The following is a 110,866-nucleotide window of genomic DNA, read 5'->3' on the forward strand; positions in this document are numbered from 1 at the left end:
TACTGGGATTGAACCAGTGACCCCTACCGTGTCAAGGTAGTGCTCTCCCGCTGAGCTAATCGCGCCTGGTGTGGCGGTCCTGCAGCAGACCCCGAAGGGCCCGACGTGCGCGATACTGGGATTGAACCAGTGACCCCTACCGTGTCAAGGTAGTGCTCTCCCGCTGAGCTAATCGCGCCTGGTGTGGCGGTCCTGCAGCAGACCCCGAAGGATCCGACGTGCGCGATACTGGGATTGAACCAGTGACCCCTACCGTGTCAAGGTAGTGCTCTCCCGCTGAGCTAATCGCGCGGGGAGGTCTTCCGGTCGGAACCGGTCGAACCTCTCGGAGGTGGAGACGGGATTTGAACCCGTGTACACGGCTTTGCAGGCCGTTGCCTCGCCTCTCGGCCACTCCACCAGGCAACACACGAAGAACGATCTTACACTGTTCTCCATCGAGCGGACGACGAGATTCGAACTCGCGACCCTCACCTTGGCAAGGTGATGCTCTACCAACTGAGCCACGTCCGCCTGTCTCCCGGGACCTTCACCGCTTTTCTTCGGCTGCGCTCCCTGGCGACGTGTTGAACTCTAGCGGATTCCCGGGCCAGCTAAAAATCCGTTCCCGCAGCGTGCCGATGGGATGCCCGCCGAGTGCCTCCCCGCCGATCCCTCGGCCCGGCCACCGGCCGCCACCTGCGGCGCTTCCGGACGATCATCCGCAGGCCACCCGGCGCACACCCGCGCGATGCCGAGCAGTGCTCACGCCCCCGCGTCACACCCCCGCGCCGGGCCCGCACCCCCGACCTACACTTCAGGCACCGCCGCCCAGCACCACCGCGCAGGAGAACCGTGTCCGGCCCCACCGAACCCAGCACCCCGCTCGCCCGCTTCGGCGGCCGCCTGGCCACCGGGCTGCGCGACGTCACCTCGGACCCGGCCGCCCTGGACTCCACCGGCTACTGGGCCGTCGCCTACGACTTCGAGGGCCGGCTGACCTGCGCCCGCTTCGACGACGTCCGCCCCGCCCCCGCGCCGCCCTCGGGCGCCGGCTGGCGCGGACCGGGGGCCGGCGACTGGCACAGCTCCCTGGACCGCTCCGCCTACACCGCGGGCGTACGACGCATCCGTGAACACATAGCCGCCGGCGAGGTCTACCAGGCGAACCTCTGCCGCGTGCTGTCCGCACCGCTGCCCGACCCGGCCCGCAGCGACGTCGACGCCCTCACCGGCCTCCTCGCCCACGGCAACCCCGCCCCCTACGCCGGCACCATCCGCCTGCCCGGGCACGGCGTCGAGATCGCCACCGCCTCGCCCGAGCTGTACCTGCGCCGCGCCGGCCGCACCGTCTCCTCCGGCCCGATCAAGGGCACCGGCCGCACCGAGGACGACCTCCTCGACAAGGACCACGCCGAGAACGTGATGATCGTGGACCTGGTCCGCAACGACCTCGGGCAGGTCTGCGCGACCGGCAGCGTCACCGTCCCCGACCTGTGCGCCGTCGAGAAGCACCCCGGCCTGGTCCACCTGGTGTCCACCGTCGAGGGCACCCTGCGCGAGGGCGCCGGCTGGCCCGAGCTGCTCGCCGCCACCTTCCCGCCCGGCTCCGTCACCGGCGCCCCCAAGTCCAGCGCCCTGCGGATCATCGACGCCCTGGAGACGGCCCCGCGCGGCCCGTACTGCGGCGCCGTCGGCTGGGTCGACGCCGACCGCGGCGAGGGCGAACTCGCCGTCGGCATCCGCACCTTCTGGCTCGACCGGACCGACCCCGAGGCGCCCGTGCTGCGCTTCGGCACCGGCGCCGGCATCACCTGGGGCTCCGACCCCGACCGCGAGTGGGCGGAAACCGAACTGAAGGCCGCCCGCCTGGTCGCGATAGCGTCGGGCAGCGACACCGACCCGACGGGCGCATGAACCGCCCCGCCCCCACCTCGTCCTAGGAGCAGCCCTCGATGCAGAACCCGACCACGAGCTGGGTCAACGGGGCGCTCGTCGACTCCGCCGACGCCGCCGTCTCGGTCCTCGACCACGGACTCACCACCGGCGACGGGGTGTTCGAGACCATGAAGGCCACCGACGGCCGGGCCTTCGCGGTCACCCGGCACCTCGACCGGCTCACCCGCTCCGCCCGCGGCCTCGGCCTGCCCGACCCGGACCACGACCTGGTCCGCGAGGCCTGCGCCCAGGTCCTCGCCGCCAACCCGGCCCCGCTCGGCCGCCTGCGGGTGACCTACACCGGCGGCACCTCACCGCTCGGCTCCGAGCGCGGCACCGCAGGCCCCACCCTCGTCGTCGCCCTCGGCGCGATCAACCGCCGCCCCGACGAGACCGCCGCCGCCGTCGTCCCGTGGCGCCGCAACGAGCACAGCGCCGTCGCGGGCCTCAAGACCACCTCGTACGCCGAGAACGTCGTCGCCCTGGCCGCCGCCCACCGCGCCGGCGCCTCGGAGGCCCTGCTCGCCAACACCGCCGGCCTGCTCTGCGAGGGCACCGGCTCCAACGTCTTCGTCGTCCTCGGCGGCCGCCTGCTCACCCCCACCCTCGGCTCCGGCTGCCTGGCCGGCATCACCCGTCAGCTGGTCATCGACTGGTGCGGCGCCGAGGAGGCCGACCTGCCGCTCAGCGCCCTCCGGGACGCCGACGAGGTCTTCCTGACCTCCACCACCCGTGACGTCCAGGCCGTGACCCGGGTGGACGACCGCGAGCTGCCCGGCATCGGCGCCGTCACCGCCAAGGCCATGGCCGTCTTCGCCGAACGCAGCGGCGACGACCTCGACCCGTGATCCCCGAAGCGGCAACCAGGGCATAGGGGCCCGGGCGCGGGGAAGGGACCACCACATGACCACGACGCTGCGCCCCGAGGGCCCGGAGACACCCACCGACGCCGGCGGCCGCACCAGGCGCTGGCAGATCTGCGCCAACGGCCGCCAGGTCGGCGCGCTGCGCACCACCGCCATCCCGCACGGCAGTCAACTCTGGGGCGAGATATCGGAGTTGGAGGTCAGAGAAGGCCGCGGTCGGGGCCGCGGCACGTTCGGCGCGCTGGCCGCGGAGGAGGTGCTGCGCAACTGGGACTGCACCCGGGTGGACGCCAACATCCCCGAGACGTCGCGGATCGCCCGGGGGCTCGCCACCACCCTCGGCTACACCGAGCGGATGCGGAACCTGGCCAAGCGGCTGACCACCGCCCCCGCCCTGCCCGCCGGCATCACCGCCGACCGGATCGAGCCCCCGGAGTTCCAGGACTGGCTCGACCGGGCCGCGCGGGGTTACCTCCGCTCGCTCGTGGAGTCCGGACTCAGCGAGGAGCAGGCCCGCGCCAGGTCCCACCTGGACCACCGGCGCCAGCTCCCGCAGGGCGCCGACAGCCCCGGCGTCGCCCTGCGCCGCCTGCGCGCGGACGGTGAAGCCGAGCCGCTCGGCTCGCTCTGGGTGGACTTCCACCGGCGTGACCTGCCGAACGGCGGGCCGCTCGCCTGGGTGATGACCGTCGAGGTGTCCCCGGCCCACCGGGGCCGGGGACACGGCCGCACGCTGATGCTGCTCGCCGAGCGCGAGTGCCTGGCCGCCGGCGTGCGCGACCTCGGCCTCAACGTGTTCGCCGGGAACGAGGTCGCGATCCGCCTCTACGCCTCGCTCGGCTACCGGGTCACCAACCGCATCTACGGAAAGCCGCTGTGACCCGACATGGCGTCAGGAAGCCGCCGCCGCCTCGATGGCGGCCACGATGCGGTCCCGCAGGCCGTCCTGGCTCTGCCCGCCGTCCAGCCGCTGCCCGCCGATCACGTACGTCGGCGTGCCGGTGACCCCGATCGCCCGGCCCTCGGCCTGGTCGGCGTCCACGGTGAGCATGTGCCGGCCGTCGATCAGCGCGGTGTCGACCTCCTCGACGTCCACCCCGACCGCCCGGGCCACCTCCAGCAGCACCTGCTGCCCGCGGGCGTCCAACTCCTCGACCCGGGCCAGCAGCGCCTCCACGAACGGCCAGCCCAGCCCCTGCGCGAACGCCTCCTCGGCGGCCTCCGCGGCCGCGTAGGCGTGCTTGTGCTTCTCCAGCGGGAAGTGGCGGACCTCGACGGGCAGCGCGTCGCCGTACCGCGCGCGCAGCGCCCGTACGTCGTCCAGCGCGGTGCGGCAGTCCGGACACTGGAGGTCGCACCAGAACTCGAGCCGGGGGAGGGAACCATCGATCATTCCCCCAGTGTTTCACTAGTGGGCGCCCGCTCCGGCCGACGGTGCGCCCCTGCGAAGGCCGACAGGGAGGCAGTGATGACCAGGACGACCGGAAGCGAAGGAGTACTGCCGTGCTGACGGCGGCGATCAGCTTCGCGCTCACGGCGGGCGGGGTGGCCGTGGCCGGCCTGCGGGCCTACCGGCGGCGGTTCCTGTCCGCGACCCGCTGGTTCGCGGTGGCCCTGGTGCCCGCCGGGCTCTACCTGACCGGCCTGTTCCCGGTGGCCCGGACGATCGGCAGCGAGTTCGCCGACTGGGCGACGAGGCTGGTGTTCGACCCCCGGGTCTGGACCGGCATCGTGCTGCTCGGCCTCTCCGCGCTCCTGCTGGTGACGACCCGCTGGGTGGGCCGCCGGGGCGCCGTGGACGCCGCCCCGGACCGCCCGGCGGCCGCCGGTGCCGCGCCCGAGCGCCCGGCGGTGGCGGCCACCCCGCCGAAGAAGCCGGCGACGGGCAAGCCCGCGGCGGGCAAGCGGGACGACGGCCTCGGCGACTTCTCCGACATCGAGGAGATCCTCCGCAAGCGCGGCATCTGAGCGGCATCCGAACGCGGCATCCGAACCCCCGCGGGGGTCGGCGTCAGGCGGAGGGCACGGCCTCCGCCGAGCGCTGCCGTGCCCGGTAGGCGGCGACGTGCAGCCGGTTGCCGCAGGTGCGGCTGTCGCAGTAACGCCGGGAGCGGTTGCGGGAGAGGTCCACGAAGACCCGGGCACAGTCCGGCGCCTCGCACCGGCGCAACCGCTCCCGCTCGCCCGCCATCAGGATGAAGGCCAGCGCCATGCCCAGCTCGGCGGCGAGGTGGTCGCCGAGCGCGGCGTGCGGCGCGAAGTAGTGGATGTGCCAGTCGTGGTGGTCGTGGTTGGTCAGCCGCGGCGTCGTACCGGCGGCCGCGACGATCCGGTTGACCAGTTCGGCGGCCTCGGCGGTGGACTCCGTCCCGAACACCTCGCGCAGCCGGGTGCGCAGCTCGTGCACCTTGCGCAGGTCGTTCTCGGTGAGCGAGTCGATCTCGCTGATCTCCTGGCCGACCACGAAGGCGTCCAGCGCGGCCACGTCCGGCAGCCGCTCGGTGCCGCACACCTCGGGCGCGGTGTTGAGCAGCTCGACGAGGATGCTCAGCGCGCACTCGGTGTCATGGGTGATCAGCACGTTGGGGACTCCTCGCGCAGGGGACTCCGGAACCCCGCGTCCACGGTTACCCCAGACCATACCGGGCCGTGCGGCGGAAGGGCGGCGGGTTCTTTCGAAGGCGTGTACGGATTCCGTCAGAGTGCCGTGAAGCGGACGGCGTCCGGGCGGCCGGTCCCGCGAAGGACCCCCCGAAATGCCGACGGCGCCCGGCAGCGAGGCCGGCCACCCGTATGGATGGCCGGCCTCGTTGCCGGGCGCCTGCGGTGTCGCGGACCCGATCCGGTGGGATCGGGCCGTCCACCGGCCCCGAGGCCGCGTCGCGCGCGGCTGAGTTGCTGCCGTGCCCCCGAGTAGGACGGCAGCGGTGACGGCAGGAGGTACCACCCCGCCGATGGCGGGGCGTGACCGCCTCCGGGCGGGATCAGCTTTCGGCGAGGATGTGGGACAGCTCCCGGTCGAGGTCGAAGTGACGGTGTTCGGTGCCGGGGGGCACCGCGGCGTCCGTCCGCTTGAGAAATGACTCAAGCGCCCGGGCCGGGGCTTCGAGCAGGGCTTCTCCTTCCGGAGAGCTCAGCGCGATGCAGACCACCCCTTGCCCGTGGCTGCGGGACGGCCAGACCCGGACGTCGCCGGTACCGGTCGGTCGGTGCAGCCCCTCCGCGAGGAGATCTCGGGCGAACACCCACTCCACGGTCTCGTCGGCGCCCGTGTGGAACGTGGCGTGCACGGCGTAGGGGTCGGCGGTGTCGTAGCGCAGGCCCGCGGGGACGGGCAGTGAGGACTCGCTGGACACGATGAGGCGCAGGTGCAGCTCGCAGCTGACCGTGGTGTTCATAAGCGCCATGGCCTTTCGCTCAGTGTGCGCTCGGGGAATCGCACGTCGGCGAACGGACCATCCCACCCCCAAGCCCGATGTAAACCCCTCTGTCCCGATTCGGGCGCGAGTCGTACCCCTTACGGCGCATTGCGGAATCATCCCGGAGTGGCCCGGTCGGGCATTACCGGGCCGCTTCTTGGTTAGTTTCCTGGCATGACTGTGCGAAACGACAAGACGGCCAAGAACACGGGATCGGGTGAACCGGTCACGGCGGATGACGCGGCCGGCTCCCGCGCCCCGGCGTTCGTCCGCCGCTCGCGGCCGCTGCACCTCACCTGGCAGGTGGCGATCTTCCTGGCCGGCCTCGCCGTGGTCGTCCTCGGCGTGATCATGCTGCCGCTGCCCGGCCCCGGCTGGGTGGTGATCTTCCTGGGCATGGGGGTCTGGGCCACCGAGTTCGACTGGGCCCGGCTGGTGCTGCGGTGGAGCCGCCGCAAGGTCGCCGAGGCCGCCCACCGCGCCCTGGACCCGCGGGTGCGCCGCCGCAACCTCACCGTCACCGCCATCGGCCTCGCCGCGGTCGTCGGGATCGGCGGCTGGTACTTCGCCCGCTACGGCCTGGACGTCCCCTGGACGGCGGGCGAGAGCTGAGCGGCCCGGGGCCGGGGCTGCCGTGACCAGGGTGTTCGGACCACCCTCCGGGATGCGGTAATGTTTTCCCTGCACCCGGGCGATTAGCTCAGCGGGAGAGCACTTCGTTCACACCGAAGGGGTCACTGGTTCGATCCCAGTATCGCCCACCGGAATGCATTGTGATACGTGAGGCCCAGCCGATTATCGGCTGGGCCTCACGTGTATTTCCGGAATCCATCCGAAGAACCATCCGGAATGCGGCTGAGGCTCAGTCATCTTCCGCGTGGAGCGCGAGTTCTGCGGATGCGCCAGCAGTACCCGGAAGGGACGAGTTGTACGACGACCGCCAAATGGTGCTACAGTTCTTCTCGTTGCCCGGGCGATTAGCTCAGCGGGAGAGCACTTCGTTCACACCGAAGGGGTCACTGGTTCGATCCCAGTATCGCCCACCGGACAGTACGCAGGCCCTGACCAGGAAACCGGTCAGGGCCTGCGGCGCGTTCGGGGCCGGCGCCCGCCGGCCGCGCTACGCCGCCGCCTCGCAGCCGTGTTCGGGCTCCAGCCGGCGGCCGCAGCCGCACCGGGCCGGTCGCAGCGGCCAGGAGGGGTCCACCCGCTCCGGCGTCCCCGACCGGTCGAACCAGTTCTGCAGCCCCCGCGCCTGCGCCGCGTGCCAGACCGCCTGCCGCAGGTGCAGCTCCGCCGCCGTCAGTTCGCCCAGCGCCGCCGGGTAGCGGGCGCCTATCCGCCGGGTCAGCGCCAGCGCCGCCGTCGCGTCCGCCGCCGCGTCGTGCGCCCCGGCCAGCTCCACGCCGTAGTGCGCGCACAGGTCGGTCAGCGTCCGACGGCCCTTGCGGTAGCGGTCCACGTGCTTGTCCAGCACCCGCGGATCCAGCACCACCAGCCCGGCCGTGCCCACCCCGCCGGTCAGCGTCAGCCCGTGATGGCGGCGCAGTTCCCGGTCCAGCAGCGTCAGGTCGTACGGCGCGTTCATCACCACCACCGGGCGCCCGGCCCGCGCCTGGTCCGCCAGCGCGCGGGTGACCTCCGCCACCACCGCGCCGACCGGGCGGCCGTGCGTCCGGGCGTGCTCGTCGGTGATGCCGTGCACCGCCCGGGCGCCGTCCGGGATCGGGACGCCCGGATCGGCGAGCCAGGTGGTGGTCTGCACCGGCCGACCCGGGGCGAGTTGGACGACCAGGGCGGCCGAGACGATCCGATCGGTCTCGACGTCCACGCCGGTGGTCTCGGTGTCGAAGGAGGCGAGTGGGCCGGTGTACCAGTGCTGCTGCATGACTGCCCCTCAGGCGAGCGTTCCGCGCGCCCGGTTGATACCCGGTTCTGACACCCGTTCAACCGTTTGGCGCAAGCCCGACCGGGGATCCTGCCCGTGGGCCCGCCGTTCCGATCCGGACGGGCCCGGAGCAGGGGGAGGCCACGGGGCGATGGCACTGACGCAGCCGCAGCCCGAGGAGGCGGCGGCCGTTCTACGGGGGAACCTGGCGGTCACCGCCTGCATGGAGACGCTGCAGGTCGGCTACCTGCACGCGGTCGCCGCCGCGGCCGGCTGCTCGCTCTCCCAGCCGTTCCCGGACAACGGGATCGACTGGCAGGTCAGCCACGGCTCCCGGGCGCACGAGGTGGACGACGAGGTCACCATCAAGATCCAGCTGAAGGCCACCCAGCAGATCGCGGCCGATCCGACCGGGCCGTTCTTCAGCTTCACCCTCGACAACGACCACCTGCGCAAGCTCGCCCGGGCGAGGGTCGCCGTGCCGCGCATCCTGGTCGTGATGCTGCTGCCGCGGCGGGTCGACCGCTGGCTGCACGCCCGCCCGGACGCGCTGGAACTGCGGCACTGCTGTTACTGGGTCAACCTGGCCGGCCACCCGGTCACCGGACAGCGGCGCACCAACGTGCGGGTCCCCACCGGCAAGGTCTTCGACGACCGCGCGCTCTGCGACATCATGGCCCGGGTCGGCGCGGGTGGCAGCCCGTGACCGCCCGCCCCGGTCCCGGCCCCCGGCAGCGAGGAGCAGCACCCATGACACCGCCGCACGCACCCGGCGAGCCGGTCCAGGCCCTGCCCGACCCCGCCGCCGTCGACCCGGCGGTGCTCGCCACCCTGCTCGCCCGGCACGGCTGGGTCCGGCGAGGCGGCCCCGCCGCCCGCTACGGCCGCTGGACGCCGCCCGACGACGAGTCCGGCACCAGCGTCCTCGTCCCCGCCGGTGGCGGCTTCGACGACGCCGTCGACCTCCTCGCCGACGCCGTCACCGCGCTGTCCCGCTCCTCCACCCCGTCCGCCCGAGCCATCCTGCTCGCACTGGCCGTCCCCGGCGACGAACTGCGTTGGCACCGGGAGCCGGCCGGTCCCGCCGAGGCCGCCACCTGGGACGACGCCGAGCGGCTCCAGCGGGCGGCCCGCGCGATGCTCGCCGCCGGGGCCAAGGCCGGCCGGGCCACGGCCGCCTACTTCGGCGCCCGGCTGGACGCGCACGCCGGGGACTTCCTGGACCGAGTCCTGGTCGTCGAGCAGGGCGCCGCCCTCACCGCCTACACCCCCGCGCCCGAGGGCCGGGCCGCCGTCACCACCCTGGTCCGCGCCCTGGAGGCACTGCGCGACGCCGTCGACTACCGCCGGGTCAGCGGGGGGCCCGAGGCCTTCGAGAACGCCGTCCAGGCCGGAGTCAGCCGGGAACTCGTCCAGTCCGTGGAGGACCTGGTCCGCGGCGCGACGGCGGCCCGGTTGACCGTCGCCTGGTCCGCCGCCGCGGGGACCCCGGGCGGCTTCGGGGACCGCCGGGTCGTCCTCGACTTCTCGCCCGGCGACCTGCCCGCCCTGACCGAGGCCGCCGAACTGCTCGAACGGATCGAGCCCGCCGTCGCCGTCACCGTCGTCGGCGTGGTCGTCCGGCTCAAGCGCGCCGACCCGGCCGGACCGGGCGCGGTGCGGCTGCGCGTCCTCGGCGGCGCCGAAGTCCGCGAACTCAAGCTCCGCCTGCCCGACCCCGACTACCGGCTCGCCGCCGAGGCCCACCTCGCGGGCCTGCCGGTCCGGGTCGCCGGCCGGCTGGAGAGCCGCGGCGGCTTCCGCCGGCTCACCCGGCCGCAGGGGCTGGAACTGTGCGGCTGGGAGGACGCCGACCGCGAGCGGCTGCTGAAGTCCCTCGGGGAGGGACTCGGCGAGGAACTCGGCGAAGAGCTCGACGGAGGCCTCGGGGAAGGGGGAGAGGGGGCGTAGGTGCGCGGCCGGGTCGGCGCGCTCGGTACCATCGTCACGCGCAGCGCAGTGTTGCGTCCTCTGAATCCAGCACGTCAGGAGAGACCGGTGACGGACGTCCGGGTAATCATCAACCGCGAACCCGATCGGGAAGAGCGCGTGGTGACCACGGGCACTACGGCCGCCGAGCTCTTCGCCGACGACCGCTCGATCATCGCCGCCCGCGTCGGCGGCCAGCTCAAGGACCTCGCGTACGCCGTCCAGGACGGCGACGAGGTCGAGCCGGTCGCGATCGGCAGCAAGGACGGCCTGGACATCCTGCGCCACTCCACCGCGCACGTCATGGCGCAGGCCGTGCAGCAGCTCTACCCCGAGGCCAAGCTCGGCATCGGCCCGCCGGTCAAGGACGGCTTCTACTACGACTTCGACGTCGAGAAGCCCTTCCACCCCGATGACCTCAAGGCCATCGAGAAGCGGATGCAGGAGATCATCAAGCGCGGGCAGAAGTTCTCCCGCCGCGTGGTCACCGACGAGTCCGCCCGCGAGGAGCTGGCCGCCGAGCCGTACAAGCTGGAGCTGATCGGCCTCAAGGGCTCCGCCGCCACCGCCGGCGAGGGCGCCGACGTCGAGGTCGGCGCCGGCGAGCTCACCATCTACGACAACCTGGACGCCAAGACCGGCGAGCAGTGCTGGGGCGACCTCTGCCGCGGCCCGCACCTGCCCAGCACCCGGTACATCCCGGCGTTCAAGCTGATGCGCAACGCGGCCGCCTACTGGCGCGGCAGCGAGAAGAACCCGATGCTGCAGCGCATCTACGGGACCGCCTGGCCCACCAAGGACGAGCTCAAGGCCCACCTCGACTTCCTGGTCGAGGCCGAGAAGCGCGACCACCGCAAGCTCGGCAACGAGCTCGACCTCTTCTCCATCCCCGAGGAGATCGGCTCCGGCCTCGCCGTCTTCCACCCCAAGGGCGGCATCATCCGCCGGGCGATGGAGGACTACTCGCGCAAGCGGCACGAGGAGGAGGGCTACGAGTTCGTCTACACCCCGCACGCCACCAAGGGGAAGCTCTTCGAGAAGAGCGGCCACCTCGACTGGTACGCGGACGGTATGTACCCGCCCATGCAGCTCGACGAGGGCGTGGACTACTACCTCAAGCCGATGAACTGCCCGATGCACAACCTGATCTTCGACGCGCGCGGCCGCTCGTACCGTGAACTGCCGCTGCGCCTCTTCGAGTTCGGGACGGTGTACCGCTACGAGAAGTCCGGTGTGGTGCACGGCCTGACCCGCGCCCGCGGCTTCACGCAGGACGACGCGCACATCTACTGCACCCGCGAGCAGATGGCGGAGGAGCTCGACTCGACGCTGACCTTCGTGCTCAACCTGCTCCGCGACTACGGTCTGACCGACTTCTACCTGGAGCTGTCGACCAAGGACCCGGTCAAGTACGTCGGCTCGGACGAGACCTGGGAGGAGGCCACCGCCGTCCTCGCCAGCGTGGCCGAGAAGCAGGGGCTGCCGCTGGTGCCGGACCCGGGCGGCGCGGCCTTCTACGGCCCGAAGATCTCGGTCCAGGCGCGCGACGCGATCGGCCGGACCTGGCAGATGTCGACGATCCAGCTCGACTTCAACCTCCCCGAGCGTTTCGATCTCGAGTACACGGCGGCGGACGGCTCGCGCCAGCGGCCGGTCATGATCCACCGCGCGCTGTTCGGCAGCATCGAGCGGTTCTTCGCGGTGCTGCTGGAGCACTACGCCGGCGCCATGCCGCCGTGGTTGGCCCCGGTCACCGTGACGGGCATCCCGATCACCGACGAGCACGTGCCGTACCTGCTGGAGGTCGCGGCCGGGCTGAAGAAGCACGGGATCCGGGTCGAGGTGGACACCTCGGACGACCGCATGCAGAAGAAGATCAGGAACGCTCAGAAGAGCAAGGTTCCGTACATGCTGATCGCCGGCAACGACGACGTCGAGGCGGGCGCGGTGTCCTTCCGGTACCGCAACGGCGAGCAGAAGAACGGCGTGCCGGTGGCGGACGCCGTCGCCGAGATCGTGGACGCGGTGAGGAACCGCGTCCAGGTGTGACGCCTTCGGACCACCACGCGCGGGGCGGGCTCTCGATGAGTCCGCCCCGCGCGGCTTTGCAAGCAGCGTTGGGCGAATATGCTGATCAGCATGACGACTGAGCCGGAACTGCAGCGGGGCGTCGGGGAGCCGGACGGCTTCCGCCGCCTGTGGACCCCCCATCGGATGGCCTACATCCAGGGTGAGAACAAGCCCACCGGTCCGGCTCCGGACGACGGTTGTCCGTTCTGCTCGATCCCCGCGCTGAGCGACGAGGACGGGCTGGTCATCGCCCGGGGCGGCGCCGTGTTCGCGGTGCTGAACCTGTACCCGTACAACGGCGGCCACTTGATGGTGGTCCCGTACCGGCACGTCGCGGACTACACCGACCTGGACGAGGCGGAGACGGCCGAGCTGGCCGACTTCACCAAGCGGGCGATGACGGCGCTGCGGGCGGCCTCGGGGGCGCACGGGTTCAACATCGGGATGAACCAGGGCGCGGCGGCCGGTGCCGGGATCGCGGCGCACCTGCACCAGCACGTGGTGCCGCGCTGGGGCGGGGACACCAACTTCATGCCGGTGGTCGGCCACACCAAGGTGCTGCCGCAACTGCTGGCGGACACCCGGAAGATGCTGGCCGAGGCCTGGCCGCAGGACTGATCGGGAACGCCGGAGGGGCCCGTCACCGCTGAGTCGGTGGCGGGCCCCTCCGGCGTGCGCGGGCCGTGGTCACTCGAACTGGTCGACCTTGTACGGGCGGGTGCCCTGGGCCTCGGACTTGATGATCGAGGCGCGGTTCTTGAAGCGGTCGGTGTCCAGGTCGTGCTCCTCCAGGAACTCCAGGGTGGCGGCGTGCACGGCGCCGAGGACCGGGACGGAGGCGTTGAGCGCGTTGTCGGTCATGAACCGGCTGCCCCACGGCGGGCTCGCCCAGGCGTGCCGGAAGCCGAACGGCTCGGGCAGGCCCAGGCCGCCGCCGAGCCAGGAGAGCAGCCCGGGGGCGCGGGTGAGCGGCGCGCGCAGGGCCTGGCGGACCACCTCGTCGTTGTCGATCAGGGGGAGCTTGACGGTGCGCTCCTCCCAGAACTTGCCGGTCTTCTGGACGGTCTTCTCCTTGGCCGAGGGCTTGTCGGAGAAGACGCCGTTGACCGGGCCGAGCGCGTAGCCGGCGACGGTGACGGTGAGGGTGTTGGCGAGCAGGGTGACGGTGACGGTGAAGGTGATGATCAGCTTGCCGTCGAAGGTGATGAACTGGGTGGCGAGGTAGTGCCGGGGGCCGCCGCCGGCGAAGGTCTGCTTGTCGGCGATGGTCTGGAGGGCGAAGTCGCGCATCCGGTCGCCGTCCATGTCGGCGTTGCCGGGGCGGGAGATCTCGTCGGCGTTCTCGCCGATTTCGAGGACCGCCCACTGCTTGACCGTGATGTTGGTCATCCCGCTGTTGGCGACCTCGCTGACGGCGAGCCCCTTGAGGTGCGAGGAGATCTTCCGGACGAGGTCCCAGGGGTGGAAGGCGCGGAAGTCGGAGTGGCCCGCGGCGGGGCGCATCACGTCGACCAGGCGCCATTCGCCCCAGCGCTTGCCGACGCCGAGGATGCCCTTGGGGCCGGCGTAGTGCTGGACGTTGGTCTCCTGCTCGGCCTCCATGCGGGCGAGCTTGTCGCGCAGGTCGACGGCCTTCTTGTCGAGGTCGTCGCGGGGGACGGCCTTGGAGACGGTGGCGGCGACGGAGCTGCCCTCGGCGAGGGCGAGCCAGCGCTCGCGGAGCTCCTTGGTGGAGCGCAGCACGATGCGCCGGGCGAGGATCCCGCCGATGATGGGCGGGATCATGGCGACGCGCAGGTAGACGCCGAGCGGGCCGTGGGCGGGGGGCTTGACGAGGAACAGGACGGAGACCACGGCTGCGGCCAGGAGCGCGAGGGCGCCGTAGAGCTCGTCCTGGAGGGCCTTGCCCTTCATGAGGTAGATGCGCAGGTAGAACGCACCGATCCAGATCAGGGTGCCGGGCAGGGCGAGCAGGCCGAAGAGCACGGTGACCACGGTGAGCTTGCGGTCCCGCGCGGCCCGCAACTCCTGTGCGGCCAGGCAGTGTTCGACGATCTGGCGGGTGTCGGTGCCGAACGAGGGCACGATCGGCTTGCGCCCGGCACCGACGGTGCGGGAGATGACGGCGGCGCTGAACGCCTCGCCGAGGTTCGCCTCGAAGAGCTTGAAGCGGGGCTTCTTGTGGGTCGCGGCGGTGACCTTGCCGACGAAGTCCTCGATCTTGCCGTCGCGGTACGCGACCGAGGAGAGCGCCGGGGTGACTCCGGTTTGCGGCCCGGCGTCGGTGCGGGGTATCTGCGCACCCGGAGTCATGTCGAGTGTGGTCACGGTGGCGTCCCCTCCTCCCCTTGTCAGCGGCAGGTTATCGTGCCGCGGTGTCGCCGCGCGCATGATCGTCTGAAGTGCCGTCGCGATCGGGCCGCGCCTGGGCTTGAGAGGCATGATGCCCAGCTTCGGGCTGGTCGATACCCGGTCGGCGGCGGTCGTCGGGGTGGTGCAGGATGGCCGTGACGGCCAGGAAGGGAGCCCGGGCGATGGATCCGGTGTTGGTGTTCGACGGGGACTGTTCGTTCTGTTCGTCCTGCGTGCGGTGGGCGGAGCGCTATCTGCGGCAGACGCTGGCCTCGGGGGGCTGGGACGCGGTGCCGTTCCAGTTCGAGGACCTGGCGGCGCTGGACGCGCGCGCGGGCGGGCTGGGCGAGGTGACCGCGGAGCGGGCGGAGCGCGAGGTGCTGTGGGTGACGCCGACGGGCCGGGTGTACGGGGGTGCGCAGGCGGTGGCGCGGCTGCTGATGCGTTCGGGCGGGGCGTGGGCGTACCTGGGGGCGGTGCTGGCGTCGGCGCCGGTGCGGCCGGTGGCGGGCCTGGCGTACCGCTGGGTGGCGCGCAACCGGCACCGGATGCCGGGGGGTACGGCGGCGTGCGCGCTGCCGCGGCGGTAGGGCGCTCAGTCGGTGTAGCGGGTGGCCAGGGCGGTCGGCATGGGTTCGTGGCGCAGGTAGGCGCGGGAGAACTCGGCGGTGCCGTGGGTGAGTGAGCGCAGGTCGACCGGGTAGCGGACGAGTTCGAGTTCGGGGACCTCGGCGCGCAGCAGGGTCAGGCCGGGGCCGCCGGTCTCGGTGCCGAGGACGCGGCCGCGGCGGGCGGAGAGGTCGCCGAGGACGGCGCCGAGGTAGTCGTCGGGCAGCAGGACGGTGACGGCGGCGACGGGTTCGAGCAGCCGGATGACGGCGTGCTCGGCGGCGTCGCGCAGGGCGAGGGCGGCGGCGGCCTGGAAGGACGCGTCGGAGGAGTCCACGGAGTGGGCCTTGCCGTCGGTGAGGGTGACCCGGACGTCGACGAGCGGGTGGCCGGTGGCGACGCCCTTGGCGAGCTGGGCGCGCAGGCCCTTCTCGACGGAGGGGATGAAGTGCTTGGGGACGGCGCCGCCGACGACGTGCTCCTGGAACTCGAAGCCGGAGCCGGCCGGGAGGGGTTCGACCTCCAGGTCGCAGATGGCGTACTGGCCGTGGCCGCCGGACTGCTTGACGAGCCGGCCGTGGCCGACGGCGGCGGTGCCGAAGGTCTCGCGGAGGGCGACCTGGGGTTCGACGGTGTCGACGTGGACGCCGTGCCGGGTGCGCAGGCGGTCGAGGACGACCTCGGCGTGGGCCTCGCCGGTGCACCAGAGGACGAGCTGGTGGGTGTCGGGGTTCTGTTCGAGGCGTAGGGCCGGGTCCTCGGCGGTGAGGCGGGTGAGGGCCTGGGAGAGCTTGTCGTCGTCGGCCTTGCTGTGGGCTTCGACGGCGATCGGGAGCAGGGGCTCGGGGAGGGTCCAGCCGTCGAGGTCGACGGGGTGGCCGGGGTCGTGGACGGTGTCGCCGGCGCGGGCGGTGGTGAGCTTGGCGATGCAGACGAGGTCGCCGGCGACGGCGTGCGGGACGGGCCGCTGGAGCTTGCCGAAGGGGCTGCTGAGGGCGGTGACGCGTTCGTCGCCGTTCTGGTCGGCGCTGTGGGCGGGGCCGGCGAGGTGGATGCGGGTGTCGGGGCGCAGGGTGCCGGCGTACAGGCGCAGCAGGCTGATCCGGCCGACGTAGGTGTCGCCGGTGACGCGGACGACCTGGGCGGCGAGCGGGGCGTCGGGGTCGCAGTCGGGGGCGGGGCGGGTGCGTTCGCCGGGGTCGGGGAAGGTGTGGACGATCAGGTCGAGGAGTTCGGTGGCGCCGAGGCCGTTCTCGCTGGTGGGGACGGCGGGGTGGAGGGCGCAGCTGAGGACTTCGCGGCGCAGGCCGGCTTCGAGGGCGTCGGTGTCGAGGGTGTCGCCGGAGAGGTAGCGCTCCATGAGCGTGTCGTCCTGGCCGGAGATGGCCTCGACGAGGCTGTCGTGGGCCGGCCCGGTGTCGGGCAGCGGGGCGGCCCGGCCGTAGGTGTCGCCGGTGAGCAGGTCGACGCTGCCGTCGGGGCGGCCGTCGTGGAGGACGGGCAGGAAGAGCGGGCGGAGGGTGTCGGGGCCCAGGTCGAAGGCGTCGTGGCAGGCGGTGAGGATGTCGTCGAAGCCGGTGCGGGCGAGGTCGAGTTTGGCGACGGCGATGGCGCGCGGGATGCCTTCGGCGGCGCACTCGCGCCAGAGTGCGCGGGTGGGGGCGGTGACGGGGTCGGTGGCGGAGACGACGAAGACGGCGGCGTCGGCGGCGTGCAGGGCGGCGCGCAGGTCGGCGGTGAAGTCGGGGTGGCCGGGCGGGTCGATCAGGTTGATCTTGACGCCCTTCCATTCGAGTGGGAGCAGCGAGAGCTGGACGGAGCGCTGCTGGTGGTGCTCGATGTCCTCGTGGTCGGAGACGGTGGTGCCGTCGGTGACGCGACCGGCCCGGCCGGTGGCGCCGGCGGCGAGGGCGAGGGATTCGGCGAGCGTGGTCTTGCCCACACCGCTGGAGCCGATGAGGACGACGTTGCGCAGGTCCCGGGGGGCGGTGACGGCGGGTGCCTGGGCGGCTCGTGCCGTGCTGCGGTCGGGCATCGGGGTCTCCTCCCGTCGCGCCGGGGCTGTCCTTCGAAAGTGTAGGTGCGGGTGCTGCGGCGGCGCGTGTCGTACGGGTGGGCGGTGACCGTCCGTGTGTGGGACGTGGCCGGGGTGTCGTCGGGCGGTGCGTGCGACGGAGCGTGCCTCCGGCCTGGCTACGATGGGTGGGCCGGACGGGCTGATCCGTCCGGCCGTCTGCCGCGCGTGTTGCGCCAGGCGGGTACCAGGGAGATCGGAGCGGTCGGGAAGGCCATGCTCAACAAATACGCGCGTGCCTTCTTCACACGTGTTCTGACCCCGTTCGCCGCGTTCCTGATCCGGCTGGGCGTGAGCCCGGACGCCGTGACGCTGATCGGTACGGCCGGTTCGGTGGCCGGTGCGCTGGTGTTCTTCCCCCGCGGGGAGTTCTTCTGGGGCACCATCACGATCACGCTGTTCATCTTCTCGGACCTGGTGGACGGGAACATGGCCCGCCAGCTGGGCCGGAGCACCAGGTGGGGGGCGTTCCTGGACTCCACGCTGGACCGGGTCGCGGATGCGGCGATCTTCGGTGGTCTGGCGATGTGGTACGCGGGCAAGGGTGACGACAACCTGCTGTGCGCGGTGGCGATCTGCTGCCTGGCGAGCGGGCTGGTGGTGTCGTACACCAAGGCGCGGGCGCAGAGCCAGGGACTGCCGTGCGACGTGTCGGGGCTGGTGGAGCGGGCCGAGCGGCTGGTGGCCAGCCTGGTGGCGGCCGGGGTCGCGGGTCTGCACAAGTTCGGGGTGCCGTACGTGGAGTGGCTGCTGCCGGTGGCGCTGTGGCTGGTGGCGGTGGGCAGTCTGGTGACGGTGTTCCAGCGCATGCTGACCGTGCGCCGGGAGGCGTTCGAGGCCGACCGAGCGGCGGCCGGGAGCTGATGGGGGGCGTCCTGCGGTGACGGACCGACTGGTGTACTGGGCGTACGCGCTGGGCTGGGCGGTGCTGAAGCACCTGCCGGAGCGGGTGGCGCGGGGCCTGTTCGACCGACTGGCGGACTACGCCTGGCGCCGGCGGGGCAAGCGGGTGCTCCAGTTGGAGGCGAACCTGCGCCGGGTCCGTCCGGGACTGGACGAGGCGGGCCTGCGGGCGCTGTCCCGGGTCGGGATGCGCTCGTACCTGCGGTACTGGATGGAGTCGTTCCGGCTGCCGGTCTGGAGCAGGGAGCGGGTGGCCCGGGACGTCCGGTCGGAGGGTCTGGAGAACCTGCGCGCGCCGATCGAGGCCGGTCGGGGCGCGGTGATCGCGCTGCCGCACATGGGCAACTGGGACCTGGCGGGCACCTGGGTGGCGCAGCTGGGCTTCCCGTTCACCACGGTCGCGGAGCGGTTGAAGCCGGAGCGGCTGTTCGACCGGTTCGTGGAGTTCCGGGAGGGCCAGGGCATGGAGGTCCTGGCGTTGACCGGGGGCGGGGCGAACGTGATCGGCACGCTGGCGCGGCGGCTGCGCGAGGGCCGGCTGGTCTGCCTGGTGGGGGACCGGGACCTCTCGGAGGCGGGCGTGGAGGTGTCGTTCTTCGGGGAGGCGACCCGGATGCCGGCCGGTCCGGCGGCGCTGTGCCAGCGCACCGGGGCGGCGCTGCTGCCGGTGACGCTCTGGTACGACGGCCCGGTGATGCGGGCGCGGATCCACCCCGAGGTGCCGGTGCCGCAGGAGGGCGACCGCAAGGAGCGGACGCAGGTGATGACGCAGGCGCTGGCGCGGGTGTGGGAGGAGGCGATCCGCGAGCACCCCGAGGACTGGCACATGCTGCAGCGGTTCTGGCTGGCCGACCTCCCGGTCCGTGAGACGGTGGAGGAGGCGGCCGCGCCGCACTCCGAGGCGGCCCGGGCGGCCGCGCCGGAGCCGGCCGGCGAGCCGGCGGCCGAGGCCTCCGGGTCCTGATCCCGGCCAGCAGGAGTACCCGAAGGAGCATGAGGAACCCGTGAAGATCGGCATCGTCTGCCCGTACGACTGGGACGTCCCCGGTGGGGTGCAGTTCCACATCCGGGACCTGGCCGAGCACCTGATCGGTCTGGGCCACGAGGTCTCGGTGCTGTCGCCGGCCGAGGACGAGGAGGCGCTGCCGCCGTACGTGGTCGGCGCCGGGCGGGCGGTGGCGGTGCCGTACAACGGGTCGGTGGCGCGGCTGAGCTTCGGCGTCCTGTCGGCGGCGCGGACGCGGCGGTGGTTGCACGAGGGCCGGTTCGACATCCTGCACGTGCACGAGCCGGCCGCGCCGAGCGTGTCGATGCTGGCCGCCTGGTCGGCGTCCGGGCCGATGGTGGGGACGTTCCACACCTCCAACCCGCGCTCGCGGGCGATGATCGCGGCCTCGCCGATCCTGCAGCCCGGCCTGGAGAAGATGCGGGCCCGGATCGCGGTGTCGGAGTACGCCCGGCGGACGCTGGTGGAGCACCTGGGCGGCGACGCGGTGGTGATCCCGAACGGCGTGGACGTCGGCTTCTTCGCGGACGCCGAGCCGGATGAGCGCTGGTGCGGCGGTGCGGCGGCCGGCGAGCCGGGCACGATCGGCTTCGTCGGCCGCATCAACGAGCCGCGCAAGGGCCTGCCGACGCTGCTGGCGGCGCTGCCGAAGATCCTGGCCGAGCGGCCGGGCGTGCGGCTGCTGGTGGCGGGCAAGGGGGACGAGGAGGAGGCCGTCGCCGGCCTGGCGCCGGAGGTCCGCCGTCAGGTGGAGTTCCTCGGCATGGTGAGCGACCGCGACAAGGCCCGGCTGCTGCGCAGCGTGGACCTGTACGTGGCGCCGAACACCGGTGGCGAGAGCTTCGGGATCATCCTGGTCGAGGCGATGTCGGCGGGCGCCCCGGTGCTGGCCAGTGACCTGGACGCGTTCAAGCAGGTGCTGGACGGCGGGGAGGCGGGCGAGCTGTTCCCGGTGGAGGACGCGGACGCGCTGGCCGCTGCGGCGCTGCGGCTGCTGGGCGATCCGGGGCGGCTGGGGGAGCTGAGCAAGGCCGCCTCGCGGTACGTGCGGCGGTTCGACTGGTCGACGGTCGGCGCGGACATCCTGGCGGTGTACGAGACGGTGGCGGCGGGGGCCGCGGCGGTGGTCGAGGAGGACGTGCGCGGCGGCCGGCGCGGCCGGTTCGGGCTGGCCCGGGACTGAGCCCGGCGGGCCCGGGACTTTTCCGGGGTGTCGGCGGCGTTAGGGTCGGTCGACCGTATTCGGGCACGACGCATGGGGGCACCGATGCCGCAGATCTCCGTCGACTACTCGCCGAGCCTGGCCGGCTCCTTCGACCGCCGGGCGCTGGGCGTGGCGATCAACCGGCTCGCGGTGGGGACGATCGACGCGAAGCCGGAGGCGTGCAAGACGCTGTTCCGGCAGAACGACGACTTCGTGGTGGGGGAGGGCGAGGGGGCCGCCGCGCAGGTGTACGTCGAGTTCCAGATCTTCCCGGGCCGTACGCCGGAGGCGAAGGCGGCGCTCAGCGAGGGCGTGCTGGCGCTGCTGGCGGAGCACGTCGCGCCGGCTCCGGGCACCCGGCTGCACACCGCGGTGAACGTCTCCGACATCGACCGCGGGTCCTACCGGAGCGCGAGCGCGGAGGGCTGAGCCGGTGACACCCGGTAGCGTTGCGCCCCGTGACTACCTGGATCTGGGCCGGCGTGGCCGTGGTGCTCTTCGGCATGTACCTGAGTTGGACGGCCGGTCGGTTGGACCGGCTGCACGCCAGGATCGACGCCGCGCGGGCCGCGTTGGACGCGCAGCTGGTCCGCCGGGCCTCGGTGGCGATGGAGCTGGCCACGTCCTCGCTGCTGGACCCGGCGGCCTCGCTGCTGCTGCTGGACGCGGCGCACGCGGCCCGGCAGGCCGAGGACGACCAGCGTGAGGTGGCGGAGAGCCAGCTGAGCCTGGCGCTGCGGGCGGTGTTCGCCGAGCCGGAGCAGGTGGCGGCGCTGGTGGCGGAGCCGGGCGGCGGGGACGCGGTGCGCGACCTGACGGCGGCGGTGCGCCGGGCGCCGATGGCGCGCCGGTTCCACAACGACGCGGTGCGGGCGGCCCGGGCGGTGCGCGAGCACCGTCTGGTGCGGTACTTCCGGCTGGCGGGGAAGGCCCCGTTCCCGCTGGCGTTCGAGATGGACGATGCCCCGCCGCCCGCGCTCACGCCCGAAGGGGCACCCGCCTAGGCTGTGCTCGGATACGGCCCGTTTGTCGCATCCCGTCGTCCGGGCTGGACTTGGTGGCGCATGGTTGCGTCACCCGTTCCGCCTACCATAGGGCGATAGCACTGGTTCATCTTCGAGTGAGGTCTCACGTGTCCACCACCCCCACCACCGCAGACCAGCCGCAGATCGGTACCGCCCGGGTGAAGCGCGGCATGGCCGAGCAGCTCAAGGGCGGTGTGATCATGGACGTGGTCAACGCCGAGCAGGCCAAGATCGCCGAGGACGCCGGCGCGGTGGCCGTCATGGCGCTGGAGCGGGTTCCGGCCGACATCCGCAAGGACGGCGGCGTGGCCCGGATGTCCGACCCGAACATGATCGAGGAGATCATCGAGGCGGTCTCCATCCCGGTGATGGCCAAGTCGCGGATCGGTCACTTCGTCGAGGCCCAGGTCCTCCAGTCGCTCGGCGTCGACTACATCGACGAGTCCGAGGTGCTGACCCCGGCCGACGAGGTCAACCACTCCGACAAGTGGGCCTTCACCACCCCCTTCGTCTGTGGCGCCACCAACCTGGGCGAGGCCCTGCGCCGCATCGCCGAGGGCGCGGCCATGATCCGCTCGAAGGGCGAGGCCGGCACCGGCAACGTCGTCGAGGCCGTCCGCCACCTGCGCCAGATCAAGAACGAGATCGCCAAGCTGCGCGGCTTCGACAACAACGAGCTGTACGCCGCCGCCAAGGAGCTGCGCGCCCCGTACGAGCTCGTCAAGGAGGTCGCCGAGCTCGGCAAGCTGCCGGTCGTGCTGTTCTCCGCCGGTGGCGTGGCCACCCCGGCCGACGCCGCGCTGATGCGCCAGCTCGGCGCCGAGGGCGTCTTCGTCGGTTCGGGCATCTTCAAGTCGGGCGACCCGGCCAAGCGCGCCGCCGCCATCGTGAAGGCCACCACCTTCTTCGACGACCCGAAGATCATCGCGGACGCCTCCCGCAACCTCGGCGAGGCCATGGTCGGCATCAACTGCGACACCCTGCCGGAGACCGAGCGCTACGCCAACCGCGGCTGGTAGTCGCCCCCTGTGCCGGCCCGTCGCAGCGCCTCGGCGCGCGGCGGGCCGCGTCACGTACATCCGTAGAACGATCTAACGAGGTTGAAGACCGTGAGCACTCCAGTCATCGGCGTCCTCGCCCTCCAGGGTGACGTCCGCGAGCACCTGGTCGCGCTGGCCGAGGCCGACGCGCTCGCCCGCCCGGTGCGCCGTGCCGAGGAGCTGGCCGAGGTCGACGCGCTGGTGATCCCCGGCGGGGAGTCCACCACCATGTCCAAGCTGGCGCTGCTGTTCGGCGTGATGGACCCGCTGCGCGAGCGGGTCGCCGCCGGGATGCCGGTGTACGGCACCTGCGCGGGAATGATCATGTTGGCCGACAAGATCCTGGACGGCCGGGACGACCAGGAGACCGTCGGCGGCATCGACATGACCGTGCGCCGCAACGCCTTCGGCCGCCAGAACGAGTCCTTCGAGTCCGGTGTCGCCTTCGAGGGCCTGGGCGACGCGCCGGTGCACGGCGTCTTCATCCGGGCCCCCTGGGTCGAGGGCGTCGGCGCGGGTGTCGAGGTGCTGGCCGAGCTGCCCGCCGCGGACGGTCCGGAGAGCCGGATCGTGGCCGTGCGCCAGGGCAACCTGCTGGCGACCTCCTTCCACCCGGAGCTCACCGGCGACCACCGCGTGCACGCCTACTTCGTCGCGATGGTCGAGGAGCACCTGGGGCGGCGCTGACCGTGTGCGCCTTTCCGGTGACGACACCGGTAAGATCTCATCTGTTTCATTTCCCTTTGGCGACGTAAAGGAGCTGGCGAATGTCCGGCCACTCTAAGTGGGCTACCACCAAGCACAAGAAGGCCGTGATCGACGCCAAGCGCGGCAAGCTCTTCGCCAAGATGATCAAGAACATCGAGGTGGCGGCGCGCACCGGCGGTCCCGACCCGGCCGGCAACCCGACCCTCTACGACGCCATCCAGAAGGCGAAGAAGAGCTCGGTCCCGATCGACAACATCAACCGCGCCGTCAAGCGCGGTGGCGGCCTGGAGGCCGGCGGCGCCGACTACCAGACCATCATGTACGAGGGCTACGGCCCGAACGGCGTCGCCGTCCTGATCGAGTGCCTCACCGACAACCGCAACCGCGCCGCCTCCGACGTGCGCGTCGCGATGACCCGCAACGGCGGCTCGATGGCCGACCCGGGCTCGGTGTCGTACCTGTTCACCCGCAAGGGCGTCGTGATCGTCCCCAAGGCTGACGGCGTGGACGAGGACAAGCTCTTCGAGGTCGTCCTCGACCAGGAGCCCGAGGAGATCAACGACCTCGGCGACTCGTTCGAGATCGTCTCCGAGGCCGCCAAGATGGTCGCCGTGCGCACCGCGCTGGTGGACGCCGGCGTCGACTACGACTCGGCCGAGGCCAACTTCCTCCCGAGCATGCAGGTCGAGCTGGACGTCGACGGCGCCCGCAAGATCCTCAAGCTGATCGACGTGCTGGAGGACAGCGACGACGTGCAGAACGTCTTCGCCAACTTCGACATCTCCGACGAGGTCGGTGCGCAGCTCGACGCCGAGTGATCGTTCTCACTCCCCGGCCCGGCGGTCTTCCGACCGCCGGGCCGGTGTCTTTGCGGGCGCTGTCGGACCCGGACGGTAGCCTTCGCAGGTCGCCCGCCGTGGGCCGGAGGGCGGGCCCGGGCCGGAGCGCCCGGAGGCGGGCGGCGACCAACGAGAGGCGGGGCTGTGGTACGGGTACTGGGCGTGGACCCGGGGCTGACCAGGTGCGGGATCGGCGTGGTCGAGGGTGCGCCGGGGCGGCCGCTGCGGATGGTCGGGGTCGGCGTGGTGCGCACCCCCGCCGAGGACGAGATCGGGCGGCGGCTGCTGCTGGTGGAGCAGGGCATGGAGGCCTGGCTCGACGAGCACGAGCCGGAGCTGGTCGCCGTCGAGCGGGTGTTCGCCCAGCACAACGTCCGGACGGTGATGGGCACCGCCCAGGCCAGCGCGGTCGCGATGCTCTGCGCCACCCGGCGCGGCATCCCGGTCACCCTGCACACCCCGAGCGAGGTCAAGGCCGCCGTCACCGGTTCCGGCCGGGCCGACAAGGCGCAGGTCACGGCCATGGTGCAGCGCCTGCTGCGGCTGGACGCCCCGCCCAAGCCCGCCGACGCCGCCGACGCGCTGGCGCTGGCCATCTGCCACATCTGGCGCGGCGGGGCGGTCAACCGCCTGGAGGCCGCGGTACGGGCGGCCCGCGCCACCCCCCTGAAAGGAAGCAGCCGGTGATCGCCTTCGTGCAAGGGCCCGTGGCGGCCATCTCCTCCGGACTCGCCGTGGTCGAGGTCGGCGGGGTCGGCATGGCCGTGCAGTGCACGCCGAACACGCTGGCCGGGCTCCGGCTGGGTGAGCCCGCCCGGCTCGCGACCTCGCTGGTGGTCCGGGAGGACTCGCTGACCCTGTTCGGCTTCGCGGACGACGACGAGCGCGCCGTCTTCGAGATCCTCCAGGCCGCGCCGGGCGTCGGCCCGAAGCTGGCGCAGGCGATCCTCGGGGTGCACAGCCCCGACGCGCTGCGGGCCGCGGTGGCCGGCGGCGACGAGAAGGCGCTGGTGGCCGTGCCCGGCATCGGGAAGGCGAAGGCCGCCAAGCTGCTGCTGGAGTACAAGGACAAGCTGGGAGCCCCGCACGGCGCGGTGCCGGCGCAGAAGCCGATCGCGAGCGGTCCGGCCCCCTGGAGCGAGCAGCTGCACTCGGCGCTGACCGGTCTCGGCTACGCTCCGCGCGAGGCGGACGAGGCGGTCGTGGCCGTCACCCCCGAGGCGGAGGCCCAGCAGACGCCGGACGTCGGCGCACTGCTCCGGCTCGCCCTGCGCGGCCTCAACCGATCCCGCTAAAGCCATCTGGCGATCTGTCCTCTTGTCGACTTTGGAGCATGTGCTGATGAGTCCGTACGACTCGGACCCGGGCGACCGGCTGGTGACGGCCGCCGCCGACGGGGAGGACCAGGCGGTCGAGGCGGCGCTGCGCCCCAAGCTGCTGGACGAGTTCATCGGTCAGGAGCGGGTGCGCGAGCAGCTGTCCCTGGTGCTCCAGGCGGCCCGCAAGCGCGGCAGCGCGCCCGACCACGTGCTGCTCAGCGGGCCGCCCGGGCTGGGCAAGACCACCCTGTCCATGATCATCGCCGCCGAGCTGGGCGCCCCGATCCGGATCACCTCCGGTCCGGCGATCCAGCACGCGGGGGACCTCGCGGCGATCCTCTCCTCGCTCGCCGAGGGCGAGGTGCTCTTCCTCGACGAGATCCACCGGATGTCCCGTCCGGCCGAGGAGATGCTCTACATGGCGATGGAGGACTTCCGGGTCGACGTGATCGTCGGCAAGGGCCCGGGCGCCACCGCCATCCCGCTGGAACTGCCGCCCTTCACCCTGGTCGGCGCCACCACCCGGGCCGGCCTGCTGCCGCCCCCGCTGCGCGACCGCTTCGGCTTCACCGGGCACATGGAGTTCTACGCCCCGGCCGAGCTCGAACGGGTGGTGCGCCGATCGGCCACCCTGCTGGACGTGGAGATCGACCCGGCCGGCGCCGCCGAGATCGCCGGCCGCTCGCGGGGGACGCCGCGCATCGCCAACCGGCTGCTGCGCCGGGTCCGCGACTTCGCGCAGGTGCGCCACGACGGCCAGGTCACCGCGGAGATCGCCGCCCGGGCGCTGGACGTCTACGAGGTGGACGCCCGCGGTCTGGACCGGCTGGACCGCGCGGTGCTGACCGCGCTGTTGCGGCTGTTCGGCGGCGGACCGGTCGGTTTGTCGACTCTCGCGGTCGCGGTGGGGGAGGAGTCCGAGACGGTCGAGGAGGTGGCGGAGCCCTTCCTGGTCCGCGAGGGCCTGCTCGCCCGGACCCCGCGCGGCCGGATCGCCACCGCGGCGGCCTGGCAGCACCTCGGGCTGACCCCGCCGGTCCAGACCACCCGGGGCGCCGTGCCCGCGCAATCCGAACTCCTCCGGGCCGACGAGGGCTGAACGGGTGATCGCCGCCCGCCGGTTCCCGGGAGGCGTCCGATGCGCCACCCCGGTGAGCGGCCCGCGTGCGAGCCGGGGGCGAAGTCCGGGGAAACTGTGCAGGCGGAGGGTCGCCACTTTCGGCGGCAGGATGCGATGCTTGGCGTTGTCCGATCAGTTCGGGGTCGCCTAGACTCCGCCGGACCGCCCCGCTCACCTGACGGGCCGACCAATACCACACAGGCCGCCGGTCGGCGGCCCGTAAAGGACCCTGGCTGCAGTGAACTTCATCATCCTTCTCCTCCCGATCATCGCGATCGTGCTCATGTTCCGGTCGCAGAAGAAGCGCCAGTCGCAGATGCAGCAGATGCAGACCTCGCTGGAGCCAGGGGCGGGGGTGCGCACCATCGGCGGCCTGTACGCCCAGGTGAAGGCGGTCAACGAGGAGACCATCGAGCTGGAGATCGCGCCCGGCGTGGTCACCCACTTCACCAAGAGCGCGATCGCCGCTGTCCTGGACCCCCAGGAGTACGACGCGATCATCAACGGTCGCCCCGCCGATGACGAGCTGGCCGAGCCGGAGGCCGAGGACGCCGACGCCGAGCCGGTCGAGGACAAGCCGCTGACGCTCACCAAGGACGGCGGCGCCAAGGGCGACGTCGAGGGCGGGGCTCCCGCGAGCAAGTAGTACGGTCGGGCACCAGCCCGGCCGCGCGGCCCAGTGCCGCGAGCCCACAGGACCTCAGGGCCGCAGAACCGCCATGCCCCCGTCCCGCCACAAGCCGGACGGGGGTCCGGTTGGGGGGAGTGGCATGGACAGGGAGAAACGAGCAAGGTGGCAACACCCAAGTCGCGCCCGCGCGACGGCTACCCAGGGCGGGCGCTGGCCCTCATCCTGGTCGTCACCGTCGGACTGGTCGCCCTCATGTTCGGGACGGGCCACACCAAGCCCCGGCTCGGAATCGACCTCGCCGGTGGCACCAGCATCACGCTGACCGCGAAGTCGACAGACCCCAAGGCGATCACCAAGTCCAACATGGACATCGCCACCGGGATCATCGAGCGCCGCGTCAACGGCATGGGTGTCTCCGAGGCGGAGGTGCAGACCCAGGGCGACAACACGATCATCGTGAACATCCCCAAGGGCGGCAACCAGCAGAACGCGGCGGACCAGGTGGGTACCACCGCCAAGCTGTTCTTCCGCCCGGTCCTGGCGGTGGCGCCCAGCGGCTTCACGCCGCCGGCGCCCACCGGCTCCCCCTCGGCCACCGGCACCCCGAGCGCGGCCCCGTCCGCCGGGTCCACCGCCTCGCCCGGCGCGAGCGCGTCCGGCACGCCCAGCGCGAGCGGCACCAAGCAGGGCCGCCCGGCCGGTGAGGCGCTGGCCGCCGACGCCAGCCCGAGCGCCGCCGCGACGGGCGCGAGCACCGCCCCGAGCGCCGCGACCACGCCGTCCGCGCCCGCCACCCCGCCCAGCGCCGCGGACGTCAGCGCCGCGATGACCCAGGGCACCGTGCCGCCGGAGCTGGCCGCGGCCTTCACCGCCCTCGACTGCACCAAGCCTGAGGTCCGCGCGGCCCAGACCGGCCCCGAGGACAAGGCCGTCGTCGCCTGCTCGCAGAAGCCCGAGAACGGCTACTACGAGAAGCTCGCCCTCGGCCCCGTCGCCGTGAAGGGCTCGGACGTCTCCAAGGCGCAGCCGAGCCTCGACACCCAGACGGGTGCCGGCTGGCAGGTCCAGCTGCAGTTCAACGGCGCCGGCACCGACGCCTTCACCAAGGTCACCGGCCAGCTCGCCACCCAGACCCCGCCGAACAACCAGTTCGCGATCGTGCTGGACAACCAGGTCGTCTCGCACCCCGAGGTCAAGAACGTGATCCCCGGCGGCAGCGCCGTGATCACCGGCCGCTTCAGCCAGGCCGAGGCGCAGGACCTGTCCAACGTGCTGGGCTACGGCGCCCTGCCGCTGGAGTTCAGCAAGAGCGACATCACCACCGTCTCCCCGGCGCTCGGCAGCGACCAGCTCGAGGCCGGTCTGGTCGCCGGCGCGATCGGCATGCTGCTGGTCGTGCTCTACTCGCTGGTCTACTACCGCGGCCTCGGCCTGGTCTCGATCGCCGGTCTGCTCGTCTCGGCGGCCCTGACCTACTCGATCATGAGCCTGCTCGGCGCGGGGATCGGCTTCGCGCTGAACCTGCCCGCGGTCTGCGGTGCGATCGTCGCGATCGGCATCACCGCCGACTCCTTCATCGTCTACTTCGAGCGCATCCGCGACGAGGTCCGCGAGGGCGCCCCGCTGCGCCCGGCGGTCCAGCGGGCCTGGCCGCGCGCCCGGCGCACCATCCTGGTCTCGGACTTCGTGTCCTTCCTCTGTGCCGCCGTGCTCTACGTGGTCTCGGTCGGCAAGGTCCAGGGCTTCGCGTTCACCCTGGGACTGACGACCGCGCTGGACGTCGTGGTGATCTTCCTCTTCACCAAGCCGGTGATCACGCTGCTGGCCCGGCGCAAGTTCTTCGCCAACGGTCACCCGTGGTCCGGCCTGGACCCGAAGCGGCTGGGCGCCCGCCCGCCGCTGCGCAGCAGCCGTCGTCGTAGCCCCTCCTCTGCCGCCGTGAAGGAGGCCTGACACCGTGTCACGCTTCTCCAATCTGGGACACCGGCTCTACCAGGGCGAGGTCAGCTTCGACTTCGTCGGGCGCCGCAAGCTCTGGTACTCCATCTCCGGCGTGATCGTGCTGATCGCGGCGATCGGTCTGGCGATGGGCCTGCACCTGGGCATCGAGTTCAAGGGCGGCTCGGTCTACACCGTGGCCAAGCCGGGGCTGACCGTCTCGCAGGCGCAGGAGACGTCCAACCAGATCGTCTCCTCGCACCCGCTGGTGCAGTCGACCGACAACGGCAAGATCCGCATCCAGGTCAGCACCGAGGAGTCGAAGAGCTCGGACGAGATCCGCGCTCAGCTCTCCGAGAAGCTGGGCGTGCCGCTGGACACCGTCGAGGCCCAGGTGATCGGCCCCAGCTGGGGCAAGCAGATCTCCTCGAAGGCACTCACCGGCCTGATCATCTTCATGGTCCTGGTGACGGTCTACCTGGCGATCGCCTTCGAGTGGCGGATGGCGGTGGCGGCCCTGGTCGCCCTCATCCACGACCTCCTGATCACCATCGGCGTGTACGCCCTGGTGGGCTTCGAGGTCACCCCGGGTACGGTGATCGGCTTCCTGACCATTCTCGGGTACTCGCTCTACGACACGGTCGTCGTCTTCGACACCGTGAAGGAGAACACCAAGGACCTCACCAAGCAGAACAAGCGCACCTACAGCGAGGCGGCCAACGCGGGCCTCAACCAGACCCTGGTGCGTTCGCTCAACACCACCGTGGTCGCCCTGCTCCCGGTCGCCGCGCTGCTGTTCATCGGTGGCGGCATCCTGGGCGCCGGCACGCTGAACGACATCTCGCTGGCGCTGTTCATCGGCCTCGCGGCCGGTGCCTACTCGTCGATCTGCGTCGCCACCCCGCTGCTGGCGCAGCTCAAGGAGGAGCAGCCGGAGATGAAGGCGCTGCGCAAGAGGGTCCTGCAGCACCGGGCCGCGGCCGCTGCCAAGGCCGCCGGCGAGGTGCCGGCGGACGAGGAGATCGCGGACGAGGACCTGCCTGCGGGTATGGTCGGTCAGCGCGGCCGGGCGGCCGGCACCCCGCGTGCCAAGGGCCGTCCGTCCACCAAGCGCTGAACCGACCCGACCGTAAGGACACGCCGTGACCACCGCCGACACCGCACTGGCCGAGCTGTTGAACAGCCGGATCCGGGACGTCCCGGACTACCCGAAGCCGGGTGTGCTGTTCAAGGACATCGCGCCGCTGCTGGCCGACGCCGAGGCCTTCGGCGCCCTCACCAGGGCGCTGGCGGACCGGGCGCGGGAGCTCGGGGCGACCAAGGTGGTGGGCCTGGAGGCGCGCGGCTTCGTGCTGGCGGCTCCGGCGGCCTTCGCGGCCGGGCTCGGCTTCGTGCCGATCCGCAAGCAGGGCAAGCTGCCCGGCGAGGTGTTCCGGCGCTCGTACGAGCTGGAGTACGGCTCGGCGACGCTGGAGGTGCAGTGCGACGCCTTCGCGCCCGGTGAGCGGGTGCTGGTGGTGGACGACGTGCTGGCCACCGGTGGCACCATCGGCGCCTCGCTGGACCTGGTGAAGGAGGCCGGCGCCGAGCTGGTGGGCGTCGTGGTGCTGATGGAGCTGGGCTTCCTGGACGGCCGGGAACGGCTGTCCGGGCACCTGAACGGCGCCCCGCTGGAGACGCTGGTCACGGTCTGAGGGACCTGAACGAAGGGCGGCGGTCGGATCATCCGACCGCCGCCCTTCCGTTTCCGGCCCGGGTGGATGAACGCCGGGGCGCCCGGCTCGGTACCATGAAGATTCACCCCCTCCCGGTTGCGTCCGACCGTACGGGCCGCGGCAGGGGTCGGCCCCGGTGCCCCGAGGAGAGTCCTTGCCCGACGAGGTTGTGCCCACGGCCGAAGCGGCCGCCCCCGACAACCGTCCCACGCCCTCGGGGGCCACCCCGGCACGCCCGGCGCCGACCTCCTCGCGACCGACCGGCCCCACCGGGCGCGGCTCCTCCTCGGGTGGCATGCGCGCCCGCCTGGCCCGCCTCGGCGGCCAGCGCTCCAGCGTGCTCAACCCCGTGCTGGAGCCGCTGTTCCGGTCGATCCGGGCGAACGACCCGAAGGCCGACCCGGCGCTGCTGCGGGACATCGAGCGGGCCTACGCCGTCGCCGAGAAGTGGCACCGCGGGCAGAAGCGCAAGAGCGGCGACCCGTACATCACCCACCCGCTGGCGGTGGCCACCATCCTGGCCGAGCTGGGGATGGACGCCCCGACCCTGATGGCCGGGCTGCTGCACGACACCGTCGAGGACACCGACTACGGCCTGGAGACCCTGCGCAAGGACTTCGGCGACTCGGTGGCGCTGCTGGTGGACGGCGTCACCAAGCTGGACCGGGTCAAGTTCGGCGAGGCCGCGCAGGCCGAGACCGTCCGCAAGATGGTCGTCGCGATGGCCAAGGACCCGCGGGTCCTGGTGATCAAGCTGGCCGACCGCCTGCACAACATGCGCACGATGCGCTACCTCAAGCGGGAGAAGCAGGAGAAGAAGGCCCGCGAGACGCTGGAGATCTACGCCCCGCTGGCGCACCGGCTGGGCATGAACACCATCAAGTGGGAGCTGGAGGACCTCGCCTTCGCGATCCTCTACCCCAAGATGTACGACGAGATCGTCCGGCTGGTCGCCGAGCGCGCCCCCAAGCGGGACGAGTACCTGGCGACCGTCATCGACCAGGTCCAGGGGGACCTGCGCGGCGCCCGGATCACCGCCTCCGTCACCGGCCGGCCGAAGCACTACTACTCGGTCTACCAGAAGATGATCGTCCGGGGCCGGGACTTCGCCGAGATCTACGACCTGGTGGGCATCCGGGTCCTGGTCGACACCGTCCGCGACTGCTACGCGGCGCTGGGCACCATCCACGCGCGGTGGAACCCGGTGCCGGGACGGTTCAAGGACTACATCGCGATGCCCAAGTTCAACATGTACCAGTCGTTGCACACGACGGTGATCGGCCCCGGCGGCAAGCCCGTCGAACTCCAGATCCGCACCTTCGACATGCACCGCCGGGCCGAGTACGGCATCGCCGCTCACTGGAAGTACAAGCAGCGCGCCGTGGCCGGCGCGTCCAAGGTCCGCACCGACACCCCGACCCAGGTCCGCAAGGACGACAAGGCCGGCGCCGTCAACGAGATGGCCTGGCTGCGGCAGCTGCTGGACTGGCAGAAGGAGACCGCCGACCCGGGCGAGTTCCTGGAGTCGCTGCGCTTCGACCTGGCCAGCAACGAGGTCTTCGTCTTCACGCCCAAGGGCGACGTGATAGCCCTGCCGGCCGGCGCGACCCCGGTCGACTTCGCCTTCGCGGTGCACACCGAGGTGGGCTACCGGACGATAGGGGCCCGGGTCAACGGGCGGCTGGTGCCGCTGGAGTCGACGCTGGAGAACGGCGACGCCGTCGAGGTGTTCACCTCCAAGGCGGAGAACGCCGGACCGTCCCGGGACTGGCTGGGCTTCGTCAAGTCGCCGCGTGCCCGCAACAAGATCCGCGCCTGGTTCTCCAAGGAGCGCCGCGAGGAGGCGATCGAGCACGGCAAGGAGGCGATCGTCCGGGCGATGCGCAAGCAGGGCCTGCCGATCCAGCGGATCCTGACCGGCGACTCGCTGGTCACCCTGGCCCACGAGATGCGCTACCCCGACATCTCCTCGCTCTACGCCGCGATCGGCGAGGGCCACGTCACCGCGCAGAACATCGTGCAGAAGCTGGTCCAGGCGCTCGGCGGCGAGGAGGGCGCCACCGAGGACCTCGCCGAGACCGCGACCCCGACGCACGACAACCGCCGGGCGGCGCGCCGCCGGGCCAAGGGCGACCCGGGCGTGATCGTCAAGGGCGTCGAGGACGTCTGGGTCAAGCTGTCCCGCTGCTGCACCCCGGTGCCGGGCGACCCGATCGTCGGCTTCGTGACCCGCGGCAACGGCGTCTCGGTGCACCGCGCCGACTGCGTCAACGTCGAGTCGCTGAGCCAGCAGCCCGAGCGGATGATCGACGTCGAGTGGGCCGCCACCCAGTCCTCGGTGTTCCTGGTGGCCATCCAGGTCGAGGCGCTGGACCGCTCCCGGCTGCTCTCGGACGTCACCCGGGTGCTCTCCGACCAGCACGTCAACATCCTGTCGGCGGCGGTGCAGACCTCCCGCGACCGGGTCGCGATGAGCCGCTTCACCTTCGAGATGGGCGACCCGAAGCACCTCGGCCACGTGCTCAAGGCCGTGCGCGGTGTCGAGGGCGTCTACGACGTCTACCGCGTCACCTCGGCCCGCAAGTAGCGCCCCGAGCGCGAGAGAGGGCCCCGGGAGATCCCGGGGCCCTCTCTCGCGCGTTCGGCGGATCAGCCGCTGAACTCCTCCTGGCTGCGGTGCGCCTGCTCCAGCAGGGTCTGCACGCCGGCCAGCTCGTTCTCCAGCTTGGCGATCCGGCCGGCGTTGCCGGCGGCGCGGGCCTTGTCCAGATCGGCCCGGATCTTGTCGGCCTTCGCCTCGAACAGGCCGACCATGCCGGCGGCGCGCGCCTTGGCCTCCGGGTTGGAGCGCCTCCACTCGGCGTCCTCGGCCTCGCGGATGGCCCGCTCGACCGTGTTCAGCCGGCCGTCCAGCTTCGGACGGGCGTCGCGCGGCACGTGCCCGATCGCCTCCCAGCGCTCGTTGACCTCGCGCAGCGCCGCCTTGGCGGCCTTCAGGTCGGTGATCGGCAGGATCGCCTCGGCCTCGGCGGCCAGCGCCTCCTTGAGCTTCTGGTTGGCCACCTGCTCGGCGTCCCGCTCGCTGAACACCGCGGAACGGGCCTGGAAGAAGACGTCCTGCGCGCCGCGGAACCGCGCCCACAGCTCGTCCTCGATGTCCCGCTGGGCCCGGCCGGCGGACTTCCAGCGCGCCATCAGGTCGCGGTAGGCGGCCGCGGTGTCGCCCCACTCGGTGGACGAGGACAGCGCCTCGGCCTCGGCGACCAGCGCCTCCTTGGTCTGCCGGGCCTGCTCGCGCTCGGCGTCCAGGGTCGCGAAGTGCGCCTTGCGGTGCTTGGAGAAGACCGAGCGGGCGTGCGAGAAGCGGTGCCACAGCTCGTCGTCGCTCTTGCGGTCCAGCCGGGGCAGGCCCTTCCAGGTGTCCACCAGGGCGCGCAGCCGGTCCCCGGCCTCCCGCCACTGGGTGGACTCGGCGAGCTGCTCGGCCTCGGAGACCAGCGCCTCCTTGGCGGTGCGGGTCTCGTCCTGGGCCTTGGCGCGGGCGGCCTTGCGCTCCTCGCGCCGGCTCTCGATCTCGCCGGCGAGCGTGTCCAGCCGCTTGGCCAGGGCGGCCAGGTCGCCGACCGCGTGCCCCTCGGTCACCTGGGCGCGCAGGTGGTCCAGCGCGGCCTGGGCGTCCTTGGCGGCCAGGTCGGTGGTGCGCACCCGCTTCTCCAGCAGGCCGATCTCCACCTCGATGCCCTGGTACTTGCGCTCGAAGTAGGCGAGGGCCTCCTCGGGCGAGCCGGCCTGCCAGGAACCCACGACGTGTTCGCCGTCGGCCGTCCTGACGTAGACCGTGCCCTGCTCGTCGACACGGCCCCACGGGTCGCTGCTCATAGCGCGTCCTCCACATGACGTCGCGCGCGCCGGGGCGGCGCGCGTCCGTCGTCCACAGTTGATGTGCGGCGGACCGATGAGTCCGCCGTCCCCGTCCGCCGTGACTTGCTGCCGAGGGTGACGGCCAGGCGGGTGCGGGCACCCTGATACAACGCCAACATAGGCGACCAGCCCCGGTGCTGTCCGCATCCGGGCCGGGCGATTTCGGGCCGGGGCCGCGCCGAGGCGCTTCGGGCGCCCCTCGCGGGCGGCCCCGGGAGATGTCAACTCTTCGCGGTGGTAACCGAGTTGAAGGTGACGTCGGCCATCGGGTGGCCGTCCGGGGCACCCTCCAGGGTGCCCGCGGCGGCGATCTTCTGCACCGCGTCCAGGCCCCCGGTGATCTTGCCGAAGGGGGTGTAGTTCGGGGGCAGCTGGGTGTCCTTGTAGACCAGGAAGAACTGGCTCCCGTTCGTGCCGGGGCCGGAGTTGGCCATCGCCACGGTGCCCGCCGGGTAGGTCGCGCCGGTCAGGTTCTCGTCCGCGAACTTGTAGCCGGGGCCGCCGGTGCCGCCCGGGACGGTCGTGCTGGCGGTCGGGTCGCCGCACTGGAGCACGAAGATGCCGTCGGTGGTGAGGCGGTGGCACTTGGTGTGGTCGAAGTACTTCTCCCCGGCCAGGAAGACGAAGGAGTTCACCGTGTGCGGGGCCTTGGCCGCGTCGAGCGCGAGCGTCACCTTGCCGCAGTTGGTGTCCAGCGTCGCGGTGTACGAGCCGCCCGCGTCGATCGCCATGGCCGGCTCGGCCTGCCACTGCTTGCCGTTCGGCGCGCCCGGCGCCGGATCGGCGCAGCCCTCGACCGGCTTGCGGGTCGGGGTGGTCGGCTCGGCGCTCTGGCTCGGCGCGGCCTGGGCGGAGGAGGCGGCCGAAGCCGACTTGTCCTTGTCCGAGCTGAACGCGCCGGTGCCGACCAGCGCACCGCCGCCGGCCAGCACCACGACGGCGAGCGCGGCGCCCAGGATCGTGTTGCGGCGCCTGCGCGCGGACCGCGCGGCGACCCGCCGCTCCATCTGGCGCTCGTACTTCTCTCGGGCGAGCTGCCGCCGCCGCTGTTCGCTGCTGACCACCGGCCGTGTCTCCTACGGATGTGCTGGGAAAGTGGATGGGTACCGAAGCGGATCATCGCATCCATCGGCGGCCAAGTGTAGGGACCGGGCCTGTAAGAACGCGGTGAACCTGTCAGTGCGAACCGCGCGCGCCACCCCTATCTGGTTCGCAACCGCACCCGCACCGCCGGTAGGCTGCCTTTACCTCACTGGTTTGCTGCATGACTGGTGGCTGCATCCGACCCGGCAGCCGCGACCGTAGCCGCCACTGCCGACCGCATCACGAAGGACGCGCGTGTTCATCGCCGGATTCCCCGCTGGAGCCTGGGGCACCAACTGCTACCTGGTCGCCCCGGCGGCGGGCGAGGAGTGCGTCATCGTCGATCCCGGCCACCAGGCGGCGCGCGGTGTCGAGGAGATGGTCCGCGAGCACGGGCTCAAGCCCGTCGCCGTGGTGCTCACGCACGGCCACATCGACCACGTGGCCTCGGTGGTCCCGGTCTGCGGCGCCCGCGGCGTCCCGGCGTGGATCCACCCCGAGGACCGGTACATGATGTCCGACCCGGAGAGGGCCCTCGGCCGCGCCCTGGGCACCCAGCTGATGGGCGAGCTCACCGTCGGCGAGCCCGACGACGTGCGTGAGCTCACCGACGGCGCCGTGCTGGAGCTCGCCGGCCTGCAGCTCACCGTGGACCACGCCCCGGGCCATACCGGGGGGTCGGTGACCTTCCGGACGCCCGGTGCCGAGGACCTCCCCCCGGTGCTGTTCTCGGGCGACCTGCTGTTCGCCGGCTCCATCGGGCGTACCGACCTCCCGGGCGGGGACAGCGAGGCGATCATGCGGTCGCTGGCCCGGGTGTGCCTGCCCCTCGACGACACCACCGTGGTCCTCTCCGGCCACGGCGGACAGACCACCATCGGCCACGAGCGCGCCACCAACCCCTACCTCCGACAGGCAGCAGGGGCGGCCGGCGCCCAGGCTTTCCCGCGACGAGGAATGTGACGGAAGAGAAGTTGAGCACCTTCACCGCCCCCAAGGGCACCTACGACCTGCTGCCCCCCAGCTCCGCGACCTTCCTGGCGATCCGCGAGCGCATCGCCGCGCCCGCCCGCCGGGCCGGCTACGGCTACATCGAGACCCCGGTCTTCGAGGACGTGAAGCTCTTCTCCCGCGGCGTCGGCGAGTCCACCGACATCGTCAGCAAGGAGATGTACAACCTCACCACCCGCGGCGGCGACGAGCTCGCGCTGCGCCCGGAGGGCACCGCCTCGGTGCTGCGCGCCGCCCTCCAGGCCAACCTGCACAAGCAGGGCAACCTGCCGGTCAAGCTCTGGTACTCCGGCTCGTACTACCGCTACGAGCGCGCCCAGAAGGGCCGCTACCGCCAGTTCTCCCAGGTCGGCGCCGAGGCGATCGGGGCCGAGGACCCGGCCCTGGACGCCGAGCTGATCATCCTCGCCGACGACGCCTTCCGCTCGCTGGGCGTGCGCGACTACTCGCTGCTGCTCAACAGCCTCGGCGACAAGCAGTGCCGCCCGGTCTACCGCGCCGCCCTGGTCGAGTTCCTCGCCGGCCTGGACCTGGACGAGGACACCCGCCGCCGCGCCGACATCAACCCGCTGCGCGTCCTGGACGACAAGCGCGAGTCGGTGCAGGCCCAGCTGGTCGACGCGCCCAAGCTGCGCGACTACCTGTGCGAGGAGTGCAAGGCGTACGACGAGAAGGTCCGCGAGCTGCTCACCGCGAACGGCGTGGCCTTCGTCGACGACCCGAAGCTGGTCCGCGGCCTGGACTACTACACCCGCACCACCTTCGAGTTCGTGCACAACGGCCTCGGCGCCCAGTCCGCGATCGGCGGCGGCGGCCGCTACGACGGCCTGTCCGAGATGATCGGCGGCCCGGCGCTGCCGTCCGTCGGCTGGGCCCTCGGCGTGGACCGCACCTTCCTGGCGATGGAGGCCGAGGGCATCGTCCTCGACCTGCCCGCCGCGACCTCCGTGTACGCCGTCGCGCTCGGCGAGGAGGCCAAGAACGTCCTGTTCGCCAAGGTGGTCGAGCTGCGCCGGGCCGGCGTCGCCACCGACCTCGCCTTCGGCGTCAAGAGCATCAAGAACGCCATGAAGTCCGCCGACCGGTCCGGCGCCCGCTTCGCCCTCGTGGCCGGGGACCGGGACCTCGCCGACGGCGTCGTCCAGCTCAAGGACCTGACCACCGGCGAGCAGAACCCCGTCGCCCTCGACGCACTCGTCACCACCCTGAAGGAGAAGCAGCTGTGATCCGCACGCACGACGCGGGCACGCTCCGCCCGGAGCACGCAGGCACCACCGTCACCCTGGCCGGCTGGGTCGCCCGCCGCCGCGACCACGGCGGTGTCGCCTTCATCGATCTGCGCGACGCCTCCGGCACCGTGCAGATCGTGGTCCGCGACCTCGACTCGGTGCACGGCCTTCGCGCCGAGTACTGCGTCAAGGTCGTCGGCGACGTCCGGGTGCGCCCCGACGGCAACGAGAACCCGGACATCCCGACCGGCGCGGTCGAGGTCGTCGTCAGCGAGATCGAGGTCCTCTCCGAGGCCGCCCCGCTGCCCTTCCCGGTCGCCGAGTACGAGCCGGGCACGGTCAACGAGGAGGTCCGGCTGCGCTACCGCTACCTGGACCTGCGCCGCGAGGGCCCGGCCAAGGGCCTGCGGCTGCGCTCGAAGGTCAACAACATCATCCGCCGGGTGATGGAGGAGAACGACTACCTCGACATCGAGACGCCGTACCTCACCCGCTCCACCCCCGAGGGCGCCCGCGACTTCCTCGTCCCGGTCCGCCTGCAGCCCGGCCACTGGTACGCGCTGCCGCAGTCGCCCCAGCTGTTCAAGCAGCTGCTGATGGTGGCCGGCATGGAGCGCTACTACCAGATCGCCCGCTGCTTCCGCGACGAGGACTTCCGCGCCGACCGGCAGCCGGAGTTCACCCAGCTCGACATCGAGGCCTCGTTCGTCGACCAGGAGGACGTCCTGGCCCTCGGCGAGAAGATCGTCGGCTCGATCTGGCGCGAGGTGCACGGCTACGAGCTCCCCAACCCGCTGCCCCGGATGACCTACGCGGACGCCATGGCCCGCTACGGCTCCGACAAGCCGGACGTCCGCTTCGGACAGGAACTCACCGACCTCACCGAGTACTTCAAGGGCACCGAGTTCCGCGTCTTCCAGGCCCCGTACGTCGGCGCCGTGGTGATGCCCGGCGGCGCCTCGCAGCCCCGCAAGGCGCTCGACGCCTGGCAGGACTGGGCCAAGGCGCGCGGCGCCCGCGGCCTGGCCTACGTCGTCATCGACGCCGAGACCGGCGAGCTGCGCGGCCCGGTCGCCAAGAACCTGTCCGAGGAGCACCTGGCCGGCCTGGCCGCCGCCGCGGGTGCCAGGAACGGCGACGCGATCTTCTTCGCGGCCGGCAAGCAGCGCCCCTCGCAGGAGCTGCTGGGCGCCGCCCGCCTGGAGATCGGCCGCCGCTGCGAGCTGATCGACGCGTCGCAGTGGGCCTTCCTCTGGGTCGTCGACTTCCCGATGTTCGAGCCGATCGAGGACGACAAGGGCGAGTTCCAGGGCTGGCACGCGGTGCACCACCCGTTCACCGCCCCGACCGCCGAGTCGCTCGCCACCTTCGACACCGACCCGGGCTCGGCCCTGTCCAACGCCTACGACCTGGTCCTCAACGGCTCGGAGCTGGGCGGCGGTTCGATCCGTATCCACCAGCGCGACGTGCAGAAGCGGGCGTTCGACGCGATCGGCCTCTCCGAGGAGGAGGCGGCCTCGCAGTTCGGCTTCCTGCTGGACGCCTTCAACTACGGCCCGCCGCCGCACGGTGGCGTCGCCTTCGGCCTCGACCGCATCGTCACCCTGCTCGGCGGGTACGACACCATCCGCGACGTCATCGCCTTCCCGAAGACGTCCACCGGCGGTGACCCGCTGACCGGCGCCCCGACCCCGATCACCCCGGCCCAGCGCCGGGAGGCCGGCGTGGACGCCAAGCCGAAGCTGCGCGAGGACGCCGCGAAGTCCGAGGCCTGACACCGGATCCGCTAACCTTCAACGGCCCCGGACGGTCTACCCACCGTCCGGGGCCGGTCCACAATGACGTGTGACACAAGGAGGGTTGACTCATGCAGGTGATCACAAGGGTCGAGTGTCCGGATGACGCCCCGGCGACCAGACGCGTCCACATGGCCGCGTTCCCCGGCCCCGACGAGGCGGACCTGGTCGACGCGCTGCGCCGCGATCCGGCCTGGCTGCCCGGGCTGTCGCTGGTCGCGGTCGACGAGACCGGGCTGGTGATCGGGCACGCGCTGCTGACCCGGCTGCGGGTCGGCGAGGACGGTGCGGGCCTCGCGCTCGCGCCGGTCGCCGTCGCGCCCGAGTGGCAGCGCAAGGGCGTCGGCGAACTCGTCGTCCGGGCCGCGCTGTCGGCGGCCGAGGAAGCGGGGGAGAAGCTCGTGGTCGTCCTCGGCGACCCGGAGTACTACGGGCGGTTCGGCTTCAGCGCGGCCGGTCGGCACGAGGTCAGCGGGCCGTTCGAGGTGCCGGACGCCTACTTCCAGGCGCTGCCGCTGCCCGCGTACGACGGCGCTCCGCGCGGGCTCTGCCGCTACCCCGAGGCCTTCGTGGCGGTGTAGACCGTCAGGTCGGTTCCACCGACCGCGTTCCCACCCGGGGCTCCGTCCCACCCGACGATCCCAGCCGGCCGAAGGGGACCGTGACCCGGCAGCTGCGCACGAACGCGGCCATCGCCGGCGTGAGTTCGCGGTCCTTCGGCCAGTACAGCCCGACCAGGCTCGGGCTGAGCCCCCGCACCGGCCGGTACGCGACGTCATCCCGTACGGCCAGCCGGCTCATCGTCTCCGGTGCGAAGCCGACGCCCTGACCGCACACCACCGCGGCCAGCCACTCGTCGGTGTTGTGCGCCACCGCGCCGATCCGCACCGGACGCCCGCCCCGCTCCCGGCCCGCCAGCCAGTACTCGCGCCAGTGCCCGGCCTCGTGCGGTATCGCCACGAACGGCTCGTCCAGCAGGTCCTCGACGGACAGCTCGGCCCGGTCCGCCAGCCGGTGCCCGGTCGGCAGCGCCACGACCCGCGCCTCCTCGCCGAGCACGGCGACGTTGTAGTGCTCGACCAGCCACGCCGGGCCGTGCCAGAGCGTCAGGTCGATCTCGCCGGTGGCCAGGCCCGAGGTCGGGTCGAACCAGTTGTTCTGCCGCAGCTCCACCTGCCAGCCGGGCATCCGCCGGGCGAAGTCGGCGACGGTGCTGCGGGTCATCAGGTTGATGATGCCGCCCTCGAACCCCACGCGCAGCACCGAGCCCTGCTCGGCGGCGGCCGCCCGGGTGGCACGCAGCGCGTCCTCCCAGCCGGCCAGCATCGCCCCGGCGTAGTCCGCCAGCGCCCGCCCGGCCGGGGTGGGCGCCATGCCGCGCCGCGAGCGCTCGAACAGCGCGACCCCGAGCAGCGATTCCAGCTGGCGGATCTGTTTGGTGAGCGTCGGCTGGGAGACGAACAGCCGGGCCGCGGCGGCGGTCAGCTGACCCTCCTCGCAGACCGCGGCGAAGCTGCGCAGCAGGCGGGTGTCGACATCCATGCCCCAAGGTTATGGAACCGGATATTGGACCCGTCCGGCAGGTGTGGGTCAAGGTTGGTCGTTCGGCGTTCACGCCGACCGGACGGGGGAGCGCGGCAGCGGCGGTTCAGGGGGCCGCCGCTGCCGCCCACCCGTCCGCCGACCTGCGGGGGCGGCCTCCAGCGCCTACGGTGAGTGCTCATCAGCAGCAGCCGGACGGAGGACCCCAGGTGGCCGAGGAGCAGCGGACCGCGAAGCCGGAACGACTCGCGAGGAAGCCGTACGAGCGGGAACTGCTGCGGCTCCAGCAGGAACTGGTGAAGCTCCAGGAGTGGGTGCGGGTCGAGGGCGCCCGGCTGGTGGTGGTCTTCGAGGGGCGCGACGCCGCCGGCAAGGGCGGCGCGATCAAGCGGGTGACGGAGTACCTGAACCCGCGCATCGCCCGGGTCGTGGCGCTGCCGACCCCGACCGAGCGACAGAAGACCCAGTGGTACTTCCAGCGGTACGTCGAGCAGCTGCCGGCCGCGGGGGAGATCGTGCTGTTCGACCGCAGCTGGTACAACCGGGCCGGCGTCGAGCGGGTCATGGGCTTCTGCACGGACGAGCAGTACTGGCAGTTCCTGCACCAGTGCCCGACCTTCGAGCGGATGCTGATCGAGGAGGGCGTCCTGCTGCGCAAGTACTGGTTCTCGGTGAGCGACACCGAGCAGGAACGGCGCTTCCGGGACCGGCTGGAGGATCCGATGAAGCGCTGGAAGCTCTCCCCGATGGACGTCGAGTCGATCACCCGTTGGGAGGACTACTCGCGGGCCAAGGACGAGATGTTCGTCTACACCGACACCCCGGACTCGCCCTGGCACGTGGTGGAGAGCGACGACAAGCGGCGGGCCCGGATCAACATGATCGCCCACCTGCTCTCCACCGTGCCGTACCGCGAGATCACCGCCCCGCAGATCGACCTGCCGCCCCGCCCGGCCCCGCGGGGCTACCAGCGGCCCCCGCGCGACCTGCAGAAGTACGTCCCGGACCACGCGGCCCGCCTCGATCGGCGGGAGGGCCGGGCGCGATGAGGCCGGCTGCTCCGGCGGGTGTGTCGGCGGGTGTGTCGGCGGCCTCGCATAGGCTTCCGGTGTGGACGAACCGGACCTCTTCACCGCCGCCGCCGAGGAACGCCAGAGCAGGGAGCCCGGCCGGGCGCCGCTGGCCGTACGGATGCGTCCGCGCACCCTGGACGAGGTGGCCGGGCAGCGGCAGCTGCTGAAGCCCGGGTCGCCGCTGCGGCGGCTGGTCTCGGGCTCGCGCGGGCCGGCGGCGACCAGTTCGGTGATCCTCTGGGGCCCGCCCGGCACGGGCAAGACCACCCTCGCGCACGTGATCAGCCAGGCCGTGGAGGGCCGCTTCGTCGAGCTGTCCGCGATCACCGCCGGGGTCAAGGAGGTCCGGGCGGTGATCGACGGCGCCCGGCGGGCGGTCGGCATGTCCGGCCGGGAGACGGTGCTGTTCCTGGACGAGATCCACCGCTTCTCCAAGGCCCAGCAGGACTCGTTGCTGCCGGCCGTGGAGAACCGCTGGGTCACCCTGATCGCGGCGACCACGGAGAACCCGTACTTCTCGGTGATCTCCCCGCTGCTGTCCCGCTCGCTGCTGCTCACCCTGGAGTCGCTGACCGACGAGGACGTCCGCGCCCTGCTGCGCCGCGCGGTGGCCGACGAGCGCGGCCTGGGGGGCGCGTTGGACCTGACGGCGGAGGCCGAGGACCACCTGGTGCGCCTCGCCGGCGGTGACGCCCGGCGGGCGCTCACCACGCTGGAGGCCGCGGCCGGGGCGGCGCTGGAGAAGGGCGAGGCGAGCATCACGCTGGCCACCACGGAGACGGCCGTCAACCAGGCGGCGGTGCGCTACGACAAGGACGGCGACCAGCACTACGACGTGGCGAGCGCGCTGATCAAGTCGATCCGGGGCAGCGACGTGGACGCCACCCTGCACTACCTGGCCCGGATGATCGAGGCGGGGGAGGACCCGCGGTTCATCGCCCGCCGGCTGATGATCTCGGCCAGCGAGGACGTCGGCCTGGCCGACCCGACGGCGCTCCAGACGGCGGTCGCGGCGGCCCAGGCGGTGGCCCTGATCGGCTTCCCGGAGGCGCGGATCATCCTCTCCCAGGCGGCGATCGCGCTGGCCCTGGCGCCCAAGTCCAACGCGGCCTACCTGGCGATCGACGCGGCGCTGGCGGACGTCCGGCAGGGGCTCGCGGGCGCGGTGCCGCCGCACCTGCGGGACGCGCACTACGGCGGCGCGGGCAAGCTCGGCCACGGCCGGGGCTACCAGTACCCGCACGACCTGCCGGAGGGCATCGCGGCCCAGCAGTACGCGCCGGACGCGGTGCACGGCAAGGACTACTACCAGCCGACCCGGCGCGGCGGCGAGGCCCGCTACGCGGACGTCGTGGAGTGGACGCGGGGCCGGCTCAGGGGCGAGTGAGAAGGGGCGGTCGAGCACCCGGTACAATCGGTCGGAGTGCCACGTCCCGGGACGGCGGCGGGGGAGACCCCACCGACCGGCCACACCAGCGGGGCATCGGCCGTAGGCCTCCTCCGGGAGGCCCGCACCAGGAGCGTCGCGCACCGTTTCGGTGTCGCGGACGGCCCGGGTTTCCGGGCTGTTCCGTGTGACCAGCACTTTCGTGCCCGGCTCCGGAGAGCGGCTGACCGCATCGCCTCGGCGATGGGTTGTCTCCGGGTCGCGAGATGCGACCTCCGTCAACACCTGGTGAAGCCGTATTCGTAAGCAAGGAAGGTTTGGTTCATGGCGAACCAGAAGCGTCCCAAGGTCAAGATCGCGCGTGCGCTCGGCGTGCCGCTGACCCCGAAGTCCGTCAAGTACTTCGAGGCCCGCCCGTACCCGCCCGGCCAGCACGGCCGTGGTCGCAAGCAGAACTCGGACTACAAGGTCCGTCTGCTCGAGAAGCAGCGTCTGCGCGCCCAGTACGACCTGAGCGAGAAGCAGATGGCGCGCGCGTTCGACCGCGCGAAGAAGGCCGAGGGCAAGACCGGTGAGGCGCTCGTCGCCGAGCTGGAGACCCGTCTGGACTCGCTGGTGCTGCGTTCGGGCATTGCCCGCACCATCTACCAGGCCCGCCAGATGGTCGTCCACGGCCACATCGAGGTCAACGGTGGCAAGGTCAACAAGCCGTCGTACCAGATGAAGCCGGGCTTCGTGGTGACCGTCCGCGAGCGCAGCAAGGAGAAGGTCCCGTTCCAGGTCGCCCGTGAGGGTGGCTACGCGGGCGAGGGCCAGACCCCGAAGTACCTCGAGGTCAACCTGAAGGCCCTGGCCTTCCGCCTGGACCGTGCGCCGCAGCGCAAGGAGGTCCCGGTGATCTGTGACGAGCAGCTGGTGGTCGAGTACTACTCGCGCTGACCCGCGGCGGTTCCGCATCTGCGGTACCTCAGCGAGCCCCCGTCGCCTTTCGAGGCGGCGGGGGCTCGCCCCTTTTCCGGTGGCGCTTCCTGGTGCCGGTCGGACAGGACCTAGCGGTTCTCGCCGGTCATCGCCGCGGCCAGCCGCAGGTGCGGGCGGGCCTCCTCGGCGCGGCCCTGGCGCTCCAGGGTGCGGCCGAGCATCAGCCGGGCGTAGTCCTCGGCCGGGTCGGTGTCCAGGATCCGGAGCAACTCGGCCTCGGCGCGCCCGAGTTGGGCGGAGTGGTAGTAGCTGCGGGCCAGCAGCAGCCGGACCGAGAGGTTGGCCGGCTCCTCGGCCAGCACGCCCTCCAGCATGCGGGCGGCGTCGGCGTAGGCCTTGGACTCGAAGTGGAACGTCGCGAGGCGGTACTCGTCGGCGGCGGTGGTCACGGCCACGGGGTGCTCCTTCCGGGTGGTTCCTTGCCTCCTCAAGCAATCAGCAAGTTTCAGCTATTCCTGGCCGGTGCGGGCGTCGGTGCGGACGGCACCGCGCAGGGCCCGGACCCGGGCTCCGGGCCGCCCGCCGACCCGCTGCCGCCCAGCGCCCGGGAGACCGCCGCGTCCAGGTCGAGCCGGGCCCCGGCCTGGTAGCACCGCTCGTACTCCTGCGCGGTCAGCCCCGCCCGGGCCCGCTCCGCGCACTCCTGGTGCGGGCCGAAGAAGGACCGCGAGCCCAGGAAGGGCAGGCCGACCGCGCCCCAGATCCGGTGCGCGGCGCCCTGCAGCACCCGGGCCCCGCCCAGGTCGCCCGGCGCGCCCGGGTCGCCCGGCTCGGTCTCCAGCAGCGCCAGCAGGTCGATCGCCAGCGCGATGCCCAGCAGGTCGTGGAACAGGTGGTTCAGCCGCAGGCCCTCCCGGGCCAGGGCGCGGGCCGCCCGGACGGCGCCGTCCATCCAGTGCGCGTACGCCGTCGCGTACAGCACGTACGCGTACGCCCACTGCTCGCCGTGCTCTTCGCACAGCTCGCGGGCCTGGCCGAACCAGAGCTCCCCGCTCTCCGGATCCCCCTGGAACAGGTACGCGAGGCCCAGCTCGACCATGGCCAGCACGACGTTGCTGTTGAGCTCGCCGATCGTCCGGTAGTGCCAGAGCGCCTCCTCGAACAGCTCGGCGGCGCGGTCCGGCTCGTCGCCGATCAGGGCCGCGCTGCCCTGCCGGTGGACGGCGTAGGCGAGCGCCCGGTCGTCGCCGGTGTCCAGGGCCTGGCGGCGGCACTCCTCCAGTGCCGGGCGGGCCGTCTCCAGGTCGCCTTGCAGGGTGGCCAGGTGGCCGGTCACCCAGAGGGCCTTGGCGCGGGCCTCGGTCGGCTCGCGGTCCAGGGCGAGCGCGCGGTCCAGCCAGTGCCGCCCCTCGCCGAGGTGGCCGCAGCCGACCCAGTAGAACCACAGCGTGCCCGCCAGCAGCAGGGCGATCTGCTCCTCGCCGGGCTCGGCGAGGCAGAACTCCAGCGCCGCGCGGAGGTTGGGGTGGGCGAGTTCGGTGCGCTCGGCGGTCTCGGCCTGCCGGGGCCCGAACCACTCGACCTCGCCCCAGGTGGCCACGCCCAGGTACCAGTCGCGGTGGCGGCGCAGCAGCCGCTGCTCCTCGCCGGCGGCCCGCAGCCACTGGCCGCCGTAGTCGCGCAGGGTGTCCAGCAGCCGGAAGCGGACGCCGAAGGCGCTGTCCTCGCCCAGCACCACGGACTTGCCGACCAGTTCGTCGAGCAGGTCGAGCACGTCCTCGGCCTCCAGGCCGTCACCGGCGCAGACGTACTCGGCGGCCTCCAGGTCGAAACTGCCGGCGAAGACCGACAGTCGGGCCCAGAGTAAACGTTCCTGCACGGTGCAGAGCTCATGGCTCCAGCCGATCGTGGTGCGCAGCGCCCGGTGCCGCGGCAGGGCCGTCCGGGAGCCGCCGGTGAGCAGCCGGAACCGGTCGTCCAGCCGGGCGGTGATCTGCTCCACCGACAGCGCGCGCAGCCGTCCGGCCGCCAGCTCCACCGCCAGCGGGAGGCCGTCCAGACGGCGGCAGAGCAGGCTCACCGCCTCGGCGTCGGCCTCGGTCAGCGCGAAGGAGGGCAGCACCGCCCGGGCCCGCTCGGCGAACAGCCGCACTGCGTCCGGCAGTCCGCCCGGACCGCCCGGACCGCCCGGACCGCCCGGACCGCCCGGACCGCTCGGCCGCGGGTCGACCGGCAGCGGGGCCAGGGTGAGCAGGTGCTCGCCCGAGGCCCGCAGCGCGGCGCGGCTGGTGGTCAGCACCCGGAGGCCGGGCAGCGCCCGCAGCAGTGCGTCCGCCAGTTCGGCGCAGGCCTGCACCAGGTGCTCGCAGCCGTCCAGCACCAGCAGCGTGCACCGGCCGGACAGCCGCTCGGTGAGCAGGTCCAGCGGCGGGCGGGCGGTGCCGTCGGTCAGCCGCAGCGCCTCCAGCACCGCGCGGCCGAGCAGCAGCGGGTCCTGCACCGGGGCCAGCTCGACCAGCCAGGTGCCGTCCGGGAAGGCGCCGGCCGCCCGGGCGGCGGCGCGCAGGGCCAGTCGGCTCTTGCCCACCCCGCCCGGCCCGGTCACCGTCACCAGCCGGGCGCCGGCCAGCAGGCCCGCCAGCTCGGCCAGCTCCCGCTGCCGCCCGACGAAGCCCGTCACCTCGGCCGGCAGCCGGCCGGGCTCCGGCTCGCGCGGCCGCGCCGCGGGTTCCCCGGACCGTGCTCTCCAGTCGCCGGCCAAGCGCTGCTCCCCGTGTTCCTGGCCCGGACCCTCGGGGCCCGGACGTTCGTCGGGCCGTACGGGCGACGGCCCGCCTGGCAGAACGAGGTGACCGGCCGGTAGGTTACGCGCGCGGTTCGCACATCCGACCGGTTCGGCCGGGGGCCCACGCGACGGCGGACCCCGGGGCCCGGCGACAACCCGGTCCGGAAACCGGGCGTGGGCGCGATAGGGTTCCGTTTGGAGAACAGCAAGGCGAGGGAGCGCGCAAAGGTGTCCGTGGGAGAGCTGGCCGGGTTGCTCGTCGCCGTGTTCTGGGCGGTCCTGGTCACCCTGCTCGCCGTGGTGCTGGTCCGCCTCTCGCGAGTGCTGAAGGAGGCCACCGTCCTCGTCTCCGCCGTCACCGAGCAGGCCGTCCCGCTGCTGAGCGACGCGGGCGCCGCCGTGCGCAGTGCCAACCAGCAGCTGGAGCGGGTGGACGAGATCACCGCCAACGTGCAGGACGCCGCCGCCAACGCCAACGCGCTCTCCTCCACCGTCGCCGCCACCCTGGGCGGGCCGCTGGTGAAGGTCGCGGCCTTCAGTTACGGCGTCCGCAAGGCCGTCGCCAAGCAGCAGGGCGGCCAGCCGTCCGTGCCGTCGCAGAGCGGCGAGCGCGAGGAGCTGGCCCGGCTGATCCGGGCCGAGGTGCGCGCCGCGACCGCGCCCAGGAACGGCCTGTTCTCCCGGGTCCGGCGCGCGGTGAGGGGCTGACGGCATGGTGCGACGCGTCTTCTGGATGGCGGTCGGCGCCGGTGCGACCGTGTGGGCCATGAACAAGGCCAACGAGGCCGTGCACCGGCTCACCCCGGACAGCCTCTCCGGCACCGCCACGCGCGGTGCGCTGCACCTGGGCGACCTGGCCAAGCAGTTCGCCCAGGACGTGCGGGCCGGCATGGCCGAGCGCGAGGAGCAGCTGAAGGACGACCTCGGACTGCACGGCACCGCCGTCGTCGAGCCCGGGAGCACCCGCCGGGTCCTGCGCGGCGAGCCGCAGTACCGAGCTATCTCGGCGGCGCCCGGCAGCCCGGCCGCCGCCCTGCCCCCGTCCGGCCCCCGCCCCGTATCCCGTGGGGCCCGCACCACCACCCGAGCCATTGAAGAAACGCCCCGCCGCGCCCTGCCGCAGCGGGGCGGCACCCCGAACCGGAAGGACCAATAATGGAGTCGGCTGAGATCCGCCGCCGCTGGCTGCGCTTCTTCGAGGAGCGCGGCCACACCGTCGTTCCGTCGGCGTCCCTGGTCGCCGACGACCCCACCCTGCTGCTGGTCAACGCCGGCATGGTGCCGTTCAAGCCCTACTTCCTGGGCGAGGTCAAGCCGCAGTTCTCGCGCGCCACCAGCGTCCAGAAGTGCGTGCGCACCCTGGACATCGAGGAGGTCGGGAAGACCACCCGGCACGGCTCCTTCTTCCAGATGTGCGGCAACTTCTCCTTCGGCGACTACTTCAAGGAAGGCGCCATCAAGTTCGCGTGGGAGCTGCTCACCAGCTCCGTCGCGGACGGTGGCTACGGCCTGGAGAAGGAGAAGCTCTGGATCACCGTCTACCAGGACGACGACGAGGCCGAGCTGATCTGGCGTGACGTCATCGGCGTCCCGTCCGAGCGCATCCAGCGCCTCGGCATGAAGGACAACTTCTGGTCGATGGGCGTCCCCGGCCCCTGCGGCCCGTGCTCGGAGATCAACTACGACCGCGGCCCCGCGTACGGCGAGGAGGGCGGCCCGGCCGTCAACGGCGAGCGCTACCTGGAGATCTGGAACCTGGTCTTCATGCAGTACGAGCGCGGCCACGGCGACGGCAAGGACGGCTTCGAGATCCTCGGCGACCTGCCGAGCAAGAACATCGACACCGGCCTCGGCCTGGAGCGCCTCGCCGCCATCCTCCAGGGCGTCGACAACCTCTTCGAGATCGACACCAGCCGGATGATCCTCGACCGCGCCGCCGAGCTCACCGGCCACACCTACGGCGCCGACCACAAGTCGGACGTCTCGCTGCGCGTGGTCACCGACCACATCCGCACCGCGCTGATGCTGATCGGCGACGGCGTCACCCCCGGCAACGAGGGCCGCGGCTACGTGCTGCGCCGCATCCTGCGCCGCGCCATCCGCAACATGCGCCTGCTGGGCGCCACCGGCGTGGTGGCCAAGGACCTCACCGACATCGCCATCAAGGCGATGGCTCCGCAGTACCCGGAGCTGGAGAGCGACCGCAAGCGCATCGAGACGGTCGTCGTCGGTGAGGAGGCGGCCTTCCTGCAGACCCTCAAGGCCGGCACCAGCCTGCTGGACGCCGCGGTCACCGAGACCAAGCAGGCCGGCGGCGCGGTCCTCTCCGGGGACCAGGCCTTCAAGCTGCACGACACCTACGGCTTCCCGATCGACCTCACCCTGGAGATGGCCGAGGAGCAGGGCCTCCAGGTGGACGAGGCCGGCTTCCGCCGCCTGATGCAGGAGCAGCGCAACCGCGCCAAGGCGGACGCCAAGGCCAAGAAGATGGGCCACGCCGACGTCGCCGCGTACCGCGAGGTCGCCGACAAGTCCGGCGCGAGCGTCTTCACCGGCTACAACCTCACCGAGGGCGAGGCCAGCGTCGTCGGCCTGCTGGTGGACGGCGTTCCGGCGCCGGCCGCCTCCGAGGGCGACGAGGTCGAGATCATCCTCGACCGCACCCCGTTCTACGCCGAGGGCGGCGGCCAGCTCGCCGACCACGGCCGGATCCGGCTGGAGTCCGGCGCGGTGGTGGAGATCCGCGACGTGCAGCAGCCCGTCCCGGGTGTCATCGTGCACTCCGGCGGGGTGCTGTTCGGCGAGGTCGTGCTCGGCGCCTCGGCGTACGCCACGATCGACACCGAGCGCCGCCGGGCGATCGCCCGCGCCCACTCGGCCACCCACCTGACCCACCAGGCGCTGCGCGACGCGCTCGGCCCGACGGCCGCCCAGGCCGGCTCCGAGAACGCCCCCGGCCGCTTCCGCTTCGACTTCGGCTCGCCCGCCGCCGTCCCGGGCACCGTGCTGGTCGACGTCGAGCAGAAGATCAACGACGTGCTGGGCCGTGAACTCGACGTCACCGCCGAGGTCATGACGATGGATCAGGCCCGCAAGGCCGGCGCCATCGCGATGTTCGGCGAGAAGTACGGCGACGAGGTCCGGGTCGTCACCATCGGTGACTTCTCCAAGGAGCTGTGCGGCGGCACGCACGTCGGCAACACCGCCCAGCTGGGCCTGGTCAAGCTGCTCGGCGAGTCCTCGATCGGCTCCGGCGTGCGCCGCGTCGAGGCGCTGGTCGGCGTCGACGCGTACAAGTTCCTGGCCCGCGAGCACACCGTGGTCTCCCAGCTGACCGAGCTGGTCAAGGGGCGCCCGGAGGAGCTGCCGGAGAAGATCTCGGGCATGCTCGCCAAGCTCAAGGACGCCGAGAAGGAGATCGAGCGCTTCCGCGCCGAGAAGGTGCTGGCCGCCGCGGCGGGTCTGGCCGACTCGGCCGAGGACGTGCACGGCATCTCGGTGGTCGCCGCGCAGGTCGCCGACGGCGTGGGCGCGGACGAGCTGCGCAAGCTGGTGCTGGACGTGCGCGGCCGCCTCGGCTCGCGCCCGGCCGTGGTCGCCGCCTTCACCGTGGCGAACGACCGCCCGCTGACCGTGATCGCCACCAACGAGGACGCCCGCGCCCGCGGCATCAAGGCCGGCGAGCTGGTCCGGGTCGCCGCCAAGACCCTCGGCGGCGGCGGTGGCGGCAAGGACGACGTCGCCCAGGGCGGCGGCTCCAACCCGGCCGCGGTCGGCGAGGCCGTCGCCGCGGTGCGCGGCCTGGTCGCGGAGCGCGCCAGCTGATGGTCGAGGAGCCTCAGGTGGAGCGGCCCTTCCGGCGGGGGCGGCGGATCGCCGTCGACGTCGGTGACGCCCGGATCGGGGTCGCGTCCTGCGACCCCGACGGGGTGCTCGCCACGCCCGTGGAGACCGTTCCGGCCGGGGTGAAGTCGCAGGCCAGGATCGCCGCCATCGTCGAGGAGTACGACGCGGTGGAGGTGATCGTCGGGCTGCCCCGCTCGCTGAGCGGCAAGGAGGGCCCGGCGGCGGAGAAGGTCCGCGCCTACGCGACGCGGCTGGCCAACCGGCTGTACCCGGTGCCGGTCCGGCTGGTCGACGAGCGGATGTCGACCGTCACCGCCACCCACGGGCTGCGCGCCTCGGGCGTCAAGGCGAAGAAGGGCCGCTCGGTGGTCGACCAGGCCGCCGCGGTGGTGATCCTGCAGACCGCCCTTGAGTCCGAACGGGTGAGCGGGAACCCGCCCGGTGAGAGCGTCGAGGCGGTCGGCTGACCGGCCTGATCTAACGTCCCGTCGAGGGGTCCGTGCGGACGCGTCCGCACGGACCCCTTTCGAACGTTTCGGCACTGCCGAGGGGACGCGAGCGATGACCGACCAGGACTTCCACCCGGGGCTCACGCCCGGGCACCTGGGTGCGCCGGTGCTGGAGCCGGAGGGCCGGCCGCCGGGCGCGCCCCGCATGCGCCCCGATGCGCCCGATCCGCACCGACGGCGTAACGGACTGGCCTGCGCGCTCACCGCGCTCGCCCTGGTCGCGGTGTTCGGCGGGGCGGGCCTCGCCGGGTACACCTGGCTCCAGGGGCAGCGCACACCCCCGGCCGCCGCCGACTTCGCGGGGCAGGGCACCGGCAGCGTCCAGGTCTCGGTGCCGGAGGGCGCGGGCCTGTCCCAGATCGCGTCCGCCCTGGTCCGCAACGGGGTGGTGGCCAGCTCGCTCGCCTTCACCCGGGCGGCCAAGGGCAGCGCCGCGGCCGCCGGGCGGATCCAGCCCGGCACCTACACCCTGAAGCAGCGGATGTCGGCCGCGGCCGCGCTGACCGTGCTGATCGACCCGGCCAACGCCAACGGCCTGACCATCCCCGAGGGCTGGCGCGGCTACCAGATCTACGTGGCCATCGACCACAAGCTGCGCCTGCCGGAGGGCACCACCCAGCGCACCGCCCAGGAGCAGGGCGCCGAACTGGGCCTGCCGGACTTCGCCAAGGGCAGCCCCGAGGGCTACCTCTTCCCCGCGACGTACAGCGTCACCGACGGGACCACCGCGATCGACCTGCTGAAACAGATGGTGGAGCGGGCCGGCAAGGAGTTCAGCCGGGACGACGCGAACGTCGTCGCGCAGAACCTCGGGCAGAGCCTGTACGGGCTGGTCACCGTGGCCAGCATGGTCCAGGGCGAGGCCGACAACAACGAGGACATGGGCAAGGTGGCGCGGGTCATCTACAACCGGCTCGCCAAGGGCATGCCGCTGCAACTCGACTCCACGATCAACTACGCGCTCGGCCGGTCGACCCTGAACACCACCGTCACCGACACCCGGCTGGACTCCCCGTACAACACCTACCTGCACCCCGGGCTGCCGCCCACGCCGATCTCCAACCCGGGGCGGCAGGCGATCATGGCGGCGCTGGACCCGGCGCAGGGGGACTGGCTCTACTTCGTCACCGTGAAACCGGGGGACACCCGCTTCACCGACAGCTTCGACGTGCAGCAGCGCAACGTCGCCGAGTTCAACGCCAACCGGGCGTCGGCGAAGCCGAGTGCCTCGGCCCTGCCGTCGGCTTCGGCCGACGCGTCGGCCGAAGCCTCCGGGCCGCCGGCGCCGGCGCCCGAGCCGAGCGCGGGCGGGTGAGGTCGGACACTGACGGCACGTCCGCCCTGCCGGGGGCACGTGTGCGGTACGGTAACGTCTCCTCCCAGGCGCTGCGCTAGCACGCCGGTTCGAGAATCAGCCGGGACCGCGTCCCGGACGGCCGGTCCGATCCTCCGGCCGTCTTCGTCGGTTAAGGGGATCAATGACCGATCTGGGTCGGGGCTACGGCCCCCAGGGCTCTGAGCCGTGGCACCCCGGTGACCCCGGGTACGGCGGCCAGCAGCCGGTCCCCGGCCAGCAGGACGGCCAGTGGCAGCAGTATCCCCAGCAGGGCGAGCCGGTCCAGCAGTATCCCCAGCAGCAGGGCCAGCCGGTCCAGCAGCCGTACGGAGACATGCAGCAGCAGGGGTATCCGCAGCAACAGCAGCAGATGCAGCAGATGCCGCAGCAGGGGTACCCGCAGGGGTATCAGCAGCAGGGGTTCCCGGGCGGACAGCAGCAGTACCCGCAGCAGCAGGTGCCCCAGCAGCAGATGCAGCAGCAGGGCTACCCGCAGCAGGGGTATCCGCAGCAACAGCAGCAGATGCAGCAGATGCCGCAGCAGGGGTACCCGCAGGGGTATCAGCAACAGGGGTTCCCGGACGGTCAGCAGCAACCGGGTATGGCGCAGCAGCAGGGGATGGCCCCGCAGCAGCCCCAACAGCTTCAGCAGCCCGGTGCGCAGCAGCAGCCGGGCATCCCGCAGCAGGGCGCGCAGCCCGGGCGGCGGCGTCGCGCGGCGCCGGAGCCCGAGCCGGTCGCGCCCGTCAGCGGCCCCGGCCCGGACGGCATCGACTGGGAGGCCGAGGCCGCCGCGCTGGAGGCCGGTGCCGACCCGGTCGGCGGGCGCGCGCCCGAGACCGACGAGTGGGACGGCCACCCGGACGGCTTCCAGGAGGACGGCCGTCACGAGGACGGCCACCACGAGGACGCCGAGCACCGCGACGAGGACGGCCACGCCGAGCAGGAGGGCTTCCTCGGCGAGGAGGACTCCTCCCGCGACGCGCAGAAGAAGCGCAAGGAGAAGGGCAAGAAGTCCGGCCGCCGCAACGGCGGGGCCTGCCTGCTGGTCGCGCTGGTGCTGGTCGGCGCCCTGGGCGGGGCCGGCTGGTGGGGCTACGGCTTCTACCAGGACCACTTCGGCCCGCCGCCGGACTTCACGGGCGAGGGCGGCAGCCCCGTCCAGGTCGAGGTCAAGTCGGGTGCGGTCGGCGGTCAGATCGGCCTGGCGTTGAAGAGCGCCGGCGTGGTCAAGAGCGTCGACGCCTTCAGCAAGGCCTGCGACGCCGAGCCGAAGTGCAAGAGCGTCCAGCCGGGCTTCTACTCGCTGAAGAAGGAGTTGCCGGCCGCCACCGCGCTGAGCGAACTGCTCAACGGGGCCGGCGGTGCGGCGCTGGTCATCCCCGAGGGCAAGACCGCCGCCGACATCTACACCCTGATCGACGGGAAGCTGAAGCTGCCGCAGGGCACCACGGCGGGTGTCGCCAAGGCCCAGGTCGGCAGCCTCGGCCTGCCGGCGTACGCGAACGGCAACGTCGAGGGCTTCCTCTGGCCGACCCGGTACAACATCGCCGACGGCATGAAGCCCGAGGACCTGCTCAAGCAGATGGTGAAGAACGCCACCGACAAGTACGCGACCCTGGACGCCGACGCCTCCAAGGCCGGCCTCAAGAACGCGTACGAGGTGGTCATCGAGGCGAGCATCCTGCAGCGCGAGGGCAACACCCCGGCCGACTTCGCCAAGATGGCCAGGACCATCCAGAACCGGCTGGCGAGCGACACCGTGCGCCACACGCTCGGCATGGACACCACGCTGCAGTACTCGCTGGGCCGCAAGGACCTCGACAAGAAGGACATCAACGACGGGTCCAACAAGTACAACACCTACATCAACCCGGGCCTGCCGCCGACGCCGATCTCCAACCCCGGCGACGACGCGCTCAAGGCGGTGCTCAACCCGGCGGACGGCAAGTGGCTGTACTTCATCGCGATGTCCCCGGGCAACACCCTGTACGCCGACACGGACAAGGAGCACGCGGCCAACGTCGAGGCGTACTGCCGGGCGGCGGGCCAGGGCTTCGACAAGGTCGGTCTCCACTGCACCACCAAGTAGCCGCCACCGCACCGCCGTTCACGGAGGAGCAGCGTTGACCAGCAAGCACCGGGCCGCCGTCCTCGGCTCGCCGATCGCCCACTCGCTCTCGCCGGACCTGCACCGGGCCGCCTTCGCGGCGCTCGGGCTGGACGGCTGGCGCTACGACCGCTTCGAGGTCGACGAGGCCGGCCTGCCCGGCTTCCTCGCCGGGCTGGACGAGGCCGAGTGGGCCGGGCTGTCGCTGACCATGCCGCTGAAGCGGGCGATCATCCCGCTGCTGGACGAGGTCAGCGCGACGGCCCGCGCGGTGGACGCGGTGAACACCGTGGTGTTCACCGCCGACGGGCGGTGCACCGGGGACAACACCGACGTCCCCGGGCTGGTGAACGCGCTGCGCGAGCGGGGCATCACCGAGGTGCCGGCCGCGGCCGTGCTGGGTGCCGGGGCCACCGCCTCCTCGGCGCTGGCGGCGCTGGCCCAGGTCTGCACCGGCGAGGTGACCGTCTACGTGCGCAGCGCGGAGCGGGCCCGGGAGATGGCCGAGCTGGGCGAGCGGCTGGGCGTCGCCGTGCGCACCGCCGACTGGGAGCGCGGCGCGCAGGCGCTGGCGCGGCCGCTGACCGTCTCGACCACGCCGGTCGGTGCGACCGACGCCTTCGCCGGGGCGCTGCCCGCGGCACCGGGGGCGCTGTTCGACGTGCTGTACCACCCGTGGCCGACGGCGCTGGCCGAGGCCTGCGCCGCGCGCGGGGCGACCGTCCTGGGCGGGCTGGACCTGCTGGTGCACCAGGCGGTGCTGCAGAGCGAGGCCTTCACCGGGCGGGCGCCGGGGCCGCTGGCGGCGATGCGCGAGGCGGGCGAGAAGGCCCTCGCCGGGCGCTGAGGCCGGGCCGGTGGCCGGATCGCGCCGACCACCGCCCGGCCGGGTGGCCGGAATCGTGCCGACCACCGTCCCGCCGACTGGCCGGTTGCCGTCCGTCACGCGGACTGGGCCTCCGGGTGCCGCCGGGACGTGAAAGGATTCAGGGGAAAAGGCACGCCCGGGCGGGCCCCGGCAGGTGCCGAGGCCGGTCCGCTGATGAAGGAGCTCCGTTGGGTACGTTGCGCTGGCTGACGGCGGGGGAGTCGCACGGCCCCGCACTCGTCGCGACGCTGGAAGGCCTGCCCGCCGGTGTACCGGTCACCACCGCGGTGGTGGCCGACGCGCTGGCGCGCCGCCGGCTCGGTTACGGTCGCGGCGCACGGATGAAGTTCGAGCAGGACGAGGTGACGTTCCTCGGCGGCGTCCGGCACGGCGAGACCATGGGCAGCCCGGTGGCGGTCATGGTCGGTAACACCGAGTGGCCGAAGTGGGAGCAGGTCATGTCGGCCGACCCGGTCGACCCCGAGGTGCTGGCCGGTCTGGCCCGCAACGAGGCGCTCACCCGCCCCCGCCCCGGCCACGCCGACCTGGCCGGCATGCAGAAGTACTCGATCGACGAGGCCCGTCCGATCCTGGAGCGCGCCAGCGCCCGTGAGACGGCCGCCCGGGTCGCGCTCGGTGCCGTCGCCCGCGCGTACCTGAAGGAGACCTGCGGGATCGAGATCGTCAGCCACGTGGTCGAGCTGGCCGCCGCCAAGGCCCCGGCCGGTGTGCTGCCGCTGCCCTCGGACGAGGCGCGGCTGGACGCGGACCCGGTCCGCTGCCTGGACGCCGACGCCTCGAAGGCGATGGTCGCCGAGATCGACCAGGCCCACAAGGACGGCGACACCCTCGGCGGCGTGGTCGAGGTGCTCGCGTACGGCGTGCCGGTGGGTCTGGGCTCGCACGTGCACTGGGACCGCCGGCTGGACGCCCGGCTGGCCGCCGCGCTGATGGGCATCCAGGCGATCAAGGGCGTCGAGGTCGGCGACGGCTTCGAGCTGGCCCGGGTGCCCGGTTCGCAGGCGCACGACGAGATCGTCCCGACCCCCGAGGGCGTCAAGCGCACCTCCGGCCGCTCCGGCGGCACCGAGGGCGGCCTGACCACGGGCGAGGTGCTGCGGGTGCGTGCCGCCATGAAGCCGATCGCCACCGTGCCGCGGGCGCTGCAGACCCTGGACGTGCGCACCGGCGAGCCGGCCAAGGCGCACCACCAGCGCTCGGACGTCTGCGCCGTGCCGGCCGCCGGGATCGTCGCCGAGGCGATGGTCGCGCTGGTGCTGGCCGACGCGGTGAACGAGAAGTTCGGCGGTGACCACGTCTCCGAGACCCGCCGCAACGTGCAGGGCTACCTCGACAACCTGATCATCCGATGACCGTTCCGGTCGTTGTGCTGGTCGGCCCGCCCGGCAGTGGCAAGTCCACCGTCGGGCGGGCCCTGGCCGAGCGCCTGGGCGTCGGCTTCCGGGACACCGACGCCGACATCGAGGCGCTGGCCGGCAAGCCCATCCCGGAGATCTTCGTCGACGAGGGCGAGCCGCACTTCCGCGAGCTGGAGGTCCGGGCCGTGCGCACGGGCGCCACGGAGCACGACGGCGTGCTGGCACTCGGCGGCGGCGCGGTGATGGCCGAGGCCACCCGCGCCCTGCTGCGCGAGCTGCCGGTCGTCTTCCTGGAGGTCCCGCTGGCGGACGCGGTCAAGCGGGTCGGCCTGGACGCCCCGCGCCCGCTGCTGGCCATCAACCCGCGGGCCCGCTGGCGCGAGCTGATGGAGGCCCGCCGGCCCCTCTACCTGGAGGTGGCCACCGCCGTCGTCGACACCGCCGGCCGCACCCCCGAGCAGGTCGCGGACGCCGTACTGGAAGCACTGGAGCTGAAGACCCCCCATGACTGACCCCATCGTCAGGATTCACGTCGGCGGCAGCGCCGGCCACGACCCGTACGACGTGCTGATCGGGCACCAGCTGCTCGGCGAGCTGTCGGCGCTGATCAGTCCCCCCAGCCTGGGGACGAGAGGCGCCAAGCGGGTCGCGATCATCCACCCCGAGGCGCTGGCCGCCACCGCCGACGCCATCCGCGAGGACCTGCTCGGCGAGGGCTACGAGGCGATCGCGCTCCAGGTGCCCAACGCCGAGGACGCCAAGAGCGCCGAGGTCGCCGCGTACTGCTGGTCGGTGCTCGGGCAGACCGGCTTCACCCGCAGCGACGTCGTCGTCGGCCTCGGCGGCGGCGCCACCACCGACCTGGCCGGCTTCGTCGCCGCGACCTGGCTGCGCGGCGTCCGCTGGATCTCCATGCCCACCACGCTGCTCGGCATGGTCGACGCGGCCGTCGGCGGCAAGACCGGCATCAACATCGCCGAGGGCAAGAACATGGTCGGCGCCTTCCACCCGCCGGTGGGCGTGCTGGCCGACCTCGACACCCTGGCGACCGTGCCCAAGCACGACTACGTCTCCGGCCTCGCCGAGGTCATCAAGTGCGGCTTCATCGCCGACCCGGCCATCCTCGACCTGATCGAGGCCGACCCGGAGGGCGCCAAGACCCCGGACGGCACGCACACCGTCGAGCTGATCCGCCGCGCCATCCAGGTCAAGGCCGACGTGGTCTCCGGGGACCTCAAGGAGTCCGGCCGGCGCGAGATCCTCAACTACGGCCACACCCTCGGCCACGCCATCGAGCGCAACGAGCGCTACAAGTGGCGGCACGGCGCCGCGATCTCCATCGGCATGGTCTTCGCCGCCGAACTCGGCCGCCTGGCGGGCCGGTTGGACGACGAGACGGCCGACCGGCACCGTACCGTGCTGGCCTCCGTCGGCCTGCCGCTGCGTTACCAGGCGGACGCCTGGCCGAAGCTGCTGGACGCCATGAAGATCGACAAGAAGTCGCGCGGCGACCTGATCCGCTTCATCGTCCTGGACGGCCTCGGCAAGACCTCCGTCCTGGAGGGCCCCGACCCGTCCCTGCTGGTCGCCGCCTACGCGGAGGTCTCGGCGTGACCAGGGTCATGGTGCTCAACGGCCCCAACCTCGGGCGGCTCGGCAGCCGCGAGCCGGACGTCTACGGCGCCACCTCCTACGCCGGGCTGGTCGAGCGCTGCACCGCGCTCGGCAAGGAGTTCGGCTTCGAGGTCGAGGTGCACGAGACCAACTCCGAGCAGCAGATGGTGGAGTGGCTGCACGAGGCGGCCGACGGCAAGGTGCCCGTGGTGATCAACCCGGGCGCGTTCACGCACTACTCGTACGCGATGCGGGACGCCGCCTCGCAGCGCACCGCGCCGCTGATCGAGGTGCACATCTCCAACCCGTACGCCCGGGAGACCTTCCGGCACACCTCGGTGATCGCCGCGGTGGCCTCCGGCACCATCGCGGGGTTCGGGCTCGGCTCGTACGAGCTGGCCCTGCGCGCCCTGGCCGAGCAACTCGCCACGCGCTGACGCCTGGTCAGCGGCCCGGTGGCGGACTGTGCCCGCCGCCGGGCCGCCGTGTAGTCTCCCCGCTGAGAGGTGTCGGGAGGTGACCGTGACGCAGTACGCCGGGGGCGGGCAGGTCCCGCCGCGTCCCGTCGCTCCGCCGGGGCCGCAGCCGTCGGGGGCCGCCGCGCCGCCGCCGGTGCCGCCCGCTCCGGCTCCTGTTCCCGCCGCCGCGCCGCCGGTTCCGGCCGCTCCGGTGCCGCCCGCTCCGGCTCCTGTTCCCGCCGCCGCGCCGCCGGTTCCGGCCGCTCCGGTGCCGCCCGCTCCTGTTGCCGCGCCCGCCCCGGCCGCACCCGCGCCCGGCGCGCCGGTCCCCGTCGGGTCCACCGGGCACTTCGTGCTGCCCTCCGGCACGCCCGTGCAACTCCCCGCCCACCCGCCGCAGCGGCACGCGCCCACCAGTCCGATCGCCGTCCTGCTGATCGGCCCGGCCGGGGCCGGCAAGACCACCGTCGCCCGGTACTGGGCCGAGCGCCGGCCCAGCCCGACCGCGCACATCAGCCTGGACGACGTCCGCGAGTGGGTGCAGTCCGGCTTCGCCAACCCGCAGTCCGGCTGGAACGACGCCTCCGAGGCGCAGTACCGGCTGGCCCGCCGCACCTGCGGCTTCGCCTGCCGCAACTACCTCGCCAACGGCATCTCCTGCATCATCGACGACGCCGTCTTCCCGGACCGCCCGGCCATCGGCCTCGGCGGCTGGAAGCGGCACATCGGCCCCGGCATGATCCCGGTCGTGCTGCTGCCCAGCCTGGACTCCGTGCTGCACCGCAACGCCCGGCGCGGCGGCACCCGGCGGCTCGGTGACGAGGAGGTGGCGCGGATCCACGGCCGGATGGCCGGCTGGTACAACTCCGGGCTGCCGATCATCGACAACTCGTACCTGGACGTGGCCGGCACCGCCGCCGAGCTGGACCGTGTCATCCTGGCCCGGCTGATGGGCATGCCGGTGCGCTGACCTGCGACGATCCGGCGGTGTCGGTGCCGGCTGCGATGATGTGCGGGTCCTGTCGAACCACCCCGGGGGAGCTGACGCCCGTGCCGGAAGGCCACATCATCCACCGCCTCGCCGCCGAGAACCGGAAGGCCTTCGGCGGCCGCCCGGTCGAGGTGTCCAGTCCGCAGGGCCGGTTCGCCGACGAGGCCAAGGCCATCGACGGGCAGTTGCTCACCGCGGCCGAAGCCGTCGGCAAGCACCTGTTCCTCGGCTTCGAGGAGGGCGCCTGGGTGCACGTCCACCTCGGCCTCTACGGCGGCTTCGCCTTCGGCACCGGGCCCGCGCCCGAGCCGGTCGGCCTGGTCCGGCTGCGGCTGGCCAACGACGACGGCTACGCAGACCTGCGCGGCCCCAACACCTGCGCGCTGGTCACCGGCGCGGAGAAGGCCGCCGTCGCGGCCCGGCTGGGCCCCGACCCGCTGCGCGCCGACGCCGACCCGCAGGCCGCCTGGCGCCGGATATCGGCCAGCCGGACGACCGTCGCCGCGCTGCTGATGGACCAGAAGGTGCTGGCCGGGGTGGGCAACGTCTACCGGGCCGAGGTGCTGTTCCGCCACGGGATCAACCCGCACCGCGCCGGCCGCGACCTCACCCGGGGCGAGTGGGACGCGATCTGGGCCGACCTGGTCGCCCTGATGCACGAGGGCGTCGGCGCGGGCCGGATCGACACCGTCCGCCCCGAGCACACCCCCGAGGCGATGGGCCGCCCGCCGCGCGTCGACGACCACGGCGGCGAGGTGTACGTCTACCGGCGGGCCGCGATGCCCTGCCTGGTCTGCGGCACCGACGTCCGGACGGAGCAGCACGCCGCGCGCAACCTCTTCTGGTGCCCCGCCTGCCAGGCGGCCTGACCGCGTTCGAGGGTTGCTCCGGCCGGGCCCCGGCGCGTCCTCCGGGGGGGGGGGAGCCGGTCAGCCGACGGCCGTGTTGGGCTCGTGGTGTTCGGCGGCGGCGCACGCGTCGAGGAGGGGGCGCAGGGCCTCGTCCACGAGCCGGTAGCGCACGACCCGCCCGTCCTTGTCTCCGGTGACCACGCCCGCGGTGCGGAGCAGCCGCAGGGCCTGGGACACGGCGGGGTCGCGCATGCCGGTGGCGACGGCGAGGTCGGAGACGGCGAGCGGGCCGGCCCGGTGGAGGGCGAGCAGGAGGGCGAGCCGCCCGGGGTCGGCGAGCAGGGAGAACCGCTCGGCCCAGGTGCGGACGTGCGCGGGGTCGCCGATCGCGGCGATGGCCTCGCAGACCCGGTGTCCGTCGATGGTGCGGTGGCCCGCGCGGTCGGCCGGTACGAGATGCATGCGCACATTGTTGCAGGAGGGGGCCTGTGATCCTGGACACCTGCGCAGGTGCGCAGCCTTGCAAGGGTGGGTCCTGGCCCCTACGGTGTTCCCCGCCGTGGTGCTCGGGAAGACCGGTGACGGATCCTCAGGGGTCCCAGTCCGGAGCGGCCCTCGCCACTGTGATCGGGCCATCGTGATCGTCGACGATGGAGAGACGTCCGTACCCACGACGCCACTGGGAGCCTCGCGCACCTGGGAAGGCGGGTACGGGACCCCCGTAAGCCAGGAGACCGGCCACGGCATCTCACGAAGTGTTTCCACGAGGTGCTGGAGCGTGACCCGAATGACCCTGCCCGAAACCGCCGCCGCCGAGGCGCCGGCGACACCGTCCGTGCTGCCCACGTTCCGCTGGAAGCGCGAGGACACCGTCCGCACGGCCGGGCTGATGGGGGTGATCCTGGCCATGCACGTGGTGGCCTTCGGGACGCTCGTCTTCCTGGTCGCGCCCCACAACTACGCGGTCGGCACCCAGGTCTTCGGGGTGGGCCTCGGGATCACCGCGTACACCCTCGGCATGCGGCACGCCTTCGACGCCGACCACATCGCGGTGATCGACAACACCACCCGCAAGCTGATGGCGGACGGCAAGCGGCCGGTCTCGGTCGGCTTCTGGTTCGCCCTCGGGCACTCCTCGATGGTGGTGCTGATGGCCGCCCTGGTGGCGGGCGGCGCGCAGCTGGCCAGCACGCTGATGGACGACGACTCGGCCACCCACAAGTGGCTCGGGATGGTCGGCACGACGGCCTCCGGGGCGTTCCTCTACCTGATCGGCGCGCTCAACCTGGCCGCGCTGCTCGGCATACTCAAGGTGTTCCGGGCGATGCGGGCCGGGTCGTACGACGAGGCGCAGCTGGAGGAGCACCTCAACTCGCGCGGCTTCATGGCCCGGGTGCTGAACCGGGCGACCCGGTCGATCACCCGGCCCGGGCAGATGTTCCCGGTGGGCATGGTGCTGGGGCTGGGCTTCGACACCGCGACCGAGGTCACCCTGATGGTGATGGCCGGGTCGGGCGCGGCGGCCGGGCTGCCCTGGTACGCGATCGTCTGCCTGCCGCTGCTGTTCGCGGCCGGGATGAGCCTGTTCGACACCCTGGACGGGACGTTCATGAACTTCGCGTACCAGTGGGCCTTCGCGAACCCGGTCCGGAAGGTGTACTACAACCTGACGATCACCGGGCTGTCGATCGCGGTGGCCTTCGTCATCGGCACCATCGAACTGGTCGGCGTGCTGCACGAGAAGCTCGATCTGACCGACCCGGTCACCGGCTGGATCGCGGGCATCTCGCTGGACAACGTCGGCTACGCGATCGCCGGGCTGTTCGTGGTGGTCTGGGCCGCGGCGATCGCCTACTGGAAGCTGGCCCGGGTGGAGAAGCGCTGGGTGGCCGCCGAGTAGCGACGGCTGCGATCAGCGACGGCAGCGAGCAGCGACGGCGCCTCCCCCGGGATTCCGGGGGAGGCGCCGTTTCGTCGCTGCGGGTCGGTGCCGGTCGTCGAGCGGGCGGGGTTCAGCGCTCTTCGCGGAAGTCGACGTGCCGGCGCGCGACCGGGTCGTACTTGCGCAGGACCATCCGGTCCGGGTCGTTGCGGCGGTTCTTGCGGGTCACGTACGTGTAGCCGGTGCCGGCGGTGGAGCGGAGCTTGATGACGGGGCGCAGTTCGCTGCGGGCCATGGGTGTCCTCCCGGGTTGGCGGGGTGTTCGGGGCTGGGGCGAAACCGTACACCGAAATGGAAGTCATTTTCATCTGGTGTAACGTGAGCTCCGTCCCGCCCATTCCCGGACGCCAGGGAGCACCCATGTCCGCCCACTGCCAACTCACCGGCCGCCGGCCCGGATTCGGCAACGCGATCTCGCACTCGCACCGCCGCACCCGCCGCCGCTTCGACCCCAACATCCAGCACAAGCGCTACTGGCTGCCCGGTGAGGGCCGGTACGTCCGGCTCACCCTCAGCGCCAAGGGCATCCGCACCATCGACACGATCGGCATCGAGGCCGCCGTCGCCCGCATCCGCGCCCGAGGGGGGAAGGTCTGATGGCCAAGCAGAGCAAGATCGCCAAGAACGAGCAGCGCCGCGCCGTCGTGGCCCGGTACGCCGAGCGCCGCGCCGAGCTCAAGCGGATCATCGCCCACCCCGGCACCGCCCCCGCCGAACGCGCGGACGCCCAGGCCGAACTCGCCCGCCAGCCCCGCGACGCCAGCGCCACCCGGATCCGCAACCGCGACGCCGTCGACGGCCGCCCCCGCGGCTACCTGCGCGCCTTCGGCCTCTCCCGGGTCAACCTCCGCGTCCACGCCCACGCCGGCCACCTGCCCGGCGTCCGCAAGGCCAGCTGGTGAGCGGCGTGGACGGGATCAAACTGCCCGTGGTGGTCGTCGCCGGACTGCACGCCGACGAACGCCGCGCCGCCGTCCGGGAGTTGGCGGCGGCCGCGGTGGACGCGGTGGTCCTCCACCATGACCTGCGGGAGGCCTCGCAGGGCGTCGTCCACCGTGAACTGCGCGACGCGGGAGGCGGGTTCGACGCCGCCGACGTCCCGCTGGTGAACGACTGCCCCTGCTGCGCCCTGCGCGAGGACCTGCTGCCGCGACTGCTGCGGATCGCCGACGAGGGCCGGTACGGGCTCGCGATCGTCGAACTGTGGGGCGGCAGCGACCCGCACCCGGCCGTCGAGGTGATCGCCGGGGGAGAGGCGGACGGCCGCCACCTGGAGGACGCCGTCGAACTCGCGGGCGTGGTCACGGCCGTCGACCCGGACCGGCTGATCGGCGAACTCTCCGTCTCCGACGACCTGGTGGAGCACGGCGAGCACACCGCCCGCCAGGACCAGCGGACCCGCGCGGAGGCGCTCGCCCACCAGGTCGAGTACGCCACCACCCTCGCCGTCCCGCGCGCGACGGCGCACGCGCCCGGGCTCGCGTTGCTCCGCCAGCTCCACCCCACCGCCCGGGTCGTCCGGCTCGGCACCGGGGCGCTCACCCGGGCCGCCCTCGGCGGCTTCGACGTCGCCGCCGCCCGCGACCGGGTCAACCCGGCGATCGCGCTGCTCCCGCAGGAGAGCGACGAGGCCGGCGTCACCACGCTGGTCTGGGAGCGCCGCCGCCCGCTGCACCCCGAGCGGCTGCACCGGGCGCTGGAACTGCTCGTCCCCGCCGCCCAGCGCAGCCGCGGCCGCTTCTGGCTGGCCAACCGGCCCGACCTGATGCTCGCCTGGGACGCCGCCGGGGCCAACCTCGCCGTCGAGGAGTGCGGCCCCTGGCTCACCTCCCTGCCCGACGCCGCCTGGGAGCTCTACCCGCCCGCCCGCCGGGCCGCCGCCGCCCTCGACTGGCACCCTCTGCACGGCGACCGGGTGCAGCAGCTCAGCTTCACCGCGGAGGGCCTCGACGTCGACGGCGTCACCGGGCTGCTCGACTCCTGTCTGCTCACCGACGCCGAACTCGCGGCGGGCGCACCCGGCTGGAAGGCCCTGCCGGACGCCTTCCGGGACCTGCTCGACCCCGTTCACTGAGGAGCCGTCACTGTGCGTAAGCGACCGAACCCGCCCAAGGCCCGGCCGAACCCGTTGTTCGCGGCCGGCATCGAGTACCTCGACTACAAGGACACCGACCTGCTGCGGCGCTTCGTCTCCGACCGCGGCAAGATCCGGAGCCGCCGCGTCACCCGGCTCACCGTCCAGCAGCAGCGCGCCGTGGCCAGGGCCGTCAAGAACGCCCGCGAGATGGCCCTCCTCCCGTACGCCGCCGGCACCACCCGGTAACCGGTCCCACCGTCACCACTGCCACCACCGTCACCACCCGACAAGGAGCCCCCGATGGCCGTCCCCAAGCGCAAGACGTCCCGCAGCAACACCCGGCACCGCCGGGCCCAGTGGAAGGGCAAGGCCCCGAAGCTCGTCCCGATCACCCTCAACGGCCGCGAACTGCTCGTCCCCCAGAACCTGGTCCCCGCCTACCGCCGCGGCCTGATCGACCCGGAGGGGGCGTAGCGACCACGGAGGGGGCGTGCGGGGGTGGGGGCGCGCCCTGTCGGGGGTGCTCGGCGGGCGGATCGGAGTGGGGGTTCGTAGGCTCGACGCATGTCTGATGCGTACGCGGGTCGGCGGGAGCGGGTGAGGGAGCACTGCAGTGCGGCCGGGGCCGATGCGGCGCTGATCACCCGGGCGGCGAACGTGCGGTATCTGACGGGCTGCGCGCCCTGCGGGGCGACGCTGCTGCTGACCCGGGAGCGGGTGCTGCTGGCAGTGCCGGACGATCTGCCGGCGGACGACACCGGGGAACACCTGATCGCGCCGGACGTCACCCAGGTACCGGTGGCGGCGGCGGCGGACACCGCCCTGGCGGCGGCCGCCGCCGCCGTGCGACTGGGCGTGGCGGACCTGGCGGTGGAGGAGCACGACCTGACCGTCAGCCGCCACCGCGCGGTGGCGGGCCTGGCGGAGGGGGCCCGGCTGGCCGACCTGGGGCAGGTGGTCGAGCGGCTGCGGGTGGTCAAGGACGAGCACGAGATCGCCGACCTGCGGATCGCCGCCGAGATCGCCGACCAGGCGCTCGGCGAGCTGCTGGAGTCGATCCTGGTCGGCCGCACCGAACGGCACCTGGCGATGGAGCTGGAACGCCGGATGATCGACCACGGCGCGGACCGGGCGGCCTACCCGGTGTCCGTCGGCACCGGCAGCCACTCCGGCCAGCCCGCCCACCAGCCGACCGACCGCCGGGTGGAGGAGGGCGACTTCCTCACCGTGGTGATGGGCGCCCAGTACCGGGGCTACGGCGTCTCCACCGCCCGGACCTTCGTGATCGGCGCCGCGCCCGCGCCCTGGCAGGTGGAGCTGCACCGGCTGGTGTTCCGGGCCCAGCGGGCCGCCCGGGAGGCGCTCGGGCCGGGCGTGGAGCAGTGCGTGCCCGACCGGGCCGCGCGGCAGATCCTGGAGGCGGCCGGCCACACCGAGACCTCCCCGCACCCGGTGGGCCACGGCATCGGGCTGGAGATCCGGGAGGCGCCGCGCCTCGGTCCGTCGGACATGGGTAAACTGGACAGCCGCGTGCCGGTCACCGTCGGCCCAGGGGTCCACCTCCCGGGCAAGGGCGGTGTCCGGATCGAGGACACGCTCGTGGTGCGTCCCCCAGAGGAGGGCGGGCCGGAGCTGCTCACCATCACCACCAAGGAGCTCCTCGCCCTGTGACCGCGGCCGCCCGTCGGCCGTCGGCGGCAGGACGCAAGCCTTGGTTCCTTGACAGCTATATCCAGGAGTAAGTGCGCCCGTGGCTTCCACGAACGATCTCAAGAACGGCATGGTCCTCAAGCTGGAGGGCGGCAAGCTCTGGTCCGTCGTCGAGTTCCAGCACGTCAAGCCCGGCAAGGGCCCGGCCTTCGTGCGCACGAAGCTCAAGGAGGTCCTGACCGGCAAGGTCGTCGACAAGACCTTCAACGCCGGCACCAAGGTCGAGACCGCCAACGTCGACAAGCGCGGCATGCAGTTCTCGTACAAGGACGGCGAGAACTTCGTGTTCATGGACACGGACACCTACGACCAGATCGTGGTCGAGCCGGCCGTCGTCGGCGACGCCTCCAAGTACCTGCTGGAGGGCTTCGAGGCCCTGGTCGCCATGTACGAGGGCTCCCCGCTGTACATCGAGCTCCCGGCCTCCGTCGAGCTGCTGATCTCCCACACCGAGCCGGGCGTCCAGGGCGACCGCTCCACCGGCGGCTCCAAGCCGGCCACGCTGGAGACCGGTGCCGAGATCGCCGTGCCGCTCTTCATCGTCACCGGTGAGAAGATCAAGGTCGACACCCGCGACGGCAGCTACCTCGGCCGGGTGAAGTAAGTCCGTGTCGGCCGCACGTAGCAAGGCCCGCACCCGGGCCTTCCAGATCCTCTTCGAGGCCGACCACCGCGGGGTCGACCCGCAGCGGGTCCTCGCGGACTGGGTGGCCCGCGCCCGCGAGCCGAAGCCCGACGAGGGCACCCCGCAGGTCGGCGAGTACACCATGGAGCTGATCGAGGGGTACGTCCAGCACGCTCGCCGGATCGACGACCTGATCTCGCAGTACGCGGTGGGCTGGACCCTCGACCGGATGCCGATCGTGGACCGCAACGTCCTGCGGCTCGGCGCCTACGAGCTGATCTGGGAGGACGGCGTCCCGGACGCGGTCGTCCTGGACGAGGCCGTGGAGATCGCCAAGGAGTTCTCCACGGACGACTCCCCGGCCTTCGTCAACGGCCTGCTCGCCCGTTTCCTGGAGCTGAAGCCGAGCATCCGCCGGTAGGTCCCGACCACCGGTGGCGGTGAGACCCGCAGAACGGCCGCTGGACCCGGATTCCGGGTCCGGCGGCCGTCGCGCGTTTCACCCGGGCGGCGTAAGGTGGTGCCCTACTCGCCAGTAACTTGGCGTTCGGAAACCCGCAGTGAAGGGCAGGCCACCCCCATGACCACCGCGACCCGCAGCGAGTTCGACCAGGGCATCGCCCTGACCCGGCACCCTGACGAGCCCGGCCGCTACGAGGCCGAACTCGGTGCCGGCTGGCAGATCGGCGGCGGGGTCAACGGCGGGCTGCTGCTCGCCGTCGCCGGACACGCGCTGTCGCTGGAGCACGGTGACCACCCCGACCCGGTGTCGATCAGTGGTTACTACCTGTCCGCCTCCACGCCCGGCCCGGCCACCGTCCGCACCGAGGTGCTGCGCACCGGCCGCGGGCTCTCCACCGGCACCGCCTCGCTCAGCCAGGACGGCGTGGAGCGGCTGCGGGTGGTCGCCAGCCACGGCGACCTCTCCACCGCCGACGGCGAGGTGCGCACCAGCGCCGTGCCGCCGCAGCTGCCGCCGCCGGACCAGTGCGTCGGCGTCGAGCACGCGCCCCGGGAGCTGATCGCCCAGGCCGAGCTGTTGGAGCGCTTCGACCTGCGGCTGGACCCGGCCACCATCGGCTGGGCGCTCGGGCAGCCGTCCGGCAACGGGCGGATCCAGGGCTGGTTCCGGCTCGCCGACGGCCGCGATCCCGACCCGCTGCTGCTCCTGCTGGTCGCCGACGCGCTGCCGCCGGTGACCTTCGACCTGGGCATGCCCGGGTGGGCCCCGACCGTCGAACTGACCGTCCACCTGCGGGCCAGGCCGGTCCCGGGCTGGTTGCGGGTCACCCACGCCACCCGCAACGTGGCCGGCGGGTACTTCGAGGAGGACGCCGAGGTCTGGGACGAGTCCGGCCGCCTGGTCGCGCAGTCCCGCCAGCTCGCCCGGGTGCCGCGGACGGCGTGAATCACATCGTCTTACCGTCGGTTACATTTCTGTGACACGCCGTACGTGTGCGGCGCGCGCGGATGGGGAGATAGACGGTCAGCGGCGAGCCGGCCGCTGACCGTCACCCGCCGACGGTACCCGTCGATGCCAGGAGCCATCCCGTGAGCGAGCGCAGCGAGCGAACCACCGAGAGGCGCGCAGGGGCGCAGGCCCGTGCCGAGCGCAGCGAGGTGGGCGCATGAGCCGCAACGGCCGTGCCCGCCGCAACTCCGACTGCATCGCCGGCGGCCCGCGACCCACGGTGCGGGCGCCGCACCAGCGGCGGCGGGCCGAGGGGGCCGAGCAGGCGTTCGTCATCGGGATCCTGACCAGCGCGGCCGACTTCGCCCGGGCCCGCGCCTGGGGGCTGTCGAACGCCGCCGACCACGAGCACTACCTGGCCGAGACCGCCGAGCTGCTGGCCGACGCCCTGGACCGCTTCGACACCGTGCGGGCCCGGATGTTCCACCCGCAGGACTTCGCGGAGTTCTGCGTGCTGCACGGGCTGGACCCGGCCGAGCCGCTCGCCCGCGACCGCTACCTGGTCAATCCGCCGTTGCAGACCCAGCTGTTGGCCTATCAGGGCGAGGAACTGGCCGGGGACTTCGTGCCGCGCCTGGTCCGGGCCCGGGAGAACGGGCTGACGCTCTGCCACGCCGACCTGCTGCTGGACGGCGGCCTGTCCGGGGCCGCGGGCGAGGTCGACGAGGAGCACGCCCGCTGGGTGCGCGCCGCCCGCCAGCGCGGCGCCGAGGTGTTCCGCCGGATGCTGGTCGGCGCGGGCGCCGGGGTGTACGAGCTGCGGCTGCGGGTGGACGCGCCGGGCGGGCGGCTGACCGCGGCGGCCCGGGTGCTGCAGTGGGAGGACGGCGTGGTCCGGATCAACGACGAGGACCTGGAGCTGGTCTGCGCGGTGCTGTGCGCCGGATTGGCGCTGGAGCTGCCGGGGGTGGCGGTGCTGCACGGCTCGCAGGGCTCGGTGGCGGCGGGCGGCGCCCGTGGCGGAGCCGCCGACGAGCACTTCCTGCCGGCCTCCTGGGCCTGGTCGAGCGGCGGGCAGGACTGGGCGCCGGCTGCCGGGCCGGTGCGGCTGGACGGCGTGGCGGCGCAGCCCGGCTACAGCCTGGGGACGGTCTGCTGAGCCGGCCGTGGACGCGCGACGGCGCGGCCCCCGGGATGCGGGGTGCCGCGCCGTGACGTTTCTGCACGGCCCGGGGCGTGGCCAGGACCGCGGACCGAGCCGGCGGGAGCCGGTGCGGCGAGCGTCAGCTCGCCTCCTCCTCGCGCACCGCGCGGCGCGCGTCGGGGTTCAGCACGCCCCAGGAGATCAGCTGCTCGGTGAGGATCGACGGCGACTGGTCGTAGATGACCGCCAGGGTGCGCAGGTCGTCCTGGCGGATCGACAGCACCTTGCCGTTGTAGTCGCCGCGCTGGCTCTGGATCGTCGCCGCGTAGCGCTGCAGCGGGCCGGCCTTCTCGGACGGGACCTGGGTCAGTCTCTCCAGGTCGAGCACCAGACGCGGCGGCGGCTCGGCCGCGCCGCCGGGGGTGCCGCCGGGCAGCAGCTCCTGCACCGGGACGCCGTAGAACTCCGCCAGCTCGGCCAGCCGCTGCACGGTGACCGCACGGTCGCCGCGCTCGTACGAGCCGACGACGACTGCCTTCCAGCGCCCCTGGGACTTCTCCTCGACACCGTGCAGGGAGAGACCCTGCTGAGTGCGGATCGCTCGGAGCTTGCCTCCGAGTTGCTTCGCGTAGTCGCTGGACATTGATCTCCCCGGACGAGATTGCTTCGCGTTCAGTGGTGGGTCACGGACGATTGCCGACGCCGTTACCGGTGGGTTCGACGTCCGTCTCGTAACTCACTGTGAGGTTACGTAGAGTAAGGTAGCTGCGTCAAGCCGAATGGGGCAGTCGTGCGAATGGCCCGCATCCGCGGCGCGTCCGGGGCGTGAACCCGGCGAAGCGGAATGGTGCGTGTCCGGTTGCCTCCCGGCCCGCTGCTAGGATGGCTCGAAGCCCGCGCCCGGTCGGCGGGGGCAGTCCCAGACATCCTTTAAGGCCCGTCCAGTGAGGCGGGGAAGGAGGTCCGCTTCGGCATGACCACACACCAAGATTCGACGCCGCGACCGCCGCACCAGGTGCTGGACGGCACGGACATCGCCCGGGTCGTCACCCGGATAGCGCACGAGATCGTCGAGCGCGCCAAGGGCGCCGAGGACGTCGTGCTGCTCGGCATCCACACCAGGGGCGTCCACCTCGCCCGCCGCCTGCACGGCCGACTGGCCCAGATCACCGGGCGCGAGATCCCGCTCGGGGCCCTGGACATCACCATGTACCGGGACGACCTGCGGCTCAAGCCCGCCCGCGCCCTGGAGCACACCGAGATCCCGTCCGGCGGCATCGACGGCAAGCTCGTCATCCTCGTCGACGACGTGCTCTTCTCCGGCCGCACCATCCGGGCCGCGCTCGACGCGCTGAACGACATCGGCCGCCCGCGCGCCGTCCAGCTCGCCGTCCTGGTCGACCGCGGCCACCGCGAGCTGCCGATCCGGGCCGACTACGTGGGCAAGAACCTCCCCACCTCGCTGCGCGAGGCCGTGCAGGTGCGCCTGTCCGACAGCGACGGCGTGGACGCCGTGCTGGTCGGCGACCGCGACTACACCGATGCGTCGCGCTCCGCGCGCGATGAACAGGGTTCGCAGGCCCTGGCCTCCCAGCCGTCCGAACCGCACCTCCCGGAGTAACCCGCGTGAAGCGCCACCTCGTCTCCGCCGCCGATCTCACCCGCGACGACGCGCTGCTGATCCTGGACACCGCCGAGGAGCTGGCCCAGCTCTCCGGACGGGCCGTCAAGAAGCTGCCCACGCTGCGCGGCCGGACCGTCGTCAACCTCTTCTTCGAGGACTCGACCCGCACCAAGACCTCCTTCGAGGTCGCCGAGAAGCGGCTCTCCGCCGACGTCATCAACTTCTCCGCCAAGGGCTCCTCGGTCTCCAAGGGCGAGAGCCTCAAGGACACCGCGCTCACCCTCCAGGCGATGGGCGCCGACGCGGTCGTCGTCCGGCACCACGCCTCGGGCGCGCCGGCCCGTCTCGCCCAGTCCCACTGGCTGCACGGCAGCGTGATCAACGCCGGTGACGGCACCCACGAGCACCCCACCCAGGCGCTGCTCGACGCCTTCACCATGCGCCGCCACCTCAACGCCGGGCTGGGCCACGACCTCGCCGGGCGCCGGGTGACCATCGTCGGCGACATCCTGCACAGCCGGGTCGCCCGTTCCAACGTGCACCTGCTGACCACCCTCGGTGCCCAGGTGACCTTCGTCGCCCCGCCGACGCTGCTGCCGATCGGCATCGAGAACTGGCCCTGCGAGGTCAGCTACGACCTGGACCGCGTGCTCCCCAAGACGGACGCGGTGATGATGCTCCGGGTGCAGCGCGAGCGGATGAACGCCGCGTTCTTCCCGACCGAGCGCGAGTACAGCCGCCGCTACGGCCTGAACGGCACCCGGATGTCCCAGCTGCCCGAGCACGCCATCGTGATGCACCCCGGCCCGATGGTGCGCGGCATGGAGATCACCGCCGAGGTCGCCGACTCGCCGCGCTGCACCGTGGTCGAGCAGGTCGCCAACGGCGTGTCGGTCCGGATGGCCGTCCTGTACCTGCTGCTCGGGGGAGCCACCCTCAACGACGCCCGCACCGACTCCGTGGAGACCGCTCAGTGACCACCTACCTGATCCGCAACGCCCAGATCCTCGGCGGTGCCCCGCAGGACCTCCACCTCGCCGACGGTGTGATCCAGGCGATCGGCACCGACCTGGCGGTCGAGGCGGACATCGAGATCGAGGCCGGCGGCCTGATCGTGCTGCCCGGTCTCGTCGACCTGCACACCCACCTGCGCGAGCCCGGCCGCGAGGACGCCGAGACCGTGCTCACCGGCACCCGGGCCGCCGCGATGGGCGGCTTCACCGCCGTGCACGCGATGGCCAACACCACCCCGGTGGCCGACACCGCCGGCGTGGTCGAGCAGGTCTGGCGGCTCGGCCAGGAGGCCGGCTACTGCGACGTGCAGCCGGTCGGCGCCGTCACCGTCGGCCTGGAGGGCAACAAGCTCGCCGAGCTGGGCGCGATGCACGAGTCCGCCGCGAACGTGCGGGTCTTCTCCGACGACGGCAAGTGCGTGGACGACGCGGTGCTGATGCGCCGCGCCCTGGAGTACGTCAAGGCCTTCGACGGCGTCGTCGCCCAGCACGCCCAGGAGCCGCGGCTCACCGAGGGCGCCCAGATGAACGAGGGCCAGGTCTCCGGCGAGCTCGGGCTCGGCGGCTGGCCGGCCGTCGCCGAGGAGTCGATCATCGCGCGGGACGTGCTGCTCGCCGCGCACGTCGGCTCCCGGCTGCACGTCTGCCACGTCTCCACCGCAGGCTCGGTCGAGATCATCCGCTGGGCCAAGGCCAAGGGCTGGGACGTCACCGCCGAGGTCACCCCGCACCACCTGCTGCTCACCGACGAGCTGGTCCGCTCCTACGACCCGGTCTACAAGGTCAACCCGCCGCTGCGCACCGCCGAGGACGTCCAGGCGCTGCGCAAGGCGCTCGCGGACGGCACCATCGACGCCGTCGCCACCGACCACGCGCCGCACCCGGACGAGGACAAGGACTGCGAGTGGGCCGTCGCCGCGATGGGCATGGTCGGCCTGGAGACCGCGCTGTCGGTCGTGCAGCAGACCATGGTGGACACCGGCCTGCTGAACTGGGAGGGCGTCGCCGACCGCATGTCGCACCGCCCGGCCCGGATCGGCCGTCTCGCCGGACAGGGCCGTCCCGTCTCGGTCGGTGAGCCGGCCAACCTGGTGCTGTTCGATCCCGCGTACCGTGGTGCCGTGAACCCGGACAGCTTCGCCACCCGTAGCCGCAACACCCCGTACAAGGGCCTTGACCTGCCCGGACGGGTGCACGCCACCTTCCTGCGGGGGCGCGCCACCGTGCTGGCCGGCGAGCTGGCCGAGCAGGGCGGGGCGGCGTGACCGGCCCGGCCGCGCTCGCCCAGGAGCAGGCCAAGGTCACCAACTGGCCCGGGTACATCGGCTGGGCCGTCGGCCTGCTGATCGTCATCGGGCTCGTCTACTGGCTGATGCGGCAGGGCTGGAACTGGCGGCGCACCCTCCAGTCCGGCATCCCGCCGCTGCCCGCCGTGCCGGCCGGCGCCGGGCGGACCATCCTGGAGACCAGCGGGCGCTACCACGGCTCCACCACCGCCGGGAACTGGCTCGACCGGGTCGTCGCGCACGGCCTGGGCACCCGCAGCCGCGCCGACCTCACCCTCGGCGAGGACGGCCTGCTGGTGCGGCGTCCCGGTGACGTCGACCTCTGGATCCCGGCCGAGCACCTGACCGGTGCCCGCACGGACTCCGGGATCGCCGGCAAGGTCGTCCCGGCCGGGCTGCTCGTCGTCACCTGGACGCACGAGGGCACCGAGCTGGACTCGGGCTTCCGGGCCGACCACCCGGACGAGCACGCCGCCTGGGTCGAGGCGATCGCCCAACTCGCAACACGTACGAAGACGAAGACGGAAGAGGCCGCTCAATGACCGCACCTGCCCCCACCACGCAGCGCCGACGGCGGGAGCGCACCCCCGCCGTGCTCGTCCTGGAGGACGGCCGGACCTTCCGCGGCGAGGCCTACGGCGCGACCGGCGAGACCTTCGGCGAGGCCGTCTTCAACACCGGCATGTCCGGCTACCAGGAGACCCTCACCGACCCGTCGTACCACCGCCAGGTGGTCGTGATGACCGCCCCGCAGATCGGCAACACCGGCTGGAACGACGAGGACGACGAGTCCAAGCGGATCTGGGTCGCCGGGTACGTCGTACGCGACCCCGCCCGGGTGGCGTCCAACTGGCGCTCCACCCGCTCGCTGGACGAGGAGCTCGTCCGCCAGGGCGTCGTCGGCATCAGCGGCATCGACACCCGGGCGCTCACCCGCCACCTGCGCGAGCGCGGCGCGATGCGCTGCGGCATCTTCTCCGGCGAGGCGCTGACCGACCAGGCCGAACTGCTCGCCCGGGTGCAGCGGTCGCCCGAGATGAAGGGCGCCGACCTGTGCGCCGAGGTGGCCACCACCGAGGCGTACGTCGTGCCCGCGATCGGTCCCGGCGGCGAAGCCCTGCCCATCGGCACTGCGGAGTTCACCGTCGCCGCGCTGGACCTCGGCATCAAGGGGATGACCCCGCAGCGGATGGCCGAGCGCGGCATCGAGGTGCACGTGCTGCCGGCCAACTCCACCCTGGAGGACCTCTACGCGGTCCAGCCGGACGGCGTGTTCTTCTCCAACGGCCCGGGCGACCCGGCCACCGCCGACCACCAGGTCGCCGTCGCGCAGGGCGTGCTGGAGCGCGGGACCCCGTTCTTCGGGATCTGCTTCGGCAACCAGATCCTCGGCCGCGCGCTGGGCTTCGGCACCTACAAGCTCAAGTACGGCCACCGCGGCATCAACCAGCCGGTGCAGGACCGCACCACCGGCAAGGTCGAGGTGACCGCGCACAACCACGGCTTCGCCGTGGACGCACCGCTGGACCGGGTGAGCGACACCCCCTTCGGGCGGGTCGAGGTCTCCCACGTCTGCCTCAACGACGACGTGGTCGAGGGCCTCCAGGCGCTCGACGTCCCCGCCTTCAGCGTGCAGTACCACCCCGAAGCGGCGGCCGGCCCGCACGACGCGGCCTACCTCTTCGACCGGTTCGTCGAGCTCATGCGAGGCGACGACAAGCACAGCGTGAAGCTCATGGAGGGCCAGCGTGCCTAAGCGCACTGACATCAAGTCCGTCCTGGTGATCGGGTCCGGCCCGATCGTGATCGGCCAGGCCGCCGAGTTCGACTACTCGGGCACGCAGGCCTGCCGCGTCCTCAAGGCCGAGGGCCTGCGGGTCGTGCTGGTCAACTCCAACCCGGCCACGATCATGACCGACCCGGAGATCGCCGACGCCACCTACGTCGAGCCGATCACCCCGGAGTTCGTCGAGCGGATCATCGCCAAGGAGCGCCCCGACGCGCTGCTGCCGACCCTCGGCGGGCAGACCGCGCTCAACACCGCGATCTCCCTGCACTCGGCCGGGACGCTGGAGAAGTACGGCGTCGAGCTGATCGGCGCCGACGTGGTGGCGATCAACAAGGGCGAGGACCGCGAGCTGTTCAAGGGCGTCGTCGAGGCGGTCAACGCCAAGATCGGCCACGGCGAGTCCGCCCGCTCGGTCATCTGCCACTCGATGGACGACGTGCTGGCCGGCGTCGACACGCTCGGCGGCTACCCGGTCGTCGTGCGCCCCTCCTTCACCATGGGCGGCGCCGGCTCCGGCTTCGCCCACGACGAGGAGGACCTGCGCCGCATCGCCGGCCAGGGCCTGGCCCTCTCGCCGACCACCGAGGTGCTCCTGGAGGAGTCCATCCTCGGCTGGAAGGAGTACGAGCTGGAGCTGATGCGCGACAAGAACGACAACGTCGTGGTCGTCTGCTCCATCGAGAACTTCGACCCGATGGGCGTGCACACCGGTGACTCGATCACCGTCGCCCCGGCGATGACCCTCACCGACCGTGAGTACCAGATCCTGCGCGACATCGGCATCGCCGTGATCCGCGAGGTCGGCGTCGACACCGGCGGCTGCAACATCCAGTTCGCCGTCAACCCCGACGACGGCCGGGTCATCGTCATCGAGATGAACCCGCGGGTGTCGCGCTCCTCCGCGCTGGCCTCGAAGGCGACCGGCTTCCCGATCGCCAAGATCGCCGCCAAGCTGGCCGTCGGCTACACGCTCGACGAGATCCCCAACGACATCACCGAGCAGACCCCGGCCTCCTTCGAGCCGGCCCTCGACTACGTCGTGGTGAAGGTCCCCCGGTTCGCGTTCGAGAAGTTCCCGAGCGCCGACGCCACGCTGACCACCACCATGAAGTCGGTCGGCGAGGCCATGGCCATGGGCCGCAACTTCCCCGAGGCGCTGCAGAAGGCGCTGCGCTCGCTGGAGAAGAAGGGCTCCCAGTTCTCCTGGACCGGCCCGGTCGGCGACAAGGCCGAGCTGCTGGTCAAGGCGGTCGTGCCGACCGACGGCCGGATCAACACCGTGATGCAGGCCATCCGGGCCGGCGCCACCCCGGAGGAGGTGTTCGAGGCCACCAAGATCGACCCGTGGTTCGTCGACCAGCTCTTCCTGCTCGACGAGATCGCCGGCGAGCTGACCGAGGCCGCCGAGCTCACCCCCGAACTGCTGCGCCACGCCAAGCGGCACGGCTTCTCCGACCAGCAGATCGGCGAGATCCGCGGCCTGAAGCCGGACGTCGTCCGCGAGGTCCGGCACGCGCTCGGCATCCGCCCGGTGTTCAAGACCGTCGACACCTGCGCCGCCGAGTTCGCCGCCAAGACCCCGTACTTCTACTCGTCCTACGACGAGGAGAACGAGGTCGCCCCGCGCACCAAGCCGGCCGTGATCATCCTCGGCTCCGGCCCGAACCGCATCGGCCAGGGCATCGAGTTCGACTACTCCTGCGTGCACGCCTCCTTCGCGCTGGCCGACGCCGGGTACGAGACCGTGATGGTCAACTGCAACCCGGAGACCGTCTCCACCGACTACGACACCTCCGACCGGCTCTACTTCGAGCCGCTCACCCTGGAGGACGTGCTGGAGATCGTCCACGCCGAGCAGCAGGCCGGCCCGCTGGCCGGCGTGATCGTCCAGCTCGGCGGCCAGACCCCGCTCGGCCTGGCCCAGGCGCTCAAGGACAACGGCGTGCCGATCGTCGGCACCCAGCCCGAGGCGATCGACCTCGCCGAGGAGCGCGGCGCCTTCGGCCGCGTGCTGCGCGACGCCGGCCTGCCCGCCCCCAAGCACGGCACCGCCTTCTCCTTCGCCGAGGCCAAGGCCATCGCCGACGAGATCGGCTACCCGGTGCTCGCCCGCCCGTCGTACGTGCTCGGCGGCCGCGGCATGGAGATCGTCTACGACGAGGCCTCGCTCGCCTCCTACCTGGAGCGCCACGCCGGCCTGATCTCCGAGCACCCGGTGCTCATCGACCGCTTCCTCGACGACGCGGTGGAGATCGACGTCGACGCGCTCTACGACGGCACCGAGCTCTACCTCGGCGGCGTCATGGAGCACATCGAGGAGGCCGGCATCCACTCCGGCGACTCCGCCTGCGCGCTGCCCCCGATCACCCTCGGCGGCTACGACATCAAGCGCCTGCGCACCTCCACCGAGGCCATCGCGCGCGGCGTCGGCGTCCGCGGCCTGATCAACATCCAGTTCGCACTGGCCGGGGACATCCTGTACGTGCTGGAGGCCAACCCGCGCGCCTCCCGCACCGTGCCGTTCACCTCCAAGGCGACCGCCGTGCCGCTGGCCAAGGCCGCCGCCCGGATCTCGCTCGGCGCCACCATCGCCGAACTGCGCGCCGAGGGCCTGCTCCCGGCCGAGGGCGACGGCGGCACGCTGCCGGCCGACGCGCCGATCGCGGTCAAGGAGGCCGTGATGCCGTGGAGCCGCTTCCGCGACATCCACGGCCGCGGCGTGGACACCGTGCTCGGCCCGGAGATGCGCTCGACCGGCGAGGTCATGGGCATCGACAAGGTCTTCGGCACGGCCTACGCCAAGGCCCAGGCCGGCGCCTACGGCGCGCTGCCGACCAAGGGCAAGGTCTTCGTCTCGGTCGCCAACCGCGACAAGCGCAACCTGGTCTTCCCGGCCCGCGCGCTGGTCGGCCTCGGCTTCGAGGTGCTCGCCACCGCCGGCACCGCCGAGGTGCTGCACCGCGGCGGCATCCCGTCCACGCTGGTGCGCAAGCACAGCGAGGGCGAGGGCCCCAACGGCGAGCGGACCATCGTCCAGCTGATCCACGACGGTGAGGTCGACCTCATCATCAACACGCCGTACGGCACCGGCGGGCGCCTCGACGGCTACGAGATCCGCACCGCCGCCGTGTCCCGCGGCGTGCCCTGCCTGACCACGGTCCAGGCGATGGGCGCGGCCGTCCAGGGCATGGACGCGCTGCTGCGCGACGAGGTCGGGGTGATGTCGCTCCAGGAGCACGCCGCGCTGATCAACGCCGGCCGCAAGTAGCACCACCGCAGTGGGGGGCACCGAGGCCGGCCGGGTGCCCCCCACTTCCATGCCCTGATCCGGGTGCTCACGCTCAGATCCGGGCCCTGATCCGGGAGTTGGGTTTTTGTACAAGCTGCTGTTCGACCTCGTCTTCAAGAAGATGGACCCCGAGAAGGCCCACCACCTCGCCTTCTTCTGGATCCGGCTCGCCTCCTCGGTGCCCGGCCTGCGCACGCTGGTGCGGCTGGTGCTCGCCCCGCGTGACCGGGCGCTGCACACCACCGCCCTCGGCCTCGACCTGCCGGGGCCGTTCGGCCTGGCGGCCGGCTTCGACAAGAACGGCGTCGGCATCGACGGCCTGGCGATGCTCGGCTTCGACTACGTCGAGATCGGCACCATCACCGGCGAGCCCCAGCCGGGCAACCCGACGCCCCGGCTGTTCCGCCTGGTCGAGGACCGCGCGCTGATCAACCGGATGGGCTTCAACAACCAGGGCTCGGCCCGGGTCGCCGCGCGCCTCGCCGCCCGCCCGCACACCAGCTCCACCCCGGTGATCGGCGTCAACATCGGCAAGACCAAGGTGGTCGAGGAGGCCGACGCCGTCGCCGACTACGTCAAGTCCACCGAGCGGCTGGCCAAGTACGCCGACTACCTGGTCGTCAACGTCAGTTCGCCGAACACCCCCGGGCTGCGCAACCTCCAGGCCGTGGACCACCTGCGCCCGCTGCTCGCCGCCGTCCGCGAGGCCGCCGACCGCACCACCGCGCACCACGTCCCGCTGCTGGTCAAGATCGCCCCCGACCTGGCCGACGAGGACGTCGACGCGGTCGCCGACCTCGCCCTGGAACTGGGCCTGGACGGCATCATCGCCACCAACACCACGATCGGTCGCGAAGGCCTGCGCGCCGACGCCGCCCGGGTCGAGGAGATCGGCATGGGCGGCCTGTCCGGCGCCCCGCTCAAGGCCCGCGCCCTGGAGGTGCTCCAGCGCCTGCGCGCCCGGACCGGGGGCCGGCTGACGCTCGTCTCGGTCGGCGGCGTCGAGACCGCCGAGGACGCCTGGCAGCGGATCGTCCACGGCGCGGACCTCGTCCAGGGCTACAGCGCCTTCATCTACGAGGGCCCGTTCTGGTGCCGCCGGATCCACCGGGGCCTCTCCGCCCGGATCCGGGCCGCGGGGTTCCGCGACCTGGCAGCCGCCGTCGGCAGCGCCGTCGACGGCACCAGGGCCGCCTCCTGAACCACCGTGCGGCCCCGGCCCGTACGACGCCCCGTACGAGCCGCGCACGACCTCCGTACGGCCTCCGTGCGGCCTCCCCACGACCTTCCGGAAGGACGACATGACCCTCGCCCCGTTCGGCGCCCGGCTGCGCCAGGCCCTCGACACCCGCGGCCAGCTCTGCGTCGGCATCGACCCGCACGCCTCCCTGCTCGCCGCCTGGGGGCTCGGCGACGACCTCGCCGGCCTGGAGACCTTCAGCCGCACCGTCGTCGAGGCGCTGGCCGACCGGGTGGCCGTGCTCAAGCCGCAGGCCGCCTTCTTCGAGCGCTTCGGCAGCAAGGGCGTCGCGGTGCTGGAGAAGTCCGTCGAGGAGGCCAGGGCGGCCGGCGCGCTGGTCCTGATGGACGCCAAGCGCGGCGACATCGGTTCCACCATGGCCGCCTACGCGGAGGCCTTCCTGTCGCCCGGCAGCCCGCTGTTCTCGGACGCCGTCACGGTCAGCCCGTACCTGGGCTTCGGCTCGCTGCGCCCGGCCCTCGACCTGGCCCGCGCGCAGGGCTGCGGCGTGTTCGCGCTGGCGCTCACCTCCAACCCGGAGGGCCACGAGGTGCAGCGGGCGGTCGGCGCGGACGGCGAGTCGGTCGCGGCCTCGGTGCTGCGGCAGCTGGCGGCGGAGAACGGCGACGCCGCCCCGCTGGGCTCCTTCGGCGCGGTCGTCGGCGCGACGCTCGCCGACGCGGGCGTGGAACTGGCCATCAACGGCCCGCTGCTGGCCCCCGGGATCGGCGCCCAGGGCGCGACGATGGCCGACCTGCCGCGGGTGTTCGGCGCCGCGGTGATCAACGTGGTGCCGAGCGTCAGCCGGGACGTGCTCAAGCACGGTCCGTCGGTGGCGGCCCTGCGCTCGGCGGCCGAGCGGTTCGTCGGCGAGTACGCGGACGCGGTGAAGTAGCGGCGATCGAGGGCGCGAGCGCGTAGCGGGGCGATGACCCTGCGCAGTGTGCGCAGCCCGGCGAGGGTCCCCGGACCTCCCCGGAGTTGACGTGAGCGCCGTCACATTGGCGGTGTCAAAGTTTCGCAATCGCGGTCATTTTGCCCTGGAAAGTCCTGGTCGGCCTTGGCTGACCAGGACTTTTCGTGTTCTTTTCCTGACGTGGCGCCGCAATCCGGGTAGTGTCCGGCGATAGGTCATCGGCGAGCCGCGAAACCCGTAGCTCCCGCAGGTCAAGGGCCCTCTGGTTCCCCTTGCGGACGGTGTCCTGGGATCCAAACCAGTCATAGCTCAATCCCTTCCTTCCACACCCTGAGGTGAACGGCGTGGCTCTTCCGCCCCTTACCCCTGAACAGCGCACCGCCGCGCTCGCCAAGGCCGCCGAGGCTCGCCGGGAGCGCGCCGAGGTCAAGAACCGGCTCAAGCACTCCGGCGCCTCCCTGCACGAGGTGATCAAGGCCGGAAAGGCCGAGAACGACGTCATCGGCAAGATGAAGGTCTCCGCACTGCTGGAGTCCCTTCCCGGCGTCGGCAAGGTCCGTGCCAAGCAGATCATGGAACGCCTCGGCATCAGCGAGAGCCGGCGCGTCCGCGGCCTCGGTACGAACCAGATCGCCTCCCTGGAGCGGGAGTTCGGCGGCGGTGCCGCCTGACCGTGCCCCGTGGTCCCGGGACCGTCCGCGATCCGGGATAATCGGTGCATGAGTGAGCGTCCGCGGCTGACCGTGCTCTCCGGCCCTTCGGGGGTCGGCAAGAGCACGGTCGTCGCTCATATGAGGAAGCAGCACCCCGAGGTCTGGCTCTCGGTGTCGGCGACGACCCGGCACCCGAGGCCGGGCGAGCAGAACGGGGTCCAGTACCACTTCGTCGACAACGACGAGTTCGACAAGCTGATCGCCAACGGCGAGCTGCTGGAGTGGGCCGTCTTCGCCGGCAACCGCTACGGCACCCCGCGCTCGGCGGTGCTGGAGAAGCTGGAGCGCGGCGAGCCCGTCCTGCTGGAGATCGACCTCCAGGGCGCCCGCCAGGTGCGCGAGTCGATGCCCGAGGCGCAGCTGGTCTTCCTGGCCCCGCCGAGCTGGGACGAGCTGGTCCGGCGGCTGACCGGTCGGGGCACGGAGTCGCGGGACGTGATCGCGAAGCGGCTGGAGGCGGCGAAGGTCGAACTCGCGGCCGAGCCCGAGTTCGACGCGACCCTTGTCAACACCTCCGTCGAGCAGGTAGCGGCCGAACTGCTAGCCTTGCTCGGTGTAGCCTGACCTGTCTGTCTTTTCCACCCTTTCGGAAGGTTTTCGCGTGTCCTCTTCCATGACCGCGCCCGAGGGCATCATCAACCCGCCGATCGACGAGCTGCTTGAGGCCACCGACTCCAAGTACAGCCTCGTGATCTACGCCGCCAAGCGCGCGCGCCAGATCAACGCGTACTACTCCCAGCTCGGTGAGGGCCTGCTCGAGTACGTCGGCCCGCTGGTCGACACCCACGTGCACGAGAAGCCGCTGTCGATCGCGCTGCGCGAGATCAACGCGGGCATGCTGACCGCCGAGGCGATCGAAGCCGCCTGAGGCGGTGCTCCGAAGCTTGTGGAAGGGCCCGGCGGAATCGTTTCCGCCGGGCCCTTCGGCGTTCCCGGGGGCTGTGGGACCGACCACGGTGCGCGCGGCGGCTGAGGGGCCGTAGGGTGTGCACGTCCCAGGAGTGGAGGAGAGCGGGAGTATGAGCGCGACTTCGGACCGGAGCGGGTCGGCGGACGCGCCGCGCGTCGCCCTCGGCGTCAGCGGCGGCATCGCCGCCTACAAGGCGTGCGAGCTGCTCCGCCGGTTCACCGAGTCCGGCCACCAGGTCACCGTGGTGCCCACCGAGGCCGCGCTGCACTTCGTCGGCGAGGCCACCTGGGCCGCGCTCTCCGGCCGCCCGGCCGCCACCGAGACCTGGGAGCGCGTGCACGAGGTGCCGCACGTGCGGATCGGCCAGCAGGCCGACCTGGTCGTGGTCGCCCCCGCCACCGCCGACCTGATCGCCAAGGCCGCCCACGGCCTCGCCGACGACCTGCTCACCAACACCCTGCTCACCGCCCGCTGTCCGGTCGTCCTGGCGCCCGCCATGCACACCGAGATGTGGGAGCACCCCGCCACCCGGGACAACGTCGCCACGCTGCGCCGCCGGGGCGTGATCGTGCTGGAGCCGGCCGTCGGGCGGCTCACCGGCAAGGACACCGGCAAGGGGCGGCTGCCCGAGCCGTCCGCGATCTTCGACGCCTGCCGGGCCGTGCTGCGCCGGGGCGGGGCCGCCCCGACCGACCTGGCGGGTCGGCACGTGGTGGTCTCGGCCGGTGGCACCCGCGAGCCGCTGGACCCGGTGCGCTTCCTGGGCAACCGCTCCTCCGGCAAGCAGGGCTACGCGCTCGCCGTGACGGCCGCGGCCCGTGGGGCGCGCGTGACGTTGGTCTCGGCCAACGCGGAGCTCGCCGACCCGGCCGGGGTCGACGTGGTGCACGTCTCGACCGCGCTGGAGCTGCGCGAGGCGGCGCTGAAGGCGGCTGCGTCGGCCGACGCCGTGGTCATGGCCGCGGCCGTGGCGGACTTCCGGCCCGCCGAGTACGCCAGTGGCAAGATCAAGAAGGTCGAGGGGGTCGAGCCGGCGCCGGTCGCCCTCGTCCGCAACCCCGACGTCCTGGCCGAGCTGGCGGCGCACCGCGCCCGTTCGGGCCAACTCGTGGTGGGTTTCGCGGCGGAGACCGACGACGTGCTCGCCAACGGCCGCGCCAAGCTCGCCCGCAAGGGCTGCGACCTGTTGGTCGTCAACGAGGTGGGCAACGGCAAGGCCTTCGGGACGGACGTCAACGAGGCCGTGGTACTGGGCTCGGACGGCAGTGAGACGGCCGTTCCGGTGGGCCCGAAGGAGGCGTTGGCGGACGTGGTCTGGGACCTGGTCGTCAAGCGGCTGGAAACGGTCGGCGACTGATCAAGCCCTGCTGGAGATCGGTCGCGATTTCCGGAAGCGGGTGACGTTCGGCGGAGGCATCCCGTTAGACTCCAGGAATCAAGTCTTTCCGGATGTCCCCGGTTCGCCGGGGGCCTTCAGTCAGCAGCCGCTGCAACCCCAGGGAGCGCTGTGTCTCGCCGCCTGTTCACCTCGGAGTCCGTCACCGAGGGACACCCCGACAAGATCGCTGACCAGATCAGCGACACGATCCTTGACGCTCTCCTCCGGGAGGACCCGACCTCCCGGGTCGCCGTGGAGACGCTCATCACCACCGGCCAGGTGCACGTGGCCGGCGAGGTGACCACCAAGGCGTACGCGCCGATCGCCCAGCTCGTCCGGGACAAGATCCTGGAGATCGGCTACGACAGCTCCAAGAAGGGCTTCGACGGCGCCTCCTGCGGCGTGTCGGTGTCCATCGGCGCGCAGTCGCCCGACATCGCCCAGGGCGTCGACACCGCGTACGAGGCTCGGGTCGAAGGCGACGAGGACGACCTGGACAAGCAGGGCGCCGGCGACCAGGGCCTGATGTTCGGCTACGCGTCCGACGAGACGCCCGAGCTGATGCCGCTGCCGATCACCCTCGCGCACCGCCTCTCGCGCCGCCTGACCGAGGTCCGCAAGAACGGGACCATCCCGTACCTGCGCCCCGACGGCAAGACCCAGGTCACCATCGAGTACGACGGCGACAAGGCCGTCCGCCTCGACACCGTGGTGGTCTCCACCCAGCACGCCAGTGACATCGACCTGGAGTCGCTGCTCACCCCGGACATCCGCGAGTTCGTGGTCGAGCCCGAGCTGAAGGCGCTCGCCGAGCAGGGCATCAAGCTGGTCACCGAGGGCTACCGCCTGCTGGTGAACCCGACCGGCCGCTTCGAGATCGGCGGCCCGATGGGCGACGCCGGCCTCACCGGCCGCAAGATCATCATCGACACCTACGGCGGCATGGCCCGCCACGGTGGCGGCGCCTTCTCCGGCAAGGACCCGTCCAAGGTCGACCGCTCGGCCGCGTACGCGATGCGCTGGGTGGCGAAGAACATCGTCGCCGCCGGCCTCGCCCGCCGCGCCGAGGTGCAGGTCGCGTACGCGATCGGCAAGGCCGAGCCCGTGGGCCTGTTCGTCGAGACCTTCGGCACCGAGACCGTGCCGGTGCTGACCATCCAGAAGGCCGTCACCGACGTCTTCGACCTGCGCCCGGCCGCGATCATCCGCGACCTGGACCTGCTGCGCCCGATCTACTCCCAGACCGCGGCGTACGGCCACTTCGGCCGTGAGCTGCCCGAGTTCACCTGGGAGCGCACCGACCGGGTGGAGCAGCTGAAGGCGGCCGTGAAGGACTGAACGGCCTGATCGTCCGGAAGCGGCGCCTACCCCCGGGCGGGGTGGGCGCCGCTTCTGTGCGTTCTGTCGGTGTGACCTGGTAGTACTGGGAGCGATGAGCAGCACAGGGGAGACGGAGAACACGGAGAACGGGGCCGAGCCGGAGCAGCTGGCGTTCATCCGGGAGACGGTCAAGCGGGCCAAACCCCGGACGTGGCGCGGCGCCAAGCGGGCCGAGCACCTGCCGGTGGCCCGGGTCGTGGTGGACAAGGGCGTGCTCACCATCGACAAGTTCTTCGACTACGAGGTGCCGGCCGCGATGGCCGAGGAGGCCCGCCCGGGCGCCCGGGTGCGGGTGCGCTTCGGCGCGCGCGTGGTGAAGGGCCAGCGCGAGGGCGGGGAGCTGCACGACGGGTTCATCGTCGCCCGGCTGGAGAAGAGCGACTTCCCCGGCCCGCTCGCCCCGCTCGCCCAGGTGCTGTCGCCCGAGCCCGTGCTCACCCCCCAGCTGCTCCGGCTCTGCCGGACCGTCGCCGACCGCTACGCCGGCACCCTCGCCGACGTCCTCCAGCTGGCCGTCCCGCCCCGCCACGCCAAGGCCGAGGCGGAGCCCTCGCCGCCGGCGCTCCCGCGCCCCCCGGCCCCCGCCCCCGGGGGCTGGCAGCGCTACCCGGCCGGGCCCGACTTCCTCGCCGCGCTGGCCGACGGCGGCTCGCCGCGCGCCGTCTGGGCGGCGCTGCCCGGCCCCGGCTGGCCGTACGAGATCGCGCGCGCCGTCGCCGCCACGCTGGCGGGCGGGCGCGGCGCGCTCGTCGTGCTGCCCGAGGGGCGGTCGGTGGCCCGGGTCGACCAGGCGCTCACCGAGCTGCTCGGCGCGGGGCGGCACGTGGCCCTGGAGGCCGACCTCGGCCCGCGCGAGCGCTACCGGCGCTGGCTGGCGGTGAGCCGCGGCTCGGTGCACGCCGTGATCGGCACCCGCGCCACCATGTTCGCGCCGGTGCGCGACCTCGGGCTGGTCGTCGTCTGGTCCGACGGCGACAACAGCCACAGCGACCCGCGCGCCCCGCACCCGCACGTGCGCGAGGTCGCGCTGCTGCGCGCCGCCGACGAGGGCGCGGCCGTGCTGCTCGGCGGCCACGCCGTCACGGTGGAGGGCGCGCAGCTGGTCAGCACCGGGTGGGCCCGCCCGCTGACCGCCGACCGGGAGACCGTGCGCCGGATCGCGCCGCGGGTGCGGACCGTCACCGACCAGGACCAGCACCGTGACGGCGCCGCCCAGGCCGCCCGGCTGCCCTCGGTGGCCTGGGAGGCCGCCCGGGAGTCGCTGGCCGCCGGGCGCCCGGTGCTCATCCAGGTGCCCCGGCGCGGCTACGTGCCCCGGCTGTCCTGCGGGCGCTGCCGCACCCCCGCCCGGTGCCGGCGGTGCGAGGGCCCGCTGGAGGCGCCCGCGGCCGACGCCGCGCTGAACTGCGGCTGGTGCGGGGAGGCGGAGACGGACTGGCACTGCCCCGAGTGCGGCTCGTTCCGGCTGCGCGCCCAGGTGGTCGGCGCCCGGCGCACGGCGGAGGAACTGGGCAAGGCGTTCCCGCGCATCCCGGTGCGCACCTCCGGGCGGGACGCGGTGCTGGCCACCGTCCCGGACGAGCCGTCGCTGGTGATCTCCACGCCCGGTGCGGAGCCGGTGGTGGACGGCGGCAGCGGGTACGGGGCCGCGCTGCTGCTGGACGGCTGGGCGCTGCTCGGCCGGCCCGACCTGCGGGCCGGGGAGGAGACGCTGCGGCTCTGGCTGGCGGCCGCCGCGCTGGTCCGGTCCGCCGAGGAGGGCGGCTCGGTGGTCGTGGTCGCCGAGCCGTCGGCGCGGCCGGTGCAGGCCCTGGTCCGCTGGGACCCGCTGGGCCACGCCGGGCTGGAACGCGACGAGCGGGCGCAGCTGCACTTCCCGCCGGTGTCGCGGATGGCGTCGGTCAGCGGCAGCCCGGCGGCCGTGGCCGACCTGCTGGGGCTGATCCGGCTGCCCTCGGAGGCGGACGTGCTCGGGCCGGTACCGGCCCCGGCCCTGCGCGGGGAGGAACAGGAGCGCGCGCTGCTGCGGGTGCCGCCCGGGCAGGGGGCGGCGCTGGCGGCGGCCCTCAAGGCGGCGCAGATCGCGCGGATCGCGCTGCGGACGCCGGAGGCGGTACGGGTGCGGGTGGATCCGACCGACATCGGGTGAGGCCGGCGGGGGCGGGGTGAGTGGCCACCCCGCCCCGGATGGCGCTGGTCGGACGGCGGCGTCAGCCGCGCAGCGGGATGCCGGTGCGGTCGACCGGGGTGCGCTCGGGGGCGGTGCGGTCGACCGGGGGGCGGTCGAGGGGGCCGCGCTCCGGGGTGGTGCGGTCGAGCGCAGTGCGGTCGAGGTTGCCGCGCTCCAGGGCGGTGCGGTCGAGGCTGCTGCGGTCCAAGCCGCCCTGGCGGGCCGCCGGGACGGTCGCCGCCAGGCCGACGGACGGCGCGGCGGGCAGCTCCTCCGAGCGGTCCGGGCGGCTCTGGCCCGGGACGGCGCCGCTGGCGGCGAGGAGTTCGCTGGTCGGGCGGCGCATCCCGTACCGGCGGTGCACGGCCTGCTTGGTGACCCCGAGGGCCGAGCCCACCGAGTCCCAGGAGAAGCCCAGCGCCCGGTCGAACTCGACCGCCGCCGCGACCAGGGTCTCCACGCTCTCCCTCAGCTCCTGCGCCAGGCGCACGGTCGGCGCGGGCGCCCGCCCGTACACGACGAAGCCGGCCGACGTGCTGGGTCGGCGCGGACGGTAGACGTTGCCCAACTGGGCGGTGAGCGTCCGCAGCGCGTCGACCTGCCGCCTCACCCGCTCGATGTCCCGCACCAGCAGGTGCAGGCTCGCCCGCGCCCGGGCGTCGTGGTTGATCTGCTCGGCCATGGCCTACGTGCCACCTTCCGTACGGTTCGGCTCGGCCGGGGCGCGGTGTCCCGTGCGCCCGGCCCCGGTCAATCTCACTTGACCAACGCCGAAGCGGGGGCCGGGGTAACGCCGCCGGGCACACTCGGGATATGCCAGAAGCCGGTGCCGGGGTGGGGGAGGGGCGTCCGGGGCCGCGCGAAGCGTGGTGCGAGGGGCGCTGTGAGGGGCGGTGCGAGGGCATGGGCGGCGGGCGCGGTGCGTTGCATAGACTTGCCGGAAACCCGTAGTTGCCCGCAGCCCCGCACCCTCGACGGACAGGAGCCCGTACCCGTGGCGATCCAGCCGATCCGGCTCTTCGGAGACCCCGTCCTGCGGGCCACCGCCCAGCCGGTGACCACGTTCGACAAGGAACTGCGCACCCTGGTCGGCGACCTCACCGAAACCATGCTCAACGCCCCCGGCGCCGGCCTCGCCGCGCCCCAACTCGGCGTCTCCCTGCGGGTGTTCACCTACCACGTGGACGGTGTCACCGGGCACCTGATCAACCCGGACCTGTCGCTGACCGAGGAGGAGCAGGACGGCCCCGAGGGGTGCCTCTCGCTGCCCGGACTGCGCTACGACACCAAGCGCGCCTACGGCGTGGTCGCCAAGGGCTTCACCATGTACGGGGATCCGGTCACCCTGGAGGGCACCCAGCTGCTCGCCCGCTGCATCCAGCACGAGACCGACCACCTCGACGGCATCATCTTCATCGACCGGCTCGACCGCGAGCAGCGCAAGGCCGCGCTGAAGGCGATCCGCGACACCGACTGGGGCGGCGCGCCCGCGCCGGTCGTCAAGGTCTCCCCGCACAGCACGTTCGGCGCCGCGCGCTGAATCCTCTGATCTCCAACGTTCTCTTGCAGAAAGGCACTTGATGCGTCTCGTCTTCGCCGGAACCCCCGAGGTCGCCGTTCCCGCCCTGGACGCCCTGCTCGCCTCCGACCGGCACGAGGTCGTCGCGGTGGTCACCCGCCCCGACGCCCCCGCCGGGCGAGGGCGCAAGCTGGTCGCCAGCCCCGTCGCCCAGCGCGCCGAGGAGGCCGGGATCGAGGTCCTCAAGCCGGCGAAGCCCAGCGACCCGGAGTTCGTCGCCCGGCTCACCGAACTCGCCCCCGACTGCTGCCCGGTGGTCGCCTACGGCGCGCTCCTGCGCCCCGGCACCCTGGAGATCCCCAAGCACGGCTGGGTCAACCTGCACTTCTCGCTGCTGCCCGCCTGGCGCGGCGCGGCCCCCGTCCAGCACGCCGTGCTGGCCGGCGACGAGGTCACCGGCGCGGCCACCTTCCTGATCGAGCAGGGCCTGGACTCCGGTCCGGTCTACGGCGTGATCACCGAGGAGATTCGCCCGACCGACACCAGCGGCGAACTGCTCACCCGCCTCTCGGTGTCCGGCGCGCGCCTGCTCACCGCCACCATGGACGGCATCGAGGACGGCTCCCTGCACGCCCTCCCGCAGCCGGCCGAGGGCGTCACGCTCGCCCCGAAGATCACCGTCGAGGACGCACGCGTCGAGTGGAGCCACCCCGCCCTGCGGATCGACCGCGTGGTGCGCGGCTGCGCCCCGGCGCCCGGCGCCTGGACGGAGTTCCGCGGCGAGCGGCTGAAGATCACCGGGCCGGTGAAGCTGCTGACCGACTCGTCCGCCCTGGCGCCCGGGGAGCTGGCCGTGGTCGGCAAGAACAGCGTGCGGGTCGGGACGGGCAGCCACGAGGTCGAACTCGGGGAGGTCCGCCCGCAGGGGAAGAAGGAGATGCGGGCGGCGGACTGGGCGCGCGGGGCGCGGCTGGAGTCCGGGGAGCGCTTCGGCTCCGAGGGCTGAGGCTCAGGTTTAGCGTTACTGTTCGTCTGATAACCACCGATAACCACCGCAGCACCTTGAGGCACCCTGTGACCACCCCCAGCGCCCAGCGCGCCCCCCGCCCGCACCGCCGCCCGAAGAAGGACCCGGCCCGGATCGTCGCGTTCCGCGCGCTGCGCGCCGTCGACGAGCGCGACGCGTACGCCAACCTGATCCTGCCGTCGCTGCTCCGCGAAGCCGAGCAGAAGGGCATGGACCGGCGCGACGCCGCCCTCGCCACCGAGCTCGTCTACGGCACCCTGCGCCTTCAGGGCACCTACGACGCGATCATCGCCGCCTGCATCGACCGGCCGCTCGGCAAGGTCGACCCGCCGGTCCTGGACGTGCTCTCGCTCGGCGCCCACCAGCTGCTCACCACCCGCATCCCCAGCCACGCGGCGGTCTCGGCCACCGTCGAGCTGGCCCGGGTGGTGCTCGGCGACGGCAAGGCCAAGTTCGTCAACGCCGTCCTGCGCCGGATCAGCGCCCACGACCTGGACGCCTGGATCGAGAAGGTCGCCCCGCCGTACGAGAAGGACGCCGAGGACCACCTCGCCGTCGTCCACTCGCACCCGCGCTGGGTCGTCTCCGCGCTCTGGGACTCGCTCGGCCGCTGGCAGCCCGACGCCTCCGGGCGCAGCGCCCTGGAGGACCTGCTGCGCGCCGACAACGCCCGGCCCGAGGTGACCCTCGTCGCCCGCCCCGGCCGGGTCGACGTCGGCGAACTCGCCGACGCGCTGCCCGAGGCCGAGCCCGGCCGCTGGTCCCCGTTCGCGCTGCGGCTCGCCGAAGGCGGCGACCCGGGCTCGCTGGAGGCCGTCCGGGACAACCGGGCGGGCGTCCAGGACGAAGGCAGCCAGCTGGTCGCCCTCGCCCTGGCCAACGCCCCGCTGGACGGCCCGGACCGGCTCTGGCTGGACGGCTGCGCCGGCCCCGGCGGCAAGGCCGCGCTGCTCGCGGCGCTGGCCGCCGAACGCGGTGCCGGGCTGGTCGCGAGCGAGAAGCAGCCGCACCGCGCGCGGCTGGTCGCCCGGGCGCTGGAGGGCAACCCCGGCCCGTACACGGTGATCACCGCGGACGGCACCCGCCCGGCCTGGCGCTCCGGAGGCTTCGACCGGGTGCTGGTCGACGTGCCGTGCTCCGGCCTGGGCGCCCTGCGCCGCCGCCCGGAGGCGCGCTGGCGCCGCCGCCCCGCCGACGTCGCGGCCTTCGGCCCGCTCCAGCGGGACCTGCTGCGCTCGGCGATCGACGCCACCCGGGTCGGCGGGGTGGTCGGGTACGCGACCTGCTCGCCGCACCTCGCGGAGACCCGGGCCGTCGTGGACGACGTGCTGCGGGCGGAGGGTGGCCGGGTCGAGTGGATCGACGCGCGCCCGCTGCTGCCGGGCGTCCCCGCGCTCGGGGACGGGCCGGACGTGCAGCTCTGGCCGCACCTGCACGGGACGGACGCGATGTACCTGGCGCTGCTGCGGCGGACGGCGTGATCCGGTGATCCGGTGATCCGGTGATCCGGGGGGACTGGGGAGGGCGGTGCGCTCAGCCGGGTGAGGGGGGCTGCGGCCGGGCGGGCGTGGGGCCGGGGAGGTCGGTGAGGAGGGCGTGGGCCTGGGCGCGGAGGCGGTCGACCGGGGGGTCCTCGCAGATCACCTCCAGGCCGAGCCCGCTCGCCTGCCCCCAGTGGTAGTACGACTGGTAGGCGAGGTAGGGGCGGTGGCCGTCGGTGGGGTCCAGCCCGACGGCGAGCGTCGCGAAGTGGGTGCGCTCGTTCTCGGTGCGCTCGAACTCCGTCCGGGAGAGCCGCCATTCGAACTCGTACGGCTCCGGATCGGACGGCAGGTCCAGCAGCGCCTGGGCGAGCCGGCGGACGTCGTCCGGCCCGGCGAACGGGAGCGACTCGGACCAGCGGGGCGCGGCGGCGAGCAGCTCCCAGCCGTCGCCGTTGCGGCTGACGGACAGTGCCCACTCGCCGTCCTGGTCGTGCCAGTGGCAGCTGAGGATCGGATCCATGGTGGTCAACCTCCCTGTGAGGCTTGGCCGTTCGGCTCTCCCCATCGTGGCACACCGGACCGCCGAAGGGATCCGGGCGGCCGGCGGTGGGCGGGGGCGCGTGGGGCTTTCGGGCCGAGGGCGGGGGCCGGGGTGGTCAGTCGGTGGCCGGGGTCGGCGCGGGGTGCCAGGGGCGGTCGGCGCGGGTCGGGCGGGCCGCGGCGGTGAGGCGCAGGGCGTACACCTCGCGGTCGGTGGCCGGGTGCGGGACGGGGCCGAGGTAGTCGTGGCCGGTCAGGTGGCACCAGGCGGGCAGGTCGAGGGGGGCGGCGGGGTCGGTGGTGTGGATGTGCACCACCGCGCCGGCGGGCAGGTCGGCGATCCGGGCGCGCAGTCGCAGCAGCAGTTGGACGCAGAGCAGGCCGGTGCCGTCGACGGTCAGGTCGGGGGCGGGTTCCTGGCCGGGCTGCTGTCCGGGGGTGTGGGTCATGGGGTTGCTGCCCTTCGCGGTGGTGCGGCGGTGCCGGGGTGCATGGGTGCAGGGGTGCAGGGGTGCAGGGCTCAGCCTAGGCGCCGGGACGGTGCGGTACGCGGCGCCGTTCGGGATCTGGCGGTTTCGTAGTCCGACAGTCCGACAGTCCGACGGTTCAACAGTCCGTTAGTCGCGGGCTGTGGCCGCCCCCGGCCGCTGGTCGGGGGCGGTGCCGCCGAGGCGGGCGAGCAGGACGGCGAGGCGGTCGAGGTCGTCGGGGCTCCACTGGTCGGCCGCGAAGAGGTCGGCGGCGACCTTCCGGGCCGTGTACAGCATCTCGGCGAGCCGTTCGCGGCCGGTCGGCGTCAGGGCCGCGTAGGCGACCCGGGCGTCGCGGGCCGCCGCCTCCCGGCTCACCAGGCCGATCCGCTCCAGCGGTGCCAGTCCGCGGGTGACGCCCGAGGCGGTGAGGCCGAGGGCCCCGGCGAGGTCGACCCGGCGCATCCGGCCGCCGGGGGCGTGGCCGAGGTGGAGCAGCAGGGTGAAGTCGGACAGGCTCACGCCGTGCAGGCCGCCGAGGCTCGCGTCGAAGCGCTTGGCCACGGCCGCCTGGGCGCGGACCAGCCGCAGGGCGGTGTCCAGCGGGTCGGGTCGGGTGCCCGGGTCGGCCTGCGGGTCGACCTGTGGGTTCGTGTGCGGGTCGGTGTGCGGATCTGTCATTGCTACCTCCTTGACTACTCAAGCATACCGGTGCGGCGAGCCGTCAAGGAGGTAGCGGGAGGGGGGAGGGGGCTAGCCGGCGTTGGCGGCGCGGCGCTGCCGCTTGCCGAGCGGTGCCTGCGAGAGGTCCTCGGCCTGGGACCGCAGGTTCTTGTAGCCGTAGCCGCGCTCGGCCAGCCAGGCCCGCGCCGCCTGCTCGGCCCGCTCGGCGGCCGCCAGGATGTCCTCCTCCGCCTCGCCCGAGTCGAGGAAGCGGAAGGTGAAGGCGGCCCGCGCGCCGAGGTCGTAGCTGAGGTGTCCCTCGCGGGTGAAGGCCGCGCGCAGCACGTCGTGTTCGGGCGCGCGGGCGAGGAGTTCGGCGTGCTGCTCGACGCTGAGGTCGTCGAAGACGCCGCGCACCATGATGCGGAAGGTTCGAGTGGTCATCCCCCGACCATAGGCAGGACGGGCGGTCGACCGCCAACCCGATTTCGTGCCGCTCGCTGGTCGACAGTGGGTTCCCGGGCGGGACCTAGGCGCGTCTGCCGGGCAGGCGGGTGCAGACGGTGCCGGAGGCGAGCGGGGCCGGTTCGGCCTTGAGGGCGTCGAGGGTGAAGTCGGTGGTGAGGGCGCTGATGTCGGCGGTCTGCCGGATGAGGTAGTGGTTGGCGCCGGGGGCTTCGTAGCGGGCGAGGTCGGGGACGACCGGGCGGGCCCGCAGGGCGTATTCGAGGGACTGGTTGGCGTTGGCGGCGCTGTGGTCGCCGGTGCCGTGGACGATCAGGACGCGCCGGCCGGCGAGGTGGTCGACGGGGTCGCCGCTGGGCAGCCAGGGCGCGATGCCGGCGACGCCGACGACGTTCGGGTGCCCGGCGCACCAGAAGGCGGCGCGCCCGCCGAGGGAGTTGCCGATGAGGACGACGGGTACGTCGCCGTAGCGGCGGGCGAGTTCGTCGAGGGCCCAGCGGGTGTCGACGGCGGTGTCGGCGTCGGCGCCGTTCCAGCCGCTGTAGCGGTAGCGCAGCAGGTGGACGGCGAGGCCGTGCGGGCGTCCGCGGGCGGCGAGTTCGGCGGTGAGGTCGCGCAGGCCCAGTTCGGCGACCTTCAGCGGTCCGCGCCGGCTGCGCAGGAACCCGCCGGGCAGCAGCAGGGCGACGGCGTCGACCCGCCCCGTCCCGTCGTCGCCGAGTCGTGGGGTCAGTTGTGCGGTGCGCGGCCGCTGCGCCTGGAACACGCGAAATCCCTCCCTGGTGTCTACCTGCGGATTCTACGGTTCCGCGGGCGGGCCGCGGTGCGGGTGCGGGGGTCGCAGGGCCCAGCCGGTGGAGCGGGTGCGGGGCCCCCGTGGACTCGGCCTGGCGGGCCGGGGGAGGGCGTTGGGTGGGCGTTGGGTGGGCGGGCCAACTCGCCTGCGGGTGCGAGGCGTTGGGGCGAGGTCAGGAGCGGCGGCCCGGCTGGTCGCCGCCGCCGGTGGAGCGGCTCCGGCCGGAGAGCAGTTCCTGCATGCTCGGGAGCTTCCGGCGCTGCGAGCCGGTCTGCGGGCCGCTCTGAGAGCCGGTCTGCGCGCCGGCGGGCGGGGCGATCGAGCGGCGGGGTTCGGGGGCCGGGCCGAGGCCGGCCTTGGCGGCCGCGTCGGCGAGGAAGTCGGAGGCCTGGCGGCGGGCGTTGTCGACCGTGCGGCGCAGGCTCTCGGCGTCGTTGCGCAGCTTGTCGGTCTGCCGGCGCAGCAGGTCGGTGCGCTGTTCGGCCTCGGTGAGCTGCTTGAGGCTGGCCGCCGCCCGGGCGGCGGCCTCCCGTTCGAGCTCCTCGCCACGTTGCTGGGCTTCGGCGACGATCTGTTGTGCCCGGGCCTCGGCGCGGGCCCGCTGGTCGGCGAGGTCCTGGTCGAGCCGGCGGCGCCGCTGGGCGATGCTGGTCTCGAATTGCAGCGCGACCTGGGCGGCCTGGTCGCGGGTGCGCTGGAACAGCGCGTCCGCCTCCTGCCGGCGGGCGAGGACGTACGGGTCCTCCTCGGCGGCGGGGACGTCCCGGACGGTGGCGTGGTAGCCGGCCGGGGGCCGTTCGGCCTGCTCGGCGAGGTGGAGCAGGCGTTCGGCGACCTGGTCGGCGTGCGGCGGCCGTCGGTCGGGGTCCTTGGCGAGCAGTTCGAGGACGAGGGTGTCGACGTCGGCGGGCAGACCGGGCCGCAGGGTGCCGGGGGCGGCCGGGTGGACCTCGCCGTGCTGGCGGATGAGTTCGTAGAGGGTGCCGCGGAACGGCGTGCGGCCGGTGAGGAGTTCGTACAGGAGGCAGCCGAAGGCGTAGAGGTCGGAGCGGGCGTCGAGGCCGCCGCTGTCGAAGCGTTCGGGGGCCATGTAGGCGGGTGTGCCGACGATGACGTTGGTGCTGGTGATGCCGTCGTCGGCGGTGCCGACCCGGGCGATGCCGAAGTCGACGACCTTGACCTCCCCGGACGACTGGATCATCACGTTGGCCGGCTTGACGTCCCGGTGGACGACGCCGGCCCGGTGGGCGGTGGCGAGGGCCTGGGAGATCTGGACGGCCCAGGTGAGGGCCTGGTGCAGGGGCAGCGGTCCGTCGCCGAGGTGGCGGCTGAGCGGGGCGCCGTCGAGCAGTTCCATGACCAGGAAGTAGAGCGGCCGGCCGGCCTCGTCGTGCCGGCCGAAGTCGTGCACGGTGACGATGGACGGGTGGTTGAGCGCGCCCGCGGTGGCCACCTCGCGGACGAACCGGGCCGCGTCCTTGGGGGTGTTGTTGCTGCCCGGGAGCATCACCTTGACGGCGACGAGCCGTTGGATCCGCGCGTCGCGGGCCTTCCACACCGCGCCGAAGGCGCCCTCGCCGATCTGCTCGACCAGCTCGTACCGCCCGTCGAGTACGTCGCCCGGCTGCATCCCCGCCCCTTTCACGCCCCGGTGCCGCGCCCCGGCCCCCCGGGCCAACCTACCGTCCGTCGCCGGGGCCGGGAGTTTTCCGTTGTCTTTGTTCAGGATCGAGCCAGGCTCTGCGATCATCCGATGATCGTCGTTCGTGCGTGGGCGGCGCTTGACGGGGGAGTGACCGACATGGCCGAGGGGCCCGTGGACAGTGCCGCCGGGGCCGGGCGGGCCCGCAGGTCCGTCCGCCTCGCCAGGGGCGGGTTCGCCATGGACAAGGAGGCCTGGATGGTGGTCTCCGGCGGGGTGCTGGGGGCCATGTTCGCGAGCATGGGCCTGGCCGTGCTGATCGGGCCGTCCCAGGGGTACGGCGGCGAGAGCCTCGACTTCATGGGCATCGTCAGCATCCTCGGCCTGATGCCCTGCGGGGCCGGCCTGCTGTGGGCGCTGCTCCACCCCCGGCGCGGCTTCCCCGCGGTCGCCGTCGGGATCCTGTTCGGGCTCGCCGCGTTCGTCTCCTTCGCCGGGACCGGCCTCAACGACGCCTGGGAGGCGCCGCTGGACCGGCCGTCGTCGATCCGCGCCGTCGGCAGCTGGACCAGCGGGGATGTGGTGGTGCGGGTCCGGCCCGACCAGGTGGTGGCCTACCGCGGCACCACCGGGCAGGTCGCGTGGCGGTGGACGCCGCCGGGCGAGGACTCCGTCTGCGCCATGAGCCGCGGGACGGGCCACGGCCTCGGACTGCTCGGCCACTCCCCGCACGACCGGCCGTGCGCGGCGGTGACGGCGCTCAACCTCGCCGACGGCAAGGCCGCCTGGACCGCCGCGGCGGACGCGCCCGGCCGCGTCGGGGACACGGCGGCGCCCGATCTGCTCGCCGTCGCCGGGGACGAGGCCGTCCTCCAGGAGCGGACCGGCTGGCGCGCGGTGCACCTGGCCGACGGGCGCGCTTCCTGGCGCGGCGACGCGGACGCCGGCTGCTCGCCGTTGCAGGTGGCGGGCGGGGCGGCGGAGGTGGTGACGGTCGCGCAGTGCGGCGACGCCGCGCCGGTGCTGCGGTCGCTGGCCCCGGCGGACGGGCGGGAGCGGACCCGGGTCGCCCTGCCGGTCACGGGCGGGCTGAAGGACGTCGCGGTGGTCTCCACCGAGCCCCTCGCGGTCTGGGTCGACGCGCAGGGCGAGCGGGGGACGCACGCCGTGCTCAGCTTCGACGGGGCGGGGCGGCAGCGGGCGTCGATCCCGGTCGCGGGGGACGAGTACGACCTCGACGTCATGCTGGGCGGCGCCCACGCGTACGACGCGTTCGCCGCCCGCCCGCTGTTCGGCGGGGTGGTCGTCGGCGACCAGCTGATCGTCCCCGGCGAGAAGCCGGACGACGTCCGGATCAGCGGGGGGAAGAACCCCAGCCGCATCGCCACCGGGCGCCTGGTCGCCTACTCGCTCGCCGACGGCGGGAAGCGCTGGACGTCCGGGCTGGACGACCAGGTGACGGGGCTGCTGGTGGACGGCGCGTCGGTGTGGGCGCTGACCCGGGACAAGCTGACCCGGGTCGACGCCGCGACCGGGCGGAAGAGCAGTGAACTGGACGTCAACGACTCCAAGTCCGTCCACCCGGTGGACCTGTCGGTCTCCGGGCCCGGCCGGTTCACGGTGGTGGCGGAGGACGGCACGAGGGACGAGCCGCCGGCCCGGGGCATGGGCTGAGCCGGCTCGGGGCCTGAGCTGAGCCTGCGGGGCGCTTGATCGCCCGTTGTTCGTCACGCTCGGTCACGGCCACGGCCCGGGGGTGCCGCCCCGAGCGGCTGTGTCAGGCTGGTGGGGGAGCACCGCCGAGATCGGGAGGCTCGTGATGGCCGAGATCAGGGTGAACGGGGTGTCGCTGCACTACGAGGCCCGAGGCGAGGGGCCCGGCGTCGTCCTGGTGCACGGCTCGTGGAGCGACGCCGACAGCTGGGCGCGCGTGATGCCGGGCCTGGCCGAGTCGGCCACCGTCGTCGCCTACGACCGGCGGGGCCACAGCCGCAGTGAGGACCCGCTCACCCAGGGTTCGGTCCACGAGGACGCGGCCGACCTGGCCGGGCTGATCGACGGGCTCGGACTCGCGCCGGCGTTCGTCTGCGGGAACTCGTACGGTTCGCTGATCACGCTGCGGCTCGCTGCCGCCCGGCCCGACCTGCTGCGGGGGATCGCCGTGCACGAGCCGCCCGGCGCCGGCATCCTGCTCGCCGACCCCGAGCTGAGGCCGGTCGCCACCGCGCTCGCCGACCGGATCACCGCCGTCCGGGAGCTGCTGGAGCAGGCCGAGTCGGCCGCGGCGGCGGAGCTGTTCGTGGAGACGGTCACCTTCGGGCCGGGGGCCTGGGCGCAGTTGCCCGCGCCGGTGCGGCACACGTACGTGCGCAACGCGCCGACCTACCTGGACGAGCTGCGGGACCCGGACGCCCTGGACCTCGACCTGAACGCCTTGGCCCGCTTCACGGAACCGGCTCTGCTCACGCAGAGTGACAACAGTCCGCCGATGTACGGCGAGGTGCTGGACATCATCGACCTCACCCTGTCGAAGGTGGAACGGCACCTGTACCAGGGCGCCGGCCACGCACCGCACCTGTCCCAGCCGGAGGAGTGGGTGCGGGTGGTGCTGCCGCGCGCCCTGGCGTGAGCCCCCACTCCGGGAGCGCGCCCGGCCCGTTGCGCGTTGGGGCGTAACGGGCCGGGCGCAACGGGCCGACCGCACGCGTCAGTTGGGCGAGGCGCCCCAGCCGTCGTCCGGGAGGGTGCGGTCCGGCTCGGGGCAGTCGGTGTGGTCGTAGCCCCACAGCAGGGCCTTGTCCAGCAGCCAGTCCTCGGGCGGCGGCGCGTCATGGCCGTCGCGGTCCGCGCGGCCGTCGCGGGCCTGGTGACCGTCGTGGTCCGCGTGGCCGTCGCGGTCGGTGAGGACGAACGCCACCCGGACCTCCTCGGCCACCGCCACCTCCAGGGTGCGCTGATCGGGGACGTTCTCGTACGTCACGGTCTCCCAGCGGCAGCCGGCGGCGGTCAGCGCGGCGATCAGGGCCGACTCGGTGACGTGTGTGTCGAGTGTCACCAACCCGCCACCGGCCAGCGGGAGTTCGAGTTCACCGTGCCACACGGGCAGGGACAGCGACTGGAGCCGGCGGCAGTGGCAGAACACCGTCTGCACGTCGCCCCAGCTGAAGCCGTGCGGCCAGCGGGACTCGCGGTGGATCCGCCCGCCGTCCCAGGGATCGCCGTAGTGGGCGGCGAGTTCGGGCAGCGAGGCGTTGTAGCGCAGCCCGTCCGGACCGTCCAGGCCGCCGGTGGCCGCCAGCGCGGTGAGCCGCGCGAGGAAGTCCGTCACCCCAGGCATCCGCGCACCGCCTCGATCAGCCGGTTGGCGCGGGCGTCGCCGTGGCCGATCATCCGGTTGGCGACGTAGCCGAAGCCGACGCCGAACTCGTCGTCCCCGAAGGCGAACTGGCCGCCCGCGCCGTCGTTGCCGAAGCTGCGCGCGCCCAGCAGCGGGCGGAAGGCGGGGGAGTCGAGCAGCAGGCCGGAACCCCAGCGGGCGCCCATGTCGAAGCCCAGGAAGCCCGCACCGGAGGAGACTTCGCGCACCGCGTCGGTGACGGTCTCGTGCGAGAGCAGGCGCGGGCCGCCGTCCAGGCCGGTGGCGGCCGCCGCGTACAGCCCCGCCAGCCCGGTGGCGGAGGCGACCGCGCCCGCGCCGGGCAGCTCGATCGCGTGCAGGGCCGGGTCGTTCCAGCCGTGCGGCACGTCCAGGCCGGGGAAGACCAGGGCGCCGTTCATCGTCACGATCCGGGTCAGCAGGTGCTCCGGGCCGGGCATCGGACGGCGACCCTCCGCCTCCACCAGCCGGGCCAGGCGCGGGAGTTCGCTCTCCGGCAGGCCGATCCGGACCGGCAGGCCGAGCGGTTCGGCGATCTCCTTGCGGAGGAACTCGCCCGGCGTGAGCCCGGTGATCCGGCGGATCACCTCGCCGACCGCGAAGCCCAGGACGTGGCCGTGGTACTCGTAGGCCGTGCCGGGCTCCCAGAGCGGCTCCTGGGCCTCGATCGCGCGGACGACGGGAGCCCAGCCGGCGATCTCCTCGAAGGAGAGCACCGCGTCCAGGGCCGGGATGCCCGCGCGGTGGCCGAGGACCATGCGGGTGGTGATGTCCTGCTTGCCGTGGCGGGCGAACTCGGGCCAGTAGCGGGCGATCGGCGCGTCGAGGTCGAGGCGGCCCTGCTGGGCGAGCAGGTGGGCGCTGATGCTCACCGCGCCCTTGGCGCAGGAGAAGACCGGGACGAGGGTGTCCTGCGTCCAGGCCCGGCCGGTGCGTTCGTCGGCCGTCCCGCCCCACAGCTCGACCACCTTGCGGCCGCCGGAGAACACCGTGACGGCGGCGCCGAGTTCGGGGAACTCGTCGAAGTTGCGGGCGAAGACGTCCGCCACGGCGCCGAACCGTTCGTCGGTCCAGCCCTGGTACTGCTGCATGGTGTTCCGCCCCGTTCCTTCGTTCACGTGGAGCCGCTGGCCCCAAGATCGTCGACCGGACCACGGTACGGCGTCGGGGCGGTCGCGACGAGGGGTTTTCGTAGGCCGGGTCCTACGGGGCAGGGGGAGTCACGAGGCTTGAGTGGGAAGTCGGGCCGGCCGACTTCCCACTCCACCAGGGGGGCGGGCTACTGACTGCGGCCGCTGACGTAGAGGGGCTTCATGTCGACGGCCGTCGCGGTGGCGGTGTGCCCCAGGCCCTCGCGGGCGGCGTTGGTGAGCACGCCGGGGTCGGCCTCGGCGTGCTCGGCGAACAGGCCGCCGAGGCCCCGGGCGCGGGCGTACTCGGCCTTGGCGCGGACGGAGCGCGGGGTGTCGAGGGAGAGGAAGACGCCGGTGCTCGGGTTGTGGAGGTAGTCGGCGTCGGCGGAGATGTCCGTGTACAGCTCGAAGCCGTTGCGGCCCTCGCCCTGCTCCAGGTCGAGGTAGTTGCGCAGCACGTCGGCGTAGGTGCTCGTGCCGGGGGCGAAGGAGCCGACCGTCTGGCCCGACGCGGTGTCGTACGTGCCGCGCAGGGGCGAGCTGCGGGTGAGCCGGGCCCGCTTGGCGTTGCGGGTGGTGGTGGCGTAGCCGAGGTGGATGCGGTGCGGGGCCACGCCGGCGTGCTCGATCAGGTGGGTGACGGCGTTGTCGACGCAGTCCGTCTGGCTGCTGCTCGGGTCGCGGCGAAGCGAGGTGTGGTGCCCGAGCCCGGCGGACCAGGGGCTGCCGAAGAAGTCGAAGGACATCAGGTCCAGCCGGTCGGCGCCGGCCTCGACCAGGAGCGGGACGTTCATCGCGTCCAGTTGGGCGGCGGAGGCCGGCACCGCGACGGCGATCGTCGCGTTCCGGTCGGCGGCGGACAGCGCGGCCCTGGTCTCGCGGATGAGCTCGGCGAAGTTCCCGGCGTCCTCCGGGCCGTACCCGGCCTCCGGGGCGCCGGCCGAGCCGGGCCAGCGCCAGTCCAGGTGGAGGGTGGAGAACATCGGGAAGGCGCGGAAGATCCGTACCACGGACTGGGCGAACCGCCGCCGGGAGGCGGGCTCCTGCGCGATGGCGTGGAAGGCCTCGCTCAGGTCCCAGCCGCCGATGTGCAGTCCGACCGCGAGGTCCGGGTTGCGCTCCTTGAGACGACGGGCGGCGCCCAGCAGGCCCTGGGCCTGCTGCTGGGTGAACAGGTCCTGGTAGTCGTTGGAGACCCAGCCGTCGAACCCGTAGCCGAGGTAGGCGGCCGCCGCGCTCCAGGCGTCGATGAAGGTCACGGCGCCGCGCTCGGAGGAGGCGATGCCGAAGTCCTGGGCGGCCTGGGCGGTGGCGGGCCCCAGGCTGCCCCGGCCGCCGACGAGGCCGACCAGGCCGAGCACGATCTCGTCGAAGGCGCCGTTCGCGGCCTCCAGCCGGGTGACGTCCGCGCCCGGCCCGCCGGTGGGGCCTCCGCTGTCGTCGGTCAGGCGGCTGTCGTAGGCCCAGGTGGTGTCCAGGAAGCCGGACACGGTCTGCTCGCCGCTGCGCCGGTAGGTGTTGAAGGCGGGCTTGGCGACCCGGCAGGGGGTGAAGGAGAGCTTCGAGTCCTCCCGCGCCGGGTCGAAGCCGTTCATCTCGTACGTGCGCTCGGCCGCGTCCACCGCCTGGCCGTTGAGGCCGGGGTCGGACGGGTACACCAGCTCGCTCATGACAGTTCTCCCTGCATCGCGCTAGCGGAAAGTGCCCGGTGTGGTGCCGGGCGTGACCGTGCTTGAGCAGGGTAGTGACCGGATCGGGCGATGCGGGCGGGTTCGGGTGAACTAGTTGACGAGACGTCAGGGGCGCGGTAGCCGGCTCTGTACTCGCAAAGCTACGGTCCTGTCGCCGCTGCTCTGGACGCACGTGAACCATACAGGTTCGAGCTCGACACGAACCCCCGCCTGGACCTCGGCCCTCGCATCACCGTGCCCGGACAGCAGGTGGCCGAGGAAGCGCCGGTGGCAGGCCAACAGCCCGCACGTCGAAGGGCGGCCCCGGCCTGGACAGCCGGGACCGCCCTTCGACGTACTCGGTGTTGCCGCCTACGCGGCGACCAGGTGCTGTTCGGCACCAGCCTCGATCACCGTCACGCAGGTGGTGAATGCCCCGTCTGGCTGCTTCCACGGGTCGGGGACGTCGTGGCCTTCGAGGTAGAGCGCCAGTTTCGGCGCGGTGCCGGCGTCGGCGAGTTCGCGCAGCGCGTCCAGGACGGCGCCGTCCATGGCGAGCACGACATCGGCCCAGTCGAGGAGTTCGGAGCTGACCTGGACGCCCCGGTGGCCGGTGAGGTCGTAGCCGGCGCGGGCGGCGGCAGCGACCATGGTCGGGTGGGCGCCCTCGCCGAGGTGCCAGTTCCTGATGGCGGCGGCCCGGGTCTCGACCGCCGGCCCGCCGTGGTGTGCGAGGACGGCGGCGGCGAGCGGGGCCCGGCAGTGGCCGCCCTTGCAGACCGTCAGGAGCCTTCGGGGCCGCCGAGCCTGGCCGTCGGCGCTCACCGGGCCGACACCTTCTCGACCTCGATGGCGAGCACGCCGAGGGCTTCCTTCTCGGCAGGGAAGATCTCCCGGATCGCCTGAAGCTGTTCGGCGCGTCCGGCGGTCGGGTTGATGGCTTCGGCGCGCTCGTGGTCGAACATCTCGTCAAAGCTGTTGTAGCGGCTGACGCGCTTGACCCGGGTGAGGGTGTTCTCGTCGCGGCAGGTGAAGCGGATCTGGTCGCCGGCCTTGATCCGCAGCATCGAGGTGTAGGCGACGCGGACCTCGATCGTCTTGGAGCCGTTGGCGATGAGGTCGTAGTACCGCTTGTAGATCGGCATGTCGCGGGCGCGGGTGGCGGTGGCGAGGTTGGCAGGGCGCGAGGTCATGAGTCGTCCTAACTCTTGAGCGGTGAAGGAGCGGAAGAAGTGCTTGGGGTCGGCCAGCAGGCCGCCGACGAGCCACAGGAGCGCGTCCACATAACCGTCGGTGGTGCCGGGCCAGTCGGTGGTGGAGAGCATCCAGGGCTCGACGCCGGGGAAGTCGGAAGGTCCCCCGGCGGCTCGTATCAGGGACTTGGAGAGCTTGCCACCGGAGTCGGAGAGCACCTGCGGCGTGAAGATCCGCACCGGCATGCCGCCGGCCGGGGTGCCCAGCGTGGCGAGCGCGCCGTCCACGAGCTGGCATCCGAACGCCCAGTCGCCGCCCTTGAGCATCACGTGCAGCGTGGTGGTGTCCCGGGCGAAGCTGCGTTCCTTGACCAGGTTGCGGTAGAGCGTGGCCAGGTCGAGGTAGCCGCCGTCGACGGGGTCGATGCACAGCTCGTAGCTGCCGTGGTCGTGGCAGACCGCGGTGAAGATGGCGCCGGCGTCGTCCAGCCGGGCCAGGCGGGTGCGCTCGGCGCGCTTCTCCGCCCAGCCGCAGGCGGGGCAGGGCAGGCGGGTGTGGACGACGCCGGTGGACGGGTTGAGCCACCACCGCAGGTCGTCCAGCACCTCCAGGGTGCGCAGGAACTCCGCGCGGAACGCGGGACTCGCCTGCTGGTCGGTGTAGGTCTCGGTGGCGTACTCGACGTCGGTGGCGTCGCTCAGCGAGTCGAAGAAGGGCCGGTAGTAGCCCCCGATCAGGTCGGTGACGCCGTCCTTGCCCAGCGCGTGGAAGTAGGTCTGCTGGTAGGCATGGTGGGTCTCGGGGTCGAGGGTGATGTCGTAGGGCGCGTTGTCCAGCGCCGAGAACCGGACCGCCGTGTCCACCCTGAAGGTACGGCGGGCCTGCTGGGCGAGGAGGAACGCGCTCGACTGGACGAGGTTGGTTCCCAGGTGCGGTGCGCCGTTGATCTGCGTGCCGACGACGAACTCGATCCGGGCCGGGCGCATGGCCTGCACGCGGGGACGGATCATGTCGACGGTGCGCAGGAGAGCGTTCGCGAGGACGCTGTTCGGGGAGATCAGGGTCGGTGCTGTGTGCTCGGGCATCGCGGGTGGTTCTCCTCTACATCGGCAGACGGAGGTTGGCGCGGATGAACTCCAGGCGGGCCGACGCCTCGTCGGCGGGGACGAACACCGGCTCGTAGCCGGCGTCGTAGTAGCCCTGGACGATCAGCTCGTGGACCCGGCTGATCTCGCGGTCCTTGGCGAACACCACGTCGCTCTCGTCCTCGAACGTGGACAGCGGGTCCAGGACGAACACGGTGTCGTAGCGGTAGATCCGGGTGGCCTCCTCCAGCTCCGGGTACGGGGAGAGGCCGAAGAACCGGTCCCAGCCGTAGCCGTCGGGGATGCCCCGGTTGTAGAACCGCAGGCCCGCCTTGTGCGCGCAGTACTCGTCCACGAACGCCCGCAGAACCTCGCGGGAGTAGTCGCGCCGGTCGCCGACCTCCAGGTGGCGGCCCAGACGCTCGCGGTGCGCGCGGTAGATCTCGCGTGCCGGCTCGCCCTCGGTGGCCGGCAGGCCGGCCGCGGCGATGGCCTCGAAGATGGCTTCCTTGCCGGCACTGGGGCCGCCGGTGATGACGTAGCGGCGAGCCGTGCCCTTGGGACTGTCGTGCGGGGTGCTCACAGGGCCGTCTCCTCTTCCTCGGGACCGGCGGTCAGCGCGGTCCGCCACGTGGTCAGCAGGTCCACGCCGCCGGGGGCCGCGTGGACGGCGAGCATGAACAGGTGGGTACCGGCTGCTGACGCCGCGTCGGTGACCAACGCGGTTTCGATCGGCGAGAGCTTCGGGGTCCAGCCGGCGAGCGCCGCCAGCTCGTGCGGGGCGGCTTCGCCGTCGGGCAGCAACGCGGCGCCGTAGGCCGCGCGGTAGCGGCGGGCCTCGGCCTGCAACTGGCCGTAGCGCCACAGCGCCGAGTCGGAGGCCGCGGTGGCCTCGCCCTGGTCGCCCATGCTGGCCTGACGCTCGACGGCGAGCAGTTCGGCCCGCAGCCCGTACACGCACGCCCACAGCCTCGTGAGGGCTTCCTCGTGCTCGGAGGCCTCCCAGGCGAAGACGTCGCGCGGCAGCAGCCGGCGGCGCCGGCCGGGGCGGACCGGTGGCGGGGACGCCCAGGGCTTCAACTGGGCAGCGGCGTCCCGCTCCAGCGCGTGGGCGAGCGCGGTGAGGAGCTGCGGCTCGACCCGCTTGCGAAAGTGGTGGACCTCGCGGTCCGCCGCCGTCGCCGCGGCTTCGCGGCGAAGAGTCAGGTTCGAGCCCGCCACGGCGGGCGGCAGGCCGAACAGGGCTTTCGCCGGCCCGCGCAGCCCTTCCGGCTCCAGCCGTGCCAGGACGCGACGCAGCACCCAGTCGAGCGCTTCGGTGCGGGCGGCTGGACTGGTGTCCTCCCCGGCCCTCGCGGTGACGCTCGCCAGCGCGGTCAGCCGTGGCCAGTCGCCGCCCGGCTCCAACGGCAGGCCCTTACGGGCCAGCAGGCGCAGTTCTTCGGTCAGGCCGGACGCTTCACGTTCGGCCAGGGAAGCGGATCGTTGTTCGACGGCGGTCGTCATGATCGGTGGCTCACCCCTTCCTCGGTGTGAGGAATCCAGTGAAGCACCGGTGCCCAGAAAGAGCCCAGTAGTGTGCCCAGAAAACACCCAGTCTGGTGAAGGGAGTTGACGCTACGTCGATTATTTTCGCGTCGGGCGTCAAGAGCCTTCGTTGAACGAAGGTCGCCGACTCGAGATCGAAAATACCGCCGTGCTGCACGAGCGCCTGGACACCATCACCCGGGCAGGCGGCAGGTGTTCCACGTCTTCGCCGCCCTGGCCGAGTTCATTCCCCCGACCGGCCACCCGCCGTACGCGCGCACCCTGAGAAGCGCATCGTGCTGATGATCCGACCGCACGGCCGTCGCGCAACGAGTCGCGACAGCACCAGGGCCCGGCCGTGGCGGACGGGCCCTGGTGGGGTGGTGGTGCGGTGGGCTCAGGCGGTGAAGCGGGGGTCGCGGGCTTCGATGGCCTGGACGAAGGCGGTCCATTCGGCCTGGTCGAAGGCGAGGTGGGGGCGGCCGGGGTTCTTGTCGTCGCCGAGCCAGACGTCGCCGTTGGGGAAGCGGGCGATGATCACGCAGTTGCCATTGGAGTCGCCGGAGAAGGGGGACTTGGTCCAGTCGGCGTCGGCGGGGTTGTGATCGTAGGGGTCGTGCCGGTCGGGCATGTGGGCCTCCCGGTGGCCAGTTAGGCGGTGAAGCGGGGGTCGCGGGCTTCGATGGCCTGGATGAAGGCGGTCCATTCGGCCTGGTCGAAGGCGAGGTGGGGGCGGTTCGGGTTTTTGTCGTCGCCGAGCCAGATGTCGCCGTTGTCGAAGCGCGCGATGATGACGCAACTGCCGTTGTCGTCCCCGGAGAAGGGGGACTTGACCCAGGCGGCAGAGGCGGGATCGTGGTTGTACGGGTCGCGCTTTTCGGTCACGTCAACTCTTCCAACTTGCGCTCAAGGGCTGCGATGGTCTCCTCTGGAGACAGCGCGCACCGCTTGACTCGGGCGAATGCCCGCTCGGCTCGCCGCACATCGCGTCCGGTTCTACGCGGGAGCATACCTCCGACTGCTTCGACGAAGACGAAGCCGTCCTCGGGCTCGTCCGGGAACCGCATGAGAACAAGCCCCGAGGTGAGAATGCCTTGGCGTCCAGCGCTCAGGGGAACCATGTGCACTGCGACGTTGGGGTACTGGGCTACCTTGATCGTGTGGCGAATCTGGTCAGTGAGCACTTTCTGGTCACCGGCTACCAGGAGAGCCACTTCGCCGAAGTATGCCTCGAAGTTGAGAACCGGCTCCTTGATCAGCCTGCGCTGACGCAGTATCCGGACTTCGGTAGCAGTCTCGATCTGCTCCTCGTTGGGAGCGCTCAGACCCGCCGCGATCATTTCTTTCGCGTAGCCCTCGGTCTGGAGCAGTCCGGGAAACGCTGACAGGAAGTACTCCTGCATATGTGAAGCGTCAGACTCAAGCGCGAGATACTCGGCGAACGCAGCGGTGATCGAGTTGGCGAAGTCCAGATTGCGCCACCACTGTTTGGTTGGACCGTCACTGAGAAGGCTCTCGAAGTCCTCGCGCTCCTGGCCAGTGATGCCGTAGTGGTCCAGCAGCACCTTCAGGTCGGCGCCGCTGATCTGCTGGTGGGCACGCTCGATTCTGCTGAGGCGAGCGGCGTTCCAACCCTTCAGGCCCTCCGTGACCTCGGTCAAGGTCTTGTTGTTGTACAGCCTCCAGTTGCGCAGCTCGTCGCCGAGGCGGATCTGCCTGATCGCTGACAGGTCCTTGCTCAAGTGGCGCCCCTCCCTCTGAGTGTGGGTCCAGTCTCGCCATGATGCGCAGGTGGCTCAACTCGTTTCAAGATCCACGGAATTGTTGTGGCGTTCGGGTTGCAGGTTCGAATTGACATGCTCCACACTCACTGTGACCGCACGAACACGCCACTGAAGGTGTGGGGTGACTCATGTCCACCTTGCGTAACCCGGTCCTCCGAACCTGGGAGACCACCCTCACCGAGCACGAGACCTCGGTCCGTACCGCCCGCCGCCTGGTCCGTGACCAGCTCACCTCCTGGGGCTGGGTCGGTGACCCGGTCGACGACCTCGTCCTCATCGCCTCCGAGTTCGTGACCAACGCCGTCGTCCACGCCTGTCACGGCGACGGCGAAGTCCGGCTCTACCTCCAGGAGTTCGACGGCGACTGCCGCCTCGAAGTCTGGGACCCCCGCAGCGACCTCCCGCTCCTGGAGCGGCGTCCGGGCCGTTTCAACGAGTGCGGCCGCGGGATCGAACTCGCCCGCCGGCTCGCCGTCGACTTCGGGGTGGTCGCGCGGTGCGGCACGGGCAAGCGCGTCTGGGCGCGCGTCCTCCGCACCGCGAACAGCAACGTTCCCTCGCCCGAAAGTTGAGCGTCATCAAGCTCGCCACCACGGCTGCGATCACCGCCGCCAGCCTCGCCCTCGCCTGCTTCGCCTCGGACCTCGTTCCGCCGCGCGAGCCGGCCACCGCCGACGTCGTCTGGTGGACCACCCTGGCCGCCGCCCTGATGACCGGCATCAACCGCCACAGCGACAACTCCGACGACGACAACGACTGAACCGAGGCCGCTCACCCCATGACGACCATGCACCCCGCCGCCATCGCCTTCCGCGACCAGGCGGCCCTCCGCGCCCGCTGCGACATCGGCAACGTCCGCAGAGTCCACGGCGAGCCCGACTACGAGAACGGAGCCGTCGTCCCCGCCGGCGACTGGTCCCCGCTTCCCGAGGACCACCCCGAGCGCTACGCGCCGGGCTCCTTCACCAAGGACAGCGGCCTGGTCGAGTTCTTCCGCCTCCCCGGGACCGTCACCGACGTCCACACCGTCGCCGCGCTCGTCGACCTCCTCGGCGATCCGCTGCACGTCGCCCTGGACGAGGCCGACGACCCGCCCGGCGAGTTGGTCACCCACCGGTTGCCCGAGAACGGCCTGTGCCTCGGCCTGCATGTCGACAACCACCAGAACCTGCCGTACCCGGACCGCGACACCGCCCGCCGCCTCTGCGTCAACCTCGGCCCCGGCAGCCGCCACCTCCTGCTCGCGGACACCGACATCAAGTCCATCTGCCGTACCGTCCACGACCGTTACGAGACCCACTGCCCCCACACCGACGACCTGCGGATGTTCGTCGCCCTGCGCAAGCCGCTCAAGCTGCTGCGGGTCCGCATCGACCCGGGGGAGGGCTGGCTCGCCCCGACCGCCGTGCTGCCGTACGACGAGTCCACGGAAGGTGCGGAAGGTCAGGGCCGGTGGTCCACCACCGCGTCCTGGCTCGGCCACTGGGGGCGCGACCTCTTCGACCCGCTGATCTGATCGCGCGCCGATCACTCTCCGCACACACCCCGATCGGTGGGGCGGGCGCGGGCCGCACCGTTGCGCACTTTGGAGCGCGGCAAATCCGAGGGGCGCGCAAGAGGTGCCACGCGCCTTTGTTCGCGCCCCTTTACGGTCGAGATCCCTCGCGTGCCCGGCCTCGACGATCCGGGGCTGCCAGCGACTATCTGACCGCGCGTTCGGGCAGGCTCGGGCGGACACCGATCGAAGGAGGCCGTGATGGCCGCAGTGCACGAATCCGTACTCGACGCGATCGGCGGGACACCGCTGTTCCGCCTCGCCCGGCTCGGCGCCGGGCTGCCCGCGCCGATCTACGCCAAGGCCGAGTTCCTCAACATCGGAGGCAGCGTCAAGGACCGCGCCGCGCTGTCCATGGTGCTGGCCGCCGAGCGGGACGGCCTGCTGCGGCCGGGCGGGACGATCGTCGAGGCGACCTCCGGCAACACCGGCATCGGGCTGGCCATCGTCGGGCGGCAGCGCGGCTACCGGGTGATCGCCGGGGTGTCCGACAAGTCGGCGCCCGAGAAGTCCGACATCCTGCGGGCGTACGGCGCCGAGGTGGTGCTCGCCCCGACGGCCGTGCCCGCCGAGGACCCGGCGCACCTGTTCAACGTCGTGCAGCGGCTGGTGGAGGAGATCCCCGGCGCCTGGCTCGCCAACCAGTACGACAACCTGGCCAATCCTGACGCCCATGTGCGCACCACCGGTCCCGAGATCTGGGAGCAGACCGGCGGCCGGGTGACCCACTTCGTCGCGGGCGTCGGCACCGGCGGGACCGTCACCGGCACCGGCGGGTACCTCCAGCAGGTGTCCGGCGGCTCTGTGACCGTGGTCGGCGCGGACCCGGAGTCCTCGATGTACGGGGGCGGGGACGGCAGCCCGTGGTTCGTCGAGAGCATCGGGCACTTCCTCCACCCCGGCACCGTCGAGGACCGCTGGCCGCAGGCCTACCGGTCGGAGGTGGTGGACGCCTTCGAGCGCATCCCGGACCGCGAGTCGCTGCTGACGGCCCGTCG

110 protein-coding genes, 6 tRNA genes, 2 pseudogenes and 1 riboswitch (1 of these 119 cut by a window edge) are annotated in these 110,866 nt (G+C 72.7%); of the genes and pseudogenes, 82 read left to right on the top strand and 36 right to left on the bottom strand.

Annotated features, from left to right (window positions below; genetic code table 11):
- Positions 1–106: 106 nt before the first annotated feature.
- From AB0O19_RS06595 to AB0O19_RS06610, 4 genes are all read right to left on the bottom strand, one after another.
- Positions 107–178: transfer RNA gene (locus AB0O19_RS06595), tRNA-Val, on the bottom strand.
- A gap of 41 nt (positions 179–219) precedes the next feature.
- Positions 220–291: transfer RNA gene (locus AB0O19_RS06600), tRNA-Val, on the bottom strand.
- Between the two features lie 38 nt (positions 292–329).
- A tRNA-Cys gene (locus AB0O19_RS06605) sits at positions 330–400 on the bottom strand.
- 40 nt (positions 401–440) lie between these two features.
- Positions 441–513: transfer RNA gene (locus AB0O19_RS06610), tRNA-Gly, on the bottom strand.
- A gap of 321 nt (positions 514–834) precedes the next feature.
- Between AB0O19_RS06610 and AB0O19_RS06615 the strand changes: the two genes are divergently transcribed.
- The 3 genes from AB0O19_RS06615 to AB0O19_RS06625 are packed head-to-tail and all read left to right on the top strand — an operon-like array spanning position 835 to position 3,663.
- Complete coding sequence (locus tag AB0O19_RS06615; protein WP_363618218.1) at positions 835–1,896, top strand: chorismate-binding protein; 1,062 nt, start codon at positions 835–837, stop codon at positions 1,894–1,896.
- Between the two features lie 38 nt (positions 1,897–1,934).
- The gene (locus AB0O19_RS06620) at positions 1,935–2,765 is read left to right on the top strand and encodes an aminotransferase class IV (RefSeq protein ID WP_363618220.1); all 831 of its coding nucleotides are present in this window, start codon (positions 1,935–1,937) and stop codon (positions 2,763–2,765) included.
- 55 nt (positions 2,766–2,820) lie between these two features.
- Positions 2,821–3,663, top strand: a complete 843-nt coding sequence (locus AB0O19_RS06625) for a GNAT family N-acetyltransferase (RefSeq protein ID WP_363618222.1) — start codon at positions 2,821–2,823, stop codon at positions 3,661–3,663.
- Between the two features lie 12 nt (positions 3,664–3,675).
- Here AB0O19_RS06625 and AB0O19_RS06630 read toward each other — a convergent pair whose 3' ends face one another.
- Complete coding sequence (locus tag AB0O19_RS06630; protein ID WP_363583038.1) at positions 3,676–4,176, bottom strand: DsbA family protein; 501 nt, start codon at positions 4,174–4,176, stop codon at positions 3,676–3,678.
- A gap of 110 nt (positions 4,177–4,286) precedes the next feature.
- Between AB0O19_RS06630 and AB0O19_RS06635 the strand changes: the two genes are divergently transcribed.
- On the top strand, positions 4,287–4,751 hold the full coding sequence (locus AB0O19_RS06635) for a hypothetical protein (RefSeq protein ID WP_363618224.1): 465 nt from the start codon (positions 4,287–4,289) through the stop codon (positions 4,749–4,751).
- 43 nt (positions 4,752–4,794) lie between these two features.
- On the opposite strand, the gene AB0O19_RS06640 is transcribed toward AB0O19_RS06635, so the two are convergent.
- Positions 4,795–5,364, bottom strand: a complete 570-nt coding sequence (locus AB0O19_RS06640; protein ID WP_063346822.1) for a CGNR zinc finger domain-containing protein — start codon at positions 5,362–5,364, stop codon at positions 4,795–4,797.
- 403 nt (positions 5,365–5,767) lie between these two features.
- The gene (locus AB0O19_RS06645; RefSeq protein WP_030056266.1) at positions 5,768–6,181 is read right to left on the bottom strand and encodes an SsgA family sporulation/cell division regulator; all 414 of its coding nucleotides are present in this window, start codon (positions 6,179–6,181) and stop codon (positions 5,768–5,770) included.
- Between the two features lie 195 nt (positions 6,182–6,376).
- On the opposite strand from AB0O19_RS06645, the gene AB0O19_RS06650 reads away from it, so the two are divergent.
- The 3 genes from AB0O19_RS06650 to AB0O19_RS06660 all read left to right on the top strand — a co-directional run bounded on the left by AB0O19_RS06650 (position 6,377) and on the right by AB0O19_RS06660 (position 7,245).
- Entirely contained in the window at positions 6,377–6,814 is a 438-nt protein-coding gene (locus AB0O19_RS06650) for a TIGR02611 family protein (RefSeq protein ID WP_363618226.1), read from the top strand.
- 77 nt (positions 6,815–6,891) lie between these two features.
- Positions 6,892–6,963 (top strand) — tRNA-Val (locus AB0O19_RS06655).
- 210 nt (positions 6,964–7,173) lie between these two features.
- Positions 7,174–7,245 (top strand) — tRNA-Val (locus tag AB0O19_RS06660).
- 77 nt (positions 7,246–7,322) lie between these two features.
- Here AB0O19_RS06660 and AB0O19_RS06665 read toward each other — a convergent pair.
- Positions 7,323–8,090: a 3'-5' exonuclease gene (locus AB0O19_RS06665; RefSeq protein WP_363618228.1), complete on the bottom strand. Its 768-nt coding sequence runs from the start codon at positions 8,088–8,090 to the stop codon at positions 7,323–7,325.
- A gap of 151 nt (positions 8,091–8,241) precedes the next feature.
- On the opposite strand from AB0O19_RS06665, the gene AB0O19_RS06670 reads away from it, so the two are divergent.
- The 4 genes from AB0O19_RS06670 to AB0O19_RS06685 all read left to right on the top strand — a co-directional run bounded on the left by AB0O19_RS06670 (position 8,242) and on the right by AB0O19_RS06685 (position 12,746).
- The gene (locus AB0O19_RS06670; protein WP_363583046.1) at positions 8,242–8,796 is read left to right on the top strand and encodes a DUF4365 domain-containing protein; all 555 of its coding nucleotides are present in this window, start codon (positions 8,242–8,244) and stop codon (positions 8,794–8,796) included.
- Between the two features lie 44 nt (positions 8,797–8,840).
- Positions 8,841–10,040, top strand: coding sequence for a hypothetical protein (locus AB0O19_RS06675; protein WP_363618230.1), 1,200 nt, complete (start codon positions 8,841–8,843; stop codon positions 10,038–10,040).
- 87 nt (positions 10,041–10,127) lie between these two features.
- On the top strand, positions 10,128–12,107 hold the full coding sequence (gene thrS / locus AB0O19_RS06680) for a threonine--tRNA ligase (RefSeq protein ID WP_363583050.1): 1,980 nt from the start codon (positions 10,128–10,130) through the stop codon (positions 12,105–12,107).
- 78 nt (positions 12,108–12,185) lie between these two features.
- Positions 12,186–12,746 (top strand): HIT domain-containing protein, encoded by a 561-nt coding sequence (locus tag AB0O19_RS06685; protein WP_363583052.1) that lies wholly within the window; start codon positions 12,186–12,188, stop codon positions 12,744–12,746.
- Positions 12,747–12,815: 69 nt separating this feature from the next.
- On the opposite strand, the gene AB0O19_RS06690 is transcribed toward AB0O19_RS06685, so the two are convergent.
- On the bottom strand, positions 12,816–14,456 hold the full coding sequence (locus AB0O19_RS06690) for a hypothetical protein (RefSeq protein WP_363583054.1): 1,641 nt from the start codon (positions 14,454–14,456) through the stop codon (positions 12,816–12,818).
- Positions 14,457–14,662: 206 nt separating this feature from the next.
- Between AB0O19_RS06690 and AB0O19_RS06695 the strand changes: the two genes are divergently transcribed.
- Complete coding sequence (locus tag AB0O19_RS06695) at positions 14,663–15,070, top strand: DUF393 domain-containing protein (RefSeq protein ID WP_363618232.1); 408 nt, start codon at positions 14,663–14,665, stop codon at positions 15,068–15,070.
- A 5-nt stretch (positions 15,071–15,075) separates the two neighbouring features.
- Here the strand turns inward: AB0O19_RS06695 and AB0O19_RS06700 are convergent, their stop codons facing one another.
- A complete protein-coding gene (locus AB0O19_RS06700) occupies positions 15,076–17,124 on the bottom strand; it encodes an elongation factor G-like protein EF-G2 (RefSeq protein WP_363618234.1) in 2,049 nt (682 codons plus the stop codon).
- A gap of 255 nt (positions 17,125–17,379) precedes the next feature.
- Here AB0O19_RS06700 and pgsA point away from each other — a divergent pair, with 255 nt between their 5' ends.
- From pgsA to AB0O19_RS06780, 16 genes and pseudogenes are all read left to right on the top strand, one after another.
- Positions 17,380–18,027, top strand: coding sequence for a phosphatidylinositol phosphate synthase (gene pgsA / locus AB0O19_RS06705; protein WP_363583060.1), 648 nt, complete (start codon positions 17,380–17,382; stop codon positions 18,025–18,027).
- Positions 18,028–18,043: 16 nt separating this feature from the next.
- Positions 18,044–19,030 (top strand): phosphatidylinositol mannoside acyltransferase, encoded by a 987-nt coding sequence (locus tag AB0O19_RS06710; RefSeq protein WP_363618236.1) that lies wholly within the window; start codon positions 18,044–18,046, stop codon positions 19,028–19,030.
- 40 nt (positions 19,031–19,070) lie between these two features.
- Positions 19,071–20,255: a glycosyltransferase family 4 protein gene (locus AB0O19_RS06715; RefSeq protein WP_363618238.1), complete on the top strand. Its 1,185-nt coding sequence runs from the start codon at positions 19,071–19,073 to the stop codon at positions 20,253–20,255.
- Positions 20,256–20,339: 84 nt separating this feature from the next.
- On the top strand, positions 20,340–20,705 hold the full coding sequence (locus AB0O19_RS06720; RefSeq protein ID WP_363583066.1) for an isomerase: 366 nt from the start codon (positions 20,340–20,342) through the stop codon (positions 20,703–20,705).
- A gap of 74 nt (positions 20,706–20,779) precedes the next feature.
- Positions 20,780–21,280 (top strand): hypothetical protein, encoded by a 501-nt coding sequence (locus AB0O19_RS06725; protein ID WP_363618497.1) that lies wholly within the window; start codon positions 20,780–20,782, stop codon positions 21,278–21,280.
- Between the two features lie 128 nt (positions 21,281–21,408).
- Complete coding sequence (gene pdxS, locus AB0O19_RS06730) at positions 21,409–22,320, top strand: pyridoxal 5'-phosphate synthase lyase subunit PdxS (protein WP_063346811.1); 912 nt, start codon at positions 21,409–21,411, stop codon at positions 22,318–22,320.
- A gap of 90 nt (positions 22,321–22,410) precedes the next feature.
- Positions 22,411–23,028 (top strand): pyridoxal 5'-phosphate synthase glutaminase subunit PdxT, encoded by a 618-nt coding sequence (gene pdxT / locus AB0O19_RS06735; protein ID WP_063350971.1) that lies wholly within the window; start codon positions 22,411–22,413, stop codon positions 23,026–23,028.
- An 80-nt stretch (positions 23,029–23,108) separates the two neighbouring features.
- The gene (locus AB0O19_RS06740; RefSeq protein ID WP_363583070.1) at positions 23,109–23,867 is read left to right on the top strand and encodes a YebC/PmpR family DNA-binding transcriptional regulator; all 759 of its coding nucleotides are present in this window, start codon (positions 23,109–23,111) and stop codon (positions 23,865–23,867) included.
- Between the two features lie 165 nt (positions 23,868–24,032).
- Positions 24,033–24,575 carry a crossover junction endodeoxyribonuclease RuvC gene (ruvC, locus tag AB0O19_RS06745; RefSeq protein WP_363618240.1) on the top strand — a complete coding sequence of 181 codons (543 nt, stop codon included), beginning with the start codon at positions 24,033–24,035 and terminating at the stop codon, positions 24,573–24,575.
- Positions 24,572–25,183 (top strand): Holliday junction branch migration protein RuvA, encoded by a 612-nt coding sequence (gene ruvA, locus AB0O19_RS06750; RefSeq protein ID WP_063346808.1) that lies wholly within the window; start codon positions 24,572–24,574, stop codon positions 25,181–25,183. The genes ruvC and ruvA overlap by 4 nt, the downstream gene beginning before the upstream one ends.
- A 46-nt stretch (positions 25,184–25,229) precedes the next feature.
- Entirely contained in the window at positions 25,230–26,306 is a 1,077-nt protein-coding gene (ruvB, locus tag AB0O19_RS06755; protein ID WP_363618242.1) for a Holliday junction branch migration DNA helicase RuvB, read from the top strand.
- 259 nt (positions 26,307–26,565) lie between these two features.
- Entirely contained in the window at positions 26,566–26,973 is a 408-nt protein-coding gene (yajC, locus tag AB0O19_RS06760; RefSeq protein ID WP_363583076.1) for a preprotein translocase subunit YajC, read from the top strand.
- Between the two features lie 237 nt (positions 26,974–27,210).
- On the top strand, positions 27,211–28,911 hold the full coding sequence (gene secD / locus AB0O19_RS06765; RefSeq protein ID WP_363618499.1) for a protein translocase subunit SecD: 1,701 nt from the start codon (positions 27,211–27,213) through the stop codon (positions 28,909–28,911).
- Positions 28,912–28,915: 4 nt separating this feature from the next.
- Positions 28,916–30,013 (top strand): protein translocase subunit SecF, encoded by a 1,098-nt coding sequence (gene secF, locus AB0O19_RS06770; protein WP_363618244.1) that lies wholly within the window; start codon positions 28,916–28,918, stop codon positions 30,011–30,013.
- A gap of 25 nt (positions 30,014–30,038) precedes the next feature.
- Positions 30,039–30,590 carry an adenine phosphoribosyltransferase gene (locus tag AB0O19_RS06775; protein ID WP_363618246.1) on the top strand — a complete coding sequence of 184 codons (552 nt, stop codon included), beginning with the start codon at positions 30,039–30,041 and terminating at the stop codon, positions 30,588–30,590.
- A gap of 304 nt (positions 30,591–30,894) precedes the next feature.
- Positions 30,895–33,198: pseudogene (locus tag AB0O19_RS06780) on the top strand (bifunctional (p)ppGpp synthetase/guanosine-3',5'-bis(diphosphate) 3'-pyrophosphohydrolase); the annotation flags it as partial.
- A 62-nt stretch (positions 33,199–33,260) separates the two neighbouring features.
- Here AB0O19_RS06780 and AB0O19_RS06785 read toward each other — a convergent pair.
- Both AB0O19_RS06785 and AB0O19_RS06790 read right to left on the bottom strand, forming a co-directional pair.
- A complete protein-coding gene (locus AB0O19_RS06785; protein ID WP_363618248.1) occupies positions 33,261–34,490 on the bottom strand; it encodes a DUF349 domain-containing protein in 1,230 nt (409 codons plus the stop codon).
- A gap of 263 nt (positions 34,491–34,753) precedes the next feature.
- Positions 34,754–35,596 (bottom strand): peptidylprolyl isomerase, encoded by an 843-nt coding sequence (locus AB0O19_RS06790; RefSeq protein WP_363618250.1) that lies wholly within the window; start codon positions 35,594–35,596, stop codon positions 34,754–34,756.
- Positions 35,597–35,870: 274 nt separating this feature from the next.
- On the opposite strand from AB0O19_RS06790, the gene AB0O19_RS06795 reads away from it, so the two are divergent.
- The 4 genes from AB0O19_RS06795 (at position 35,871) to AB0O19_RS06810 (ending at position 40,232) form a co-directional block, all read left to right on the top strand.
- The gene (locus AB0O19_RS06795) at positions 35,871–36,578 is read left to right on the top strand and encodes an MBL fold metallo-hydrolase (protein WP_363618252.1); all 708 of its coding nucleotides are present in this window, start codon (positions 35,871–35,873) and stop codon (positions 36,576–36,578) included.
- Positions 36,579–36,589: 11 nt separating this feature from the next.
- Positions 36,590–37,852, top strand: a complete 1,263-nt coding sequence (gene hisS / locus AB0O19_RS06800; RefSeq protein WP_350877873.1) for a histidine--tRNA ligase — start codon at positions 36,590–36,592, stop codon at positions 37,850–37,852.
- Positions 37,849–39,630, top strand: coding sequence for an aspartate--tRNA ligase (aspS, locus tag AB0O19_RS06805; RefSeq protein WP_363618254.1), 1,782 nt, complete (start codon positions 37,849–37,851; stop codon positions 39,628–39,630). Before hisS ends, aspS begins: the two co-directional genes overlap by 4 nt.
- A 92-nt stretch (positions 39,631–39,722) precedes the next feature.
- Entirely contained in the window at positions 39,723–40,232 is a 510-nt protein-coding gene (locus AB0O19_RS06810) for an N-acetyltransferase (RefSeq protein ID WP_363618256.1), read from the top strand.
- Between the two features lie 4 nt (positions 40,233–40,236).
- On the opposite strand, the gene AB0O19_RS06815 is transcribed toward AB0O19_RS06810, so the two are convergent.
- On the bottom strand, positions 40,237–41,193 hold the full coding sequence (locus AB0O19_RS06815) for a LysR family transcriptional regulator (protein WP_363618258.1): 957 nt from the start codon (positions 41,191–41,193) through the stop codon (positions 40,237–40,239).
- Between the two features lie 209 nt (positions 41,194–41,402).
- Here AB0O19_RS06815 and ppk2 point away from each other — a divergent pair, with 209 nt between their 5' ends.
- The 3 genes from ppk2 to rpsD all read left to right on the top strand — a co-directional run bounded on the left by ppk2 (position 41,403) and on the right by rpsD (position 44,592).
- A complete protein-coding gene (ppk2, locus tag AB0O19_RS06820; protein ID WP_363618260.1) occupies positions 41,403–42,242 on the top strand; it encodes a polyphosphate kinase 2 in 840 nt (279 codons plus the stop codon).
- Between the two features lie 61 nt (positions 42,243–42,303).
- Positions 42,304–43,653: a replication-associated recombination protein A gene (locus AB0O19_RS06825; RefSeq protein ID WP_363583096.1), complete on the top strand. Its 1,350-nt coding sequence runs from the start codon at positions 42,304–42,306 to the stop codon at positions 43,651–43,653.
- Positions 43,654–43,977: 324 nt separating this feature from the next.
- Entirely contained in the window at positions 43,978–44,592 is a 615-nt protein-coding gene (gene rpsD, locus AB0O19_RS06830; protein WP_063346792.1) for a 30S ribosomal protein S4, read from the top strand.
- 110 nt (positions 44,593–44,702) lie between these two features.
- Here the strand turns inward: rpsD and AB0O19_RS06835 are convergent, their stop codons facing one another.
- Both AB0O19_RS06835 and AB0O19_RS06840 read right to left on the bottom strand, forming a co-directional pair.
- Entirely contained in the window at positions 44,703–45,029 is a 327-nt protein-coding gene (locus tag AB0O19_RS06835; protein ID WP_063346791.1) for a tetratricopeptide repeat protein, read from the bottom strand.
- A gap of 50 nt (positions 45,030–45,079) precedes the next feature.
- Positions 45,080–47,335: a regulator gene (locus tag AB0O19_RS06840; RefSeq protein WP_363618262.1), complete on the bottom strand. Its 2,256-nt coding sequence runs from the start codon at positions 47,333–47,335 to the stop codon at positions 45,080–45,082.
- A 252-nt stretch (positions 47,336–47,587) separates the two neighbouring features.
- On the opposite strand from AB0O19_RS06840, the gene AB0O19_RS06845 reads away from it, so the two are divergent.
- From AB0O19_RS06845 to mltG (AB0O19_RS06865), 5 genes are all read left to right on the top strand, one after another.
- Positions 47,588–48,067 carry a DUF948 domain-containing protein gene (locus AB0O19_RS06845; RefSeq protein ID WP_363583100.1) on the top strand — a complete coding sequence of 160 codons (480 nt, stop codon included), beginning with the start codon at positions 47,588–47,590 and terminating at the stop codon, positions 48,065–48,067.
- Positions 48,068–48,071: 4 nt separating this feature from the next.
- The gene (locus AB0O19_RS06850) at positions 48,072–48,515 is read left to right on the top strand and encodes a DUF6167 family protein (protein WP_363583102.1); all 444 of its coding nucleotides are present in this window, start codon (positions 48,072–48,074) and stop codon (positions 48,513–48,515) included.
- Entirely contained in the window at positions 48,515–51,184 is a 2,670-nt protein-coding gene (gene alaS / locus AB0O19_RS06855) for an alanine--tRNA ligase (protein ID WP_363618264.1), read from the top strand. Before AB0O19_RS06850 ends, alaS begins: the two co-directional genes overlap by 1 nt.
- Positions 51,184–51,672: a Holliday junction resolvase RuvX gene (gene ruvX, locus AB0O19_RS06860; protein ID WP_063346786.1), complete on the top strand. Its 489-nt coding sequence runs from the start codon at positions 51,184–51,186 to the stop codon at positions 51,670–51,672. The genes alaS and ruvX overlap by 1 nt, the downstream gene beginning before the upstream one ends.
- Before the next feature lie 94 nt (positions 51,673–51,766).
- Entirely contained in the window at positions 51,767–53,029 is a 1,263-nt protein-coding gene (gene mltG / locus AB0O19_RS06865) for an endolytic transglycosylase MltG (protein ID WP_363618266.1), read from the top strand.
- Positions 53,030–53,189: 160 nt separating this feature from the next.
- Here the strand turns inward: mltG (AB0O19_RS06865) and AB0O19_RS06870 are convergent, their stop codons facing one another.
- Positions 53,190–53,618 (bottom strand): hypothetical protein, encoded by a 429-nt coding sequence (locus AB0O19_RS06870; RefSeq protein WP_363618268.1) that lies wholly within the window; start codon positions 53,616–53,618, stop codon positions 53,190–53,192.
- A gap of 33 nt (positions 53,619–53,651) precedes the next feature.
- Between AB0O19_RS06870 and mltG (AB0O19_RS06875) the strand changes: the two genes are divergently transcribed.
- The 8 genes from mltG (AB0O19_RS06875) to AB0O19_RS06910 all read left to right on the top strand — a co-directional run bounded on the left by mltG (AB0O19_RS06875) (position 53,652) and on the right by AB0O19_RS06910 (position 61,339).
- Positions 53,652–55,142 (top strand): endolytic transglycosylase MltG, encoded by a 1,491-nt coding sequence (gene mltG / locus AB0O19_RS06875; RefSeq protein ID WP_363618270.1) that lies wholly within the window; start codon positions 53,652–53,654, stop codon positions 55,140–55,142.
- A 34-nt stretch (positions 55,143–55,176) separates the two neighbouring features.
- A complete protein-coding gene (locus AB0O19_RS06880) occupies positions 55,177–56,007 on the top strand; it encodes a shikimate dehydrogenase (RefSeq protein WP_363618272.1) in 831 nt (276 codons plus the stop codon).
- 209 nt (positions 56,008–56,216) lie between these two features.
- A complete protein-coding gene (aroC, locus tag AB0O19_RS06885; protein ID WP_350877858.1) occupies positions 56,217–57,401 on the top strand; it encodes a chorismate synthase in 1,185 nt (394 codons plus the stop codon).
- On the top strand, positions 57,398–57,919 hold the full coding sequence (locus tag AB0O19_RS06890; RefSeq protein WP_350877857.1) for a shikimate kinase: 522 nt from the start codon (positions 57,398–57,400) through the stop codon (positions 57,917–57,919). Before aroC ends, AB0O19_RS06890 begins: the two co-directional genes overlap by 4 nt.
- Positions 57,912–59,021: a 3-dehydroquinate synthase gene (aroB, locus tag AB0O19_RS06895; RefSeq protein WP_363583114.1), complete on the top strand. Its 1,110-nt coding sequence runs from the start codon at positions 57,912–57,914 to the stop codon at positions 59,019–59,021. The genes AB0O19_RS06890 and aroB overlap by 8 nt, the downstream gene beginning before the upstream one ends.
- 8 nt (positions 59,022–59,029) lie before the next feature.
- Positions 59,030–59,458 (top strand): type II 3-dehydroquinate dehydratase, encoded by a 429-nt coding sequence (aroQ, locus tag AB0O19_RS06900; protein WP_363618501.1) that lies wholly within the window; start codon positions 59,030–59,032, stop codon positions 59,456–59,458.
- A gap of 79 nt (positions 59,459–59,537) precedes the next feature.
- Complete coding sequence (locus AB0O19_RS06905) at positions 59,538–60,449, top strand: AAA family ATPase (RefSeq protein WP_363618274.1); 912 nt, start codon at positions 59,538–59,540, stop codon at positions 60,447–60,449.
- Positions 60,450–60,529: 80 nt separating this feature from the next.
- Positions 60,530–61,339: a DNA-formamidopyrimidine glycosylase family protein gene (locus AB0O19_RS06910; protein WP_363618276.1), complete on the top strand. Its 810-nt coding sequence runs from the start codon at positions 60,530–60,532 to the stop codon at positions 61,337–61,339.
- Positions 61,340–61,399: 60 nt separating this feature from the next.
- On the opposite strand, the gene AB0O19_RS06915 is transcribed toward AB0O19_RS06910, so the two are convergent.
- On the bottom strand, positions 61,400–61,783 hold the full coding sequence (locus tag AB0O19_RS06915) for a metalloregulator ArsR/SmtB family transcription factor (protein ID WP_363618278.1): 384 nt from the start codon (positions 61,781–61,783) through the stop codon (positions 61,400–61,402).
- Positions 61,784–61,864: 81 nt separating this feature from the next.
- Positions 61,865–62,079: riboswitch (cobalamin riboswitch) on the top strand.
- Between the two features lie 29 nt (positions 62,080–62,108).
- Between AB0O19_RS06915 and AB0O19_RS06920 the strand changes: the two genes are divergently transcribed.
- Positions 62,109–63,221, top strand: a complete 1,113-nt coding sequence (locus tag AB0O19_RS06920) for a HoxN/HupN/NixA family nickel/cobalt transporter (protein ID WP_363583272.1) — start codon at positions 62,109–62,111, stop codon at positions 63,219–63,221.
- Between the two features lie 112 nt (positions 63,222–63,333).
- On the opposite strand, the gene rpmG is transcribed toward AB0O19_RS06920, so the two are convergent.
- Positions 63,334–63,498: a 50S ribosomal protein L33 gene (rpmG, locus tag AB0O19_RS06925; protein ID WP_363618280.1), complete on the bottom strand. Its 165-nt coding sequence runs from the start codon at positions 63,496–63,498 to the stop codon at positions 63,334–63,336.
- Positions 63,499–63,623: 125 nt separating this feature from the next.
- Here rpmG and rpmB point away from each other — a divergent pair, with 125 nt between their 5' ends.
- From rpmB to AB0O19_RS06975, 10 genes are all read left to right on the top strand, one after another.
- Entirely contained in the window at positions 63,624–63,860 is a 237-nt protein-coding gene (gene rpmB, locus AB0O19_RS06930) for a 50S ribosomal protein L28 (RefSeq protein ID WP_350877850.1), read from the top strand.
- Positions 63,860–64,165, top strand: coding sequence for a 30S ribosomal protein S14 (gene rpsN, locus AB0O19_RS06935; RefSeq protein WP_363583126.1), 306 nt, complete (start codon positions 63,860–63,862; stop codon positions 64,163–64,165). The genes rpmB and rpsN overlap by 1 nt, the downstream gene beginning before the upstream one ends.
- On the top strand, positions 64,162–65,337 hold the full coding sequence (locus AB0O19_RS06940; RefSeq protein ID WP_363618282.1) for a GTP-binding protein: 1,176 nt from the start codon (positions 64,162–64,164) through the stop codon (positions 65,335–65,337). The genes rpsN and AB0O19_RS06940 overlap by 4 nt, the downstream gene beginning before the upstream one ends.
- Before the next feature lie 12 nt (positions 65,338–65,349).
- A complete protein-coding gene (gene rpsR, locus AB0O19_RS06945) occupies positions 65,350–65,586 on the top strand; it encodes a 30S ribosomal protein S18 (protein ID WP_363618284.1) in 237 nt (78 codons plus the stop codon).
- 54 nt (positions 65,587–65,640) lie between these two features.
- A complete protein-coding gene (gene rpmF, locus AB0O19_RS06950) occupies positions 65,641–65,814 on the top strand; it encodes a 50S ribosomal protein L32 (RefSeq protein WP_063346769.1) in 174 nt (57 codons plus the stop codon).
- 90 nt (positions 65,815–65,904) lie between these two features.
- Positions 65,905–67,011, top strand: a complete 1,107-nt coding sequence (locus AB0O19_RS06955; protein ID WP_363618285.1) for an aminopeptidase P family protein — start codon at positions 65,905–65,907, stop codon at positions 67,009–67,011.
- A 79-nt stretch (positions 67,012–67,090) separates the two neighbouring features.
- Positions 67,091–67,654, top strand: coding sequence for an elongation factor P (gene efp, locus AB0O19_RS06960; protein ID WP_350877845.1), 564 nt, complete (start codon positions 67,091–67,093; stop codon positions 67,652–67,654).
- 4 nt (positions 67,655–67,658) lie between these two features.
- Positions 67,659–68,096, top strand: coding sequence for a transcription antitermination factor NusB (gene nusB / locus AB0O19_RS06965; protein ID WP_063346766.1), 438 nt, complete (start codon positions 67,659–67,661; stop codon positions 68,094–68,096).
- 159 nt (positions 68,097–68,255) lie between these two features.
- Positions 68,256–69,083: a thioesterase family protein gene (locus AB0O19_RS06970; protein WP_363618287.1), complete on the top strand. Its 828-nt coding sequence runs from the start codon at positions 68,256–68,258 to the stop codon at positions 69,081–69,083.
- 220 nt (positions 69,084–69,303) lie between these two features.
- The gene (locus tag AB0O19_RS06975; protein WP_363618289.1) at positions 69,304–70,245 is read left to right on the top strand and encodes a hypothetical protein; all 942 of its coding nucleotides are present in this window, start codon (positions 69,304–69,306) and stop codon (positions 70,243–70,245) included.
- Positions 70,246–70,369: 124 nt separating this feature from the next.
- On the opposite strand, the gene AB0O19_RS06980 is transcribed toward AB0O19_RS06975, so the two are convergent.
- On the bottom strand, positions 70,370–70,873 hold the full coding sequence (locus AB0O19_RS06980; protein WP_031072501.1) for a transcriptional regulator: 504 nt from the start codon (positions 70,871–70,873) through the stop codon (positions 70,370–70,372).
- Positions 70,874–71,203: 330 nt separating this feature from the next.
- Between AB0O19_RS06980 and pyrR the strand changes: the two genes are divergently transcribed.
- The 14 genes from pyrR to AB0O19_RS07050 all read left to right on the top strand — a co-directional run bounded on the left by pyrR (position 71,204) and on the right by AB0O19_RS07050 (position 87,917).
- On the top strand, positions 71,204–71,851 hold the full coding sequence (gene pyrR, locus AB0O19_RS06985; RefSeq protein WP_363372728.1) for a bifunctional pyr operon transcriptional regulator/uracil phosphoribosyltransferase PyrR: 648 nt from the start codon (positions 71,204–71,206) through the stop codon (positions 71,849–71,851).
- 5 nt (positions 71,852–71,856) lie between these two features.
- Complete coding sequence (locus AB0O19_RS06990) at positions 71,857–72,831, top strand: aspartate carbamoyltransferase catalytic subunit (RefSeq protein WP_363618291.1); 975 nt, start codon at positions 71,857–71,859, stop codon at positions 72,829–72,831.
- Complete coding sequence (locus tag AB0O19_RS06995) at positions 72,828–74,132, top strand: dihydroorotase (protein WP_363618293.1); 1,305 nt, start codon at positions 72,828–72,830, stop codon at positions 74,130–74,132. Before AB0O19_RS06990 ends, AB0O19_RS06995 begins: the two co-directional genes overlap by 4 nt.
- Entirely contained in the window at positions 74,129–74,695 is a 567-nt protein-coding gene (locus tag AB0O19_RS07000) for a hypothetical protein (RefSeq protein ID WP_363618295.1), read from the top strand. Before AB0O19_RS06995 ends, AB0O19_RS07000 begins: the two co-directional genes overlap by 4 nt.
- Complete coding sequence (gene carA, locus AB0O19_RS07005; RefSeq protein ID WP_363583144.1) at positions 74,692–75,909, top strand: glutamine-hydrolyzing carbamoyl-phosphate synthase small subunit; 1,218 nt, start codon at positions 74,692–74,694, stop codon at positions 75,907–75,909. The genes AB0O19_RS07000 and carA overlap by 4 nt, the downstream gene beginning before the upstream one ends.
- Complete coding sequence (carB, locus tag AB0O19_RS07010) at positions 75,902–79,210, top strand: carbamoyl-phosphate synthase large subunit (RefSeq protein WP_363618297.1); 3,309 nt, start codon at positions 75,902–75,904, stop codon at positions 79,208–79,210. The genes carA and carB overlap by 8 nt, the downstream gene beginning before the upstream one ends.
- Positions 79,211–79,316: 106 nt before the next feature.
- Positions 79,317–80,432 carry a quinone-dependent dihydroorotate dehydrogenase gene (locus AB0O19_RS07015; RefSeq protein WP_363618299.1) on the top strand — a complete coding sequence of 372 codons (1,116 nt, stop codon included), beginning with the start codon at positions 79,317–79,319 and terminating at the stop codon, positions 80,430–80,432.
- Positions 80,433–80,532: 100 nt separating this feature from the next.
- Positions 80,533–81,366 carry an orotidine-5'-phosphate decarboxylase gene (pyrF, locus tag AB0O19_RS07020; protein WP_350877835.1) on the top strand — a complete coding sequence of 278 codons (834 nt, stop codon included), beginning with the start codon at positions 80,533–80,535 and terminating at the stop codon, positions 81,364–81,366.
- A gap of 365 nt (positions 81,367–81,731) precedes the next feature.
- Entirely contained in the window at positions 81,732–82,058 is a 327-nt protein-coding gene (gene mihF, locus AB0O19_RS07025) for an integration host factor, actinobacterial type (RefSeq protein ID WP_063346755.1), read from the top strand.
- Between the two features lie 48 nt (positions 82,059–82,106).
- Positions 82,107–82,664: a guanylate kinase gene (gmk, locus tag AB0O19_RS07030; RefSeq protein WP_363618301.1), complete on the top strand. Its 558-nt coding sequence runs from the start codon at positions 82,107–82,109 to the stop codon at positions 82,662–82,664.
- A gap of 37 nt (positions 82,665–82,701) precedes the next feature.
- On the top strand, positions 82,702–82,968 hold the full coding sequence (gene rpoZ / locus AB0O19_RS07035) for a DNA-directed RNA polymerase subunit omega (protein ID WP_030240625.1): 267 nt from the start codon (positions 82,702–82,704) through the stop codon (positions 82,966–82,968).
- A gap of 151 nt (positions 82,969–83,119) precedes the next feature.
- Complete coding sequence (gene coaBC, locus AB0O19_RS07040) at positions 83,120–84,367, top strand: bifunctional phosphopantothenoylcysteine decarboxylase/phosphopantothenate--cysteine ligase CoaBC (protein WP_063346753.1); 1,248 nt, start codon at positions 83,120–83,122, stop codon at positions 84,365–84,367.
- A 150-nt stretch (positions 84,368–84,517) separates the two neighbouring features.
- A complete protein-coding gene (gene metK, locus AB0O19_RS07045; RefSeq protein ID WP_350877833.1) occupies positions 84,518–85,726 on the top strand; it encodes a methionine adenosyltransferase in 1,209 nt (402 codons plus the stop codon).
- Positions 85,727–85,820: 94 nt separating this feature from the next.
- The gene (locus tag AB0O19_RS07050) at positions 85,821–87,917 is read left to right on the top strand and encodes a primosomal protein N' (RefSeq protein ID WP_363618303.1); all 2,097 of its coding nucleotides are present in this window, start codon (positions 85,821–85,823) and stop codon (positions 87,915–87,917) included.
- 334 nt (positions 87,918–88,251) lie between these two features.
- On the opposite strand, the pseudogene AB0O19_RS07055 reads toward AB0O19_RS07050, so the two are convergent.
- A pseudogene (locus AB0O19_RS07055) lies at positions 88,252–88,620 on the bottom strand (hypothetical protein); the annotation flags it as partial.
- A 312-nt stretch (positions 88,621–88,932) separates the two neighbouring features.
- Here AB0O19_RS07055 and def point away from each other — a divergent pair.
- From def to AB0O19_RS07070, 3 genes are all read left to right on the top strand, one after another.
- Entirely contained in the window at positions 88,933–89,478 is a 546-nt protein-coding gene (def, locus tag AB0O19_RS07060; RefSeq protein WP_063346750.1) for a peptide deformylase, read from the top strand.
- Between the two features lie 40 nt (positions 89,479–89,518).
- Positions 89,519–90,463: a methionyl-tRNA formyltransferase gene (fmt, locus tag AB0O19_RS07065; protein WP_363583154.1), complete on the top strand. Its 945-nt coding sequence runs from the start codon at positions 89,519–89,521 to the stop codon at positions 90,461–90,463.
- Between the two features lie 68 nt (positions 90,464–90,531).
- Positions 90,532–91,965: a transcription antitermination factor NusB gene (locus AB0O19_RS07070; RefSeq protein WP_363618305.1), complete on the top strand. Its 1,434-nt coding sequence runs from the start codon at positions 90,532–90,534 to the stop codon at positions 91,963–91,965.
- Between the two features lie 52 nt (positions 91,966–92,017).
- On the opposite strand, the gene AB0O19_RS07075 is transcribed toward AB0O19_RS07070, so the two are convergent.
- The 6 genes from AB0O19_RS07075 to AB0O19_RS07100 all read right to left on the bottom strand — a co-directional run bounded on the left by AB0O19_RS07075 (position 92,018) and on the right by AB0O19_RS07100 (position 96,532).
- Complete coding sequence (locus AB0O19_RS07075) at positions 92,018–92,488, bottom strand: hypothetical protein (protein WP_363618307.1); 471 nt, start codon at positions 92,486–92,488, stop codon at positions 92,018–92,020.
- Between the two features lie 136 nt (positions 92,489–92,624).
- Positions 92,625–92,957, bottom strand: a complete 333-nt coding sequence (locus AB0O19_RS07080) for a sulfurtransferase TusA family protein (protein WP_363583160.1) — start codon at positions 92,955–92,957, stop codon at positions 92,625–92,627.
- A gap of 168 nt (positions 92,958–93,125) precedes the next feature.
- The gene (locus AB0O19_RS07085) at positions 93,126–93,659 is read right to left on the bottom strand and encodes a MarR family winged helix-turn-helix transcriptional regulator (protein WP_363618309.1); all 534 of its coding nucleotides are present in this window, start codon (positions 93,657–93,659) and stop codon (positions 93,126–93,128) included.
- Positions 93,660–93,731: 72 nt separating this feature from the next.
- Entirely contained in the window at positions 93,732–94,085 is a 354-nt protein-coding gene (locus AB0O19_RS07090; RefSeq protein ID WP_363583164.1) for a DUF6204 family protein, read from the bottom strand.
- An 85-nt stretch (positions 94,086–94,170) separates the two neighbouring features.
- The gene (locus AB0O19_RS07095; protein WP_363618311.1) at positions 94,171–94,872 is read right to left on the bottom strand and encodes an alpha/beta hydrolase; all 702 of its coding nucleotides are present in this window, start codon (positions 94,870–94,872) and stop codon (positions 94,171–94,173) included.
- Between the two features lie 202 nt (positions 94,873–95,074).
- Entirely contained in the window at positions 95,075–96,532 is a 1,458-nt protein-coding gene (locus AB0O19_RS07100) for a protein kinase (protein WP_363618313.1), read from the bottom strand.
- A gap of 171 nt (positions 96,533–96,703) precedes the next feature.
- On the opposite strand from AB0O19_RS07100, the gene AB0O19_RS07105 reads away from it, so the two are divergent.
- Positions 96,704–98,218 carry a PQQ-binding-like beta-propeller repeat protein gene (locus AB0O19_RS07105; RefSeq protein ID WP_363618315.1) on the top strand — a complete coding sequence of 505 codons (1,515 nt, stop codon included), beginning with the start codon at positions 96,704–96,706 and terminating at the stop codon, positions 98,216–98,218.
- A gap of 145 nt (positions 98,219–98,363) precedes the next feature.
- Complete coding sequence (locus AB0O19_RS07110) at positions 98,364–99,173, top strand: alpha/beta hydrolase (protein ID WP_363618317.1); 810 nt, start codon at positions 98,364–98,366, stop codon at positions 99,171–99,173.
- Positions 99,174–99,251: 78 nt separating this feature from the next.
- Here the strand turns inward: AB0O19_RS07110 and AB0O19_RS07115 are convergent, their stop codons facing one another.
- The 10 genes from AB0O19_RS07115 to AB0O19_RS07160 form a co-directional block, all read right to left on the bottom strand.
- Positions 99,252–99,881 (bottom strand): hypothetical protein, encoded by a 630-nt coding sequence (locus tag AB0O19_RS07115; protein WP_363618319.1) that lies wholly within the window; start codon positions 99,879–99,881, stop codon positions 99,252–99,254.
- Positions 99,869–101,011, bottom strand: a complete 1,143-nt coding sequence (locus AB0O19_RS07120) for a serine hydrolase domain-containing protein (protein WP_363618321.1) — start codon at positions 101,009–101,011, stop codon at positions 99,869–99,871. The genes AB0O19_RS07115 and AB0O19_RS07120 overlap by 13 nt, the downstream gene beginning before the upstream one ends.
- A 188-nt stretch (positions 101,012–101,199) precedes the next feature.
- Positions 101,200–102,723: a glycosyl hydrolase family 18 protein gene (locus AB0O19_RS07125; protein WP_363618324.1), complete on the bottom strand. Its 1,524-nt coding sequence runs from the start codon at positions 102,721–102,723 to the stop codon at positions 101,200–101,202.
- 372 nt (positions 102,724–103,095) lie between these two features.
- Positions 103,096–103,548, bottom strand: a complete 453-nt coding sequence (locus tag AB0O19_RS07130; protein WP_363618326.1) for a low molecular weight phosphotyrosine protein phosphatase — start codon at positions 103,546–103,548, stop codon at positions 103,096–103,098.
- Entirely contained in the window at positions 103,545–105,002 is a 1,458-nt protein-coding gene (locus tag AB0O19_RS07135; protein ID WP_363618328.1) for an ASCH domain-containing protein, read from the bottom strand. The genes AB0O19_RS07130 and AB0O19_RS07135 overlap by 4 nt, the downstream gene beginning before the upstream one ends.
- 16 nt (positions 105,003–105,018) lie before the next feature.
- Complete coding sequence (locus AB0O19_RS07140; RefSeq protein ID WP_363618330.1) at positions 105,019–105,585, bottom strand: ATP-binding protein; 567 nt, start codon at positions 105,583–105,585, stop codon at positions 105,019–105,021.
- Positions 105,582–106,508, bottom strand: a complete 927-nt coding sequence (locus AB0O19_RS07145) for a hypothetical protein (RefSeq protein ID WP_363618332.1) — start codon at positions 106,506–106,508, stop codon at positions 105,582–105,584. Before AB0O19_RS07145 ends, AB0O19_RS07140 begins: the two co-directional genes overlap by 4 nt.
- Before the next feature lie 418 nt (positions 106,509–106,926).
- A complete protein-coding gene (locus AB0O19_RS07150) occupies positions 106,927–107,160 on the bottom strand; it encodes a DUF397 domain-containing protein (RefSeq protein ID WP_363618334.1) in 234 nt (77 codons plus the stop codon).
- 20 nt (positions 107,161–107,180) lie between these two features.
- Positions 107,181–107,414 (bottom strand): DUF397 domain-containing protein, encoded by a 234-nt coding sequence (locus AB0O19_RS07155; protein WP_363618336.1) that lies wholly within the window; start codon positions 107,412–107,414, stop codon positions 107,181–107,183.
- Positions 107,411–108,271, bottom strand: coding sequence for a helix-turn-helix transcriptional regulator (locus AB0O19_RS07160; protein ID WP_363618338.1), 861 nt, complete (start codon positions 108,269–108,271; stop codon positions 107,411–107,413). The genes AB0O19_RS07155 and AB0O19_RS07160 overlap by 4 nt, the downstream gene beginning before the upstream one ends.
- A 170-nt stretch (positions 108,272–108,441) precedes the next feature.
- Here AB0O19_RS07160 and AB0O19_RS07165 point away from each other — a divergent pair, with 170 nt between their 5' ends.
- The 4 genes from AB0O19_RS07165 to AB0O19_RS07180 form a co-directional block, all read left to right on the top strand.
- Entirely contained in the window at positions 108,442–108,885 is a 444-nt protein-coding gene (locus AB0O19_RS07165) for an ATP-binding protein (protein ID WP_363618340.1), read from the top strand.
- A complete protein-coding gene (locus tag AB0O19_RS07170; RefSeq protein WP_350887235.1) occupies positions 108,882–109,073 on the top strand; it encodes a hypothetical protein in 192 nt (63 codons plus the stop codon). The genes AB0O19_RS07165 and AB0O19_RS07170 overlap by 4 nt, the downstream gene beginning before the upstream one ends.
- 18 nt (positions 109,074–109,091) lie before the next feature.
- Positions 109,092–109,829 carry a hypothetical protein gene (locus tag AB0O19_RS07175; protein WP_363618342.1) on the top strand — a complete coding sequence of 246 codons (738 nt, stop codon included), beginning with the start codon at positions 109,092–109,094 and terminating at the stop codon, positions 109,827–109,829.
- 240 nt (positions 109,830–110,069) lie between these two features.
- On the top strand, positions 110,070–110,866 hold the 5' portion of the coding sequence (locus tag AB0O19_RS07180; RefSeq protein ID WP_363618344.1) for a pyridoxal-phosphate dependent enzyme. It continues 640 nt past the right edge of the window; 797 of the gene's 1,437 nt are visible here — the first part of the coding sequence; its start codon is at positions 110,070–110,072; the stop codon falls past the right edge of the window.

The organism is Kitasatospora sp. NPDC091276, from assembly GCF_040684355.1.
Taxonomy (GTDB): Bacteria; Actinomycetota; Actinomycetes; order Streptomycetales; family Streptomycetaceae; genus Kitasatospora.

Bases quoted from the DNA above. Each gene is read 5' to 3' on its own strand.
- AB0O19_RS06915 (WP_363618278.1), bottom strand. From the start codon at position 61,783: ATGCATCTCGTACCGGCCGACCGCGCGGGCCACCGCACCATCGACGGA.
- AB0O19_RS07165 (WP_363618340.1), top strand. From the start codon at position 108,442: ATGTCCACCTTGCGTAACCCGGTCCTCCGAACCTGGGAGACCACCCTC.
- AB0O19_RS06980 (WP_031072501.1), bottom strand. From the start codon at position 70,873: ATGTCCAGCGACTACGCGAAGCAACTCGGAGGCAAGCTCCGAGCGATC.
- AB0O19_RS07050 (WP_363618303.1), top strand. From the start codon at position 85,821: ATGAGCAGCACAGGGGAGACGGAGAACACGGAGAACGGGGCCGAGCCG.
- AB0O19_RS07090 (WP_363583164.1), bottom strand. From the start codon at position 94,085: ATGACCACTCGAACCTTCCGCATCATGGTGCGCGGCGTCTTCGACGAC.
- AB0O19_RS07125 (WP_363618324.1), bottom strand. From the start codon at position 102,723: ATGAGCGAGCTGGTGTACCCGTCCGACCCCGGCCTCAACGGCCAGGCG.
- AB0O19_RS06720 (WP_363583066.1), top strand. From the start codon at position 20,340: ATGCCGCAGATCTCCGTCGACTACTCGCCGAGCCTGGCCGGCTCCTTC.
- AB0O19_RS06970 (WP_363618287.1), top strand. From the start codon at position 68,256: ATGACCACCGCGACCCGCAGCGAGTTCGACCAGGGCATCGCCCTGACC.
- AB0O19_RS06725 (WP_363618497.1), top strand. From the start codon at position 20,780: ATGTACCTGAGTTGGACGGCCGGTCGGTTGGACCGGCTGCACGCCAGG.
- pyrF (WP_350877835.1), top strand. From the start codon at position 80,533: ATGACCCTCGCCCCGTTCGGCGCCCGGCTGCGCCAGGCCCTCGACACC.
- aroB (WP_363583114.1), top strand. From the start codon at position 57,912: ATGACTGACCCCATCGTCAGGATTCACGTCGGCGGCAGCGCCGGCCAC.
- rpmG (WP_363618280.1), bottom strand. From the start codon at position 63,498: ATGGCCCGCAGCGAACTGCGCCCCGTCATCAAGCTCCGCTCCACCGCC.
- AB0O19_RS07100 (WP_363618313.1), bottom strand. From the start codon at position 96,532: ATGCAGCCGGGCGACGTACTCGACGGGCGGTACGAGCTGGTCGAGCAG.
- mltG (WP_363618270.1), top strand. From the start codon at position 53,652: ATGGCGCAGCAGCAGGGGATGGCCCCGCAGCAGCCCCAACAGCTTCAG.
- AB0O19_RS06955 (WP_363618285.1), top strand. From the start codon at position 65,905: ATGTCTGATGCGTACGCGGGTCGGCGGGAGCGGGTGAGGGAGCACTGC.
- pyrR (WP_363372728.1), top strand. From the start codon at position 71,204: ATGACCACACACCAAGATTCGACGCCGCGACCGCCGCACCAGGTGCTG.
- AB0O19_RS06815 (WP_363618258.1), bottom strand. From the start codon at position 41,193: ATGGATGTCGACACCCGCCTGCTGCGCAGCTTCGCCGCGGTCTGCGAG.
- rpmB (WP_350877850.1), top strand. From the start codon at position 63,624: ATGTCCGCCCACTGCCAACTCACCGGCCGCCGGCCCGGATTCGGCAAC.
- AB0O19_RS06665 (WP_363618228.1), bottom strand. From the start codon at position 8,090: ATGCAGCAGCACTGGTACACCGGCCCACTCGCCTCCTTCGACACCGAG.
- AB0O19_RS06920 (WP_363583272.1), top strand. From the start codon at position 62,109: ATGACCCTGCCCGAAACCGCCGCCGCCGAGGCGCCGGCGACACCGTCC.
- rpsN (WP_363583126.1), top strand. From the start codon at position 63,860: ATGGCCAAGCAGAGCAAGATCGCCAAGAACGAGCAGCGCCGCGCCGTC.
- AB0O19_RS07080 (WP_363583160.1), bottom strand. From the start codon at position 92,957: ATGACCCACACCCCCGGACAGCAGCCCGGCCAGGAACCCGCCCCCGAC.
- AB0O19_RS07110 (WP_363618317.1), top strand. From the start codon at position 98,364: ATGGCCGAGATCAGGGTGAACGGGGTGTCGCTGCACTACGAGGCCCGA.
- carA (WP_363583144.1), top strand. From the start codon at position 74,692: ATGACCGCACCTGCCCCCACCACGCAGCGCCGACGGCGGGAGCGCACC.
- AB0O19_RS06850 (WP_363583102.1), top strand. From the start codon at position 48,072: ATGGTGCGACGCGTCTTCTGGATGGCGGTCGGCGCCGGTGCGACCGTG.
- rpsD (WP_063346792.1), top strand. From the start codon at position 43,978: ATGGCGAACCAGAAGCGTCCCAAGGTCAAGATCGCGCGTGCGCTCGGC.
- fmt (WP_363583154.1), top strand. From the start codon at position 89,519: ATGCGTCTCGTCTTCGCCGGAACCCCCGAGGTCGCCGTTCCCGCCCTG.
- AB0O19_RS06890 (WP_350877857.1), top strand. From the start codon at position 57,398: ATGACCGTTCCGGTCGTTGTGCTGGTCGGCCCGCCCGGCAGTGGCAAG.
- rpmF (WP_063346769.1), top strand. From the start codon at position 65,641: ATGGCCGTCCCCAAGCGCAAGACGTCCCGCAGCAACACCCGGCACCGC.
- AB0O19_RS06675 (WP_363618230.1), top strand. From the start codon at position 8,841: ATGACACCGCCGCACGCACCCGGCGAGCCGGTCCAGGCCCTGCCCGAC.
- AB0O19_RS06645 (WP_030056266.1), bottom strand. From the start codon at position 6,181: ATGAACACCACGGTCAGCTGCGAGCTGCACCTGCGCCTCATCGTGTCC.
- mltG (WP_363618266.1), top strand. From the start codon at position 51,767: ATGACCGACCAGGACTTCCACCCGGGGCTCACGCCCGGGCACCTGGGT.
- AB0O19_RS06630 (WP_363583038.1), bottom strand. From the start codon at position 4,176: ATGATCGATGGTTCCCTCCCCCGGCTCGAGTTCTGGTGCGACCTCCAG.
- gmk (WP_363618301.1), top strand. From the start codon at position 82,107: ATGAGTGAGCGTCCGCGGCTGACCGTGCTCTCCGGCCCTTCGGGGGTC.
- AB0O19_RS07105 (WP_363618315.1), top strand. From the start codon at position 96,704: ATGGCCGAGGGGCCCGTGGACAGTGCCGCCGGGGCCGGGCGGGCCCGC.
- ruvX (WP_063346786.1), top strand. From the start codon at position 51,184: ATGGTCGAGGAGCCTCAGGTGGAGCGGCCCTTCCGGCGGGGGCGGCGG.
- AB0O19_RS06785 (WP_363618248.1), bottom strand. From the start codon at position 34,490: ATGAGCAGCGACCCGTGGGGCCGTGTCGACGAGCAGGGCACGGTCTAC.
- coaBC (WP_063346753.1), top strand. From the start codon at position 83,120: ATGAGCGCGACTTCGGACCGGAGCGGGTCGGCGGACGCGCCGCGCGTC.
- AB0O19_RS06620 (WP_363618220.1), top strand. From the start codon at position 1,935: ATGCAGAACCCGACCACGAGCTGGGTCAACGGGGCGCTCGTCGACTCC.
- AB0O19_RS07175 (WP_363618342.1), top strand. From the start codon at position 109,092: ATGACGACCATGCACCCCGCCGCCATCGCCTTCCGCGACCAGGCGGCC.
- AB0O19_RS07115 (WP_363618319.1), bottom strand. From the start codon at position 99,881: ATGCCTGGGGTGACGGACTTCCTCGCGCGGCTCACCGCGCTGGCGGCC.
- ruvB (WP_363618242.1), top strand. From the start codon at position 25,230: ATGAGTCCGTACGACTCGGACCCGGGCGACCGGCTGGTGACGGCCGCC.
- AB0O19_RS06650 (WP_363618226.1), top strand. From the start codon at position 6,377: ATGACTGTGCGAAACGACAAGACGGCCAAGAACACGGGATCGGGTGAA.
- AB0O19_RS06975 (WP_363618289.1), top strand. From the start codon at position 69,304: ATGAGCCGCAACGGCCGTGCCCGCCGCAACTCCGACTGCATCGCCGGC.
- AB0O19_RS06695 (WP_363618232.1), top strand. From the start codon at position 14,663: ATGGATCCGGTGTTGGTGTTCGACGGGGACTGTTCGTTCTGTTCGTCC.
- AB0O19_RS06685 (WP_363583052.1), top strand. From the start codon at position 12,186: ATGCTGATCAGCATGACGACTGAGCCGGAACTGCAGCGGGGCGTCGGG.
- AB0O19_RS06740 (WP_363583070.1), top strand. From the start codon at position 23,109: ATGTCCGGCCACTCTAAGTGGGCTACCACCAAGCACAAGAAGGCCGTG.
- alaS (WP_363618264.1), top strand. From the start codon at position 48,515: ATGGAGTCGGCTGAGATCCGCCGCCGCTGGCTGCGCTTCTTCGAGGAG.
- AB0O19_RS07135 (WP_363618328.1), bottom strand. From the start codon at position 105,002: ATGCCCGAGCACACAGCACCGACCCTGATCTCCCCGAACAGCGTCCTC.
- AB0O19_RS06810 (WP_363618256.1), top strand. From the start codon at position 39,723: ATGCAGGTGATCACAAGGGTCGAGTGTCCGGATGACGCCCCGGCGACC.
- AB0O19_RS07120 (WP_363618321.1), bottom strand. From the start codon at position 101,011: ATGCAGCAGTACCAGGGCTGGACCGACGAACGGTTCGGCGCCGTGGCG.
- secD (WP_363618499.1), top strand. From the start codon at position 27,211: ATGTTCGGGACGGGCCACACCAAGCCCCGGCTCGGAATCGACCTCGCC.
- pgsA (WP_363583060.1), top strand. From the start codon at position 17,380: ATGCTCAACAAATACGCGCGTGCCTTCTTCACACGTGTTCTGACCCCG.
- AB0O19_RS06670 (WP_363583046.1), top strand. From the start codon at position 8,242: ATGGCACTGACGCAGCCGCAGCCCGAGGAGGCGGCGGCCGTTCTACGG.
- AB0O19_RS07150 (WP_363618334.1), bottom strand. From the start codon at position 107,160: ATGCCCGACCGGCACGACCCCTACGATCACAACCCCGCCGACGCCGAC.
- AB0O19_RS07145 (WP_363618332.1), bottom strand. From the start codon at position 106,508: ATGACGACCGCCGTCGAACAACGATCCGCTTCCCTGGCCGAACGTGAA.
- AB0O19_RS07085 (WP_363618309.1), bottom strand. From the start codon at position 93,659: ATGACAGATCCGCACACCGACCCGCACACGAACCCACAGGTCGACCCG.
- AB0O19_RS06625 (WP_363618222.1), top strand. From the start codon at position 2,821: ATGACCACGACGCTGCGCCCCGAGGGCCCGGAGACACCCACCGACGCC.
- AB0O19_RS06700 (WP_363618234.1), bottom strand. From the start codon at position 17,124: ATGCCCGACCGCAGCACGGCACGAGCCGCCCAGGCACCCGCCGTCACC.
- AB0O19_RS07075 (WP_363618307.1), bottom strand. From the start codon at position 92,488: ATGGATCCGATCCTCAGCTGCCACTGGCACGACCAGGACGGCGAGTGG.
- aroQ (WP_363618501.1), top strand. From the start codon at position 59,030: ATGGTGCTCAACGGCCCCAACCTCGGGCGGCTCGGCAGCCGCGAGCCG.